Genomic DNA, 114,175 nt, shown 5'->3' with positions numbered 1-114,175 from the left:
GCGGCGTGCGCGATGAGCAAGATCCCGATCGACGCCGTGCCGACGGCCATCGGCGCGGTTGCGGTGTGCCGCTCGACCGGGATCGGCGACCCCGAGACCGCAGCGCAGGTGATCTCGCAGATGCTGTCCAACACGCCGGTCGTCCTGCTGACCCAGCGCGACGGGCAGATGACCGCTGCCCGGTGGGCCGACGGCAAGCAGGACGAGGAGCTCTCGCCGGCCCTGATGCTGGACGGTGCGCCGCCCGAGGTCGAGCAGCTGCTGCTCGGCCAGCTGTCCGCGAGCGAGCTGCCGGGTGTGGTCACCTCTGCCGGGATGTCCCGCTGGAAGGCGATGCGGATCCTGGCGGCGGCAGCCAAGGCCGGCCGCAAGCGCTGAGGTGGTGCGTCCCGCACGGCGGTGGACACGGCCGGGACCGGCAGTCGGCTCGCCGTAAACTCGCGCCGTGACCTCCCCTCGCGTCGTCGTCCTCGACTACGGCTTCGGCAACGTCCGTTCGGCCGTGCGCGCGCTCGAGCGGGTCGGTGCGCAGGTCGAGCTGACCGCGGACCCCACGGCGGCCGGTGCGGCCGACGGGCTCGTCGTGCCGGGTGTCGGTGCCTTCGCGTCGGTGATGGCGGGGCTGCGGGCCGTCCGTGGTGATCTGATCATCGACCGGCGCCTGGCCGGCGGCCGGCCCGTCCTCGGTATCTGCGTGGGCATGCAGATCATGTTCGAGGCCGGCGACGAGCACGGGGTCCGGACCGACGGGCTGGGCCAGTGGCCGGGTGTCGTCGACCGGCTCGAGGCCCCGGTCGTGCCGCACATGGGGTGGTCCCGGGTCACGCCACCGGCGGGCAGCGTCCTCTTCGACGGGATCGAGGACGAGCGGTTCTACTTCGTGCACTCCTACGCCGCCCGCACGTTCGCCGCCCTGGGCGACGCCCGGTTCGCGCCACCTGCGGTCACCTGGTCCGATCACGGTGGTCCGTTCGTGGCAGCCGTGGAGAACGGGCCGCTGTGCGCGACGCAGTTCCACCCCGAGAAGTCCGGCGACGCCGGTGCACATCTGCTGACCAGCTGGGTCACCAGCCTGAAGGGACTCTGAATGCGACGCCTTGAGCTGCTGCCGGCCGTCGACGTCGCCGCCGGGCAGGCCGTCCGCCTCGTCCAGGGCGAGGCCGGGTCCGAGACCTCCTACGGTAGCCCCCTGCAGGCTGCCCTCGACTGGCAGGCCGACGGTGCCGAGTGGATCCACCTCGTCGACCTCGATGCCGCGTTCGGACGCGGTTCGAACGCCGATCTCCTGGCCGAGGTCGTCGCGGCGCTGCACGTCAAGGTCGAGATGTCCGGCGGGATCCGCGACGACGCATCGCTCGCCCGCGCGGTCGCCACCGGGTGCACGAGGGTCAACCTCGGCACGGCCGCGCTCGAGGACCCCGAGTGGACCGCGCGGGTCATCGCGGAGCACGGTGACGCGATAGCGGTCGGGCTCGACGTGCGCGGCACCACGTTGGCCGCGCGCGGCTGGACCCGGGAGGGGGGCGACCTCTGGGAGGTGCTCGAGCGCCTCGACGGTGCCGGGTGCGCCCGGTACGTCGTCACCGACGTGACCAAGGACGGCACGCTGCGCGGTCCCAACGTCGAGCTGCTGCGCGAGGTGTGCACCCGCACGGACGCACCGGTCGTGGCGTCCGGCGGGATCTCGAGCCTCGAGGACCTCGCGGTGCTGCGTGGCCTGGTCGGTGAGGGCGTCGAGGGCGCGATCGTCGGCAAGGCGCTGTATGCCGGCGCGTTCACGCTGCCGCAGGCCCTGGACGTCGCCGGACGGCCGTAGTGGCCACCGGCAGGGCACTGCCCCCGCCGTCGCCCTTCGCCGGCGACGACGGCGCCGCGGACCAGGACCTGCAGGCCACCCTCACCGGCTTCGCCGTCGGCTCGGCGACCCTGCGAGACGTCGTCGTCGTGCTCGCCGCCGCGCGCGTGCTCGTCCCGGTGCTCGCGGAGCTCGAGGCCTGCGACACCACCGACACCGGGCTGGTCGTCGACAAGGAGGCGTCCGCGGGCGTCGTCGCGCTGCGCACGCCGGACGGGCGCACCGCGCTGCCGGTGTTCAGCAGCGTCGCCACGATGACGGCCTGGCGCACGGATGCCCGCCCGGTGCCGGCGCAGTCCGTCCGCGCCGCGGCGTCGGCCCTCCAGGAGGGCTGGGAGCTGTTGGTCCTCGACCCCGGTGGTCCGGTCACGGTCGTGGTGCCTCGGCCGGCGGTGCAGGCCCTCGCCGCAGGTGCGCAGTGGGTCCCGGCCACCGGTGCGGGGCAGGTGCGGTCCGACGTCAGGGCAGCCGTCGTGGCTGCCGTCGGTGCGCTCGACCACGTGGTCGCCGTCGACGCCGTCCCCGGGACCGGCGCCGAGGTGGCCGTCGTTCTCGGGCTCCGTCGTGGCCTCGACCGGGCAGGCCTCGATCGGCTGCTCGCGCAGGTCGGCGGGCGCCTCGCCGCCGACGAGGTCGTGACCGGCGCCGTGGACACCCTCGAGCTCCGGGTCACGTCCGTCTGAGCTGCCGCCCTCGGAGGCGCGCGGGATCAGGCGCGGCGACGCCTGCGCAGGGCGCAGGCCAGGGCGACCAGGGCTATCCCGCCGACGATCTGCCCGCCCAGGATCGTGCGGTTGAGGTCCATCGCCGGCTGCCACTGCACGTCGGTGCCGCGCACGACGTACACGCCGATCGGCGTGATCCGGATCCCGAAGCCGCCACCGCTGCCGGTGCCCCAGGCCGAGTCACCTGACCCACCGGGTTCCTGGCCCGACCCGTCGCCGGCGGTGGCGCCGGTCCCGTAGCCCGTGCCGGAGCCGCCCACCACCCTGGCGACCGGGACGATCGTGACGTCGTCGTGCCGGACAGGCTCGCCGAAGGCGCGCCGGACGTGCAGGAGGTCCGCCGCGACCCGCGGGATGGTGGCCGCGCCCCGCGGGCCGACCTTGCCGCGCCGCCGCCGACCGGGGTGGTCGCCCCGGTCGGGGCGGTGCTGCTCAGGGCCTGTGCTCGTGGAGCTGTTCTCCGGGGTGCTCATGCGTCCCATCGTGCACCGTGCGGACCGGCCGGCGGGAGGGGATCGGCGGCCCGAGGCGGGTCCGAGGGTCAGGGCGTGCCGCAGCCGGTCGTCGGCGTGAACGCCGCGTCGTCGGCGAGCAGGTTGCGCAGCGTGCTGACCGGCACGATGTAGCTCTGCCCCGACGCGTTCTTCGCGTAGACGACACCGACCACGCGCCCGTCCTCGTCCAGCACGGCCGATCCCGAGCTGCCCGGCTCGACCGGCGCATCGGTGACCAGGACCTCGCCGAGGTTCTCGTTCATCGGGTCGGTCGTCGTCCCGATGACCTGGCCGGTCGTCAGGGTCAGCGCGCCGCCCTGCGGGTAGCCGACGACGGTCACCGCATCGCCGCTCACCGGGTCGACGTCGGCCAGCTCGGCGAACGTCGGCAGCTCCTCCGCGGTGCGCACGACCGCGAGGTCGGCGATCGCCGCGGTGCTCGCGGCCGTCACATCGATGTCGCGACCGTCGTAGGTGGAGATCTGCAGCTCGGCCGAGTCCGACACGACGTGCCGGTTCGTGATCAAGGTGGTGGAGTCGTACGCGAAGCCCGACCCGGTGGACAGCGAGCTGCAGCCGACGTTCCGGATCCGCACCGCCATCCGCTCGACGGCGTCGAAGCCGTCCGGGGAGAGGTTGCCGATCTCGGTCGGAACGACGACCGGCGCCTCGGTGGGGACGAAGCCGGTCGCTGCCGGGCCCGGCATCTGCGGGAAGTCCTCGAGCGTGGCGCAGCCGGCGAGCGTCGCGAACGCCAGCACGGCGGCGGCGGCGCCCGCCGCGGGGGAGCGGACCCGCGATCGTCGGTCGCGGTCGCTCGGGTGGTGGTTCTGCACCGACCGCGCGGTCATCGGGCGAGCTCGCGCTGCAGGGCGGTGTTCGCCTCGGTCGCGGCCTGGCACAGGGCCTGCACGTCCAGCCCGAACTGCTCGAGCTCCGCTGGGTCGTACGCCGCCGCGTTCTCCATGTAGCCGATGAGCTGGTTCTGGCCCTGCACGCACTCGTCCAGGGCGAGCGCGACCCGGCCGGCGGCGTCGGTCACACGTTCCTGGTAGTCGACGACCTGGCGCTGGATCTCGCTGTCGTCGCGCAGCTGGGCCTTCTCGTCTGCGAGGCTTCGGATCCGATCCTGGGCGGTGGTGAGCTGGGCGCGGACGGCGTCGAGCTCGGCCTGTGTCCCGTCCAGCTCGGCGCGGGTCGCCGCCACCTCCTCGCCGAGGTGCCGCGCCTCGGCCAGGTAGGTCCCGGACCGGTCCTCCCAGGCCTGCGAGGTGCGATACAGGTGGAGGCCGACCCCTGCGGTGGCCACCAGCGCGAGGACCAGGAGCACCGTCAGGACGGTGTACAGGCGACGCCTGCGCCGATGGCGGTGGCCGCCGGGGGTCGTCGCGGCCGCGGTCGTCGTCACGTGGGTCGGTACGTGCGGCACTGGCGGCACTGTCGGCACGCTCGGCGCGGGCTGCTCGGACCCGGCGACCGATCCGTCGTCGTCCGTCGGGTCGGGCAGGGCGGGTGCGTCGTCGTCCGTCGGATCGGTGAGGGCCGGTGCGTCGTCGGGGGGATCGTCTGGGGTGGGTGCGTCGTTGGCGGGATCGTCTGGGGTGGGTGCGTCGTCGGGGGATCGTCTGGGGTGGGTGCGTCGTCGGCGGGTGCCTCCCGCGAGGCGCGGCGCGCTCCCGTTCGTCCCTGCTGCTGCGGCAGCGCATCGCCCACAGGTTCCGGGACGTCGCCCTGCACAGGGTCGTCGGCGGCGACCTCGACGGCGATCTCGGAGACCGGTGCGTGCCGGCCGGTGCCGAGGCGCGCGAGTTCACCGAGGTCCGCAGCCTCGGGGGGCGCGGATCCGGGGACCGTCGACGGGTCGGTCATCGCACCAGGATAGGAGAGTCGGCGCCGGGGCGGGCGGGGTGTCCGTGCCGTGCCCCGCAGGATTGCGGCAGGTCAGGCACGTTGCCGGTCAGCTGACCGGACCCGTCAGGTCCTCGCCGGGGCCCTCGCCCAGGGCGTCCGGGAACGGGGACGCCTCGCGGAAGGCCAGCTGGAGCGAGCGCAGACCGTCCCGCAGCGACCGCGCGTGCTGGTTGCCGAGGTCCGGCGCCGAGGCGGTGACGAGGCCCGCCAGGGCGGTGATCAGCTTGCGCGCCTCGTCCAGGTCGGTCAGGTCGGCGCCCCGCAGGCCCCCGGCGTCCTCGCTCAACCCGCACTTGACGGCGGCGGCGCTCATCAGGTGCACGGCCGCGGTCGTGATCACCTCGACGGCGGCGACCTCGGCGATGTCACGGACCGCCGAGGCGGTCGGGGCGAGCTGTACGGGTGTCAGGTCGGGCATGACGCCGATCCTCTCACTGCCGGGCCGGGGGCCCGCGCCCGTGCGGTGCGAACCCCCGGCCGTTCGGTCATGAACCCGGTCGCCCGATCAGGCGAACGCCGCCCGCAGCTGGGCGCCGAGCCCGGCGTCGACGCTGGTCCAGTACCAGAAGAAGCGTTCCCTGATCTCGGGCGAGGTGATGGCGTGGCCCTGACCGGTCAGGGTCGCCAGGAAGCGGGCCTTCGCGGCGTCGTCGAACACGTCGCGGTACAGCGTCCCGGCCTGGCCGAAGTCGTCGTCCTGCGCGTGCAGGGTCGCAGCCGTGCGCACGAGCTCGCCGTCGCTCTCCCAGCTGCCGGCGCCCGCCCGCGCTGCATCGGCGACCGGCCCGCCGAAGGAGTTCGGGGCATAGACCGGGGTCGACGGCGGGTTGAAGCCGTGCCGCGCGGCGCCGTCCTGCGTGTACGTGTGCACGGGAGCCGCGTGCGGTGCGTTGACCGGGATCTGGTTGTAGTTGGTGCCGACGCGGTACCGCTGGGCGTCGGGGTAGGAGAAGACGCGCGCCATGAGCATCTTGTCCGGGCTGATGTCGATGCCCGGGACGAGGTTCGCCGGCGAGAACGCGGCCTGCTCGATCTGGGCGAAGAAGTTCTCCGGGTTCCGGTTCAGCGTGTGCGTCCCGACCTTGATCAGTGGGTAGTCGGCATGCGGCCAGACCTTGGTCAGGTCGAACGGGTTGAAGCGGTACGTCTTCGCGTCGTCGTAGGGCATCACCTGGACGTGCAGGTCCCACGAGGGGAAGTCGCCGGCTGCGATCGCGGTGTACAGGTCACGTCGGTAGTGGTCGGCGTCGGCGCCGGCGATCTCCTGGGCCTCGTCGACGGTCAGCTCGGCGTTGCCCTGGTTGGACCTGAAGTGGTACTTCACCCAGAACCGTTCGCCGTCGGCGTTGATCCACTGGTAGGTGTGCGAGCCGAAGCCGGGCATCTGACGCCAGCTCCGCGGCAGTCCGCGGTCGCCCATGAGGTAGGTGACCTGGTGGGCCGACTCGGGGGAGAGCGTCCAGAAGTCCCACTGCATGTCGGGGTTCCGCAGGCCGGAGCCCGGCAGTCGCTTCTGGGAGTGGATGAAGTCGGGGAACTTGATCCCGTCCCGGATGAAGAACACCGGGGTGTTGTTCCCGACGATGTCGTAGTTCCCCTCGGTCGAGTAGAGCTTCACCGAGAACCCGCGCACGTCCCGCCAGGTGTCAGGGCTGCCCTGCTCGCCCGCGACGCTCGAGAAGCGTTGCAGGGTCTCGGTGACCGCGCCGAGCGCGAAGACCGCCGCGCGGGTGTAGCGCTCGACGTCGCCGGTCACGACGAACTCGCCGAACGCGCCGCCGCCCTTGGCGTGCACGATCCGCTCCGGGATGCGCTCGCGGTTGAACTGAGCCAGCTTCTCGACCAGGTAGCGGTCGTGCAGCGCGGTGGTGCCATCGGGTCCGGTGGTCAGGGAGTGTGCGTCGCTGGGCACCGGGGATCCGGTCTGGGACGTGGTGAACGGGTCGTTCTGCACGGTGGTTCCTTCCTGGTAGGCATCCCTGCGTGGTGGCGCGGGGTGAGATCTGGGCCGGTGTCGGCGGTCCGGCTGCTCGGTTCCGACGGAGCCGGAGCCCGACGAGGCGCGGGGCCGTCAGGCGGCCTCACGGCAGGCGGGGCACAGGCCCCAGTAGGTGACCTCTGCCAGCTCGACGGTGAACCCGCTGGTCGAGCTCGGCACCAGGCAGGGGGAGTCGCCGATGGCGCAGTCGACGTCGTCGAGCGCGCCGCACGAGCGGCACACGATGTGGTGGTGGTTGTCTCCGACCCGCCGCTCGTAGCGCGCCGCGTGACCGGCCGGCTCGATCTCGCGCAGCAGGCCCGCGTGCGTCAAGGCGTGGAGCACGTCGTAGACCGTCTGCACCGAGACCGTCGGCACGGTGGTCCGTACGGCGCGCAGCACGGTGTCGGCCGTCGCGTGCGGCAGGCGTCCGACGGCGTCCAGCACGGCGATGCGTGGGGCGGTGACCCGCAACCCGTGGTCCCGCAGCGCCTGGTGTGCGGTCATGAGGTCGACTCTCGCACGTGATCTGGAATAGTTCAAGTGTGACCGGGCGAGCCGGGCCGTCGGAGGCGTCGGCTGCGGGGGTGCTACCCTTGCGACGACCGATCGGTGAGATGCGCCTGCTCGCAGGTGGCGACTCGCCGATGCACAAGTGGAGCTGATCCCACCCAGGCGCCGACGGTCCGCGTGAGCGGACGACAGGTACCGGGTCCGGTCCGACGGTTGCCGGCCGCGTCATGCGCGCCGCGCAACCCGGTGTCGTGCGTGCCTGCGGGCCGGTGCGATGCCGCAGGACTCCAGGCCTCCGCTCATGCTCGGCAGCGGAGGCCTTCTCCGTGTGCTGGTGGTCACACCGACGACGCACGAGGAGTCCCACATCAGCGAGCCCCGCATCAACGATCGGATCCGTGTCGCCGAGGTCCGCCTGGTCGGCCCCAACGGCGAGCAGGTCGGCATCGTCCGCGTGGAAGACGCCCTGCGCCTTGCGCAGGAGGCAGACCTGGACCTGGTCGAGGTCGCACCCGACGCCCGACCGCCGGTCTGCAAGCTCATGGACTACGGCAAGTTCAAGTACGAGGCCGACATGAAGGCCCGTGAGGCCCGACGCAACCAGGCCAACACGGTGCTCAAGGAGATCCGCTTCCGGCTCAAGATCGACCCGCACGACTACGCCACCAAGAAGGGCCACGTCGAGCGGTTCCTCAAGGTCGGCGACAAGGTCAAGGTCATGATCATGTTCCGTGGCCGCGAGCAGTCGCGGCCCGAGGCGGGCGTGCGGCTGCTGCAGCGACTCGCCGACGACGTCGTCGAGCTCGGCTTCATCGAGAGCATGCCGAAGCAGGACGGCCGCAACATGATCATGGTGCTCGGCCCGACCAAGAAGAAGGCCGACGCCAAGATCGAGCAGCGCCGCCGCGTGCAGGAGGCCGAGTCCGCGACGGGCGAGGCAGCCGCAGCGGCGGTCGCACCCGCCGCCCCGCGCCAGGCGCCGAACGCCCAGGCCCCGGACGCCGCGGCCGTTCCCCCGGAGCAGGTTCCTGCCGCTGTTGTCGCGCCCGAGCCCGTCGTGGCGGCACCTGAGGTCGCTGAGGTCGCGGTCGCTGTGCCCGAGGTGGCCGAGCCCGTGGTGACCGAGCCCGAGACCGTCGACGAGCCTGTCGTTGCCGAGAAGGCCGCTCCGGCGACGGTCAAGCCTGCGACGGTCGAGCCTGCTGCGGCCAAGCCTGCTGCGGCCAAGCCTGCTGCGGCCAAGCCGGCTGTGGCCAAGCCAGCTGTGGCCAAGCCGGCTGTGGCCAAGGTCGCCAAGGAAGCGGCGGCGGACACCACCCCGGAGCCGGTCACGGTCAAGCCTGCTGCGGCCGATCCGGCCGTGGTGAAGCCCGCCGCGGTCACGCCGACCCCGGTCAAGCCGACCCCGGCCAAGCCTGCGGCGGTCAAGCCCGCTCCGGCAAAGCCTGGGGTCCGCGCGACCAAGCCTGTCGGGCCGGAGGGCGCGCAGTCCTGAAATCCGTGTGCGGGCCCACCGGCCCGCATGTCGAACCGTGTCGTCCCTGCCGGGGCGACCTGATGGAAGAGAGCACACCAGTGCCGAAGAACAAGACGCACAGTGGTGCGAAGAAGCGTTTCCGGATCACCGGGACCGGAAAGGTCATGCGCGAGCAGGCCGGCGCCCGGCACCTGCTCGAGCACAAGTCGAGCCGCCGAACGCGTCGTCTCGCCTCCGACCAGGTCGTCTCGGCCGTCGATACCCCGAAGATCAAGAAGCTGCTCGGCAAGTGAGCCTCGTGGCGCGTCCTGCGCGCCCCTGTCTCACCTGTGAGCCCCGAAACGCAAGGAGCATCACGTGGCACGCGTGAAGCGGGCGGTCAACGCCCAGAAGAAGCGCCGTTCAACCCTCGAGCGCGCAAGCGGCTACCGCGGTCAGCGTTCGCGTCTGTACCGCAAGGCGAAGGAGCAGGTCACCCACTCCCTCGTCTACGCGTACCGCGACCGCAAGGCCCGCAAGGGCGACTTCCGCAAGCTGTGGATCCAGCGGATCAACGCGGCGTCGCGGGCGCAGGGCATGACCTACAACCGCCTGATCCAGGGCCTCAAGCTGGCCGGCGTCGAGGTCGACCGCCGTGTGCTCGCCGACCTCGCGGTCAACGACGCACCGGCCTTCAACGTCCTCGTCAAGGTGGCGAAGGATGCCCTCCCGGCGGACGTGAACGCGCCGTCCGCGGCGTGACGTCCTGAGCTGCGACCGACAGACGCCAGACCGACGAGCGCCCGGCCGATGCCCGAGCTGACCAACCCCCGCGCAGAGCGGGTCGCGTCAGTTCGTGCGCTGGCCGGGCGCTCGGCGCGTCGGCGTCACGGCCAGTTCCTTGCCGAGGGGCCGCAGGCGGTCCGCGAGGCGGTCCGGGCTGAGCCGGCGGGCACCCGCCGGTCGGTCCGGGACCTCTACGTCACCGAGGAGTCCGCGGAGCGGTATCCGGAGATCGTCGCCGAGGCTCAGGATCGCGGGCTGCGCGTCCATGTCGGCACCCCTGAGGTGCTCGCGGCGATGAGCCCGGACGCGCAGCAGGTCCTGGCGGTGGTCGAGATCCGAGCGTGGTCCATGGCGGAGGTGCTCGCCGCGCGTCCACGGCTCGTCGCCGTCCTCGCGCACGTACGTGACCCCGGGAACGCCGGCACGGTGATCCGTGCCGCCGACGCCGCCGGCGCCGACGCCGTGGTGATCACGGCCGAGAGCGTCGACCTGCACAACCCGAAGGTGGTCCGCGCGACGGCCGGTTCGATCTTCCATCTCCCGGTGGTCACGGGTCTGCCGCTCGACGAGGTGCTCGCTGCGCTGCGTGCCGCCGGGCTCTCGGTGCTCGCGGCCGACGGCTCCGGCGAGCACGACCTGGACGATCTGCTCGACGCCGCGGACCGGGCGCGAGCCGTCGCGGCAGCCGACTCCGGTGCCCTCGCAGGCAGCATGGTGCCCGGCAGCCCGGCCCCCGGCATCCCCGCGCCCGACCTCTCCGCACCCACCGCGTGGGTCTTCGGCAACGAGGCATGGGGTCTGCGTCCCGATGACCGCACCCTGGCCGATGCGGTCGTACGGGTGCCGATCCGGGGGAGCGCCGAGTCGCTCAACCTGGCGGCCGCGGCCACCGTCTGCCTGTACGCGAGCGCGCGCGCCCAGCGCTGAGCGCCCGTCCGCGGACCCGACGCCGGCGGCAAGCCATCTGCGCGACGGACGCCATCTGCGCGATCCTGGGGCATGCGACTGTTCGCGGCGGTGCTCCCCCCTGCGGAGGTGCTCGGACACCTCGACGGTGCGCTCGAGGCCGTGCGATGCGGTACCGGGTCGTCGGGGGCCGGGGAGGCGTTGCGGTGGAGCCCGCCGGAGGCTCGTCACCTGACGGTGGCCTTCTACGGCGACGTTCCCGAGGGCTACCTCCGAGACGTCGCCGACGAGCTCGCCGGCATCGCCGCTCGTCGTGCTCCCTTCGACCTCGCCCTGCGCGGCGCCGGGACGTTCGACCGGCGCACGCTGTGGATCGGCTGCGCCGGTGACGCCGCGGCGCTCGCGCGCCTGACCCGCGAGGCGGTCGCCGTCGGCCGTGACCTGCTCGGCCGATCCGACGACCGGGTGCGCTCCCGTGCCCACCTGACCGTCGCACGGGTCGGCGGACGCGCCCGGACCCGACCCGACCGGTGGTCGACGACGCGGCGCGGGGCAGGTGGGAACGGCGGCACGGGTGGGCACGGCGGCACGGGTGGGCACGACGGGGCGGACGACCCGGCCGGTGTCGGGTCGCTCGCCCGCGCCCTGGCCGTCTACCGGGGGCCGACCTGGCGGGTCGACGAGCTCGTCCTCGTGTCCTCCGAGCTCGGGGCGGGACCGTCGGGGCACGCCAGGCACGAGATCGTGCGCCGGTTCGCCCTGGCAGCTGTGGCAGGATGACGGCATGTCGTCCATCCCCGTCACGGTGGCCTGTGGTCGCCGATTTACCGGGCCCGCAGGTGGGCCACGCGACTGAGTCGCGCACGGGACGAGCCGACACGGACGCTCCGCGACAGCCCACGGCGGGCCATGCTCCGTCCGCAGGCCGCGAGGCCACCCCGCACCCGCCCGGAAGGCTCGGATGTCTGACTCCAGCACGTTCTCACCGCTCGACGGCGCCGCGATCGACGCCGCCGTCTCCGCAGCACTCGACGCCTTCGCACGCGCGACGGACCTCGACCTCCTCAAGGACGCGCGCCTCGCGCACGTCGGCGACCGCAGCCCGCTCGCCCTGGCCAACCGGGCGATCGGTGGGCTCCCCGCGGCGGACAAGGCCGTCGCCGGCAAGACCCTCGGAGGTGCTCGCGGTCGGGTGGCGGCGGCTCTGGCCCGGCGGCAGTCCGAGCTCGAGGCGGACCGCGATGCCCGGGTCCTGGTCGAGGAGACCATCGACGTCACGCTGCCGGTCGACCGCGCCCCCCGGGGCGCGCGCCATCCGCTGGAGACGCTCCAGGAGCGGATCGCCGACTTCTTCGTCGCGATGGGCTGGGAGATCGCCGAGGGCCCGGAGCTCGAGACCGAGTGGTTCAACTTCGACGCCCTGAACTTCGGCGTGGACCACCCGGCCCGGCAGATGCAGGACACGTTCTTCGTCGAGGGCCCACGGGCGCCGGGGTCGGCCGAGGCCGAACCGTCCGGGCTGGTGCTGCGCACGCACACCTCGCCCGTACAGGCGCGGGCACTGCTCGAGCGCGATCTCCCGGTGTATGTCGCCTGCCCGGGCAAGACGTTCCGCGCCGACGAGCTCGACGCGACGCACACCCCCGTCTTCCACCAGGTCGAGGGCCTGGCGGTCGACAAGGGTCTGACGATGGCCCACCTCAAGGGCACTCTGGACCACTTCGCCAGGGCGGTCTTCGGTCCCGAGGCCCGCACCAGGCTGCGCCCCTCCTTCTTCCCGTTCACCGAGCCCAGCGCCGAGATGGACCTGTGGTTCCCGCAGAAGAAGGGCGGCCCGGGCTGGATCGAGTGGGGCGGCTGCGGCATGGTCAACCCGAACGTGCTGCTCGCCTGCGGGATCGACCCGGACGTCTACTCGGGCTTCGCTTTCGGGATGGGCATCGAGCGCACCCTGATGCTGCGCCATGGCATCGCCGACATGCACGACATGGTGGAGGGCGACGTGCGCTTCTCCCTGCAGTTCGAGGGGACGATCTGATGCCGCGGATCCCACTGACCTGGCTGGCCGACCATGTCGAGCTGCCCGCCGGCACCACGGCCGAGCACCTCGCGGCCGATCTGGTCCGCGTCGGGCTCGAGGAGGAGGCCATCCACCCGGCTGCCGTGACCGGGCCGCTCGTGATCGGCCAGGTGGTCGAGTGCACACCCGAGGAGCAGACGAACGGCAAGACGATCAACTGGTGCCGGGTCGATGTCGGCCCGCTCAACGAGGTCACGCCGGACGGCTCGTCGCGACCGCGCGGGATCGTCTGCGGCGCGCACAACTTCGGGGTGGGCGACCGCGTCGTCGTCGCCCTGCCGGGAGCGGTGCTGCCCGGCCCGTTCCCGATCGCGAGCCGCAAGACCTACGGCCACGTGTCCGACGGGATGATCTGCTCGGCGCGTGAGCTGGGCCTGGGCGAGGACCACGACGGGATCATCGTCATCTCGCGGCTCGGTCTCGACGCCGAGCCCGGCACGGATGCGCGCGCGCTGCTGGGTCTCGGTGACGAGGTCCTGGAGATCAACGTCACGCCGGACCGCGGCTACTGCTTCTCCATGCGCGGCGTGGCCCGGGAGTACGGGCACTCCACCGGAGCTGTCTTCACCGACCGCGGGCTTCCGGGGCTGGACCCGGACGGCGCGGACGTGCGCCCGGCCGGTGGCGGGTTCGGCGTCGAGCTGGCCGATGACGCCCCGATCGACGGTCGGGCGGGTTGTGATCGGTTCGTCGCGCAGGTCGTGCGCGGCGTGGCAGCGTCCGGGCCGTCACCGGTGTGGATGCAGCGTCGTCTGACGCAGGCCGGGATGCGGCCGATCTCGCTCGCGGTCGACGTCACCAACTACGTGATGCTCGATCTGGGTCAGCCACTGCACGCCTACGACCTCGGGCAGGTCGTGGAGCCGATCGTGGTGCGGCGAGCCCGCCCGCAGGACCGGCTGCGCACGCTCGACGGCGTGGACCGGCGGCTGCTCGAGCAGGACCTGCTGATCACAGACAGCCCTGCCAGCCCTGCCGGCCCTGACGGCCGCGACGGGGTCGTCGGATCCCGCGTCCTCGGGCTGGCGGGTGTCATGGGCGGTGCCGAGAGCGAGATCACGACGGTCACGACCGACCTGCTCATCGAGGCTGCGCACTTCGACCCGGTGTCGGTCGCGCGCACCGCGCGCCGGCACAAGCTGCCGAGCGAGGCGGCCCGGCGCTTCGAGCGTGGCGTCGACCCGCAGCTGCCCCGAGTGGCGGTGGCGCGCGTCGTCGCCCTGCTGCTCGAGCACGGTGGCGGTCAGGCGGACAGCGCTGTGACCGACGTCGACCGGACCGCGCAGCCCGCCGTCGTCAGCCTGCCGGTGGAGCTGCCGGCACGACTGGTCGGCGTCGACTACTCCGCGGCGCAGGTGCGCGAGACGCTCGAGGAGATCGGCTGCCAGGTGTCCGGCCCGCCCGATGCCGGTGTCGTCGACGTCTCGGTGCCGAGCTGGCGTCCTGACCTGACCAGGCCGGTCGACCTGGTCGAGGAGATCGCCCGCCTACGGGGCTACGACGCGATCCCGTCCGTCCTGCCCACTGCACCAGCCGGGCGCGGCCTCACCGACGGCCAGCGGGCCCGCCGCTCGGTGGCCTGGGCGCTGGCCGGCGCGGGCTTCGTCGAGGTCCTGACCTACCCGTTCGTCGGCGCGCACCAGCACGACGAGCTCGCCCTGCCGGCTGACGACGTCCGTCGCCGTGCGGTGCGCCTGCTCAACCCGCTGTCCGACGAGCAGCCCGAGATGCGCACGAACCTGCTGGTGACCCTGCTCGACGCCGCCCGCCGCAACGTCGCCCGCGGCACCACCGACCTGGCGGTCTTCGAGATCGGCCTGGTCACCCGACCGGTCGACGGTGCACCGGCCGCGCCCCGGCTGCCGGGAGCGGTCCGTCCCTCGGAGCAGGATCTTGCCCGGCTCGCTGCCGCCGTACCGCCCCAGCCTCGCCGGGTCGCCGGTGTGCTCACCGGTGTGCGAGAGCCTGCCGGCTGGTGGGGCCCGGGCCGTCGAGCCGACCACACCGACGCCATCGCCGCCGCGCTGCTCGTCGCCCGGACCGTGCGGGCCGACGTCGTCGTGGCCCGCGACGCGGACCACGCACCGTGGCACCCGGGCCGGACCGCGCGTCTGCAGACCGCCGACGGAACGCTCGTCGGGCACGCCGGCGAGCTGCACCCGAAGGTCGTTGCTGCGCTGGCCCTGCCGGCCCGCGCGGTCGCCTTCGAGGTCGACCTCGACGTCCTGCTCGCGGCCGCGCCGAGCGAACCCCTCCAGGCCCGCCCGGTCTCCGGTTTCCCGGTCGCCAAGGAGGACATCGCTCTCGTGGTGGACGCCGGCGTGTCGGCCGGCGAGCTCCTCGAGGCGGTCCGGGTCGGCGCATCGGCCTCAGCGGCCGGTGACATCGTCGAGGAGCTCAGGCTCTTCGACGTGTACACCGGATCACAGGTCGGTGCGGGCAAGAAGTCGCTCGCGTTCTCGCTGCGGCTCCGTGCGGGCGACCGCACGCTGACGGCCGCGGAGGCGGCTGACGTGCGGGAGTGCGCAGTCGCCGAGGCGAACCGGCGGTTCGGCGCGGTGCTCCGAGCCTGAGGGTCCGGGCCCCGGCCCAGACCCTCAGGCTCGGAGCTCGGGCCCAGGCCTCAGGTCTCGGACGCCCGGGCCATCAGTGCCACCCGCACCGTCCCGCCCTTGGTGACCTGCTCGGCGACCTGGACGAAGCCCAGGCGCCCGTGGAACGCGAGGGAGCCAGGGTTGGGCGGCTCGAGGTTGACCTCGCAGGTCACCTCGGCGAGCGCGAGCTCGGCCGCGCGGGCGAAGGCGGCGTCGTACAGCGCGCGGCCGATCCCACGCCCGTGGGCGTGCGGTGCGACGACGATGCGGTCGACGTACAGCGAACCGGGGCGGTGGGCCTCGAACCACAGGTAGTTCTCGCTCGCGTACGGTGCGCCGGGCGCGAGAGCGAGCAGGAAGCCGGTGGGCAGCCCGGCGGTGTCGTGGGCCACCACGGCGAGGTCGCACCCCGGGACGTGTGCGGTGAGCCCGTCGAGGCCGAGCCGGTTGACGGCGGGCACGGCTGCGTCGTTGAGCGCGGCGAGTGCCACGAGGTCGCCCGGCCCGACGGGGCGCAGCGGCGGCGGTGACGGCACGGACGGCACCGACGGCACGGGCGTCACGGCAGCAGCACGACCTTGCCGATGGTGGCGCGGCCCTCCAGGTCCCGGTGCGCCTGCGCGGCGTCGGCCAGGGCGTACGTCGCGCCGATCCGGACGTCGAGGCGCCCCGCGCCCACCGCGGCGAGGAGCTCGCCGGCGCGGCGGAGCAGCTCGGGCCGGGTGGCCGTGTAGTGCCCGAGGGTCGGTCGGGTCAGGTACACCGATCCAGCCGCGTTGAGACGCTGCGGGTCGACCGGGGGCACCTGCCCGGACGCGCCGCCGAAGAGGGCCAGCCCGCCACGCACGGCCAGCGAGGCCAACGACGCGTCGAAGGTCGCGCGGCCCACGCCGTCGAACACCGTGGCGACCCCGGCGCCGTCGGTCAGCGCCCGGACGGCGGCCGGCAGGTCCGTCGTGAGGTCGGCCAGCTCGTCGTACCGGATCACGTCGCTCGCTCCCGCGGCTCGGGACACGGCGGCCTTCTCGGCGGTGGAGACGGTCGTCAGCACGCGGGCACCACGGGCGACGGCGAGCTGGGTCAGCAGCAGACCGACGCCGCCGGCACCGGCGTGCACCAGGACGGTCTGGCCGGCGGTGACCGGGAAGGTGGAGTCGACGAGGTAGTGGGCCGTCATGCCCTGCAGCAGGAGAGCCGCAGCGGTCGTGAGGTCGACGTCGTCGGGTACCGGCACGGCGGCGGCCGCGGCCACCCGCACCCGCTCGGCATAGGAGCCGGACACGCTCGAGGCCCAGGCGACCCGGTCGCCGACGGCGAGGTCGTCGACCCCGGGTCCGACGCCGGTCACGGTTCCGGCACCCTCGCTGCCCACGACGTGCGGGAAGGCCATCGGGTAGATGCCGGCCCGCCGGTAGGTGTCGATGAAGTTGACCCCGGCCGCCGCGACCTGGACGACCACCTCGCCGCGGCCGGCTGACGGCTCGGGCAGGGTGTCGAGGGACAGGACGTCGGGGCCGCCCGGGGCGGTGGCCTGGATAGTGCGCATGACCAGGCAACGCGCCGGTGCGGTGTCGTGTTCCGCTGTCCCGTTGTGCGCCGACATACAGAGTCATGTATATTCATGCACATGTCGGTACGGGTCGCGGTGTCAGGGGCGAGCGGGTACGCGGGGGGCGAGGTCCTGCGCCTGCTGGCCGGCCATCCCGACGTCGAGATCGGCGCGGTGACCGCCTTCTCGTCAGCCGGGGACCGCCTCGGCGAGCACCAGCCGCACCTGCGCTCGCTCGCCGACCGGATCATCGAGCCGACGACCCCAGCGAGCCTCGCCGGCCACGACGTCGTCGTCCTCGCACTGCCGCACGGGGCTTCGGGCGCCGTGGCGGCCGAGCTCGGCGACGACGTGCTCGTGCTCGACTGCGGGGCGGACCACCGACTCGCCGACGCATCGGACTGGGTCGCCTTCTACGGCAGCCCGCACGCTGGGACGTGGCCCTACGGCCTTCCCGAGCTGATCCTCGACCGTGGCCTGCGGCGGCAGCGCGACCAGCTCGTCGGTGCCCGGCGGGTCGCGGTGCCCGGCTGCAACGTCACGGCCGTCACCCTCGGGATCCAGCCGGGCGTCGCAGCAGGCGTCGTCGAGGCGACCGACCTGGTCGCCGTGCTGGCGGTGGGCTACTCGGGTGCGGGCAAGGCCGCCAGGACCCATCTCCTGGCCGCCGAGGGTCTCGGCTCGGCCGCACCGTACGCGGTGGGCGGCACCCATAGGCACATCCCCGAGATCGAGCAGAACCTGCGCGCCGTCGGGGCGAGCGAGGTCTCGCTCTCCTTCACTCCCGTGCTCGTCCCGATGTCCCGGGGGATCCTCGCCACCACGACCGCGCGGCTCGCCGACGGTGCCGACGCGGCCTCCGTCCGGGCGGCCTGGGAGCTGGCCTACGCCGACGAGCCCTTCGTCCACCTGCTGCCCGCGGGGCAGTGGCCCACGACGGCGGCCACGGTCGGGGCGAACACCGCCCTGGTCCAGGTCGCGGTCGACGAGCGGGCCGGCCGCGTCGTGGCGGTCTGCGCTCTCGACAACCTGGTCAAGGGCACCGCGGGCGCCGCCGTGCAGTCGATGAACCTCGCACTCGGTCTGCCCGAGACCGCGGGCCTGTCTCTCGAGGGAGTCGCACCATGAGCGTCACCGCCCCCCGTGGCTTCCGGGCCGCCGGTGTCACGGCCGGCCTCAAGCCCTCGGGCCGGCCCGATGTCTCGCTCGTGGTCAACGACGGCCCGCGACACGACGCCGCGGCGGTCTTCACCACCAACCGCGTGGTCGGCGCGCCCGTGACCTGGTCGCGCCAGGTGGTGGCGGACGGCGTCGTGCACGCGGTGGTGCTCAACAGCGGCGGCGCGAACGTGTGCACCGGTCCGGGCGGCTTCGCCGACGTGCACGAGACCGCTGAGCACGTCGGCGAGCTCCTGGGGATCTCGTCGGGCGACGTCGTCGTGTGCTCGACGGGCCTGATCGGTGAGCGACTGCCACTGATGACTCTCCTCGCCGGGATCACGGCTGCCGTCGGGGTCCTCGCCGAGGACGGTGGCGACGACGCCGCTGTGGCGATCATGACCACCGACACGGTGCCGAAGACCGTGCACGTCGCGGGTGGCCGTGGGACGGCGTCCTGGTCGGTCGGCGGGATGGCCAAGGGCGCCGGGATGCTCGCGCCGGCGATGGCGACGATGCTCTGCGTCCTGACGACCGATGCGGTCGTCGACGCGGCGACTGCCGACGCCGCCCTGCGCGCCGCGACGCGCGTGACCTTCGATCGGGTGGACTCCGACGGCTGCATGTCGACGTCCGACACCGTGACCCTGCTCGCCTCGGGTGCCAGCGGAGTCGAGGTCGGCCACGACGAGCTGGTCGAGGTGCTCACCGAGGCCTGCGGCATCCTCGCCCGGGCCCTGGTGGCCGACGCCGAAGGTGCGACGCACGACATCGCCGTGCACGTCGTCGGTGCCCAGAGCCAGGACGCGGCCGTCGCCGTCGGCCGGGCCGTGACGAGGTCCAACCTGTTCAAGGCCGCGATGTACGGCAACGACCCCAACTGGGGACGCATCCTCGCGCAGGTCGGCACCGTCCCGGTCGAGGTCGCGGCGTTCGACCCGGACCGGCTCGACGTGAGCATCAACGGCGTGCAGATCTGCCGGGCCGGGGGAGTCGGCGAGCCGCGCTCGCTGGTCGACCTCGCAGCCCAGCGCGAGGTGCACGTCGAGATCGACCTGCACGCAGGTCCGGCCGCCGCGACGGTCTGGACGAACGACCTCACGCACGACTACGTCCACGAGAACAGCGCGTACTCCACATGAGCCACCTGACGCCCCAGCCCGCCGAGGGTCTCGACATCGACATCCGGACCGATCTGCGCCCGGACCAGAAGGCCGAGGTGCTGATCGAGGCGATGCCCTGGCTCGAGGAGTTCGCCGGCGCGCTGTTCGTCGTGAAGTACGGCGGCAACGCGATGATCGACGACGACCTGCGGCGGGCCTTCGCACAGGACATGGTCTTCCTGCGCATGGTCGGTCTGCACCCGGTCGTCGTGCACGGGGGCGGCCCGCAGATCTCGACGATGCTCAACCGGCTCGGCATCGAGAGCGAGTTCCGCGGCGGCCTGCGGGTCACGACGCCCGAGAGCATGGACGTGGTGCGCATGGTGCTCACCGGCAAGGTCTCCCGCGAGCTCGTCGGACTGCTCAACGCGCACGGCCCGTACGCGGTCGGCCTGTCCGGCGAGGACGGCGGGCTGCTGCGGGCCCGACGGCGCACCGCGACCGTCGACGGCAAGCAGGTCGACGTCGGACAGGTCGGGGACGTCGTGGAGGTCGACCCGCGGGCCGTGCGCGACCTGCTCGACGCCGGCCGGATCCCGGTGGTCTCGACGGTCGCACCCGACATCGACGACCCCACCCAGGTGCTCAACGTCAACGCGGACACTGCTGCTGCCGCGCTCGCCGTCGCCCTGGGCGCCCGGAAGCTGATCATCCTGACCGACGTCGAGGGGCTCTACACCGACTGGCCGGACCGCACCTCGCTCGCCCGGCGGATCCGGGTCTCGGCGCTCGCGGCGCTGCTGCCCCGTCTCGAGTCGGGCATGGTGCCGAAGATGGAGGCCTGTCTGCGGGCGGTCCGCGGCGGGGTCCCGCAGGCGCACGTCGTCGACGGGCGCGCTGCGCACTCGGTGCTCATGGAGGTCTTCACCGAACGCGGCATCGGGACGATGGTGCTGCCGGACGACCTGCGCACGGGTTCGCTGCCGATCGTGCACGCCAGGACGGAGGGCGACGCATGAGCGCCGTCCAGCCGTCCGGCGGTTCCGTCGAGCTGACCGGTTCGGGCGCGCAGTGGACGGATCGCTACTCCCATGCGCTGATGAACACGTTCGGTGCGCCGCGTCGGGTCCTGGTCCGTGGCGAGGGCGTCCACGTCTGGGATGCCGACGGCCGGCGCTACCTCGACCTGCTCGCCGGGATCGCGGTCAACGCGCTGGGGCACGCCCACCCGACCCTGACCGCGGCGATCAGCGCGCAGCTCGGCACGCTCGGCCACGTGTCGAACTTCTTCGCGACGCCGGTGCAGATCGCCCTCGCCGAGCGCCTGATCGCCCTGGCCGACGGCGACGCCGACTCCCGGGTCTTCTTCACGAACTCCGGCACGGAGGCCAACGAGGCCGTCTTCAAGATGGCCCGGCGCACCGGCCGCCCGCGCATCCTCGCGCTCGAGGGTTCCTTCCACGGTCGGACGATGGGCGCCTTGGCCCTGACCCACAAGCCGGCCTATCGCGAACCGTTCGAGCCGTTGCCCGGGGGAGTGGAGTTCCTGCCGTTCGGCGACACCGCCGCGCTCGAGTCCGCCATGGCGGACGACGTCGCGGCGATCGTGCTCGAGGTCGTGCAGGGTGAGGCGGGCGTCCGTCCGTTGCCGCCCGGGTACCTGGCGCACGCGCGCCGGCTCGCCGACGACCACGGTGTCCTGCTGGTCGTCGACGAGGTCCAGACCGGCGTCGGACGGACCGGTGCCTGGTTCGCCCATCAGCACCAGGGACTCGGCGGCGGCGTGCGGCCCGACGTCATCACGCTCGCCAAGGGTCTCGGCGGCGGGTTCCCGGTCGGTGCGGTCGTCGCGCACGGTCGTCGCGCCGCCACCCTGCTCGGCGCAGGGCAGCACGGCACCACGTTCGGCGGGAACCCGGTCGCGGCGGCTGCCGCCCTCGCGACCCTCGGCGTGATCGAGCGGGACGGCGTCCTCGCGCACGTCACGGCTCTCGGCACGCAGCTGGCCGCTGCCCTGCGGGAGATCCGCCCCCTGGTCCGCGAGGTCCGCGGTGCGGGTCTGCTGATCGCGATCGAGCTCAGCGCGCCGGTGGCGGCGACCGTCGCCGACCTCGCCCTCGAGGCCGGGTTCATCGTCAACCCGGTGACGACGACGGCCCTGCGGCTCGCCCCGCCGCTGATCGTGACCTGGGAGCAAGTCAGCACCTTCGTCGACTTCCTCGCAGGGCTCCCGTCCGACCTGACCGGCCCGAGAACCGTGACCGCACAGAAGGAGGCCAGCTGATGGTGCGCCACTTCCTGCGTGACGACGACCTCTCGCCGGCGGAGCAGACCGAGGTCCTCGAGCTCGCCGTGCGACTGAAGGCCGACCGGTTCGCCGAACGCCCGCTGGCGGGGCCGAGGACCGTCGCGATCCTCTTCGACAAGCCGACGCTGCGGACCCAGGTCTCCTTCACGGCCGGGGTCGTCGAGCTCGGCGGCTACCCGATGGTGGTCGACGGCAACCTGGCCCAGATCGGCGTTCGCGAGTCCGTCGCCGACACGGCGCGGGTGCTCGGCCGGCAGGTCTCGGCCATCGTCTGGCGGACCTTCGACCAGTCCCGGCTGGTGGAGATGGCCGCGCACGTCGAGGTACCGGTCGTCAATGCACTCACCGACCAGTTCCATCCCTGCCAGGTGCTCGCGGACCTGCTGACGATCGCCGAGAACGTCGACGGCGGCGTGCGTGGCCTGCCCGGCCGGACGCTGGCGTACCTCGGCGACGGGGCGAACAACATGGCGCACTCGTACCTGCTGGGTGGCGCGCTCGCCGGCCTGCACGTGCGGATCGCCACCCCGGCCGGACGTACCCCCGACGAGGCGGTGCTGGCCGACGCGGCCGCGACAGCCCGCGTCACGGGTGGCTCGGTCACTGTCACCCAGGACGTCGCGGCTGCCGTCGCGGGAGCCGATGCGGTGGCGACCGACACCTGGGTGTCCATGGGCGACGACCTGGGCACGGCGGACGCCGAGCGGCTGTTCGCGCCGTACCGCCTCGACCAGGCGGTGCTCGCCCAGGCGGCACCGCACGCCGTCGTCCTGCACTGCCTGCCCGCCTACCGCGGCAAGGAGGTCACCGCCGAGGTGCTCGACGGCCCGCGGTCGGTGGTCTTCGACGAGGCCGAGAACCGGTTGCACGCCCAGAAGGCGCTGCTGACCTGGTTGCTGAGGCAGTCGTGATCCCGCGCGGCACCGTCGACGTACCGGGCCTGGGGGCGCCTCCTGGTGCTGTCGGCACGGCCAGCGTGCCGACGACCAAGGCGGCTCGCCACGCGCTGATCACCCGGCTGCTCGCGCACAGCTCCGTGCGGTCGCAGGGCGAGCTGGCGGCGGCGCTGGCGGCCGAGGGCCTGACGGTGACCCAGGCGACGCTCTCGCGTGACCTGGTCGAGCTGCGTGCTGTCCGGATCCGCGCCACCGACGGCTCGCTGACCTATGCGGTGCCAGGGGAGGGCGGCGACCGGACCCCGCAGACGGCCGGCGGCAGCGAGCAGCTCGCGGTGCGGCTGGCCCGGCTCTGCGCCGAGCTCCTGGTCACGGCCGAGTCGTCGGGCAACCTCGTGGTGCTGCGCACGCCGCCGGGTGCGGCCCAGTTCCTCGCCTCGGCGATCGACCACTCCGTGCTGCCCACCGTGCTCGGCACGATCGCGGGCGACGACACCGTGCTCGTGATCTCCCGGGAGGTGGACGGCGGCGACGCCGTCGCCCGCCGGTTCCTCGAGCTCGCCTCCGACGGCACCTGACCGGTGCGCCACCGACCTCCTGACCACCGACCCCCGAGACGCTCCCGCTGAGCGCACCTGACGCCCAGCACAGCAGACGCCCAGCACCACCTGTCGAGAAAGAGAACCGTCATGACTGAACGTGTCGTCCTTGCCTACTCCGGAGGCCTTGACACCTCCGTCGGCATCGGCTGGATCGCCGACGCGACCGGCGCCGAGGTGATCGCCGTGGCGGTCGACGTCGGCCAGGGCGGCGAGGACCTCGAGGTCATCCGCCGACGCGCGCTGGACTGCGGCGCGGTCGAGGCCTACGTCGCCGACGCGCGCGACGAGTTCGCGTCCGAGTACTGCATGCCCGCGCTCAAGGCCAACGCGCTGTACCTGGACCGCTACCCCCTGGTCTCGGCGCTGTCCCGCCCGGTGATCGTCAAGCACCTGGTCCGGGCCGCCCGCCAGTTCGGCGCCACGACTGTCGCCCACGGGTGCACCGGCAAGGGCAACGACCAGGTGCGGTTCGAGGTCGGCATCACCTCCCTCGCCCCCGACCTGCGGTGCATCGCCCCGGTCCGTGACCTCGCGCTCACCCGCGACAAGGCGATCGAGTACGCGACCTCGCACCGCCTGCCGATCGAGACGACCAAGCACAACCCGTTCTCCATCGACCAGAACGTGTGGGGCCGCGCGGTCGAGACCGGCTTCCTCGAGGACATCTGGAACGCGCCGACCAAGGACGTCTACACGTACACCGACGACCCGACCTTCCCGCCGGTGGCGGACGAGGTCGTCATCACCTTCGACCAGGGCGTCCCGGTGGCGCTCGACGGCGTGCCGGTGACCCCGCTGCAGGCCATCCAGGAGATGAACCGCCGCGCCGGTGCCCAGGGCGTGGGACGCATCGACGTGGTCGAGGACCGTCTCGTCGGCATCAAGTCCCGCGAGGTCTACGAGGCCCCGGGGGCGATCGCACTGATCGCTGCGCACCAGGAGCTCGAGAACGTCACGGTCGAGCGCGAGCAGGCCCGGTTCAAGCGCGGTGTCCAGCAGCGCTGGACCGAGCTCGTCTACGACGGCATGTGGTTCTCACCGCTCAAGCGTTCGCTCGACACCTTCATCGAGGACACCCAGCGCTACGTCAGCGGCGAGGTCCGCCTCGTCCTGCACGGCGGCCGCGCCGTCGTCACAGGGCGCCGCAGCGAGTCGAGCCTGTACGACTTCAACCTCGCCACCTACGACACCGGCGACACCTTCGACCAGTCGCACGCCAAGGGCTTCATCGAGATCTACGGTCTGACCGCCAAGCTCTCCGCGGCGCGCGACGTCAAGTTCGGCAACGGCGTCGACCTCGGCATCGGCGACCTGCCCTCGATCGATGGCTGAGCAGCCGGGCCAGGGTCAGGCGGCCGATGCACAGGGTGCGCGGCTGAGCCTGTGGGGCGGGCGCTTCGCCGGCGGGCCGGCCGACGCGCTGGCAGCGTTGTCGGTCAGCACCCACTTCGACTGGCGGCTCGCCGGGCATGACATCGCCGGGTCGGTCGCCCATGCGCAGGTGCTGCACGGCGCCGGCCTGCTCGACGACAGTGAGCTCGCGGCCATGCTGGACGCGCTCGGGAGGCTGCGCGCAGACGTCGCGGACGGGGCGTTCGGTCCGGCGCCCGACGACGAGGACGTGCACACCGCCCTCGAGCGGGGCCTGATCGAGCGCGCCGGGCTCGATCTGGGCGGCAAGCTCCGGGCCGGCCGGTCGCGCAACGACCAGATCGCGACCCTGGTGCGGATGTACCTGCGCGAGCAGGCCCGGCTGGTCTCCGGCCTGGTGCTCGACGTGGTCGATGCCCTGGCCACGCGGGCGGCCGCGGTCGGCGACGCGCCCATGCCGGGGCGGACCCACCTGCAGCATGCCCAACCTGTGCTGCTCGCCCACCACCTGCTCGCGCACGCCTGGCCGCTGATGCGCGACGTCGAGCGCTGGATGGACTGGGACGCCCGTGCCGCGCGCTCGCCGTACGGGTCGGGTGCGCTCGCCGGCTCCTCGCTCGGGCTCGACCCGGCCGCCGTCGCCGCCGAGCTCGGCTTCGACGGTCCGGTGGAGAACTCGATCGACGGGACGGCCTCGCGGGACGTGGTCGCGGAGTTCGCGTTCGTCGCGGCGATGACCGGCATCGACCTGTCCCGTTTCGCCGAGGAGATCGTGCTCTGGGCGACGCGCGAGTTCGGTTTCGTGCGCCTGGACGATGCGTACTCGACCGGGTCGAGCATCATGCCGCAGAAGAAGAACCCGGATGTCGCAGAGCTGGCCCGGGGCAAGGCCGGACGGCTGGTCGGTGACCTGACGGGTCTGCTGACCACGCTCAAGGGTCTGCCGCTGGCCTACAACCGCGATCTGCAGGAGGACAAGGAGCCCGTCTTCGACCAGGTCGACACCCTGACGGTCCTGCTGCCGGCCTTCGCCGGGATGGTCGCGACGATGACCTTCGACACCGAGCGGATGGCGGCCCTGGCTCCTCAGGGCTTCTCGCTGGCGACCGACATCGCCGAGTGGCTGGTCCGCCAGGGGGTGCCGTTCCGGGTCGCGCACGAGGTCGCCGGCACATGTGTGCAGGTCTGCGAGGCCAAGCAGCCGCCGATCGAGCTCTGGGACCTGACCGACGAGGACCTGGCGGGCATCTCGCCGGCTCTGACCCCGGCCGTGCGCGAGGTGCTGACGGTCGCAGGTTCGCTCGCGTCACGGTCGGCCACCGGCGGGACGGCTCCGGTGCGGGTCGCCGAGCAGCTCGCGGCGGCACGTGTCCGGGCGCGCCGGCTGAGGGTGTGGGCGACCGCGTGACGTCGGTCGCCGCTCTCGCCGACGCCGTGCGGGCCGCCGAGCCGCGGCTCGGGTCGGTCCGACTGGTGTGCGTCGAGGGTCCGGCCGGGTCCGGAAAGACCACGCTCGCGAACCTGCTCGGCGCCGAGCTCGACGGCACCGTGCTGCACCTGGACGACCTCTACGACGGCTGGGCCGGGCTCGACGGGGTCTTCGAGCGCCTCGACGAGCAGGTGCTCACCCCGCTGGGCCTCGGCCGCCGCGGCAGCTACCAGCGGTACGACTGGGAGCTCGCGAGGTTCGCGGACTGGCGGGAGGTCCCGGTACCGGCGTTCCTCGTGGTCGAGGGTTGCGGCAGCGCGCCGCGGGCGCTCGACGGGCGCGCCGTCCTGGTGGTCTGGGTCGAGGCGCCGGTCGACGTCCGGCTCGGTCGGGGTCTGGCACGCGACGGCGAGACGATGCGCGAGAACTGGCTGCGCTGGCTGGACCTGGAGGCTGCGCACTTCGCGCGGGAGGGCACCCGCGAGCGGGCCGACGTCGTCGTCGACGGCCGTACGGCGCTGCAGCCGTGACCGGGTCGGCCGCCGGGGCCGGGCGGGACTGGCTGGCCGGCCCCGTGCTCGAGGTGGCGCCGCGCCTGCTCGGTGCGCACCTCACGACCGCCCTGCCCGACGGCGTCGTCACGGTCCGGTTGACCGAGGTCGAGGCCTATGCCGGGCAGCAGGACCCGGGCTCCCACGCGTTCCGCGGCCGCACCGCGCGCAACGCCGCGATGTTCGGGCCCGCCGGGCACCTGTACGTCTACCGGCACCTCGGGCTGCACATCTGCGCCAACATCGTCACGGGTGTGGCCGGGACCGCCGCCGCGGTCCTTCTGCGGGCCGGTGAGGTCGTGCAGGGCCGGGACCTCGCGCTCGAGCGCCGCCGCCGCCGTGGGGTCGTCCGCACGGACGCCGACCTGGCCCGGGGGCCGGCCCGTCTCGCCGACTCCCTCGGCATCGACCTCACCCTGTACGGCGTCGACGTCCTGGACGATGCCGGTCCGGTTCGCCTGGTGCGGACCGCGTCGGTGCCGGAGCACCGGACCGGCCCTCGGGTGGGTGTCTCGGGCGACGGTGGTGACGCCGTCACGCACCCGTGGCGGTTCTGGCTGGACGGCGAGGCGACGGTGTCCGCCTACCGGCCGGCCCAGCCACGACCGCGCCGGCCGGGGAGTCGCGGGCCCGAGCGGCGTGGGCTGCCATGATCACGCGCTCGGCCGACCGACGGCCGGGAGACGACGTGTCGCTCACGTCACCATGGATCGACACCACGGCAGAGGCCCGCGTGCCGCACGCTGCGTGCACCGTCGGGACCCGGACACGGCAGACTGTCCGGAGCATGGTGCCGGGACCGCCCGGCCGGGGAGCGGAGGAGCATCGGTGGCGCACATCCTGGACGAGCTGTCGTGGCGGGGCCTGATCGCCCAGTCCACCGACGAGCAGGCCCTGCGTGAGGCGTTGTCGGCCGGTCCGGTCACCCTCTACTGCGGGTTCGACCCGACCGCGCCGAGCCTGCACCACGGACACCTGGTCCAGCTGGTGCTGCTGCGCCACCTGCAGCTCGCCGGCCACCGCGTCCTTGCCCTCGTGGGCGGCGCGACCGGCCTGATCGGTGACCCCCGGATGTCCGGGGAGCGCGTGCTCAACACCAAGGAGACCGTCGCCGAGTGGGTCGAGCGGCTGCGCTCCCAGATCTCCCGGTTCCTCGACTTCGAGGGCGACAACCCGGCGCAGATGGTCAACAACCTGGACTGGACCGCCGACCTCAGGGCGATCGACTTCCTGCGTGAGATCGGCAAGCACTACCGGCTCGGCACGATGCTCGCCAAGGACACCGTCGCGCGGCGGCTGGCCAGCCCGGAGGGCATCAGCTTCACCGAGTTCAGCTACCAGATCCTGCAGGGGATGGACTACCTCGAGCTCAGCCGACGGCACGGCTGCACGCTGCAGACGGGTGGGAACGACCAGTGGGGCAACCTGCTGTCCGGGGTCGAGCTGATCCGCAAGAGCGACCAGGCGTCCGTGCACGCGCTGACGACGCCACTGATCACCAAGGCCGACGGCACCAAGTTCGGCAAGTCCGAGGGCGGGGCGATCTGGCTCGCGCCCGACATGATGACGCCGTACGCCTTCTACCAGTTCTGGCTCAACACCGACGACGACGACGTGATGGGCTACCTGAAGATCTTCACCTTCCGCAGTCGGGACGAGATCGCCGAGCTCGGGACGGCCGTGACCGAGCGACCCGCCGCACGGCAGGCACAGCGCACCCTGGCCTATGACGTCACCTGCCTGGTGCACGGCTCCGACGCGACCGACAAGGTCGTGGCTGCGAGCCAGGCGTTGTTCGGCCGAGGGGAGCTCGGCGACCTGGACGAGTCGACGCTGTCGGCGGCGGTGGCTGAGCTCCCACGCGCCGAGGTGCACGGGGACGCGCCGGAGGTCGTCGATCTCCTGGTGTCCGCCGGGCTCGTCGGTGGCCGCGGTGCCGGCCGTCGGGCGATCGGCGAGGGTGGGGTCTCGGTAAACAACGTCCGGGTGGAGGACCAGGACGCGGTCCTCACCGCGGACCAGCTCCTGCACGGCCGGTGGGCAGTGCTGCGCCGCGGCAAGCGGACGCTGGCCGTCGCCGAACGGTCCCGGTAGGCGCGCCGCGACGGCATCGGCAGGTCGTCGCGCCCCCCCGGTGCCGGCGAAGCGCACCAGACGAGCGTTCGCGCAGATCAGGGGCCGTTTCCCGGCCGCGTGACCGGGGTCACTGGCAGGCGATTTGACGGAGGTCCGCGCCGTGCGTAGTGTTCTCTAAGTCGCCCCGGTGGGGAGGAACGGACAGCAGAGCGAAGGTTGCTCGCAGGCCGGTCCCCGCAGGCGAAAACCCTGGAACCACAGACTACGACGCTTCGGCGTCAGGTCAGCCGTGCCAGGATGGGTTGATGATGTTGTTCGACCGGCAAGCAGCCGGTTTGACAGGGGAAATCGACTCGGCTAAGTTTGAACGGTTGCCTCCGGACAGGTCGTAAGGACCTCGAGGGATGCGCGTCCGCTCCTTGAGAACTCAACAGCGTGCCAAAAGTCGATGCCAATCGTCATCGCAGCAAAGCGAGAGCCAGCCACACGGCCAGCTCGAACCGGATGCGAATGACTTGGCTGAGACAAATGTTTAACGTCAGTTGTACATTTGATCGACGCCAGATGATAACGGTCCTTCGGGGCCACTTCGTAAGTCGGTAACCCCGTGCGAGAGTGCGGATACCAATAGACATCTACGGAGAGTTTGATCCTGGCTCAGGACGAACGCTGGCGGCGTGCTTAACACATGCAAGTCGAACGGTGACCTTGGTGCTTGCACCAGGCGATCAGTGGCGAACGGGTGAGTAACACGTGAGTAACCTGCCCCCGACTCTGGGATAACCCCGGGAAATCGGAGCTAATACCGGATACGAGACGCACAGGCATCTGTGAGTCTGGAAAGAAATTCGGTCGGGGATGGACTCGCGGCCTATCAGCTAGTTGGTGAGGTAACGGCCCACCAAGGCGACGACGGGTAGCCGGCCTGAGAGGGCGACCGGCCACACTGGGACTGAGACACGGCCCAGACTCCTACGGGAGGCAGCAGTGGGGAATATTGCACAATGGGCGAAAGCCTGATGCAGCGACGCCGCGTGGGGGATGAAGGCCTTCGGGTTGTAAACCCCTTTCAGCAGGGAAGAAGCGAAAGTGACGGTACCTGCAGAAGAAGCGCCGGCTAACTACGTGCCAGCAGCCGCGGTAATACGTAGGGCGCAAGCGTTGTCCGGAATTATTGGGCGTAAAGAGCTCGTAGGTGGTTTGTCGCGTCTGCTGTGAAAACCCGAGGCTCAACCTCGGGCCTGCAGTGGGTACGGGCAGACTAGAGTGCGGTAGGGGAGACTGGAATTCCTGGTGTAGCGGTGGAATGCGCAGATATCAGGAGGAACACCGATGGCGAAGGCAGGTCTCTGGGCCGCAACTGACACTGAGGAGCGAAAGCATGGGGAGCGAACAGGATTAGATACCCTGGTAGTCCATGCCGTAAACGTTGGGCACTAGGTGTGGGGCTCATTCCACGAGTTCCGTGCCGCAGCTAACGCATTAAGTGCCCCGCCTGGGGAGTACGGCCGCAAGGCTAAAACTCAAAGGAATTGACGGGGGCCCGCACAAGCGGCGGAGCATGCGGATTAATTCGATGCAACGCGAAGAACCTTACCAAGGCTTGACATATGCCGAAAACTCATAGAGATATGGGGTCCGCAAGGGCGGTATACAGGTGGTGCATGGTTGTCGTCAGCTCGTGTCGTGAGATGTTGGGTTAAGTCCCGCAACGAGCGCAACCCTCGTCCTATGTTGCCAGCACATCATGGTGGGGACTCATAGGAGACTGCCGGGGTCAACTCGGAGGAAGGTGGGGATGACGTCAAATCATCATGCCCCTTATGTCTTGGGCTTCACGCATGCTACAATGGCCGGTACAAAGGGCTGCGATACCGCAAGGTGGAGCGAATCCCAAAAAGCCGGTCTCAGTTCGGATTGGGGTCTGCAACTCGACCCCATGAAGTCGGAGTCGCTAGTAATCGCAGATCAGCAACGCTGCGGTGAATACGTTCCCGGGCCTTGTACACACCGCCCGTCAAGTCACGAAAGTCGGTAACACCCGAAGCCAGTGGCCCAACTCGTAAGAGAGGGAGCTGTCGAAGGTGGGACCAGCGATTGGGACTAAGTCGTAACAAGGTAGCCGTACCGGAAGGTGCGGCTGGATCACCTCCTTTCTAAGGAGCATCTTGGCGCCGGCAACGGCGTCCAGGGCCTACTACCCGGGCATTCGATCCGGGGTGGGTAGCTCAAGGGTGGAACATCGACTAGTTGCGTTGTGCAACGGCATCCCAGTACCTCCTCCGGGAGTGGAACACGATGTCCTGAGTGCAACGCTAGGCACGCTGTTGGGTCCTGAGGGAACGGGCGAAAGCCTGGACCTCGGGCCGATCGAAAGATCGGTGCGTCGGCCTGCTTCGACCGGATGAACCGCCTCGCTCTAGTGAGGTAGGCGCCGGAGTGGAGCAGGACCGCCCGTAGCTTGAGAACTGCACAGTGGACGCGAGCATCTTTTAGTAAGTCTTTGTGGCAAGTTTTTAAGGGCAAACGGTGAATGCCTTGGCACTAGGAGCCGAAGAAGGACGTAGTAGCCTGCGATAAGCCTCGGGGAGTTGGCAAACGAACCGTGATCCGAGGATTTCCGAATGGGGAAACCCAGCTGGAGTCATGTCCAGTTACCCGCGCCTGAATATATAGGGCGTGTGGAGGGAACGTGGGGAAGTGAAACATCTCAGTACCCACAGGAAGAGATATTCCGTGAGTAGTGGCGAGCGAAAGCGGAACAGGCCAAACCAGTTGCGTGTGATAGCCGGCAGGCGTTGCGTAGCTGGGGTTGCGGGACCTTTCATGAAGCTCTGCCGAGCTTCGAGGGAGTCAGAAAGTCGCGTCATAGTCGAAGGGCATTGAAAGGCCCGGCACAGAGGGTGCAACCCCCGTAGACGAAATGGCGCGGCCTCCCGAGAGGTATCCCAAGTAGCACGGGGCCCGAGAAATCCCGTGTGAATCCGGAGAGACCACTCTCTAAGCCTAAATACTCCCTAGTGACCGATAGCGGACAAGTACCGTGAGGGAAAGGTGAAAAGTACCCCGGGAGGGGAGTGAAATAGTACCTGAAACCGTTTGCCTACAATCCGTTGGAGCCTCCCTAGCAGGGGTGACAGCGTGCCTTTTGAAGAATGAGCCTGCGAGTTAGTGGTACGTGGCGAGGTTAACCCGCGTGGGGAAGCCGTAGCGAAAGCGAGTCCGAATAGGGCGATTCAGTCGCGTGCTCTAGACCCGAAGCGAAGTGATCTAGCCATGGGCAGGTTGAAGCGCGGGTAAGACCGCGTGGAGGACCGAACCCACCTGGGTTGAAAACCGGGGGGATGACCTGTGGTTAGGGGTGAAAGGCCAATCAAACTTCGTGATAGCTGGTTCTCCCCGAAATGCATTTAGGTGCAGCGTCACGTGTTTCTTGCCGGAGGTAGAGCTACTGGATGGCCAATGGGCCCTACAAGGTTACTGACGTCAGCCAAACTCCGAATGCCGGTAAGTGAGAGCGTGGCAGTGAGACTGCGGGGGATAAGCTCCGTAGTCGAGAGGGAAACAGCCCAGACCACCAGCTAAGGCCCCTAAGCGTATGCTAAGTGGGAAAGGATGTGGAGTTGCACAGACAACCAGGAGGTTGGCTTAGAAGCAGCCACCCTTGAAAGAGTGCGTAATAGCTCACTGGTCAAGTGATTCCGCGCCGACAATGTAGCGGGGCTCAAGTATACCGCCGAAGCTGTGGCATTCACACAATAGCTAGGTCTTCGTGATCCAGGCGTGTGGATGGGTAGGGGAGCGTCGTGTGGCGAGTGAAGTCGCGGGGTGACCCAGCGGTGGACGCTACACGAGTGAGAATGCAGGCATGAGTAGCGAAAGACGGGTGAGAAACCCGTCCGCCGAATGACCAAGGGTTCCAGGGCCAGGCTAATCCGCCCTGGGTAAGTCGGGACCTAAGGCGAGGCCGACAGGCGTAGTCGATGGACAACGGGTTGATATTCCCGTACCGGCGAAGAACCGCCCATACCGAACCCGGTGATGCTAAGTGCCCGAAGCTTCGTAGATCCCTTCGGGGACGTCGAAGTGGAACGCACGACCCGAACCGGCATTAGGTAAGCGTATTAACAGGGGTGACGCAGGAAGGTAGCCCAGCGTGGCGATGGTAGTCCACGTCCAAGGTTGTAGGGCGAGGTGTAGGCAAATCCGCACCTCATATAGCCTGAGAACTGATGGTGACCGCTTATGCGGGATGATTGGGTGATCCTATGCTGCCTAGAAAAGCCTCGACGCGAGGTTCTAGCCGCCCGTACCCTAAACCGACTCAGGTGGTCAGGTAGAGAATACCAAGGCGATCGAGAGAATCGTGGTTAAGGAACTCGGCAAAATGCCCCCGTAACTTCGGGAGAAGGGGGGCCTGATGCGTGAAGGGACTTGCTCCCGGAGCGTTTGAAGGCCGCAGAGACCAGGGAGAAGCGACTGTTTACTAAAAACACAGGTCCGTGCGAAGTCGCAAGACGATGTATACGGACTGACGCCTGCCCGGTGCTGGAAGGTTAAGAGGACGGGTCAGCTCTTCGGAGCGAAGCTCAGAATTTAAGCCCCAGTAAACGGCGGTGGTAACTATAACCATCCTAAGGTAGCGAAATTCCTTGTCGGGTAAGTTCCGACCTGCACGAATGGCGTAACGACTTCTCCGCTGTCTCAACCGCGAACTCGGCGAAATTGCACTACGAGTAAAGATGCTCGTTACGCGCAGCAGGACGGAAAGACCCCGGGACCTTTACTATAGCTTGGTATTGGTGTTCGGTACGGCTTGTGTAGGATAGGTGGGAGACTGTGAAGCCGGCACGCCAGTGTCGGTGGAGTCAACGTTGAAATACCACTCTGGTCGTTCTGGATATCTAACCTCGGTCCGTAATCCGGATCAGGGACAGTGCCTGGTGGGTAGTTTAACTGGGGCGGTTGCCTCCTAAAAAGTAACGGAGGCGCTCAAAGGTTCCCTCAGCCTGGTTGGCAATCAGGTGTCGAGTGCAAGTGCACAAGGGAGCTTGACTGTGAGACTGACAGGTCGAGCAGGGACGAAAGTCGGAACTAGTGATCCGGCGGTGGCTTGTGGAAGCGCCGTCGCTCAACGGATAAAAGGTACCCCGGGGATAACAGGCTGATCTTGCCCAAGAGTCCATATCGACGGCATGGTTTGGCACCTCGATGTCGGCTCGTCGCATCCTGGGGCTGGAGTAGGTCCCAAGGGTTGGGCTGTTCGCCCATTAAAGCGGTACGCGAGCTGGGTTTAGAACGTCGTGAGACAGTTCGGTCCCTATCCGCTGCGCGCGCAGGAAACTTGAGAAGGGCTGTCCCTAGTACGAGAGGACCGGGACGGACGAACCTCTGGTGTGCCAGTTGTTCCGCCAGGAGCACGGCTGGTTGGCTACGTTCGGAAGGGATAACCGCTGAAAGCATCTAAGCGGGAAGCCTGCTTCAAGATGAGGTTTCCATGGGGTTTACCCCGAGAGGCTCCCAGCTAGACCACTGGGTAGATAGGCCGGACGTGGAAGTGTGGACTAAAGACACACGCAGCTGACCGGTACTAATAAGCCGATAACTTGACACAACTTACTTGTGCTACGCGTCCACTGTGCGGTTCCCGAGATACGGTCGGGAATCCGATTGACATCTCCATAGAGTTTCGGCGGTCATAGCGAAGGGGAAACGCCCGGCTCCATTCCGAACCCGGAAGCTAAGCCCTTCTGCGCCGATGGTACTGCACGGGTGACTGTGTGGGAGAGTAGGTCGCCGCCGAACATTACTTCAGAAAGGGCCACCCCGTCAGGGGTGGCCCTTTCTGCGTTGTCCGTGAGCAGGTGCACCGAGCGGGTGCAGTCCTCGGGCGACGGCAGCCGGTGCAGGCCATGGCCGGCCAGACGCGACGCGATGACACGCGTGAGACGATGGCCGGCGTCACGAAGGGACGAACAGTGGAATCTGGCGACGCAGACCGAGCAGAGAGCGCGAACCAGGGATCTGGTGGCCGCGCGGGACGCGACCGAGGGCGCCCGGACGGTGCCGCGCGCAAGCCGCGCACCCCGGGGTCTGGTGGATCCAGCCGTGGGGACGCCGGTGGTCGTGGTGGTGCGGCCGGAGGTGCGTCGCAGTCGGCCGGCTCGAGCGGTCTGCCGAACCACGGACGCGCAGGCACGCCGTCGCGCGCCGCGGGCTCGGGCTGGACGCGGGACGGCGGGACGCCCGGTCGCGCAGGCGGCGCCGGCCGCGCTCAGGGTGGCTCTACTGGCCGTCCGTCGAGCAGCTCGTCCGGTCGTCCCGCGGGTAGCACTTCCGGTCGTCCGGCGGGCGCATCGGCCGGTCGCCCCGGGCGGTCGGGTGGTCGTCCGGACAGTGCTGCCGGGCGGTCGGGTGGGCGCGCTGTCGCTCCACGGAGCCAGGGGCCGGACCGCGTCATCCCGACAGGCGACCGGAAGCCGATTGCTCCGGAGATCCCCGAGGATGTGCTGGCGAGCGACCTCGATCGTGCGGCGCGGTCGCGGCTGCGGACGTTGAGCAAGGACAATGCGGACGGTGTCGCGCGTCACCTCGTGATGGCCGGTCGGTTGATCGAGGACGACCCCGAGCTCGCCTATGCCCACGCCCAGGCCGCGGTCCGGCGAGCCGGTCGGGTCGACGTGGTCCGCGAGGCCGCAGCGATCACCGCCTACCGGACCGGTCGGTACGCCGAGGCGCTGCGGGAGCTCCGTACGGTTCGGCGGCTCAACGGGTCCGACGAGCACCTCCCGTTGATGGCGGACTGTGAACGGGGTCTCGGCCGACCCGATCGGGCCATCGCCCTCGCGCAGGAAGACGGTGCGCATGCTCTGCCGGACGACGCACAGGTCGAGCTGGCGATCGTCGTGAGCGGGGCGCGCCTCGACCTCGGTGACCCTGAGGCCGCCCTGGCCGTGCTGACCGGCGCGACCGTGCGTAGCGCAGCGGGCGAGCTCGCGCACCGCGTGACCGAGGCCAAGGCTTCCGCGCTCGCGGCGCTGGGCCGGGATGCCGAGGCGGACGCACTGCTGGGCACGCTGCCGGTCGGCCATGAGGGTTCGCCGGGCGGTACGGAGGACGACGTCTTCGTCTTCGACCTCGAGGACGACGGTGCCGAGCACGCGGTGCGGGTCGTCGATCAGGAGGGTGCCGTGGTCACCAGCGCCACGGGCGACGACGGCGACGACCCGGCTGAGCCCACCGATCTCGTCGGTGGCGACCTGCCGCGGCAGGACGTGGGCTGATGCTGATCGCGAGCAGCCGGCCGCTCGCGGCCGCCTTCGACCTGGCGCTTGTCGACCTGGACGGTGTCGCCTACCGCGGTCCGGAGCCGATCGACCATGCCGCGTCGAGCCTGATGGCCGCGCGCGCCTCGGGGATGCAGCTCCTGTTCGTGACCAACAACGCGTCGCGTGAGCCGGAGTCGGTGGCGACCCAGCTCTCGACCCTCGGGATACCGGCCGAGCCGGACGAGGTGATGACCGCGGCCCAGGCGGCGGCGGCTGTGCTCACAAGGCGGTTGGCCCCGGGTGCGCGGGTCCTCGTCGTCGGCGGTGCCGGACTGCTGACCGCAGTCCGGGCTGCGGGGTTCGAGGTCGTCGGCTCCGCCGAGGACAAGCCTGAGGCCGTGGTGCAGGGATTCGCTCCGGAGCTCGGCTGGCGTGAGCTCGCTGAGGCCGCCTACGCCGTCCAGCGGGGCGCGTGGCACGTGGTCAGCAACCTCGACCTGACGCTTCCCAACGAGCGCGGACTCGCTCCGGGCAACGGCTCGCTCGTTGCCGTCGTGCGTGCCGCGACAGGTGTCACGCCGGTCAGTGCGGGCAAGCCGGAGCCGACGATGTTCACCCTGGGCGCGCAGCGTGCCGGGGCCCACCGACCCCTGGTGATCGGGGACCGTCTCGACACGGACCTGGCGGGTGCGCGTGCTGCCGGTTACCCGGGTCTGCACGTCTTCACCGGCGTGAGCTCGGCGCGTGACGCCGTCCTGGCCACGCCGGACGAGCGGCCGTCGTTCCTCGGTGCCGACCTCCGGGCCCTGCTGGTCGCACATCGGGCTCCCGAGCGCTCGGGTGACGGGTGGTGGGTCTGCGGGGCTGCTGCCGCTCGCGTGGTCGACGGCCGGCTCGACCTGAGGCCTGAGGGGGACCGGACGACAACGCTCGACCTCGTGCGGGCGGCGTGTGGTGCGGCGTGGGAAGCCGTCGACACCGGCTCGGCTCTCGATCCGGGAAGCATTCCTGACCTGGCTGTGCACGAGGCCTGAGGACCAGGTCGGACGGGTAGCGTGGTGCCTGCGGGCGAACCGCGTGGGACCTGGGACTGACACAGGTCCCACGGTGGCGCGCCCGTGACCGTGCACGCCTAGGAGGACTCGTGGAGCAGGACCAGACGCAGATCCCGTCAACGGGGGACCAGGCGGTCGATGCCGCCCTCACGGTGCTGGACGGCCTCGACGGGCGTCCCGTGCGTGAGCACGTCGCGGTCTTCGACGCGGTTCACGGCGCCCTTGCCGACCGGCTCGCCGAGACGCGCGACTGATGCCGGCCGTGGCCGCCGAGCGACTCGATGCCGAGCTCGTCCGGCGCGGGCTCGCCCGCTCGCGACGGCGGGCGACCGAGCTCGTCTCACAGGGCCGGGTCAGCGTGGGCGGCGCCGTGGCCCGTAAGCCGTCCCAGCCGGTGCTCGCGGATGACGTCGTCCAGGTCGAGCCCGAAGCCGGGCCCGAGTATGTCTCGCGGGCCGCGCACAAGCTCAGTGGCGCACTGGACGCGCTGGCCGCGCTCGCGCCGGGCGCCCTGACGGTCAGCGGTGCGCGCTGCCTCGATGCCGGGGCGTCGACGGGTGGTTTCACCCAGGTGCTCCTCGAGCGCGGCGCTGCGCACGTCCTGGCGGTCGACGTGGGGCACGGGCAGATCGCCGACGTCGTCGCGAAGGACGCCAGGGTGACCGTCCACGAGGGAACGAACGTGCGGACCTTGACGCCCGCCGACGTCGGGGAGCTGCCCGCCCTCGTCGTCGGCGACCTGTCGTTCATCTCCTTGACGCTCGTCGTGCCGGTCCTGCTCGGCCTCACTGCCGACGGCGGCAACCTCCTGCTCCTGGTCAAGCCGCAGTTCGAGCTCGGCCGCGACCGGCTCGGCGCCAGTGGAGTGGTCAGCTCGCCGGCGCTGCGCCAGGAGTGCGTCCTTGCGGTGGCCGCGGCGGCCGTCGATGCCGGGGCGCTCGTGCGCGCCGTCGTACCGAGCCCGCTGTCCGGACCGTCGGGAAACCACGAGTTCTTCCTCTGGCTGACCCGCGGCCAGCAGGGCGTGGCGGCACCGGATCGCCAGGCACCTGCTGCGGCGTCCCACTCGCACCCGGCGACATCTGCCCCGGCGCGGGCGGCCTCCGCCCGAGGGCCGGCGCTCGTGGCGGCCGTGCGCTGCGCGGTCGTCGACGGGAGAGCCTCGCTGGTCGGACCAGAGGGCCCGGCCGAGACCGGCGGACCGGAGTGGACGTCGGCGGGGTGGACCGTATGAGCGCGTCCGTGCTGATCGTGAGCCACACCGGTCGACCCGAGGCCGTCCACGCCGCCCAGGAGGCCGCGCACGCCCTCGAGGCCGTGGGCCTGACGCCGGTCACCGAGGCGATGCTCGGTGACGTCCGGGACCTGTCGATGGTCATCGTCCTGGGTGGTGACGGCACCATCCTGCGTGCGGCCGAGCTGACGCACGGGTCCGGGGTCCCGCTGCTGGGAGTGAACCTCGGTCACATCGGGTTCCTCGCCGAGAGCGAGCGTGAGGACATCGACGAGGCGGTCCGACGGATCGCCGACGGCAAGTTCGACGTGGAGGAGCGTCAGACGATCGACGTCCGCGTGATGCGACCGGACGGCGTCACCCAGGTCGGGTGGGCGCTCAACGAGGCCACCGTCGAGAAGTGCGACCGCGCGCGCATGGTCGAGGTCGTCATCGAGGTCGACGGGCGCCCGCTGTCCACCTTCGGGTGCGACGGCGTCGTGATGGCGACGTCCACCGGGTCGACCGCGCACGCGTTCTCCGCCGGCGGACCGGTCGTGTGGCCGGACGTCGACGCGATGCTGCTCGTGCCGGTCTCGGCGCATGCGCTGTTCGCCAGGCCGCTGGTGGTCGGGCCGTCGTCCGTGCTCGCCGTGGAGATCCTCGTCCGGTCGACGAGCAGTGGCGTCCTGACCTGTGACGGTCGCCGCAAGCTCGACCTGCCGGCAGGGACCCGGGTCGAGGTCCGACGAAGTCCGGTGCCGGTCCGGCTCGCCCGGCTCACTCACGCACCCTTCACCGACCGCCTCGTCTCGCGCTTCGCACTGCCGGTGACGGGCTGGCGCGGCCGTGCGCCGAACGGCACCCGGATCGAGGTGGCTCCCGACAAGGGCGCTCCGCGTCCGCCCGGACCGGGTGACGCATGATCGAGGAGATCCGGATCGAGAATCTCGGTGTGATCGGGGCGGCGCACGTCCCGCTCGGGTCGGGCCTGACCGCGATCACCGGCGAGACCGGTGCGGGCAAGACGATGGTCCTGTCCGGTCTGGCCCTGCTGCTCGGTGGCAGGGCCGATCCCGCCGTCGTACGTACCGGTAGCCGCCAGGCGACCGCCGAAGGTCGGTTCGTCGTGGACCACGACTCGCCCGTCGCCGACCGCGCGCGCGACGCGGGAGCGGAGCTCGACGAGGACGGGACGCTCGTCGCGCTCCGCACGGTCGCCGCCGCGGGACGCTCCCGTGCCTTCCTCGGTGGTCGGAGCGTTCCGCAGTCCGTCCTCGCCGAGATCGCCGAGGACCTCGTCACCGTGCACGGGCAGCAGGACCAGGCCCGGCTGCGGTCGCCGCGTCGCCAGCGGGAGGCCCTCGACGTCTTCGCCGGCCCCGAGCAGGGTGCGCAGCTGGCCGCCTACCGCTCGGCGTGGGCCGAGCGGGCGGTGGTCGCGGCCGACCTCGAGGAGCTGGTCGTCCACGCCAACGAGCGGCTCCGGCAGGCCGAGCTGCTGCGCCTGGGACTCCTGGAGGTCGAGCGGCTCGACCCGCAGCCGGGTGAGGACCTCGAGCTCGCCGCTGAGCAGGCGCGGCTGACCCACACCGAGGACCTCCGCACGGCGGCACTGACTGCGCACCTGGCCCTGGCCGGCGGCGACGACGCGGCGGGACCCCCGGGCGCCGCGGCGGGCATCGACCACGCCCGCCGCGCCCTCGAGCTCGTGGCCCAGCACGACGACGCCTTGGGCGCGCTCGCCGTGCGCCTTGCCGAGGTCGGGTACGCGGTCGCCGACGTCACCACCGACCTGTCCGGCTACGTCGACCAGGTGCAGGCCGACCCTTCCCGGCTCGCGGCCGTGCACCAGCGCCGCTCCGAGCTCGCCTCCCTCGCCCGGACGCACGGCGGCACGGTCGACGACGTGCTGACCTGGGCGCGGGACGCAGGCCTGCGCCTGCTCGAGCTCGATGGTGGGCAGGACCGCACGACGGCCCTGCGGAACCGGGTCGCCGAGCTCGACGCCGTGCTGGCCGACCATGCCCACGAGATGACGACGGCACGCGTCCGCGCTGCCGACAGTCTGGCGTCAGCCGTGACCGGTGAGCTCGGCGGGCTCGCCATGCCTGCTGCCCGGCTCGAGGTCCGCCTCACCCCGACGGACGAGCTCGGACCCTGGGGGGCCGAGGAGGTCGAGATGCTCCTCGTCGCGCACGCCGGTGCGCCCGCGCGCCCGCTCGGGGTCGGTGCGTCGGGCGGCGAGCTCTCCCGCGTGATGCTGGCGATCGAGGTGTCGCTGGCCACGGCGCCCGGGTCCCAGGCCACCCGCCCGCCCACGTTCGTGTTCGACGAGGTCGATGCCGGCGTCGGTGGCAAGGCGGCTGTGGAGGTGGGGCGGCGGCTCGCCGAGCTGGGCCGCCAGGCGCAGGTGGTCGTGGTGACCCACCTCGCCCAGGTCGCGGCCTTCGCCGACCAGCATCTGGTGGTCACGAAGTCGCACTCCGACGGCGTCGACGTGGTCACGGTCTCGGACGTGCGAGCGGTCGAGGGGACCGACCGCGTCGCCGAGCTCGCGCGCATGCTCTCGGGCCAGGAGGACTCCGCGACGGCGCTCGTGCACGCGGCCGAACTCCTCGAGCGCTCAGTCGTGGGACGATGACAGACGATGAGACTGAGCCTGCACCGGCGCCACGCCGCACCTGAGGGACCCGGACTCCATGGTCCGGTCCGCGTCGACCCACGGACCAAGAACCTGACGAAGCGGCTCCGACCGGGCGACATCGCCGTGATCGACCACCTCGACATCGACCGCGTGTCGGCCGAGGCGCTGGTCGGCTGCGGCCCGATCGCGGTGCTCAACGCCGCGAAGTCGACGTCCGGGCGGTACCCCAACCTGGGTCCCGACATCCTGCTGGCCGCCGGCATCGCCCTGGTCGACGACCTGGGGCCGGACGTCCTCGGGCTGCTCGAGGGCAGCTCGGTGCGGGTGGTCGACGGCGCGGTCTACGCCGGCGAGACCCTGGTCGCGGAAGGCACCGTGCAGGACGAGGCGTCCGTCGCCACGGCCATGGATGAGGCGCGTGCCGGTCTCTCCGTCCAGCTCGAGTCGTTCGCCGCGAACACCATGGACTACCTGCGCCGCGAGCGGGACCTGCTGCTCGACGGAGTGGGCGTTCCCGACATCTCCACGGTGATCGACGGGCGCCAGGTCCTGATCGTCGTGCGCGGGTACCACTACAAGGAGGACCTGACCGCGCTGCGGCACTACGTCAAGGAGGTCCGCCCGGTGCTGATCGGCGTCGACGGCGGCGCCGACGCGATCATCGAGATGGGCTGGACGCCGCACCTGATCGTCGGCGACATGGACTCCGTCTCGGACAAGGCGCTGAGCTGCGGGGCGGAGATCGTCGTGCACGCCTACCGGGACGGTCGCGCACCGGGGGTCGAGCGGGTCGAGAAGCTGGGTGTCGAGCACATCGTGTTCCCGGCCACCGGGACGAGCGAGGACGTGGCCATGCTCCTGGCCGACGACAAGGGTGCTGAGCTCATCGTCGCCGTCGGGACGCACGCGACCCTCGTGGAGTTCCTCGACAAGGGTCGCTCCGGCATGGCCAGCACGTTCCTGACCCGACTGCGCGTGGGTACGAAGCTGATCGACGCCAAGGGGGTCTCGCGGCTGTACCGGCAGCGGATCTCCAGCTGGCAGCTCGCCTGGCTCGTCGTCGCGGGCCTGCTCGCCCTCGGCGTCGCACTGGCCTCCACGGCGGCCGGTCAGACCATGTTCGGACTGTTCGCCGCATGGTTCGACGACGTCTGGTCGTCGCTGCGTGCACTGTTCGGCGGTGGGGCATGACGCGCCCGACCGTCACCGACCGAAAGACATCATCGTGATCGATTTCCGTTACCACCTCGTCTCGCTCATCTCCGTCTTCATGGCCCTTGCCGTCGGCATCGCGCTGGGCGCGGGTCCGCTCAAGGAAGCCATCGGTGACACGCTCACCGGCCAGGTGGACGTGCTGCGTGCCGAGAAGGACGCCCTGCGCGAGGAGCTGAACACCGCGACCGCCGATCTGAGGACGGCCGAGACGGCGTTCGCCGCGACCGCACCGGGCCTCCTGGACGGCATCCTCGCGGAGCGCAGGGTGGCCATCGTCGAGGTGTCCGACGTCGAGCCGGAGGTCCTTGCGCAGGTCGTCGAGCGTCTTGGTCAGGCCGGCGCGAGCGTGACGGCCACCGTGCAGGTCACCGAGGAGTGGACGGACCCTGACCGCAAGGCCTACCGGCAGTCCCTCGCCGGCACCCTGGTCGACTACCTCGACCCGACTCCGGAGGCGGATGCCGGGGTCGGCACCGAGCTCGCCGAGGCGCTGACCCAGGCGCTGACGACACCCGTCCCGACGGACCCGGATGCGCTGTCGGTGGACGCCGGTGTCGTCCTGGACCTGCTCAGCGAGTCCGGCCTGATCGTCCTCGGCGGTGACGTGACGGTGCCCGCCGACGCCGTCGTGATCCTCGCCGGTCCGACGGTGAGCGTCGAGGAGGTCGTCGCGGAGACCGAGGCCCAGCCGTCCGTCGCCCCGGAGGCCGCGGCTGCCGCGGCAGCGCTGGTCGATGCCCAGGTGACTGCCGGGATGCAGATCGCCACCGCTGCGCAGGCCCGGTCGAACGGCGCGATCGTGGCCGGCGGCGAGCTGATCGACCCGAGTCTCGTGCTCCGGCTCCGGCAGGACGAGTCGGCGGCGACCCGGATCAGCACGGTGGAGTCGGTGAACACGCTCACCGGTCAGGTCTCGGTCCCGATGGCACTCAGCGCGCGCCTGGGTGGCACGGTGGGCCATTTCGGCCCCAGCGACGGAGCGACCGCTCCGATGCCACCGCACATCGTCCTGCCGCCGGTCGAACGGATCCCGCAGGTCGTCGATCCGGGGGTGCCCGGGGACGGGACCGCGGTGCCCGGCACCGACCCGACGGCGAGCCCGGAGACGGAACAGGGATGAGCTGCTCCGACGGGACCGTCGGACGGGCTGCCCGGGCCGGCCTGGCCGCCGCGACCGCCACCCGGCTCACGCGGGTCGCGCTCGAGATGGCGACCCGGAGCGGCGACCTGCGCTGGACACGGACCAACCACCGCGGGGCACCGATCAGCCTGCTCGAGGGACCATCCGTTGCTGTCGGGCTCGTCGTCGGCGCGCTGGTGGGCGGCCCCGGTCGCGCCGGTGCCGCGGGCGCCGTCGCGGCTGCGGGTGCGGCAGCCTTCGGACTCGTCGACGACCTGTCGGAGGACGCCGGCCGGACCCGCAAGGGGTTGCGTGGCCACCTCGGTGCCCTCGTCCATGGTGAGCTGACGACCGGCGGCCTCAAGGTGCTCGGCATCGGAGCGACCGCACTCGTCGCCGCCGCGATCGCGACGCCCGTGCCGCCGGCGGCTGAGGGCTCCCGTACGCGCTGGCTCGGCGACGTCGTCGCCTCCGGCGTCCTGATCGCCGCGACGGCCAACCTCGTCAACCTGCTCGACCTACGGCCCGGGCGGGCCCTGAAGGCCGGCATGCTCGTGGCCGTACCGGCCCTGGCGACATCCGGATCGCCGGCTGCGGCGGCATGCCTCGGCGCCGCGGCCGCCGCCATCGGACCGGACCTCGGCGAGCGGGACATGCTCGGCGACGGCGGCGCGAACGCGCTCGGAGCGCTCGTCGGTACCGCGGCGGTGCTCGGTGCGCCGCGTCCCGTCCGGCTCGGCCTGCTGGCCGCGGTCGTCGGACTGACGTTCGCCAGCGAGCGGATCAGCTTCACGAAGGTCATCGCCCGCACCCCGGTGCTGCGCGAGATCGACGCCTGGGGCCGGCCCGGGTGACCTCGCGCGCGCGGTCGGTCGTCGCCGGGCTGGCCGGCGCTGCCGCCATGATCGCGGCGGTCACGGTCGCCAGCCGCGTGGTCGGCTTCGTCCGCTGGCTCGCGATGGCGAACCAGGTGGGGCCGAACAGTCTCGGTGACGCGTACTCGTCGGCGAACACCCTGCCGAACGTCCTCTTCGAGGTGGCGGCCGGTGGCGCGCTGGCCAGCGCGGTCGTCCCGCTGCTGGCCCTGCCGCTCGCTCGTGCCCTGCGTCGGGACGTGGACCGGACCGCCTCCGCGCTGCTCGGCTGGGCGCTGGTGGTGCTCGTCCCGCTCGCCGTGGCCGTCGCGGTGCTCGCCCGGCCTCTGGTCGGTCTGTTCATGCGGGGCGCGACCGAGGCGGAGCTGGACGTCGCCGCGACGTTCCTCGCCGTCTTCGCCCCGCAGATCCCGCTGTACGGGGTCGGGCTGGTCCTGACCGGTGTCCTCCAGGCGCACCGACGATTCCTCGCCCCGGCGCTGGCCCCGCTGCTCAACAGCCTCGTCGTCATCGGGGTCTTCATGGCCTTCGGTCAGATGGTTCCGGGGTCCAAGGACGACCCGTCGACCATCCCGACGACTGCGATCGCGCTGCTCGGCTGGGGCACCACCGCCGGGGTCGCGGTGATGAGCCTCCCGTTGCTGTGGCCGGTGCACCGGGTCGGCGTCAGCCTGCGACCCACCCTGCGGTTCCCGGACGGCGTCGCCGCGCGGGCGCGGAGCCTCGCGATGGCGGGCCTGGGAGCCCTGGTCGCCCAGCAGGTCAGCGTCCTGGTCACCCTTGCCCTGGCCAACCGGCACGGCCAGGACGGGACGTTCCCCGTCTTCCAGTACACCCAGGCCGTGTACCTCCTGCCGTACGCCGTCCTGGCCTACCCGCTGGCGACGGCGACCCTGCCGCGTCTGGCCGAGCATGCCGCGCGGAAGGACGTCCGCCGATTCGCGTCACTCGCCTCGGCGACGACCCGGACGGTCCTTGTCGTGTCAGCGCTCGGTGCCGCGGCTCTGGTCGCCGTCGCACCCGCGATCGAGCAGGTCTTCGTGCGGGTCGCCGACGGTGACGTCACGGGGATGGGCGATGCCCTCACGGCGATGGCACCGGGTCTCCTCGGCTTCGGCCTGATCCTGCACCTGTCGCGGGCGCTGTACGCCCTGGACCGCGGGCGCGCGGCGGTCTCGGCCACCGCCGCGGGCTGGTTCGTCGTCGCCGCGGTGTCCTGGGCCCTGGTGCCCCTGCTCACGGCCGGGCAGCGGGACCAGGTCGCGACCCTGCGCGGCCTCGCGGTCGCCAGCAGCATCGGGATGACTGTCGCGGGGGCCGGTCTGCTGCTGGGCCTTGTCCGGGCTGCCGGGCGCGGAGCGGTCGACGGGCTGGCCCGCACGGCGGCCACCCTGGTCCTCGGCGGTGCCGCGGGGGCCTTGGCCGGTCGGGCCTGCGTCCTGGCGCTCGTCGAGGACGGCATGGCGTCGGCCCTCCTCGGCGGCGTCGTCGGCGCGCTGGTGTGCGTCGTCATCGTGCTCGCCACCGCGTGGGTGCTGGACCGCAGCATCGTGCGCGCACTGGTCGAACCACCCGCCCCGGCCGTCACGTCGGAGGGTCGGGACCGGGACGACTCCACAGTCGGGTAGAGTCGAAGCCCGTGGCAGAGCGCGCAAATCGACTCCCCGGGCGGTCGGATACTACGACCCGGCACATCTTCGTCACCGGAGGCGTCGCCTCCTCACTCGGCAAGGGCCTGACGGCCTCCAGTCTCGGTCGACTTCTCCGGTCTCGTGGCCTTCGGGTCACGATGCAGAAGCTCGACCCCTACCTCAACGTCGATCCCGGCACGATGAACCCGTTCCAGCACGGTGAGGTCTTCGTCACCGACGACGGCGCCGAGACCGATCTGGACATCGGGCACTACGAGCGGTTCCTCGACGTCCCGCTGAGCGCTCAGGCGAACGTCACGACCGGTCAGATCTACTCGACAGTGATCGCCAAGGAGCGTCGCGGGGAGTACCTGGGCGACACCGTGCAGGTCATCCCGCACATCACCGACGAGATCAAGTCGAGGATGCGGGCCCAGGCCGGCGCCGAGGTCGACGTGATCATCACCGAGATCGGTGGCACCGTCGGCGACATCGAGTCCCAGCCCTTCCTGGAGGCGGCCCGCCAGGTCCGCCACGACCTCGGCCGTGACAACGTCTTCTTCCTGCACGTCTCGCTCGTGCCGTACATCGGGCCGAGCGGTGAGCTCAAGACCAAGCCCACCCAGCACTCCGTGGCCGCACTGCGGTCGATCGGCATCCAGCCCGACGCCCTCGTCCTGCGCGCCGACCGTCCGGTCCCGGACGGGACCAAGCGGAAGATCGCGCTGTTCTGCGACGTCGACCTCGAGGCTGTCGTGACGTGCGTCGACGCGCCGAGCATCTACGACATCCCGCGGGTCCTGCACTCCGAGGGCCTCGACGCCTACGTCGTGCGCCGGCTGCAGCTGCCGTTCCGGGACGTCGACTGGACCGCGTGGGAGAAGGTCACGCATGCGGTGCACCAGCCGACGCACCACGTCGAGGTCGCCATGGTCGGCAAGTACATCGACCTGCCGGACGCGTACCTGTCCGTCAGCGAGGCGCTGCGCGCGGGTGGTTTCGCCAACGACACCAAGGTCGACATCCGCTGGATCGCCTCCGACCACTGCTCGACACCGGACGGCGCCGAGCGGGCGCTCGCCGGGGTCGACGCCATCCTGGTGCCCGGTGGCTTCGGGGTCCGTGGGATCGAGGGCAAGGTGGGTGCCCTGACCTGGGCGCGCACGAGAGGCGTCCCGACGCTGGGGATCTGCCTGGGCCTGCAGGTCATGGTCATGGAGTACGCGCGCTCGGTCCTCGGTCTCGAGGGCGCGTCGTCCTCCGAGTTCGACCCGGGCACCGAGCACCCGGTGATCGCGACCATGGCCGAGCAGCTGGCGATCGTCGGCGGTGACGGTGACATGGGCGGGACCATGCGCCTCGGCTCCTACGACGCCGTCCTGACGCCCGGTTCGGTCGTGGCCAAGACGTACGGCACCGAGCGGGTCTCCGAGCGTCACCGACACCGCTACGAGGTCAACAACGCCTACCGGAGCCGGCTGGAGGAGGCCGGACTGGTCATCTCCGGTGTCTCACCCGACACCTCGCTCGTCGAGTTCGTCGAGCTGCCGTCCGACGTCCACCCGTACTACGTCGGTACCCAGGCGCACCCCGAGTTCCAGTCCCGGCCGACCCGGGCCCACCCGCTGTTCGCCGGCCTGATCGCCGCGGCGCTCGAGCATCGGCGCGGCGAGGGCTGATGGCGGTCGCCGATGCGCCGGCCACGCGTCAGGTGCTCGGCACGGAGCTCCTGCACGACGGGATGATCTGGGACGTCGTGCGCGACACCGTCGACCTGGGCGGGTCGGGCACCGTCCGCAGGGAGTACGTGCGTCACCCGGGGGCCGTCGCGGTGATCGCGCTGGACGACGAGGACCGCGTCCTGCTGCTCCGTCAGTACCGGCACCCCGTCCGGCAGGAGCTCTGGGAACCGCCGGCCGGGCTGCTCGACGTCCCGGGGGAGGACCTCCAGGTCGCCGCCGCACGCGAGCTGGCTGAGGAGGCCGATCTGGTCGCCCGCTCGTGGTGGGTGCTCGCGGACTACTTCACCAGCCCGGGTGGCAGCGACGAGGCCCTGCGGATCTTCCTCGCACGAGACCTCTCGCCCGTCGCGGACCACGCCCGGCACGTCCGCGAGGCCGAGGAGCGTGACATCGTGCCGCGCTGGGTGCCGCTCGACGAGGCCGTCGAGGCCGTGCTCAGGGGGTCGCTGCGCAACCCCTCGACAGTCGTGGGGGTCCTGGCGGCCCAGGTCAGCAGGTCCCGCGGCTGGGCGGGGCTGCAGGCGGCCGCCGGCCGCTAGGTCAGCAGGCTCAGCGGTCGCCGGCCGTACCGGGGACGGGTCGCGGCTCACGCGTGCGCAGGGTCATCTGCTGGACGACGAGCGTGGCGGTCAGCAGCGACGCCCCGAGCATGTGCAGCGCCACCAGAGCTTCAGGCAGCCCGGTGAGGTACTGGACGTAGCCGAGCACACCCTGGGCGAGCGTCACCGCGAGGAGCAGGTGGACACCACGCCGCACGCGTGCGGCGGACCCGCTGCGGTGCACGACGACGGCCAGCGCGGTCAGGACGCCGAGGAAGAGCCACACGGACGCCGAGTGCAGGCCGGAGATCTCGGCCGGGTCGAGCGCGAAGCGGTAGGCAGCGTCCTCGTCTCCCGAGTGCGGACCCGAACCGGTCACGACCACGCCGAGCGCCAGGACCAGTGCGCCGAGGGGGAGCAGTGCCCCGGCCAGGGCAGTGGTCCGGCGTCCGAGCGCCGGCACGGCGGGCGCGTCGCTCTCGCCGTGCCGCACCAGGAGTGCTGTCGAGGCCGCGACGAGCACCATCGAGATCAGGAAGTGGCTGCCGACCAGGGCAGGGTGCAGGTCGACGAGCACGGTCAGCCCGCCGATGACGGCCTGAACCACGACGCCGACCAGCGGGACGAGTCCCAGGAGCCGGTAGGGCAGGGCCCGGTCACGCCGGCGCCAGGCGACCCACGCGGCGGCGAGGGCGAGGACGGCGAGCACACCCGTCAGGGTCCGGTTGCCGAACTCGATGTACGGGTGCCAGGCCGACGCCTCGCGCAGAGCCGGTGCGAACTGTCCCGGCTCGCACTGGGGCCAGGTCGAGCAGCCGAGTCCCGAGCCGGTCAGCCGCACGACACCGCCGGTGACCACGATCACGATCTGCGCGACGAGGTTCGCCCACAGGATCCGGCGGGCCCAGGGGGCCGTCGGCGTCCGTCGGGGTCGGTGCTGAGGTCGCAGGCCGGCCGGTTCGACCGGGGCGTCGGGGGCTGCAGGTGCGGTGGTGCTGTTCACGTGTCACACGGTATCCGTCGGAGGGGGCACGGTGAGGTTCGGTGCCCGCAGGAGATCGGTGCCGGCGGGACATCGGCGCCGGCGAAGGTCAGTGCCAGCGGAAGAACCGCCCGGCGGCTGCCCCGAGCAGGACCGCCCAGCCGGCGAGCACCGCGACCGGGATCATCTCGAGTGCCCCGCCGGACAGCGCTGTGCGCAGCCCTTCACCGAGCGCACCGGACGGCAGCAGCACGGCGAGGTCGGCCAGCGGTCCGGGCAGGAGGTCCGCCGGCAGCAGGACCCCACCGCCGGCGAGGAGCAGCACCCAGACGAGGTTCGCGACCGCGAGCACGGCCTCGGCACGCAAGGTCCCGGCGATCAGCAGCGCGAAGGCCGTGAAGGCTGCGGTGCCCAGCAGCAGGACGAGCAGGGCGGCCGGCACCCCCGCCGGCGACGGGCGCCAACCGAGGCCGACGGCGATCGCGACGAGGACCGTCATCTGCAGCGCCTCGAGCGCGAGGATGGCCACGATCTTGCCGGCGAGCAGACCGCCACGGCCGAGCGGCGTGGTCGCCAGGAGGCGCAGGACGCCGTTGCGGCGGTCGAACCCGGTAGCGATCGCCTGGGACGTGAAGGCTGTCGACATGACGGCGAGGGCCAGGATGCCGGGGGCCACCAGGCCGACCCGGTCGTCCGTGCCCAGGTCGATGAACGTCGTCCGGGTGAGGACGACGAGCAGGAGCACGGGGAGCACGAGCGTGATGACGAGCTGCTCACCGTTGCGCAGCACGGTGCGCATCTCGAAGCCGGCCTGGGCCGCGACCCGTCGGTGCAACGGTGCCGCGCCACGTCCGGACCCGGCGACCCGCGACGGCGTCGGTGCGGTCGGCCCGGTCGGTCCGTTCAGCCCCGTCGGGCCGGTCGGTGCCGTCATCGCAGGCTCCGCCCGGTCAGGTCGAGGAAGACGTCCTCGAGCGTTCGCCGGCCGGTGGACAAAGACGTGATCAGGAAGCCGGCGTCCAGCGCCCATCCGGTCAGGAGGTGGACCAGAGCCGGATCTGCCGAGGCGTGCACCTCGAGCGTGCCGCCGACGGCCGTCGCCGTCACGCGTGCCGGGCCTGCGCCGTGCGCCGGGCGGGCCGCGACGAGGCGCGCCGCGAGGTCTGCGGCCAGGGCGTCGTCCGGCACGCGCGCGGCGGCGGACGAGGTGGGCTGCACCGTCAGCCGGACCGTGCCGGCGTCTCCGACGACCTCGGCCGTGGTGCCCGCCGCGATGGCCCGGCCGTGGTCGACCACCACGACGTGGTCGGCCAGCTCCTCGGCCTCGGCCATCTGGTGCGTCGTCAGGACGATCGTCGTGCCCTCGCTGCGCAGGTCCCCGACCAGGTCCCAGACGGCCAGCCGCGCCTGGGGGTCCATCCCGGTGCTGGGTTCGTCGAGGAATACCAGCTCCGGGCGTCCGACGACGGCGGTGGCCAGGGCGAGGCGCCTGCTCTGGCCGCCCGACAGCCGGCGCACCTGGGTCGTGGCGAAGCTGCCGAGGCCGAGCCGCTCGGTGAGCTCACCGATGTCGCGCGGGTTCGCGTACATCGCCGCGACATGACGCAGGGCCTCGGCGGCCGGGACGGTGCTCGGCAGGCCGCCGTCCTGCAGCATGACGCCGACGCGCGGGCGCAGGCTGCGGGCCTGGTGCGCGGGGTCGCTGCCCAGGACCCGCACCGTGCCGCCGTCGGGCCGCCGGAGCCCCTCGCAGCACTCGATCGTCGTCGTCTTGCCGGCTCCGTTGGGTCCGAGCACGGCGGTGACCGCACCGCTCGGGGCGATCAGGTCCAGGCCGGCGACGGCGTCCCGCCCCGCGTACCGCTTGACGAGTCCGCTGACCACCACGGCGTGCTGCGGATCGGGCGCAGAGGCATCGGTCGTCGCAAGGGGCACGATCGGGGAGTCTAGGCCAGCGCGCTGGGCCCCGCGGCGGGGGCCCGGACGACGGAAGTGAGGTTCACCTTTGTTGCGCGGAAGGATATAGGCAACGACTATGTTGCCTATATCGGTGGGCCCCGACGGGGCTCCGCCCGCTCGACCCGCAGCCGAGCTCGTCGGCGCGGACCTGGGCCTCGGTTCCGGACGGGAGGTGGACATGACCACGCAGGTGCACCAGTCCGCCCTCGACCCCTCGACCGACCACGAGTCGACCACGCGTGAGCGCATCCTGCGGCTCGTCGTGGAGGACGGTCCGGTCTCCGTCGTCGAGCTCGCCCAGCTGCTCGACCTGACCGCCGCCGGTGTGCGCCGGCACGTCGACGCGCTCGAGCAGGACGGTCAGATCACCGTGCACGCCGTGCGGGTCGCCGGCCAGGCGCGCCGCGGCCGCCCGGCGCGGCGGTTCGTCGCCACCGACCGTGGCCAGGCCGCGCTGAGCAACGCCTACTCGAACCTCGCGGCCCAGGTGCTCCGCTTCCTGGCCCAGACCGGTGGCGGGTCTGCCGTGCAGGACTTCGCAGCCGAGCGCGTGCAGGAGCTCGAGGACCGGCTGTCCGCCGTGGTCGCGGGTGCCGGCGACGACGTCGCCGACCGCACGGCAGCACTCGCGGGCGCCCTGGCGACAGACGGCTACGCGGCGACCGCCAGGCCCGTCCCGGGCGGTCGAGCGGTCCAGCTGTGCCAGGGGCACTGCCCCGTGCAGGATGTCGCCGCGCAGTTCCCGCAGCTGTGCGAGGCGGAGACCCAGCTCTTCTCCAGGCTCCTGGGCGTGCACGTCCAGCGCCTGTCGACCTTGGCCGGTGGCGGCCATGTCTGCACGACCCACGTACCGACGACCAGCACCCCTGCTCGAACCGCAGCCGACCGTCCCGCACCAGCAGAGACCGTGGAGGGAACACGATGAGCGCACCCACCGAACCGATGACCCAGGACGAGGCGATCATCGCCTCCATCGGGGGCTACGGCTACGGCTGGCACGACTCCGACGCGGCGGGCATGTCGGCGCAGCGCGGCCTGTCGGAGTCCGTCGTCCGCAACATCTCGGCGCTGAAGAACGAGCCCGAGTGGATGCTCGCGATGCGGCTCAAGTCGCTGCGGCTGTTCGAGAAGAAGCCGATGCCGAACTGGGGCGCCGACCTGTCGGGCATCGACTTCGACAACATCAAGTACTTCGTGCGGTCCACCGAGAAGCAGGCCACCAGCTGGGAGGACCTGCCCGAGGACATCAGGAACACGTACGACCGGCTGGGCATCCCCGAGGCGGAGAAGCAGCGCCTGGTCGCCGGCGTCGCCGCGCAGTACGAGTCCGAGGTCGTCTACCACCAGATCCAGGAGAGCCTCGAGGAGCAGGGCGTCATCTTCGTGGACACCGACACGGGTCTGCGTGAGCACCCGGAGATCTTCGAGCAGTACTTCGGCTCGATCATCCCGCCGGGGGACAACAAGTTCGCCGCGCTCAACACCTCGGTGTGGTCGGGCGGCTCGTTCGTCTACGTCCCGCCGGGCGTGCACGTGGACATCCCGCTGCAGGCCTACTTCCGGATCAACACGGAGAACATGGGCCAGTTCGAGCGGACGCTGATCATCGCCGACGAGGGCTCCTACGTGCACTACGTCGAGGGCTGTACCGCGCCGGTGTACTCGAGCGACTCGCTGCACTCGGCGGTCGTGGAGATCATCGTCAAGAAGAACGCCCGGGTCCGGTACACGACCATCCAGAACTGGTCGAACAACGTCTACAACCTGGTGACCAAGCGAGCGGTCGCCGCTGAGGGCGCGACCATGGAGTGGGTCGACGGCAACATCGGGTCCAAGGTCACCATGAAGTACCCGGCCATCTACCTCATGGGCGAGCACGCCAAGGGCGAGACCCTGTCGATCGCCTTCGCCGGGGCGGGCCAGCACCAGGACGCCGGCGCGAAGATGGTGCACGCCGCGCCCCACACGTCGTCGTCGATCATCTCCAAGTCGGTGGCCCGCGGCGGCGGACGCACGTCGTACCGTGGCCTGGTCCAGGTGCTCGAGGGTGCGGAGCACTCCGCGTCGAACGTGCTGTGCGACGCCCTGCTGGTCGACCAGATCTCCCGGTCGGACACCTACCCCTACGTCGACGTCCGCGAGGACGACGTGTCGATGGGGCACGAAGCCACGGTCTCGCGGGTCAGCGAGGACCAGCTCTTCTACCTCATGTCGCGGGGCATGAAGGAGACCGAGGCCATGGCGATGATCGTGCGCGGCTTCGTCGAGCCGATCGCCCGCGAGCTCCCGATGGAGTACGCCCTCGAGCTCAACCGCCTCATCGAGCTGCAGATGGAAGGGTCCGTCGGCTGATGGCGCTGACCGACCAGACCGTCACCACCGGCACAACCCCCACCGGCTCCACCCGAGAGGCGCCAGCAACTGACATGTCCACCGACCTGTCCACCGACCACAGCCGGGCCGTCGCCGACGGCGCGCACTACCACGGGCGGGGTGGGACGCCGCAGAGCTCGCGCGCGGCCCGCGCGACGTCCTTCGACCTCGCCGACTTCCCGGTGCCCACCGGCCGCGAGGAGGAGTGGCGATTCGCTCCGATCAACCGGATGGCACCGCTGTTCGACGCCGACGGGACCGGACTCGCCGGGACGTCGACGCAGGTCACCGTGGTCAACGCGCCCGAGGTCCGGGTCGAGATCGTCGGCCGGGGCGACGAGCGCCTCGGCACGGCCGGTCGCCCCGGTGACCGCACCGCGGCGACGGCCTGGAACTCGTTCCGCGAGGCGACGATCGTGACGATCCCGGCGCAGGCCGTCGCCTCCGCAGCGACGAGCATCCGGGTCGAGGGCACCGGCCCAGGGACCGAGCCGAGCGCCGTGCACCTGCTGGTCCATGCCGAGCCGCTCAGCGAGGCCGTCGTCGTGATCGACCACCTCGGTTCGGTCGCGCTGGCCGAGACCGTCGAGATCGTCGCGGACGACGGCGCGCACCTGACGGTCGTGAGCATCCACGACTGGGCCGCCGACTCCGTGCACGCCTCCGCGCACCGGATCCGGCTCGGGCGGGACGCGACCGTCAAGCACATCGTCGTCACGCTCGGCGGGGACGTCGTGCGGGTCACCCCCGACGCCGAGTTCACCGGTGAGGGCGGCGAGATCACGTCGCTCGGCCTGTACTTCGCCGATGCGGGCCAGCACCAGGAGCACCGGCTCTTCATCGACCACGCCGTGCCGTCCTGCCGCTCGCGCGTGACGTACAAGGGCGCGCTGCAGGGCGCCGGTGCACACACCGTCTGGGTCGGCGACGTGCTCATCCAGGCCAACGCCGAGGGCACCGACACCTACGAGCTCAACCGCAACCTCGTCCTGTCCGACGGCGCGCGCGCCGACTCGGTCCCCAACCTGGAGATCGAGACCGGGTTGATCGAGGGCGCCGGTCACGCGTCGGCGACCGGCCGGTTCGACGACGAGCAGCTGTTCTACCTCCGGTCGCGGGGGATCCCCGAGGGCGAGGCGCGCCGTCTCGTGGTGCGCGGCTTCTTCGCCGAGCTGATCGGTCAGATCGGCGTCGCTGAGATCGAGGAGCGCCTGATCGGTGCCATCGAGGTCGAGCTCGCGCGGAGCATGGCCGAGCTCGACGACGTCGACGCACTCGACCCGACGGTCACGGAGCTGCCCGGACCGGTCGACGCATGAGTGCACAGCTCGCGTGCCTGACGTCGGACGTGCCGACGAGCTCGGCCCTGCGGGTCGAGCTGGAGGGTCCCGCCGGCATCGTCGAGGTCGCCGTCGTGCGCGACGACGAGGGTGAGCTGCACGCCATCTCCGACGTCTGCTCGCACGGCCAGGTCTCGTTGTCCGACGGCGAGATCGACGGCGTGACCATCGAGTGCTGGCTGCACGGCTCGACCTTCGATCTGCGCACCGGTGCGCCGCTGTGCCTCCCGGCCACCCGGCCGGTCCCCGTCTACCCCCTGACTGTCGACGGCGAGCGCGTGCTCGTCGACGTCGACGTCGTCGCGAACGCCTGAGGAGCAAGCATGTCAACCCTGGAGATCCACGACCTGCACGTGAGTGTCGAGACCAAGGAGGGCGCCAAGCAGATCCTGCGCGGCGTCGACCTGACTGTCGCGAGCGGCGAGACGCACGCCATCATGGGCCCCAACGGCTCCGGCAAGTCGACGTTGGCGTACTCCCTCGCCGGCCACCCGAAGTACCAGATCACGTCCGGCACGGTGACCCTCGACGGCCAGGACGTCCTGGCGATGAGCGTGGACGAGCGCGCCCGCGCGGGCATGTTCCTGGCCATGCAGTACCCGGTCGAGGTCCCCGGCGTGAGCGTGACGAACTTCCTGCGCACCGCCAAGACGGCGATCGACGGCAAGGCTCCGGCCCTGCGGCACTGGGTCAAGGACGTCCGCACCGCCATGGAGCAGCTGCGGATGGATCCGGCGTTCGCCGAGCGCAACGTGAACGAGGGCTTCTCCGGCGGCGAGAAGAAGCGCCACGAGATCCTGCAGATGGAGCTCCTGAGCCCGAAGTTCGCGATCCTCGACGAGACCGACTCCGGCCTGGACGTCGACGCGCTGCGGGTCGTGTCGGAGGGCGTCAACCGGGTCAAGGCCAGTGGCGAGGTCGGCGTCCTGCTGATCACGCACTACACCCGCATCCTGCGGTACATCCAGCCCGACTTCGTGCACGTCTTCGTCGACGGCCGGATCGCCGAGGAGGGTGGCCCCGAGCTGGCCGACCAGCTCGAGGCAGAAGGCTACGACCGCTTCCTGACCACCTCGGTCTGAGTCCGGCGCGACGCCCACCCTGCTTCCCGGTCGAAGGACACCCATGACAGCCATCCTCGAGCCGAACGCCCCAGGCGTCGGCGCGGTGCTCACGGCAACGGAGCTCGCGGCCGTACGTGCGGACTTCCCGCTGCTTGCCCGCACGGTGCGCGACGGGCGGCCGCTGGTCTACCTCGACTCCGGGGCGACCGCGCAGAAGCCGGACGTCGTCCTGGACGCCGAGCAGGACTTCTACCTGCAACGCAACGCCGCCGTCCACCGGGGTGCGCACCAGCTCGCCGAGGAGGCGACCGAGGCGTACGAGCAGGCCCGCGGGGAGGTCGCGACCTTCGTCGGTGCCGACGCCGACGAGATCGTCTGGACGACCAACGCGACCGCCGGCATCAACCTGGTCGCGTACGCGATGTCGAACGCGTCCCTCGGACGGGGCGGGCAGGCCGCGCGCCGGTTCGCCGTCGGTCCCGGGGACGAGATCGTCGTGACCGAGGCGGAGCACCACGCGAACCTCGTGCCGTGGCAGGAGCTGTGCGCACGGACCGGAGCGACGTTGCGCTGGATCGGCGTGCACGACGACGGCCGCCTGCGCACCGACGAGCTCGCGACGGTCGTCACCGAGCGCACCAAGCTGCTCGCCTTCACACACGCCTCGAACGTGACCGGAGCCGTCTCCGACGTGGCAGCCTTCGTGCGGCGCGCCCGTGAGGTCGGCGCCCTGACCCTGCTCGACGCGTGCCAGAGCGTGCCCCACCTGCCGGTCGACCTGCACGCCCTCGGGGTCGACCTCGCGGCGTTCTCGGGGCACAAGATGCTCGGCCCCACGGGCGTCGGCGCCCTGTACGGGCGGCGCGAGGTGCTCGCCGGGCTCCCGCCGTTCATGACCGGGGGATCGATGGTCGAGGTCGTGACCATGGAGACGGCGACGTTCGCGCCGCCGCCGCAGCGGTTCGAGGCGGGTACGCAGATGATCGCGCAGGCGGTCGGCATGGGCGCAGCGGCGCGGTACCTGCGTGAGCTGGGCATGGACGCCGTCGCAGCTCATGAGGCGCAGATCGCGGGCCTGCTGCTCGAGGCCGTGGCCGCCGTGCCCGGTGTCCGGGTGGTCGGCCCGACCGATGTCGTCGACCGCCTCGCCGTGGTCAGCTTCGTGGTTGACGGCGTGCACGCGCACGACGTCGGCCAGGTGCTCGACGATGCCGGTGTCGCCGTGCGGGTGGGCCACCACTGCGCGCAGCCGCTGCACCGGCGGTTCGGCGTCGCCGCGACGGCGCGCGCATCCGCAGCCGTCTACACCACAGCCCAGGAGGTTGCCGTGTTCGGCGCCGCGCTCGCCACCGTGCGCCCCTTCTTCGGCATGACCGATGGAGGCACGCGATGAGCAGCCCGATGGAGCAGCTGTACCAGCAGCTCATCCTCGACCACGCCAAGTCACCGCACGGCCGCGGCCTGGCCGAGGGCTTCGACGCCGAGTCGTTCCAGGTCAACCCGACCTGCGGCGACGAGGTCCACCTGCGGGTCCACCTGAACCGCCCGGCCGACGGCGCCGTCGTCGTCGAGAAGGTCAGCTGGGAGGGTCAGGGCTGCTCGATCTCGCAGGCGTCGATCTCGGTGATGTCCGAGCTCGTGGCCGGAACGCCGGTCAGCGCGGCCGAAGAGCTCGGCGAGACCTTTCGCGCGCTGATGCACGCGCGCGGCCAGGGGCTCGACGAGGAGGCAGAGGACCGGCTCGGTGACGCCACCGCGTTCACCGGGGTGGCCAGGTACCCCGCACGGATCAAGTGCGCGCTGCTCGGCTGGGCGGCGCTGCGCGACGCGCTGATCCAGTCCGGTGCGGCCGGCACGACACAGGAGGAGAACCCATGACAGCGACCGCTCCGGGCACACTGCCCACACCGCCCACCGCGGCCGACGTCGAGGAGGCGCTGCGCGATGTCATCGACCCCGAGCTGGGCATCAACGTCGTCGACCTCGGTCTGATCTACGGCGTGATGGTCGACGCGAACAACCATGCCGTGATCGACATGACGCTCACCTCGGCGGCGTGCCCGCTGACCGACGTCATCGAGGACCAGGCCGGGGCCGCGCTGGACGGGCTGGTCGACGGGTTCCGGATCAACTGGGTCTGGATGCCGCCGTGGGGCCCGGACAAGATCACCGACGACGGGCGCGAGCAGCTGCGGGCGCTGGGCTTCAACATCTGACCGCTCGCTCGCCCGGTACGTCGGCGCGCGCCGTACGCCGACGTCAGAGACCGTCGGCGTCAGAGCTCGGTCGTCGAGAACGTGTCGCACGCGGCGAGGGAGCCCTCGTTGTAGCCGGTGACGAACCAGCTCTGCCGCTGCTCGCTCGAGCCGTGGGTCCACACGTCCGGGTTGACGCCGCCGCTGGTCTGCTCCTGGATGTGGTCGTCGCCGACGGCTTCGGCTGCCGAGAGCGCGTCGGCGAGCTGTTCGTCCGTGATGGGCTCGAGGAACGTGACGCCGCGGTCCGGGTCGATCCGGGTGGCCGCGTCCCGCGCCCACATGCCGGCGTAGCAGTCGGCCTGCAGCTCGAGACGCACGCCGTCGGACTCCGGTCCGGTGGCCTGGCGGTCGATGCCGTCCATCAGGCCGGTGATGTTCTGGATGTGGTGGCCGTACTCGTGCGCGGTGACGTACATCTCGGCGAGCGGGCCGCCGGAGGCGCCGAACCTGCTCTGCAGGAGGTCGAAGAACCCGACGTCCATGAAGATGAACTGGTCGGCCGGGCAGTAGAACGGACCGGTCGAGGACGACGCCTGTCCGCAGCCGGTCGTGGTGGCCCCCTCGAACGACTCCGCACCCGGCTGGACGAAGTCCGTCCCGGCGGCGGCGACGGTCTCGCCCCAGAAGACGTCGAGGGACTGGAGCGTGGCCGACAGCCGGCACTCCCGGTTGGCGTTGGCCTCCTCGACGGTGCACTCGGCGACCTCGCCGACCTCGCCGCCGCCCCCGCCGGCACCCTGCAGGCCCTCCAGCGCCGGCCCGACGTCCACACCGGTGAACTGGTAGATCAGGAAGGCCACGACGCCCAGCCCGAGGCCACCGGCCGCGGCCTTGCCGCCACGGCGCGTGCGGACCCGACCACCCTCGAAGCTGCCGCCCTCGCTGAATGTCATGCGCACACGCTAGTGCGGCCGGTGCGCCGCTGCGCGGCGCGCTCTGCCGGGTCGGCCGGTCAGTCGCCGAGGCCGCGCGCGGTCAGTGCCTCACCGGTGGAGCGGGCCCGTCCGACGGCCCGGATCGCGGTCGGGACGAGCAGGGCGCGAACGTTGCGTTCGAGACCGCGTGCCCGAGCCGCGTCGCGGACCTCGCCGGCGGTGTGGACGAGGGCCGGCACTGCACGCAGCATCAGTCCGACCGCCAGCGCGACGGTCTGGGGAGCGACGCCCAGGTGGCGCAACGGACGCAACGCCCGGGTCAGGGCGTCGAGCATGCGGTCCGCCCGTGTGGTGGCCGTCAGGGTGGTGGCCGCGAGGACCAGCGTCACGAGGTCGGCGGCGACCTCGATGCCGACGACCGGGCCGCGCTGCCACACCTGGTAGGCCCCGACCACCAGGGCCGTGACCAGGACCGGGAGCAGCGCACGTGCCGTCGAGCGCACCGGGAGGCGCGCGCTCGCGGCCACGCCCGCCGCGATGCCCAGCAGCCCGAGGGTTGCCGGTAGCCCGGTCAGCACGGCTACGGCGATCCCCAGGGCAGCGAGGCCGGCCGTCTTGGGACCGGGGCCCAACCGGTGCAGCCACGTGTCGCCCGCCCGGTAGAGGCCCAGCGGACCGGCCCATGCCGGGCGCTCCGCCCCGGCCCGCGGGCGACCTTCGCGAACGGCCCCGACGGTGCGGCCCGTCATCGCCGGTGCCCGTCGACCGCGCTCGCCATCAGCCCGACGTAGTGCTCCACGGCTGCGGTCGGCTCGCCGTCGAACACCACCCGGGCGCGGTCGACGACGAGCACGCGGTCAGCGCGCGCCGCGGCGTCGAGGTCGTGCGTGACGAGCAGCACCTGCTGCTCGAGGCTCTCGATCAGGTCGTCGACGACCCGCCGCCACCGCAGGTCGAGCAACGTGGTCGGTTCGTCGCAGACGAGCACGGTGGGCTCGGTGGCGAGGACGCCGGCCAGGGCCAGGAGCTGCTTCTGGCCGCCGGACAGGGCGTGCACCGGCTGCTCGGCACGGTCGGCGAGCCCGAAGCGCGCGAGGACCGCCCGCACGCGCTCGTCGCGTTCGTCGCCGGACAGGCCGAGCCGGCGCAGGGAGAGGGCGACGTCCTCGACCGGCGTCGGCATGACCAGCTGCGCGTCGGGGTCGGTGAAGACGAAGCCGACCTGACGGCGCACGGCTGCTCCGTCGCGGCCGGTGTCGAGCCCGTTGACGCGCACGGTGCCGGCCGACGGCAGGGCGAGCCCGTTCGTGAGCCTCGCCAGGGTCGACTTGCCCGATCCGTTGGCGCCGATGACGGCGATCCGCCGCTCGGTCAGCGTGCAGGTCGTCGGCTCGAGCAGTGTGACGACCCGCTCCCCGCCCGGAGGTCTCCCGGACGGGTCGTCGGGGCCGCCGCCCACACCGCCGGCGCCGGCCGGAGCGTAGGCGGTGACGGTGGCACCGACGAGCTCGATCACGTCCGGACCCCTCGGCTCAGCGGCGCCTGGTCAGCAGGTCGGGGAAGGCGCGGAAGACGGCGGCGGCCACGATCGCGGCGAACACGTTCTTGATCACATCACCGGGGAGGAAGACGCTGCCCGCGGTGATCGCCTCCTGGGCCGACAGGCCCAGCCGGGCGCCCATCGCCGCGATGCCGATCGGGTGGATGACGAGCAGGCTGCCGGCCGTGGCGGCGAGGAAGGCCATCACGGGCAGCGTCGAGGGGCGAGCGCGTCGCAGCCGCGTCATGAGGTACCCCGCCAGGGCGGCGGCGAGCGGGAAGGCGAGCAGGTACCCCACCGACGGCTTCCCGAGGACGGCGAGCCCGCCGGTCCCGCCCGAGAAGACCGGCAGGCCGGCCAGCCCGACGGCCAGGTACAGCAGGACCGCGAGAGCCCCCCGGCGCGGCCCGAGGACGAGGCCGGCGAGCATGACGCCGAAGGTCTGGAGGGTGATCGGCACGACCATGCCGGGCAGCGTGACGCCCGGCAGGAGCGCGCACACGGCGATGAATGCGGCGAAGGTGGCGACCAGGGCGACGTCGGTTGCGGTCGAGGAGCGCAGGGTCGGTACGGGAACGGCCAGGGACAGCGCTGCGGCGTCGCGGGCCGTCCCGTCGTCCTGTGGTGCGATGGTCATGGGTCCCCCAGGAGGTGGTTGTCGGCGAACGTGTGTCGGCACACATCCGCGCGGGTGCCCGGCATCGGCCGATTTCCGGTCGGGGGTTCACGCTAGCCGGTCGTAGGATGAGCGTCGTTTGTGCCCGCCCACAAGAGGGCAGGGTGCCGGTCGGAGGAAACCTCAGTGATCACCGCTCATGACGTCGAGCTTCGTGTCGGCGTCCGCGTCCTGCTCGAGAAGGCGTCCTTCCGGATCGCCGCGGGCGACCGGATCGGCCTCGTCGGCCGCAACGGAGCCGGCAAGACGACCCTGACCCGCGTCCTGGCGGGGGAGGGACAGGCCGCCGGCGGGCAGGTCGTCCGCTCCGGCGACGTCGGGTACCTGCCGCAGGACCCACGCACCGGCGACGTCGACGTCCTGGCGATGGACCGCATCCTGTCCGCACGCGGTCTCGACGAGATCGTCGCGTCGTTGCGCTCCACCGAGGGTGCGATGGCCAGCGCCGACGACGAGACGCGCGACGCGGCGATGGAGCGGTACACCCGGCTCGACTCCCGCTTCACGGCCGCCGGCGGCTACGCGGCCGAGAGCGAGGCGGAGCAGATCTCCGCCAACCTCGGCCTCGACGAGCGCGTGCTGAGCCAGCCGCTCGGAACCCTGTCCGGCGGCCAGCGCCGACGGGTCGAGCTGGCCCGCATCCTGTTCTCCGGAGCCGAGACGCTGCTGCTCGACGAGCCGACCAACCACCTGGACGCCGACTCGATCGTCTGGCTGCGCGACTACCTGTCGTCCTACGCCGGCGGCTTCCTGGTGATCAGCCACGACACCGGCCTGATGCGCAGGACCGTGAACAAGGTCTTCCACATGGACGCCAACCGCGGCGAGCTGGACCAGTACAACCTGGGCTGGGACGCGTACCTCACCCAGCGTGAGACGGACGAGCGCCGTCGCAAGCGCGAGCGGGCGAACGCCGAGAAGAAGGCGTCCGTGCTGTTCGCCCAGGCGGACAAGATGCGGGCCAAGGCGACCAAGGCCGTCGCTGCGCAGAACATGGCCCGCCGCGCGGAGCGGTTGATCGCCGGGCTCGAGGCCGAGCGTGCGTCGGACAAGGTCGCCCACCTGAGGTTCCCGGACCCGGCTCCGTGCGGCAAGACGCCGCTGACGGCGACCGGCCTGAGCAAGTCGTACGGCTCGCTCGAGGTGTTCACCGATGTCGACCTCGCCATCGACCGGGGGAGCCGGGTCGTCATCCTCGGCCTCAACGGTGCCGGCAAGACGACCTTGCTGCGCATCCTGGCGGGCGTGGAGCCGCCGGACACCGGGGAGGTCCTGCCGGGCCACGGGTTGAAGATCGGCTACTACGCCCAGGAGCACGAGACGCTCGACACGACGCTGACCGTCGTCGAGAACCTGCGTCATGCGGCGCCCGACCTGACCGACACGCAGGTGCGGTCCGTGCTCGGCTCCTTCCTGTTCTCCGGCGACGACGTCGAGAAGCCGGTGCGGGTGCTCTCCGGTGGCGAGAAGACGAGACTCGCGCTCGCGGCGCTCGTGGTGTCGTCCGCCAACGTGCTGCTGCTCGACGAACCGACCAACAACCTCGACCCGGCGAGCCGCGCCGAGGTCCTGCGTGCGTTGCACGGGTATGCCGGCGCCGTCGTCATGGTCACCCACGACGAGGGAGCGGTGTCTGCTTTGTCCCCCGAAAGGGTGGTGCTCCTGCCCGATGGCGACGAAGATCTATGGAACGACAGCTATGCGGATCTGATCTCGCTCGCGTAGCTCGTCCGGACCGTGTCAGACGGAAGTCAGACGGTCGGGGCGGCGTCGGTCGGGCACCCGCTCGACCCGCGTGCCGAAGGACCTTGGCCAGGAGGACGACCATGAATGCACAGCTGCCTAAGGGTTCGCGGATCACCGGTGAGGGGCGCAACGACCTCTCGGCGTCGTTGGCTGCGCGCTACAACCGAGGCGAGAGCATCCGGTCGATGGCCGACGACATCGGCAGGTCGTACGGGTTCGTGCACGGGGTGCTCGTCGAGGCCGGGGTCACGATGCGCAGCAGGGGCGGGGCGACACGCGGCGCGGCCGCCGAGGCTCGCCGGGCCGCGGCCAAGAAGGTGAACGCCTGACCTCGCTGCCATGCCCCGGCGCGTAAGGGGCCCGAGCGGCGTCAGCCGGTCTGGGCGTCGAGCAGTGCGTCCTCTTCCTCCTCCGCCGTGACACGGTGCCGACGGCGGCTCCGGGGCATGGTCTCCGCAGGGCCGCCGTCGGCAGCCGGCGCGCGGTCGTCGCGCACGTCGCGGACGATCAGGACGCCGCAGCCGACGAGCGCCCCGAGCGCGAAGACCCACCACTGGAACGCGTAGGACAGGTGCGAGCCGAGCCCGGTGTCGGGACGTGCGAGCGGACCGAGATCGACCGGTGCGGCACCGTTCTCGGTCACCGCCATGGCATAGGCCCGGATCGTCGTGGTGTCGGCCACCCACTGCGGGGTGTCGGCCGCGGCACGCACCTGATCGACGGAGATGGCCTGCACCTGACCGTCCGGCGCGCTGCGGGTCGACGGACGCTCATCGGCCCGCAGCCGGGCCAGCAGCTCGACAGTCCCGGCAGGGGCCGTCGGGACCGATGCCGCACCGGAGCCATCCAACCCGGTCGGGACCCAGCCGCGGTCGACCACCAGGATCGAGCCGTCAAGGGCACCACCCTGGACGAGGAGCGGCTCGAGCACGTGGAAGCCCGCCTGGCCGTCGACCGGACGGTTGCGCAGCAGCACTGTCGCGTCGGTCAGGTAGTGCCCCTCGACGTCCACCACGCGCCAGACCTGGTCGGCCGCGATCCCTGAGCCGCCGGTGACGTCGGTGACGCCGGTGACGTCGGCCAGCGGTACGGGTGCTGCGTCGTAGTTGGCCTGCACGACGGCGACTGCTGCCGATCGGTCGACATGCCTGTTCCACTGCCAGACGCCGAGCGCGGCGCAGCCGGCGGCCAGCAGCAGAGCGAGGGCGACCGTTGCCGCCCAGCGGCGCAACGCGGGCATCAGGCGCATCGTCAGTCCGTCGGTCGTCGGTGAGCGGTCGTCAGCCGTCGGTCGGCTCGAGGTCGCCGACCGCGACGGTGTCCCGGTGGAACCCGCGCGCGCCGAGGTACTGCTCGAGGTGCGCCCGGTGCTCGGAGCACGCCAGCCACACCTTGCGGCGATCGGGTGCGTGCAGCGTCGGGTTGTTCCAGCGCAGTCCCCATGCGGCCGAGGTGCGGCATCCGCGCGCACTGCACATCAGATCGTCCGGGGCGTCGTCGTGCAGGTCGTCGCTGATCACGTGCGTCCTCCTGTCGTGGTGCCGTGGTCGATCTCGTCCGTCGGTGCGGGACCCGGCAGCGCCGGTGGTTCGAGGAACGTCCCGGGGTCGGTGCCGCGCTCCCGGCCCGCGTTCGCGAGCACCACCGCGACGTAGGGCAGGACGACGGCGCCCGCCAGCAGCAGCCACCTGGTCCAGTGGTCGATGGCGACCGCTCCGATGAAGCACGCGACGCGGATCGTCATCTGCACCAGGTAGCGACGGGTCCGCTGCGCGACGTCATCGGCCAGCGGGGTCGCAGCCGTCGTGATCCGGGTGACCGGTCCATCGGCCCCGGAGCTCGTCTGCGCGCGCCGAGCGCCACGGTCTGCCACCGCACGAGTTTACCCGCCGGTCCTGGGCAGCGGCGGGCCGAGCGCAGGTGGGGCGGGCCGGCGGGCACGCCGAGCGCAGCCCGTACCGGCCGTGCTGGACCGCGACGGACCGCCACGGACCGCCACGGACCGCCACGGACCGGTCGCGGCAGGCGGCGGACCGGGTCGGTCGGCTACCGTCGGCTCCGGACCGGCAGTGGCAGGTCCTCGGACGACGACAGGAGAGCCCCGTGAGCCAGACCGTCCCCCCGGTCCCGCGCAGCGTGCTCGTCACCGGCGCCAACCGTGGGATCGGGCGTGCGATCGCCGAGCGGTTCGTCGCGGCCGGGGACCTGGTCTCGACGATCTACCGCAGCGGCGACCTGCCCGAGGGCGTGCTCGGTGTGGTCGGCGACATGACCGACACGGCGTCCGTCGACGCGGCCTTCAGCGAGGTCGAGGCCGTCAACGGTCCGGTCGAGGTGCTCGTCGCCAACGCCGGGATCACGCGCGACCAGCTGCTCATGCGGATGACGGACGAGGACTTCGAGGAGGTCGTCGACGTCAACCTGACGGGGACCTTCCGCTGCGTGCGCCGTGCGTCCAAGGGCATGATCCGCCTGCGTCGGGGCCGGATCATCCTGATCTCGTCCGTCGTGGGGATGTACGGCGGGCCCGGCCAGGTCAACTACGCAGCGTCGAAGGCCGGGCTGGTCGGCATGGCCCGCTCGATCACCCGGGAGCTCGGGGGCCGCGGCATCACGGCCAACGTCGTCGCGCCCGGCTTCATCGACACCGCGATGACCGCCGCGTTGCCGCCGGAACGCCAGGAGGCCTACCGTGCTGCGATCCCGGCCGGGCGCTTCGCCCGTCCGGACGAGGTCGCCGGGGTCGTGCACTTCCTCGCATCGCCGGAGGCGGCGTACGTCAACGGCGCGCTCATCCCGGTCGACGGCGGACTCGGCATGGGGCACTGACGCCGCGCCTGCGTTCCACCTGCACCTGACAAGCACCACGCTCACCGGCACCAGCCAGAAGCATCCGCGAAGGGAAGCGACGTCCATGGGTCTGCTCGACGGCAAGAAGCTCTTGATCACGGGTGTCCTGATGGACAGCTCGATCGCCTTCCACGTGGCACGGCTGGCTCAGCAGGAGGGCGCCGAGGTCGTGCTGACCTCCTTCGGTCGTCAGCTGCGCCTGACCGAGACGATCGCCAAGCGGCTGCCGGCAGCCGCGCCGGTCGTCCAGCTCGACGCGACCTCGACCGAGGACCTCGACGCGCTGGCCGACCGGGTCCGCGAGCACGTCGACCACCTGGACGGCGTCGTGCACTCGATCGGGTTCGCGCCCCAGTCCGTCATGGGCGGGAACTTCCTGACCGGCCAGTGGGACGACGTCGCGACCGCCCTGCACGTCTCGGCGTACTCGCTCAAGGCGCTCGCCGTCGCCGCGCACCCCCTGCTCGGTCGCGGGTCCTCGATCGTCGGGCTGACCTTCGACGCCCGGTACGCCTGGCCCGTCTACGACTGGATGGGTGTGGCCAAGGCTGCGTTCGAGGCCACCTCGCGCTACCTCGCCCGTGACCTCGGCCCGGAGGGCATCCGGGTGAACCTGGTCGCGGCCGGGCCGGTCAAGACCACGGCAGCCAAGTCGATCCCTGGCTTCCAGGCGCTGGACGAGGGCTGGCCGAAGCGGTCGCCGCTCGGCTGGGACGCATCCGACCCGGAGCCTACGGCCCGGGCCGTCGCGGCGCTGCTGTCCGACTGGTTCCCCGCCACGACCGGCGAGATCGTGCACGTGGACGGCGGATTCCACGCGATGGGACTGTGACATGACGCCGGGTGCCGCCCGGCCCGGTGGCCGTCGACTGATCCTGCTGCGCCACGCGAAGGCAGAGCCGAGCGGGGGCGTGCCGGACGCCCTGCGTCCACTGGCGCTGCTCGGCCGGCGGCAGTGCTCGGCCGTGGCTGCCAGCCTGGTCGCTTCCGGGTTGCTGCCCGAGCACGTGCTGGTCTCCTCAGCGGTGCGCACGCGGCAGACCTGGGAGCTCGTCCGCGCCGCGCTCGGAGACGTCCCGGCCGCCGAGGTCGAGGTGACCGACCGGGTCTACGACGCGGGCCCGCACGACCTGATCGAGCTCGCACGCGGGCTCGACGAGCGGATCGCGACACTGCTGGTCGTCGGTCACGAGCCGACGATGTCGAGCACGGCGGCGCTCCTGGCGCGCGCCGACGGCGACAGCGTCCACCTCGCGCAGGTCCGGACCGGGATACCGACCGGCGCCTTCGCCGTGCTCGACGTCGAGACGTGGACGGGGCTGGCCCGGGGCACGGCGACCTTGCTGGACGTCGTCCGACCGCCACGATGATCGAGCCGGCGCCCGGCGCCACGCCCCCGCGGGCCGGCGGCACGGACCAGGTGACAGCGGTCCTCACGACGCTGCTGGCACTCCAGCGGCTGTCCTGGGAGCAGGGTGTCGCCGGGCACGCAGCCCTCGATCTCGGCCGCGACGACCTGGTCCGGGTGATCGCCGACGACGCCGTGGTGCGGCAGGACGTCGACGGTCGCCTCGGTGAGGTCGACGGCGGCGGGCTGGTCAACTGCGGTGCCCTCGTCGAGGTGGTCGAGACGGCGTGGCGGACGACCGGCGACGAGCGGCTGCGCGACGGCCTGAGCCGGCAGCTCCGCTGGTTCGAGCGCGGTTGCCCCCGGGCCGCGGACGGCACGCTCTTCCACCTGACCGGGAACGAGCAGATGTGGACCGACTCGGTCTACATGCTCGTGCCCGCGCTGTTCCGACTCGGCCGCCCGGCAGCGGCCATGGCCCAGCTCGACGGGCACCGGCGACGTCTGCAGGACGGTTCCGGTCTGTATGCCGCGCGGTGGGACGAGCCGAGCGGCGTGCTCGTCGCGCCGCAGCACTGGGGGACGGGCAACGGATGGGTGGCCGCCGGTCTGGCGCGGGCCTGGCGGGAGACCGCGGCGCAGCCGCACCGCACGGCCCTGGCCACGCAGGCCCGGGTCGTCATCGACGCGTGCCTGGCCCACCGACGGGCCGACGGCCTGTTCCACGACGTCGTCGACGACCCGACGACCTTCGTCGAGGCGAACCTGGCGCAGATGCTCGCCTATGCCGTCCTGACCGGGGTGGCCGACAGGTGGCTGCCGCAGGACCTGGCCGTCGTCGGCCAGGACCTTCGTGCGGCCGCGGCGCGCGGCGTCGACCCGGACGGCTTCGTCCGTCCGGTGGCCGGCTCGCCGCACTTCGACCGTGCGGGCCGCTCGGCCGAGGCGCAGGCGTTCTTCCTGCTCGCAGCGGCCGCCGACGACCGCTGAGGCGCTCAGCCGTCGACCGGGCCCCCGCCGGGTGCGTCGAGGCTGTCGAGGCCGAGGACCGCGAGCACCGCGTCGAGGGGCGCGTCGAGGATCGCCACGTCCGCCTGGTCACAGACGAGCGGTTTGGCGTTGTAGGCGATGCCGAGGCCCGCCACGGCGAGCATCTCGAGGTCGTTGGCGCCGTCGCCGATCGCGACCGTGTCCTGGAGCGGCACGCCCTGCAGCGCGGCGAACTCGCGCAGGGCCGCGGCCTTGGCCGCGCGGTCGATGACGGGACCCGTCACCCGGCCGGTCAGCGCGCCGTCGATCACCTCGAGGCTGTTCGCGCGGACGAAGGCGATGCCGAGTTCCTCGGCCAGGGGCCCGACGACCTCGATGAACCCGCCGGACACGAGCCCGACCGGCCAGCCCCGCCGGTGCAGCTCGCTGATCAGCCGCTCGGCGCCCGGGGTCAGGACGAGCTCCGCGCGGACCGCCTCGAGCACGCCGACCGGCAACCCGGCGAGCGCCGCGACCCGCTCGTGCAGGGACTGCGCGAAGTCGATCTCGCCGCGCATCGCCCGGTCGGTGATCGCGGCGACCTCCGCGCGCGCACCCGCATGTGCCGCGAGCATCTCGATGACCTCGCCGGTGATCACGGTGGAGTCGACATCCATGACCACGAGGCGGCGTCTCGGAGGCTCGGTCGGCGTCACGGGGTCGCTCACGGCTGCAGGGTAGCGCCGGGCTGCGTCCCAGCGGCCGGGCATCCCACGGCCGGCTCAGGCCGTGACGACGGTGCCCTTGGGCACGACGGTGATGCCGGACTCGGTGACGGTGAACCCTCGCGCCCGGTCCTGCTCCGGGTCGAGGCCGACCCGCGCGCGCTCCTCGATGACGACGTTCTTGTCGATGATCGCCCGATGGACCTGGGCGTGGCGCCCGACCTCGGTGTCGTCGAGGATCACGGAGTCACTGACCGACGACCAGGAGCGCAGGTACACGCCCGGCGAGAGCACCGATCCGGAGACCGTCGCACCCGAGACGATGACCCCGGGGGAGACGAGCGAGTCGGACGCGTGGCCGAGCCGACCCGGGCCGGCGTGCACGAACTTCGCCGGCGGGAGCCCTGCGTAGCCGCTGAACACCGGCCAGTCGGTGTTGTAGAGGTTGAAGATCGGGTTGACCGAGATCAGGTCCTGGTTGGCGTCGTAGTACGAGTCGAGCGTCCCGACGTCGCGCCAGTAGTCGCGGTCGCGGTCGGTGGAGCCGGCGACGTCGTTGCGGATGAAGTCGTAGACCCCCGCCGCCCCCTTGTCGACGAAGTACGGGACGATGTCGCCGCCCATGTCGTGGCGGGACGTGGGGTTCTCGGCGTCCCGGGTCACCGCGTCGACGAGGGCGTCGGCATGGGCGACGTAGTTGCCCATCGACGCGAGGATCTCCATCGGCGAGTCGGACAGGCCGATCGGGTCGGACGGCTTCTCGCGGAAGGCGGCGATGCGCGTCGGGTCCGCCGCGGAGGTCTCGATGACACCGAACTCGCCGGCCATCGCGATCGGCTGGCGGATGCCGGCGACGGTGAGCTCGGCCCCGGACTCGAGGTGGGCCTCGACCATCTGCTCGAAGTCCATCCGGTACACGTGGTCGGCACCGACCACCACGACCACGTCCGGCCGCTCGTCACCGATGATGTTCAGGCACTGGAAGATGGCGTCCGCGCTGCCCAGGTACCAGTGCTTGCCGACCCGCTGCTGCGCAGGCACGGGGGCGACGTAGTTGCCCAGCAGGGCCGACATGCGCCACGTCTTGGCGACGTGCCGGTCGAGGCTGTGCGACTTGTACTGGGTCAGGACGATGACCTTGAGGTAGCTCGAGTTCACGAGGTTCGACAGCGCGAAGTCGACCAGGCGGTACATCCCGCCGAACGGGACGGCGGGTTTGGCCCGGTCCGTGGTCAAGGGCATCAGTCGCTTGCCCTCGCCACCAGCGAGGACGATTGCCAGGACGCGCGGCGTAGCCATGCCTCTGACCCTAGGGCCGTCGAGCCCTGCACGGCCACCCGTTCCCGTCCCGCTAGCGCTAGCGTGTCGCTGTGCGCGTCGATCTGTTGACCAGGGAGTACCCGCCGCACGTGTACGGCGGGGCCGGGGTACACGTAGCCGAGCTGAGCGCTGTGCTGCGCCGACACGTCGATGTCCGCGTGCGGTGCTTCGACGGCGCGCGGTCGGAGCCCGGCGTCACCGGGTACGACGTGCCCGCCTCGCTGGCGGAGCGCAACCCCGCGCTGCGCACGTTCGGCGTGGACCTGCTGATGGCTGCCGATGTCGAGGGCGCCGACCTGGTGCACTCGCACACCTGGTACGCGAACCTGGCCGGCCACGTCGCGAGCCTGCTGTACGGCATCCCGCACGTGGTCAGTGCGCACAGTCTCGAACCGTTGCGGCCGTGGAAGGCCGAACAGCTGGGTGGTGGCTACGCGCTCTCGGGGTGGTCGGAGCGGACGTCGTACGAGCACGCTGCGGCCATCATCGCGGTCAGCGCAGGCATGCGGGCGGACATCCTGCGGAGCTATCCGACGATCGACCCGGCGCGCGTGCACGTGGTCCACAACGGGATCGACCTGCAGGGCTGGCGCCGGCCCGAGGGCGACGAGGCCGTCGCACGTGCCCACGAGGTGGCACGCGGTCTCGGCATCGACCCCGACCGCCCGGCCGTGGTCTTCGTCGGGCGGATCACCCGCCAGAAGGGGTTGCCCTACCTGCTGCGGGCGGCCGAGGCGTTGCCGCCGGACGTCCAGCTCGTCCTGTGCGCCGGTGCACCGGACACCCCCGAGATCGCCGCCGAGGTCACCGGCCTGGTCGCCGACCTGCGCCACCAGCGCGACGGCGTCGTGTGGATCGAGCAGATGCTGCCGCGCCCGGACCTCGTCGCTGTGCTCTCGTCGTGCACCGTGTTCGCCTGCCCGTCGGTCTACGAGCCGCTCGGCATCGTCAACCTCGAGGCCATGGCGTGCGGCCTGCCCGTCGTCGGTACCGCGACCGGCGGCATCCCCGAGGTGGTCGACGACGGCGTGACCGGCCTGCTCGTCCCGATCGATCAGCTGCAGGACGGCACCGGCACACCGGTGGACCCGGACCGCTTCGTCGCCGACCTGGCCGCCGCGCTCGCGAGCCTCGCCACCGACCCGGTCCGCGCCGCGACCATGGGCCTGGCCTCCCGCCGTCGCGTCGAGGACCACTTCGCCTGGGACGCGATCGCGGAGCGCACCCTCGAGCTCTACCGCTCGGTGCTGGCCTGACTCACGAGCCGGTCTGTACCGACGGGCCGGTCTGACCCGACGGACCGGCGGCCAGGGTCGCGGCCGCGACCGCGCGCCGGGCCGCATGGTCGATGTGCCGCAGCGCGGCGGTGCGCTGGTCGGCCTGCCAGAGGTTGACCGCGCCGCCGTCGTCCGCCGTGGCCAGCGCGACGATCGTCCGCAGACGCACGGCATCGGCGAGCACCCGGACCGCCCGCGGTGCCAGGCCTGCCGGCAACGGCCAGCGCGGGTCGGCGCCCGAGCGCAGCGCCACGATGGCGGCCGCCGCGTCAGGGCGCCATCGGGCGATGTCGAGGTTCGCCAGTGCCTCGGTCGCACCCAGCAGCGCATGCCGCAGAGACTGCTCGGCCTCGCTGAGGCTGCCGACCAGCCCGGGCAACCGGTGGCGCCAGTCCGGGACCGGGTGGACCCGCCACGTCACCAGGTGGCCGACGTCGTTGACGCTGCCGAACTCCACGACGTCCGGCACGGCAGCCCAGGCGCCGTCCGCCGTGTGCACCAGGACGCACTCGCCGGCATCGACCGCCGGCTCGGCCACCTCGGGCGGCAGACCGCTCGCGTCGCCCGGGACGGGCAGCAGCGCCGCAGCCTGCCGGGGGCCGCCGGCCCACGCCGCGATCAGCTGGTCGAGCGAGCCGCCGTCCGGTGCGACGTCGGGCACACCGACCACGGCGTGGGGCTCGTCCTCGCCCTGGACCGCGTCCACCGCTCGCTGGACCGGCCCGGCGCCGACGCCCTGCAGCCACAGGGCGAGCAGCACCGACCGCGGCAGCGCGAGCAAGCCGTCCTGGTCGTCCACCCGACCAACCTACGACGCCCCGGGCGTCGTGGGGACGAGCGCGGCACGCTGCCGGTGGTGCGCCGGGGGCGGTGCTCCGCAGGTTAGGGTCTGGACACATGGACGTGGTGCTGGACTTTCAGGACGTGAGCATCCGGCGGGGGCCCAAGACGATCCTCGACCGGGTGTCCTGGACCGTCGCCGAGGGTGAGCGATGGGTCCTCCTGGGACGCAACGGCGCCGGCAAGACGACCCTGCTGCAGATCGCCTCGGCGCGGATGCACCCGAGCTCCGGCACCGCCTACGTCCTGGGGCACAGGCTCGGCGCCGTCGACCTGTTCGAGCTCCGCCCGCGGGTCGGTGTCACGTCCGCGGCGCTCGCCGACCGCATCGCCGGCTCCGAGAGCGTGATCGACGTCGTGCTGACTGCCGCCTACGGGATGACCGGACGGTGGCGGGAGCAGTACGAGGCGCTGGACCACGAGCGCGCACGGGCGCTGCTGGAGGTCTTCGGGGTCGGTGACCTGGCGGAACGCCACTTCGGCACGCTGAGCGAGGGCGAGCGCAAGCGGACCCAGATCGCTCGGGCGCTGATGACCGACCCGGAGCTGCTGCTGCTCGACGAGCCGGCGGCCGGTCTGGACCTCGGCGGGCGTGAGGAGCTCCTCGCGGCGCTCACCGAGCTCGCACGCGACCCGCGGTCACCGGTCCTGGTCCTGGTGACCCATCACGTCGAGGAGATCCCGGTCGGCTTCACGCACGTCCTGCTGCTGCGCGACGGACAGGTCCATGCCGCCGGGCCGCTCGACACCGTCCTGACCGCGCAGAACCTGTCCGAGTGCTTCGGCATGGACCTCGTGGTCGAGCGTCACGGCGACCGGTGGAGCGCCCGCTCCGGTCGGTGAGGGCCCTGGCCATCTCATGCTCGAACGAGCATGTGGTCCGCTGCATCCGCCGACTAGGATTGCGCTGACGCCCGACGGAGGGAGACAGCATGGCCTGGATCTGGTGGGTCGGCGCGGCCCTCCTGCTCGCGGTGGTCGAGATGCTCTCCGTCGACCTCGTCCTGATCATGTTTGCGGGGGGTGCGCTCCTCGGGGCCCTGCTCGCCGCGCTCGGCCTGCCGGTGTGGGTCCAGATCATCGGGTTCGCGGTCGCGTCCGGGCTGCTCCTGTTCACGCTGCGTCCCTGGCTGCTGCGCCACCTGCGCACCCGGGTGCCGCTCGTCGAGACCAACGCCGCAGCGCACGTCGGGCGGACCGCCGTCGTCGTCGCCCAGGTCACCGAGCGCGCCGGGCGGGTCAAGCTCGCCGGTGAGGTCTGGACGGCCCGCACCAGGGACGACGAGGTGATCGACGTGGGCGCGGAGGTGCAGGTCGTCCGGATCGACGGTGCCACCGCCGTCGTCACGGCTGCGCACGCTCAGGAACACCCCGACGCGGCCCACCGCAACAGCCCGGACCCGCACGGCCGAACCTCTGAGGAGACAGCACTGTGAACGATCTGGCACCTGGCGAGATCGCGGGCTACGCGATTCTCGCCCTCGTCATCCTGTTCGTCGTCATCGCGCTCATCCGGTCGGTACGGATCGTGCCGCAGGCCGAGGCGCAGCTCGTGGAGCGGCTCGGTCGCTTTGCGCGCACCCTCGACGCCGGGCTGCACCTGCTGGTGCCCTTCGTCGACCGGGTCCGCAGCAAGGTCGACCTGCGCGAGCAGGTCATCTCGTTCGCGCCGCAGCCGGTGATCACCTCCGACAACCTCGTGGTCAGCATCGACACCGTCATCTACTTCCAGGTCACCAACCCCAAGTCCGCGGTCTACGAGATCGCCAACTTCGTCATCGGAATCGAGCAGCTCACCGTGACCACGCTGCGCAACGTCGTGGGGTCGATGGACCTCGAGCAGACGCTGACCAGCCGGGACCAGATCAACGGGCAGCTGCGCGGCGTGCTCGACGACGCGACCGGTCGCTGGGGCGTGCGGGTCAACCGGGTCGAGCTCAAGTCGATCGACCCGCCGCAGTCCATCCAGGGCTCGATGGAGCAGCAGATGCGTGCCGAGCGTGACCGGCGTGCCGCGATCCTGACCGCCGAGGGCGTCAAGCAGTCCGCGATCCTGACCGCCGAGGGCGAGAAGCAGTCCGCGATCCTCCGGGCGGAGGGCAACGCGCAGGCTGCCATCCTCAACGCCGAGGGCGAGGCGCGTGCGATCCTGCAGGTCTTCGACGCGATCCACCGGGGCGACGCCGACCCGAAGCTGCTCGCCTACCAGTACCTGCAGATGCTCCCGCAGGTCGCCCGGACGCAGTCGAACAAGGTCTGGTTCATCCCGACCGAGTTCACGGCGGCACTCAGCGCGATCAGCAAGGGCTTCGGCGGGCAGCCCGGGGTGGGCGACGGTGTGACGTGGCGCGCGCCCGGTGACTCGCCGCTCGGTGACGACCTCCCGCCGACGACGCTGACCGACCCGTCGGAGGCGCTCGCCGAGGCTCGTCGTCAGTCGGAGGCGGCCACGGCGGATGCGACCAGCGCCGGGACCCTGAGCGGTCACCGGTTCGACCCACGCGTCGAGGCCGGCCAGCACGCGGACGAGCCGTCGCCCCAGGGCCCGCCGCCTCCGGCGCCGCCGCAGCCCGGGCCGGCCGACCAGGGACCTCCGGCACCTCCGCCCTACCAGGGCTGACCGCTCCCGCCCGGTCGGCACGAGACCCCGATCGGGCCGGAGCGGCCGGCCCGGCGTTCCAGGCCGTCCCGTCGGGTCGTGTCGGGATCTGCGCCGGCCCGGGACCCGTGAGTGAGTGAGTGCTCACTCCGCGCTATGATGCTGCGGTGAACCTGAGCACCCGCCGGGCGACGCCCATGGCGCCGGACGACCGACGCAGCGCGATCCTTGCCGCAACGGTGCCGCTGCTGCTCGAGCGCGGCGTCAGTGTGACGACCCGCGAGCTCGCCCAGGCGGCCGGCGTCGCCGAGGGCACGCTCTTCCGGGTCTTCCCCGACAAGGCCGCGCTGGTGCGTGCCGCCGTCGGCCAGGCGCTCGACCCGACGACGCTCCTCGCAGAGCTCGCCGCCATCGACCCGGACGCCGATCTCCGCCACGTGGTGACGGCCGCGGTCGGTGCGATGCTCGCCCGGTCGCGGGACGTCGCTGCGGTGGTCAGCCTCGCCCACGAGCTCTCGGCCGGGACGGCGGTTCCGGACGCGGGCGGGCACGGGCACCACCCTCGACCGCACGGACCCCATGGCGACCACACCGGTGCCCACCCGATCGAGGTCGTGATCCAGGCCGTGACCGGGCTGCTCGAGCCGCACCGGGCCGTCCTGCGCGACGCTCCCGGAGTGTGTGCGCGACTGCTCGTCGCCTTCGTGCTCGCGGCCTCCGGGCCGATGTGCCGGGGTCCGGAGCCTCAGCTGACGACCGCCCAGATCGTCCGGCTCTTCCTCGACGGTGCCACGACCGACGGTGCCACGACCGACGGTGCCACGACCGACGGTGCCACGACCGACGGTGCCACGACCGACGGTGCCACGAATGACCGTGCCACGAATGACCGTGCCACGGATGCCCCGCCCGTGATCGACTGCCCCGTGAACGACCGTCCCGTGAACGATCTGGAGACCTCGTGCTGATCCGACTCCTGCGCGATCACCTGCGCCCCTACGTGCGACTGATCACCGTCGTCGTGGTGCTGCAGCTGGTCCAGGCCATGGCGAACCTCTACCTGCCGAGCCTCAACGCGCACATCATCGACGACGGCGTGGCCAAGGGGGACACCCCCGTGATCATGCGACTCGGCGGCATCATGCTCGCGGTCACGCTCGTGCAGGTGATCTGTGCCGTGGGGGCGGTCTACGCCGGCGCCAAGGTGGCGATGTCGGTCGGACGCGACCTGCGGGCCGGCGTGTTCGACCACGTGCAGACGTTCTCCGCGCGGGAGCTCGGTCAGTTCGGCGCACCCACGCTCATCACGCGCACGACCAACGACGTCACCCAGGTGCAGCTCGTCGTCTTCATGACCTTCACGATCCTGGTCGCCGCCCCGGTGATGATGGTCGGCGGGGTGATCATGGCGTTGCAGGAGGACGTGCAGCTGTCCGGCCTCCTGCTCGTCATCGTCCCGGTCCTGGCGGCGCTCCTGGGCTTCGCCGTCGTGCGGCTGCGCCCGCTGTTCGGCAGCATGCAGAAGCGCATCGACGCGATCAACCGGATCCTGCGCGAGCAGATCACCGGCATCCGGGTGATCCGCGCCTTCGTCCGGGACACCCACGAGCGCGAGCGGTTCGGTGACGCGAACGCCGACCTGATGACCGTGGCGGTGGGTGTGGGACGCATGATGTCGCTGATGTTCCCCTCGGTGTTCCTGGTGATGAACCTCTCGAGCATCGCGGTCCTGTGGTTCGGCGGTCAGCGGATCGACACCGGCTCGATGCAGGTCGGCTCGCTGGTGGCCTTCCTCAGCTACCTCATGCAGATCCTGATGTCCGTGATGATGGCCGTGATGATGTTCATGCTGGTCCCGCGCGCGGAGGTGTCGGCGGGCCGGATCAACGAGGTCCTCGGTACCTCCTCGTCCGTCGTCCCGCCGACCGAGCCGGTCACCGCCCTGCGCGGCCGCGGGAACCTCGAGCTGCGCGACGTGGGCTTCCGCTACCCAGGGGCCGCGGACCCGGTGCTGCGGGGCGTGAGCTTCGTCGCCGCGCCGGGGGAGACCACGGCGATCATCGGTTCGACCGGTTCGGGCAAGACCACGCTGCTGCAGGCCATCCCGCGGCTGTACGACGTCACCGACGGCGCGGTCCTGGTCGACGGCGTCAACGTCCGCGACCTGGCCCTGGAGACGCTGTGGGGGGCGATCGGGCTGGTGCCGCAGAAGCCGTACCTGTTCAGCGGCACGGTTGCCGACAACCTGCGCTACGGGAAGGGTGACGCGTCCGACGACGAGCTCTGGCACTTCCTGAGGGTGGCTCAGGCGGCCGACTTCGTCCGCGAGATGGGTGGGCTCGACGCCGAGATCACCCAGGGCGGGAACAACGTGTCCGGTGGCCAGCGCCAGCGGCTGGCGATCGCCCGCGCGCTGGTTCGCAGCCCGGAGATCTACCTGTTCGACGACTCGTTCTCCGCCCTGGACTTCGCCACCGACGCCGCGTTGCGCGCCGCCCTGGTGTCGGAGACCAGGGACGCGACGGTCATCGTGGTCGCGCAACGGGTGAGCACCATCCGCCACGCCGATCGGATCGTCGTGCTCGACGACGGGGTCGTGGTCGGTACCGGGACGCATGCCGAGCTGATGGCCGGCAACGAGACGTACCGCGAGATCGTGCTGTCCCAGGTCACCGAGGAGGAGGCGGCATGAGCGCCGACGACCGCAAGCCGGCCGCACCCGCCGAACGGCCCGCGGGCCCCCGCGGACCGATGGGGCACGGCGGACCGATGGGCATGGCCATGCCCGTCGCCAAGGCCCAGGACTTCCGGACGTCGTTGCGGCGCATGCTCGCCGAGCTCCGTCCCGAACGCCTGCGGCTCGTCGCCGTCGTCGGGCTCACCGTCGTCAGTGTGGCGACGATGGTCCTCGGTCCGAAGGTGCTCGGGCGCGCGACGGACGTCATCTTCGGCGGCGTCGTCGGGCGGATGCTCCCGGCGGGGGTCTCCCAGGAGCAGGCGGTCACCGCTCTGCGGGCGGACGGTCAGGACACGATGGCCGACATGCTCGGCGCCATGGACGGCGTCGTTCCCGGTCAGGGCATCGACTTCACGGCGCTCGGCCGGGTGCTGGTGCTCGTGCTCGGGCTGTACGTCGTCGCGTGGCTCTTCGGCTATCTCCAGGGCCTGATCACCACCGGGCTGGTGCAGCGCACCGTCTACCGCCTGCGCCAGGACGTCGAGACCAAGCTCGGCCGTCTCCCGCTGAGCTACATCGACCGGCACGCTCGGGGCGACCTGCTGTCCCGGGTGACCAACGACATCGACAACGTGGCCCAGACGCTGCAGCAGACGCTCAGCCAGCTGATCAGCGCCGCCCTGACGATCATCGGGGTCCTGGTGATGATGTTCTGGATCTCGCCGCTGCTCGCGGTGATCTCGCTGGTGACGATCCCGGCGGCCGGTGTGGTGACGATGGTGATCGCCAAGCGGGCCCAGCCCCAGTTCGTCGCCCAGTGGAAGCGCACGGGAACGCTGAACGCCCACGTCGAGGAGATGTACACCGGGCACGCGCTGGTCAAGGTGTTCGGACGTCAGCAGGCGGCCTCCGACGCGTTCCACGAGGAGAACGAGGCGCTGTACGAGGCGACGTTCAAGGCCCACCTGATCTCCGGGCTGATCCAGCCGGCGATGATGTTCCTCGGCAACCTCAACTACGTGATCGTCGCCGTGGTCGGCGGTCTCCGGGTGGCCTCGGGGGCGATCAGCCTCGGCGACGTCCAGGCGTTCATCCAGTACTCGCGGCAGTTCACGCAGCCGATCATGCAGGTCGCCTCGATGATGAACCTCCTGCAGTCCGGGGTCGCGTCGGCCGAGCGCGTCTTCGAGCTGCTCGACGCCGAGGAGCAGTCGCCGGAGCCGATCGACGGGCCGAGGCCCGAGCCCGTCCGTGGCCGGGTCGCGTTCGAGGACGTCGCGTTCCGCTACGAGCGGGAGACCCCGCTCATCGACGACCTGTCGCTGGTGGCCGAACCCGGTCAGACCGTGGCGATCGTCGGTCCGACCGGCGCCGGGAAGACGACCCTGGTGAACCTGCTCATGCGCTTCTACGAGCTGGACGGCGGCCGGATCACCCTGGACGGTGTGGACGTCGCGGCGATGGACCGCGAGGTGCTCCGTGCGGACATCGGGATGGTGCTGCAGGACACCTGGCTGTTCGGCGGGACCATCGCGGACAACATCGCCTACGGCCGGCAGGGAGCCACCCGCGAGCAGGTGCTCGAGGCGGCCCGGGTCACGCACGTCGACCGTTTCGTGCGCACCCTGCCGGACGGCTACGAGACGGTCATCGACGAGGAGGCGGGCAACGTCAGCACGGGCGAGAAGCAGCTGCTGACCATCGCCCGCGCGTTCCTGGCCGACCCGGCGATCCTCGTGCTCGACGAGGCGACGAGCTCGGTCGACACCCGCACCGAGGTGCTCGTCCAGCACGCCATGGCGGCCCTGCGACACGGCCGGACCTCGTTCGTCATCGCCCACCGCCTCTCGACGATCCGCGACGCCGACGTGATTCTCGTGATGGAGAGCGGCGCGATCGTCGAGCAGGGCAGCCACGCCGACCTGATCGCCGCCGGGGGAGCGTACGCGGCGCTCTACGCGAGCCAGTTCGCCGCTGCTGCCGCACCGGTGGACTGACGGGCGTGGGTCGTGGCCTGCCAGGGAGCCGCACGGGCCGGCCGGTACGCCAGGATGTCGAGAACGGGCGCCCAGCTCCGACCTACCGGTGACGCTGCCCTGCGGGGCCCGACACAAGGAGACCGCGATGAAGTACATGCTCTTGATGAGCTACGGGCCGATCGAGGGCGTCGAGCCCATCGACACCTGGTCACCGCAGGACATCGCCGCCCACATCGCCTTCATGGGGCAGCTCGGTCAGGACCTGACCGAGCGCGGTGAGCTCGTCGACGCCCAGGGGCTCTCGGGACCGGAGGCGGCGAAGATCGTGACGAGCACCGGGGTCGGCGCGCCGGTCGTCACCGACGGGCCGTTCCCCGAGTCCAAGGAGTTCCTCGCCGGGTACTGGGTGGTCGACGTCGACGACGAGGCACGGGCGCTGGAGATCGCCGCGACGACCTCGGCGGCGCCCGGGCCTGGCGGCGTCCCGCTCGGCCAGCAGATCGAGGTGCGGCCGATCATGGACGCACCCGCCCCGGAGATGTGACCGACCGGCCCGACATCGAGGCCCTGCTGCGCGAGCTCGCACCGCGGGTCCTCGGTACGGTCGCGCGACGGTACGGTGACTTCCACGACGCCGAGGACGCCGTCCAGGAGGCGCTGCTCGCGGCGGCGACGCAGTGGCCGTCCGACGGTCGGCCGGACAACCCGTACGGCTGGCTGGTCCAGGTCGCCGGCCGCCGGCTGACCGATCGCTGGCGCAGCGAGGGTGCCCGCCGCCGCCGGGAGGGTCTGGCAGCCCTGCGCGAACCGCCCGGCACACCGGTGGTGCCCGAGCAGGACGACTCCCTGCTCCTGCTCTACCTGTGCTGCCATCCGGTCCTGTCGCCGGCGTCGGCGATCGGCCTCAGCCTGCGGGCCGTCGGCGGCCTGACGACGGCGGAGATCGCCCGGGCCTTCCTCGTGCCCGAGGCGACCATGGCGCAACGCCTGAGCCGGGCGAAGGCGCGCATCAAGGCATCAGGGGTCCCCTTCGCCATGCCGACGCAGCAGGAGCGCCCCGAGCGGCTCAGGTCGGTGCTCCACGTCCTGTACCTGATGTTCAACGAGGGCTACGCGAGCAGCAGCGGGGCCGGGGTGGCGCGCAGCGAGCTGAGCAGCGAGGCGATCCGGCTCACCCGGATCGTGCACGACGGCCTCCCGGACGACCCCGAGGTCGCCGGCCTGCTGGCCCTGATGCTGCTCACCGACGCCCGGCGGCCGGCTCGCACCGGCACGCGCGGCGAGCTGGTCCCGCTGGACGACCAGGACCGCACGCGGTGGGACCGGCGACTCATCGCCGAAGGGGTCGCGCTCATCTCGGCGACGCTGGCGAAGGGCGCGGTGGGGGAGTACCAGCTGCAGGCGGCGATCGCGGCGGTGCACGACGAGGCACCCCGGGCGCAGGACACCGACTGGCCACAGATCCTCGCGCTCTACGGCCTGCTCGTGCGGATCTCGGCGAACCCTGTCGTCGAGCTCAATCGTGCTGTCGCCGCCGCGATGGTCCACGGGCCCGCGGTGGGTCTCGAGCTGCTCACGACGCTCGAGGACCGGCTGGCCGGCCACCACCGCCTCGATGCGGTCCGCGGTCACCTGCTGGAGATGGCCGGGGAGCGCGAGGCCGCGATCGGCCACTACCGGGCGGCGGCGAGCGGCACGACGAGCACCGCGGAGCGCGACTACCTGACCACCCGCGCCGCCCGTCTGGCCGAGGCCGGGCGGCTGGGAGGATGACCGGGTGCCGATCATCCGTCTCACCTCCGCCGACGACGAGCTCCTGGCCGACTACACGCGGCTGACCGACGTCGCGCTGCGGGTCAAGCACGAGCCGGCCAAGGGTCTGTACATCGCCGAGAGCTCGACGGTGATCCGGCGGGCGATCGCCGCCGGCCACCGACCCCGGTCCTTCCTGATGGCACCGAGGTGGCTCGCCGACCTCGGCGACCTGCTCGACGCCGTGGGCGCCGGACCGGACGGCGACATCCCGGTGTTCGTCGGCGAACCCGAGGTGCTCGAGGCCGTCACCGGCTTCCACCTGCACCGCGGGGCGCTCGCTGCGATGCACCGCCCGGCGCTGCTGCCGGTCGCCGAGGTGCTCGCAGCAGCCCGGGGTGGGACCGGTGCGCGGCGGGTCGCGGTGCTCGAGGACATCGTCGACCACACCAACGTCGGGGCGATCTTCCGCAGCGCGGCGGCGCTCGGGGTCGATGCCGTGCTCGTCTCGCCGCGCTGCGCCGACCCGCTGTACCGCCGTTCGGTCCGGGTCTCGATGGGCACGGTCTTCCAGGTCCCCTGGACCCGGCTGGAGTCCTGGCCGGGTGGGCTCGCGGACCTGCGGGCCGAGGGCTTCACCGTGGCGGCTCTGGCGCTCGCCGACGAGGCCGTCACCCTCGACGACCTGGTCGCAGCGTCCCCGCAGCGGCTCGCGCTCGTGCTCGGCACCGAGGGGGACGGTCTGTCGCGTGGTGCGGTCGCCGCAGCGGACGTGGTCGTCCGCATCCCGATGGCGGGTGGGGTGGACTCGTTGAACGTCGCCGCTGCCTCCGCGGTCGCCTTCTGGGCGCTGCGCGTCTGACGGCTCCCTCGGGCGTCCGGCGCCCTCGGGGTCACCGCGCGAAGACCGGGGTGAGCGTCGCCCTGGCCAGGGTGTGGAACAGGGCGGTGAAGGCGACTGCCGTCGGCGGCGTCGAGGCGTCGGGGCCGAGGGTCGGGACGTCGAGCGCGTGCACGGCGAAGACGTAGCGGTGTGCACGGTCGCCGCGTGGTGGGGCTGCGCCGCCGTAGCCGAGGTCGCCGCCGTCGTTGCGGGTCTGCAGCGCCCCGGCCGGCAGGGCTGCGCCGTCCGGGCTCCCGGCCCCCCGCGGCAGCGACGTCGTGGTGGCCGGCAGGTCGAGGACCGTCCAGTGCCAGAAGCCCGCGGGCGTCGGGGCGTCCGGGTCGAAGCACGACACGACGAAGCTGCGGGTGCCCGCCGGGAAGCCGGACCAGCTGAGCTGGGGCGAGGTGTTGCCGCCGGAGGCCGTGAAGGGGCCGGCCATGGTGGCGCCGTCGGCCACGTCCTGACTGGTCAGGGTGAACGACGGGACGGTGGGGAGCTGGGTGTAGGGGTCGGGTGGGATCGGGCGGGTGAGGTCCACGGGTCCTCCAGGTGGTCGGGCGGCGGTTCTGCCCATCATGCGCGTCCTGCGTGGGCGCCGCGTGCGGTGCGCCGGCCGGGTCCGGCGGTGCGTGAGCCGGACGTCGTCAGGTGCCTCGTCCGGCGTCTCGACGGGGCAGGGAGCAGGCAGGGAGCAGGCAGGGAGCAGGGCGTTTGACACCTGCTACGTGTCGGCGTGTACTGGCATACTCGAACATGTGTTCGAAGATGTCGGGAGGCGTGATGGGTGTGGTGAGCGTGACGACCTCGGACGAGGAGCTCGCCGGGCAGGTCACGACAGGCCCGGCGACACCGGCCACCAGGGCCGCGCTGGCCAGGGCTGCGCTGGCCAGGGTGGAGGAGCGCACCGGGACGGGGCCGTGGGTCAGGCCGGCACGCAGGCTTCCCGCAGAGATGCTGCCCGGGCCGCAGACGATGCCCGCGCCGTACCTGCCGGAGGTGGAGCCGTCCACCCCGGTCGAGGTGGACCCCGAGGCCGCCGAGCGGTTGCTGCCGGTCCCTGCACCGCTCGCCCGGCTGCTGCCCGCCGGGGCGCTGGCCAGGGGGAGCACGGTCGTGGTCGCCGGCTCGACCTCCCTTGCGCTCGCCCTGCTGTCGCAGGCATCAGCGGCCGGCAGCTGGGTCGCGCTGGTGGGTCTGCCGGGGGTCGGCGTGCTCGCTGCGCACCAGTTGGGCCTCGATCTCGACCGGGTCGTGCTGGTCCCGGCGCCCGGCCCGGACGGGCCGACGGTCGTCGCGGCCCTGCTGGACGGCGTCGACGTCGTCGTCGTCGGGCCCCAGGTCGCGCTGGGTGACGCCGACCGGCGCCGGCTGAGCGCGCGGGCGAGGGAGCGGTCAGCGGTGCTGCTCTCGATGACGGCGTGGCCCGGTGCGCACGTGGTGCTGACGGCCGAGGTCTCGCACTGGGAAGGGCTGGGACGTGGGTACGGACGGTTGCGCAGCAGGCGGCTGACCGTGCAGCGCAGCGGCCGGGGGATGGCGTCCCGGGGGCACCGGGTCGATGTCACAGTGCCGGACGGACCGCGGCCGTGGGGCGACGACGTCCCGGTGACTCTGGTGCCAGGACCCACCCGGTCGGCCGACGGTGCGGGGCCCGAGCGCAGCCGGACGGTCGTCCTGGACGAGGTGTGGCCGGTCCCGCAGGGCCGGCGAGCGGGATGACGACGGCGAGCGGGACCGCACCGCAGCGGCTCGCGGCGCTCTGGGTCCCTGACTGGCCGGTGCTGGCCGCGATGAGAGCGCAGGAGGTCCCGGACCACCAGCCGACGGCGGTGCACGACGGGCGACGGGTCACCGCTCTCTCTGCCGTGGCCAGGAGCCAGGGAGTGCGTCGGGGCATGCGCCGACGGCATGCCCAGGAGTGCTGTCCGGGACTCGTCCTGCTGACCGACGACCCCGGGCGTGACGTCCGGCTCTTCGAACCGGTCGCAGCCGCTGCTGAGACGGTCGTCGCGGGGATCGAGGTGGCCCGCCCAGGACTCCTCCTGCTGCCCGCCGAGGGGGCCGGGCGCTACCACGGGTCCGAGCAGGTCCTGGCTGAGCTCCTGGTCGCGCAGGTGGCCGAACGGACCGGCTACGAGGCCCAGGTAGGGGTGGCCGACGGGGCGGGAGCGGCTGTCCTGGCCGCCCGCGCAGCGCGGATCGTGCCGCCCGGGCAGGCAGCGCAGTTCCTCGCCCCGCTGGCCGCCGGTGAGCTCGTGCACGTCGCCACCGGCGAGATCCTGGCGCAGGTCCCCGACCTCGTCGACCTCCTCGGGCGGCTGGGGCTGCGCACCCTCGGGCAGGTCGCCCAGCTGCCCCGCTCGGACGTGCAGGCCCGGTTCGGCAGGCTCGGGACGTGGGCGCACCAGGTCGCCTCCGGTCAGGACGACCGCCCGACGGCCCTGCGACGGCTCGAGCCTGACGTCGCGGTGGAGCAGGACCTCGACCCGCCGGTCGAGCGGATCGAGGCGGCGGCCTTCGCCGCACGGCGCCTGGCCGAGGACCTGCACACCCAGCTGGTCGTCCGCGGGGCCGGCTGCGGGCGGTTGCAGATCACCGCACGGACCGAGGACGGTCATGAGCTCGTGCGCACCTGGCGCACCGACGCCGTGCTCGGCGGGCTGTCGGCCGCCCGGATGACCGATCGGGTGCGCTGGCAGCTCGAGGGGTGGCTCACCGGCGCCTCCCGGCGCCCGGGCCGTGGCTCGGGCGATGACGACCCGGCGCCTGCGCCGCTCGTCCGGCTGGGGCTGCGGGCCGAGGAGGTCGTGTCGGTCGGTGCGGAGCAGGGCCGGCTCTGGGGCAGCGCCAGCGGCGCGGACCTGCGGGCCCAGCGGGCGCTGCACCGGGTCCAGGGCCTGATCGGTGCCGATGCCGTCCTCGCCGTCGCGGTGCAGGGTGGCCGTGACGTCCGTGACCAGGTCCACCTGGTGCCGTGGGGGGAGGATGCCCCCGCAGCCCGACCGACCGCACCACCCTGGCCCGGCCGGCTGCCGCCACCGGCGCCCGCCACCGTGCTGGTCGTGCCGGAGGTCGTCCAGGTCCGGGGCCCGGAGGGCAGGCCGGTTCAGATCGGATCTCGGCTCGAGCTCAGCGCAGAGCCCGCGTCCGTGCACTGGTCGGGGCGTGACGCCACCGAGGCGGTGGTCGAGGGCTGGGCCGGTCCGTGGCCCCTGGTGCAGCGCTGGTGGAGCCAGGGGGCGCGCTCGCAGGTCTACCTGCAGGTGACCCTCGAGGACGGCCGGGCGCTGCTGCTGTCGCTGGAGGGTGGGGTCTGGACGGTCGAGGCGCGGTATGACTGACCACGCGCGCCGGGACGCCGCATCGCGCGATGCCGCACCGCAGGGTGCCGTACCTCGCTATGCCGAGCTGCACGCCCACTCCGCGTTCAGCTTCCTCGACGGGGCGAGCCAGCCGGAGGAGCTCGTCCACGAGGCTGTCCGGCTCGGGCTGTCCGGACTGGCGCTGACCGACCACGACGGCCTCTACGGCGTGGTGCGCTTCGCCCAGGCTGCCCGTGCCGCCGGGCTGCCGACGATCTTCGGTGCCGAGCTGCACCTGCCCGCCCCCGGCGGTGTGCTCGACCAGCCGACCGGGACACCCGACCCGCGGGCGACGCACCTGCTCGTGCTCGCCAGGGGGTCGCAGGGCTACCGGGCGCTGTCCAGGGCGATCGCCGAGGCGCACCTGGCTACCGGCACCAAGGGACGCGCCGACCACCGCCTGCCGGAGCTCGCTGCCGCCGCGGACGGTCAGTGGCTCGTGCTGACCGGCTGCCGCAAGGGTGCCGTGCGTCGTGCCCTCGGCCCGGGTCCGTCCGGCGTCGTCGACCTGGCGGCGGCGCGGACCGAGCTCGACCGGCTGACCGCGCTGTTCGGCGCCCAGAACGTTGCCGTCGAGATCACCGACACGGGTGATCCATGGGACTCCGAGCGGTGCGATGCGCTCGCCGAGCTCGCCCGACGTGCCGGTCTGCCGCTCGTCGCGACCGGCAACGTGCACTACGCGGGCCCGGCGGACGCGGACCTCGCCGGGGCGCTCGCCGCTGTCCGGGCGCGGTCCAGCCTTGAGGACATCGACGGTTGGCTGCCCGGCGGCCCGGGCGCGCACCTGCGCTCGCCTGCCGAGATGACCGCCCGCCATCGCCGCCACCCCCAGGCGGTGCGCACCGCAGCGGAGCTCGCAGCCGAGTGCGCCTTCGACCTCGCGCTCGTCGCGCCCCGGCTCCCGCCGTACCCGGTGCCGCCCGGGCACGATGAGGCGAGCTGGCTGCGTGAGCTGGTCCGCCGTGGCGCGATCGACCGTTACGGGCTGCCCGGTGCCGAGCGCGTCCCGGGTGCCTACGCGCAGATCGCCCACGAGCTCGCGGTCATCGAGCAGCTCGGGTTCCCTGGGTACTTCCTGATCGTCCACGACCTGGTCACCTTCTGCCGCGAGCGGGGGATCCTGTGCCAGGGCCGCGGCTCGGCAGCCAACTCCGCTGTCTGCTACGCGTTGGGCGTCACGGCCGTGGACGCCGTCCGGCACGGTCTGCTCTTCGAGCGCTTCCTCGCGCCCGAACGCGACGGGCCACCGGACATCGACGTGGACATCGAGTCGGTGCGACGTGAGGAGGTGATCCAGTACGTCTACGAACGGTTCGGTCGTCGGCATGCCGCCCAGGTCGCCAACGTCATCTCCTACCGGCCGCGTTCGGCGGTGCGCGACGCGGCCAAGGCGCTCGGCTACGACGTCGGGCAGCAGGACGCCTGGAGCAAGGGCATCGAACGGTGGGGCTCGTTGCGCGGACCTGAGCACAGCAGTCCGTGGTGGACGGTGGAGCGCGCCGGCCCGGTGGGCCCGCTCGCCGGGCCCGGGCCCGCTGTACCACCGGGGTCCACCGGGCGACCGGACCGCCCGCACGTCGACCACGCCGGCCCGGGAACGGTGAGCGACGACCGGCACGACGTCGTCCCGACGCACCGCCCGCCGTCGGCTGCCGCGCTGGCCGAGATCCCCGAGCCCGTGATCGACCTGGCCGAGCGGTTCCTCCGGCTGCCGCGCCACCTGGGCATCCACTCCGGCGGGATGGTGATGTGCGACCGACCGGTGATCGAGGTCTGCCCGGTCGAGTGGGCCCGGATGCCCGGTCGCACGGTGCTGCAGTGGGACAAGGACGACTGCGCCGACGCCGGGCTGGTCAAGTTCGACCTGCTCGGGCTGGGCATGCTCACCGCGCTGCGGATCGCCTTCGGGCTGATCGCCGAGCACGAGGGCCTCGAGGTCGGGCTGCACTCGCTGCCTCAGGAGGACCCGGCGGTCTACGACCTGCTGTGCGCGGCGGACACCGTCGGGGTCTTCCAGGTCGAGTCGAGGGCCCAGATGGCCACCCTGCCTCGGCTGCAGCCGCGCTGCTTCTACGACATCGTGATCGAGGTCGCCCTGATCCGCCCCGGCCCCATCCAGGGGGGTTCGGTCCACCCCTACATCAACCGGGTGCGCGGGCGTGAGGAGGTGACCTACCTGCACCCGCTGCTGGAGAAGTCCCTCGCCAAGACCAAGGGTGTCCCGCTGTTCCAGGAGCAGCTCATGCAGATGGCGATCGACGTCGCCGGGTTCACCGGGGCCGAGGCGGACCAGCTGCGACGTGCCATGGGGTCCAAACGCTCGGTCGAGCGGATGGAGGCCCTGCGCGAGCGACTCGTGTCAGGGATGGCTGACCGCGGGGTGACCCGGGAGGTGGGCGTGCAGATCTTCGACAAGCTCAAGGCCTTCGCCGACTTCGGGTTCCCGGAGTCGCACGCCTACTCCTTCGCCTACCTCGTCTACGCCAGCTCCTGGCTCAAGGTGCACCATCCGGCGGCCTTCTACGCCGGGCTGCTCGCGGCCCAGCCGATGGGTTTCTACTCACCGCAGTCCCTGGTCGCCGACGCGCGTCGCCACGGTGTGGTCGTCCTGCGGCCCGACGTGCAGGCCTCGGGTGTGCAGGCAGGTCTCGAACGCCTCGACGGCGCGCTCGCGGTCCGGCTCGGTCTTGCGGCCGTCCGGGGCGTGGGGGAGCCGGTCGCCGAGCTGCTGGTCGCCGAGCGCACCGAGCACGGACCCTTCCGCGGTCTGTCCGGCCTCGTCCGACGGGTCCGCCTGCGCACCACCCAGCTCGAGGCCCTGGCCACGGCAGGCGCTCTCGAGCCGTTGGGGGTGGACCGACGCGAAGGGTTGTGGGCCGCCGGCGCGCTGGCGCAGGAGGGTCCGGACACCTTGCCCGGCGTCAGCGTCGGGGTCGAGGCGCCGCAGCTGCCCGGGATGAGCGAGGTCGAGCTCGCGATGGCCGACGTCTGGGCGACGGGCGTCTCGGTGGAGTCCTACCCGACCCAGTACGTGCGCGACGGCCTGGTCGCGGCCGGGGTGATCACCGTCGGCGCCGCCATGGAGCACGAGGCGGGACGCCGCGTCGCCGTCGCCGGTGTCGTGACCCACCGCCAGCGTCCCGGTACTGCCGGCGGGGTGACCTTCCTGTCCATCGAGGACGAGACCGGTCTGCTCAACGTCATCTGCACCGCGGGGCTGTGGCAACGGTTCCGCAGGGTGGCGCGGACCTCGGCGGCCCTCGTCGTGCGCGGGCGGCTCGAACGGGCCGACGGAGCGACGAACCTGCTGGCCGAGCATCTGGCACCGTTGTCGCTGCGGATCCCCAGCACCTCACGCGACTTCCAGTGACGCCGCCGCGTACCGACCGCCGGTCGACCCGGTCTCAGGACTTCTCGTCGCCCTCGTCGCCCTCGTCGCCCTCGTCGCCCTCGTCCTGGTCGAGCAGCTCGTCGGAGAAGTCGGTCGGTGGGTCGATGCGACGCAACCTGGCGAACACCGCCCACGCCACCGCGACGATCGGCACCGAGATCACCGCACCGAGGATGCCGGCCACGAGCGTGCCCGCGGTCACCGAGATGGCGACCGCCACGGGGTGCAGCGACACCTGCTTGCCCATCACCAGCGGCGTCAGGATGTGTCCCTCGAACTGACCGACGAGGGCGATGCCGACGCCCACGAGGACGGCCGTGATCGGCCCGTTCGCCGCGAGTGCGACCACCATCGCGACGACCATCGCCAGCGGTGCACCGATGAGCGGGATGAAGGCGCCGATGAAGACCAGCACGGAGAGGGGTGCCGCCAGAGGCACCTGAAGGATGAGCAGGATGATCGCGGCCAGCACGCCATCGGCCGCCGCCACGATGAACGTGCCCCGCGTGTAGCCGGAGAAGGTGTACCAGGCGATGCCGCCCCCGGTGTGCCAGGACGTACGCATGCGCATCGGCAGCTGGTTGAGGAACCAGGTCCACATCTCCGTCCCGCGGGTCAGGAAGAAGACCGTGTGGAAGGTGGCCAGGGCCAGCGCCGTGAAGACCTGGGCCACCGATCCGGCGCTGATCAGGGCTTGGCTGGCGATCGTGCTGCTGTTGGCGGAGATCCATTCCTGGGCCTGCTGCAGCCAGCCCTGGACGTCCGCGTTGGTGACGGTCAGGTGCAGCGGGCTGTCCTCGAGGAGCTGCAGGAGCGCGGTGATGCCGTCGTTGAACTGGTGGCCCAGCGACTCCCACTGGCCGGCGACCGACAGGCCGATGTACGTGAACAGACCGGCGATCACCGCGATGGACAGCACGATCGACAGGGCGGTCGCCAGCGCGCGCGGCATGACCCGGTTGAGCGCGTTGACGACCGGCCGCAGCACGGCGGTGAAGACCAGGGCGAGGAACACCGCGATGAACAGCAGCAGCACCCGGGTCGTCGCCCAGAACACCAGCGCGACGGCCGCGACGATGACGAGCATCCGCCAGGACCAGCCGGCGACGACCCGCAGCCACTGCGGTGTGGCCTCCTCGTAGCCGACGGCCGAGGGGTTGCGCCGGGCACCGGCCACCTTCTTGGCGGCGGGACCGGCCCCGGCCAGGTGGCGGACCGACGCCTTGGGCCGCTCGGTCTCGATCGCCCCCGTCTCGTCGCGGTCGGACATCGGTGCTCCTCGTCGCAGGGCGCCTGTCGCGCCGTCGGTGGTCAGTGTGCCGCAGTCGGCGAGTCCTGGCGCGGCGCCGCTCCGTGCTATCTTGGCTCCCGCGCTCGAGGGGCTCCAGGGCCCGCTCGACGCACCCTGTCCGGGTGGCGAAATGGCAGACGCGCTAGCTTGAGGTGCTAGTGCCCTAACGGGCGTGGGGGTTCAAGTCCCCCTCCGGACACTCGTTGAGACAGCGACGATACTGCCCCTGATCTGCGGAAACGCGGTTGGGGGCTTTGTCGTGGCGGGACACACGGTGCACCCATGGGTGCACCGTGTGTCCGGATGGGGGTTGGGAGGCCTGTTGCTTCCCCCTCCGGACACGCCTACGAGGGGCGTCACGCAGCGAACAGCCGACACGTCCCCGACTCCCAGGGCCTCTGCAAGACACGCGGAGCAGGTCGTGCGTGGGTGTCTTCACGGGCGAGTCGACCCCCGCCGTGGAGTCAGAGGAGTTGGGCAACCGCCCACTGGCGCTGGCCCAGGCAATGGCGAACTCCTTGAACGCCGTGAAGGCAGCCATCCTGCCCGCCCTCTCACGAGAGGAGGTCGAGGCGCGATCGCTGAGGCCCGGCAAGCGGGGCGAGATGCGGAAGCGGTCCGGACCAGAGGCTGCCGTCAGCTGAGTCCATCCCCGCCCCGGGCTGCGCCAGCGCTTCGAGCCGCGAGAGATTCCGCCCCCAGAGCGCCGACTACCCGTGCTGCTGGGCGGCGTCTACAGCGGTCGCCGCGGGCTCGGGCGATCCAACGACGGGGCCAACTCGACAGCCCAACGTCAGTGGTCGTATGCCCGCCGCGGCGGGCACGCGCGCGCTGGAAGAGAACTCTCCAGCCGGACGACTCTTGGAGCGGCGAAGAGCTGGACGCGCGGGAAGCACGGCGTGTCGCCGCAGGCGACCTGCCAGCGGGGCCGGATGGTGGGGACGTGGACATCACGAACGTGCTCAGCTCAGTGCTCGTCGGTGCGACAGGACTTGGCGGCGTCTGGCTCGGCCACGCGCTCTCAGCGCGTGACGCCGAGCGCGCACGCCGGGACTCCGCACGGGACCGCGCTCGCTCGCTTCTGAGCGACTTGATTCGCAACGCGAGGAGATGGGCGGACATGCAGTTGGTCCTGGCTCCCGGATGGGCAACGTTCGATACGGACAATCTCACTGTCGACGACGGCTGAAGACTGACCCCCTGGTCCCGACGATCCGGGGTTCACTTTCAGGCGTCGTTGACACTCACCGCCTTCCTCGACACCGACTCGGGTCGGGAACTGCGCAGGTCGTGGATGCCCTGCACTCATCCTTCGGACAGGCACGCCTCGAGATCGGCAACGGACCCTTGCAGGAACCTCTCAAGAGGGCTCAAGCCCTCTTCGTCGCCGCTCCCGACCAGATGATGGAACCGCTGCGAGATCAAGGCGTCGACAAGGCCACACGCGTGAGGGAAGCGTGGTCCTACCTGCGCAACTTCGAAACCGAGGTCGACGCCCTGGAGTCGGCTGCGGCCGACCTCCTCAGCGTCTCACTCTCCACCTAGCGTGCCCCCGATCGCGCCAGCCCCCGCGTATCCGAGCGACGGGGAGGGCGGACGGCGGGTCTTGCATCGGCTCTGGGAGGCGTGAACCGACCGTTGACACGCGGAGCAGACACGATCCTTGCCAACCGGCCGTGTCCGCATTCTGGAGGGGGCGGAGCGTGGCGAAGGCGCTGGACCGTCCGGCGTAGCCGATGTGCGGATGGCGCGCCGCGTCGGCCTTGGTCTTGTGGGCGAGTTTCGAGGAGCCCGGCTCTCCTGCCACGCGGTGGCTCTCGACAGCAGGAGACGGTGGCGATGTCGCGGGTCGGCACCCAGACGCTAGGCGTCCGGCTCCCGCTCGATGCTGTCGGAGTTCCGGACCTGCCGTCCGGCTGTCTCATGCGGGTCAGGTGTGCTGGCACGTACGACAGCACCGATGAGCACGACGAGCGCCGCCACGACGAACGCCTCGAGGTGGTGCGTTGGGGTCGCCGTGAGCCCGTACGCCCCCTCCAGCCGCGCCAGTACCGACGCGCTCGCCCACCACGGCAGGAGCGGAGCGAGGTAGCCCCCGGCGATCACGCAGCCGGCCACGACGCGCAGCCGATGCTCGTGCCCCGGCCGGAATGGGCCCCCCTCGGCGATGGAGACAAGCACAGGGCGCAGCGCGATCGCGGCGACGAGCAGGGCGACTCCACGGAGCATGAGGTCCGCTCGCGAGAGGAGCTGTTCGGTCAGTGAAGCCTCGGGCGCGTGGAGCACGACGATCCCGAGCGGTTCCGACCGGTGGTCGCGGTCAGGTAACCCGCCGGTCGGTACGCCGCTGACCCAGACCTCGGAGTACGGCGCGAGGTCGACCTCAAGCCTGAGGTCGGCGCCACGGCCGTCCGAGGAGCTCACCTGCATCGGCACGGCGACCTCGCTCGTCGAGGCCCACGTCGGTTCGAGCCAGTGCACCAGACCGACCGCGAAGGCGACCACGCCGAGGACGACCAGGGCAGGACCGAGCACTGCAGCCAGACGCCGTGCGCCCGGACCGACAGCCCCCATGTGCATCCCCCTGTTCACCGGTGCGCCCGGGCGCTACATCGAGCGTGACGTGTGAGAGAGCGCGTCAGTCACCCGTCGTGGCCCGGCACCGGGTCGAGCAGGGGATCGCCCTGCCGGGCGCGTAGGCACTGCTGGAACGCGACGTCTTCGGAGCTCAGCTTCTCCCATTCCACCAGCTGTCCGGCAGCGTCGGCCTCGGTATGACCCATCTCGAGCATCTCCTCCGGAGAGACCAGGATGCTGTTGTGCGGGCCTTCAGAATCTGATGCCAGCGCTTCGTCGACCCGCGTCGCCACGGCCGGATCCGCGCACGGGTCCGACTGAGGTGTCTCATCGGTCGCCGTTACCGAGTCGGCGACCGGTGGACTCGGCGGCGCCGTTTCCGGGGCAGCCTCTGCGGCTGTTTGCCCGCAACCCGTGAGGAGCACCAAGCCGAAGCCGGGGAGAACGACCTTGGACTTCCGTCGCATCAGCTGCGCCACCTTCCTGGGATCGACCACCCGAGCGTACGGCTGGCAACGGCTCCATGATCGCGGATCCGGGCCATCGTGAGGTCCCAACTTCGGCCAGGTCGCACCCCTGCGACGGCGCAGACGCTCACCCGATCGAATGCCTCAGACACAAGCGCGAGCGGTTGGTCGCCACTCCCTTGCACGCTCATGCCGCACCGAGGGCGGCGCGCTCGCCCGGATCTGGCCGCGGGTGGCATGGCGGCATACCGCTCCGAGGGTCGTGCCGCGTACCTAGGACCCGCTCGCCTCCGACTCATCGGCCCTATCGAATGCGGGTAGGTGGGCCCGGTCGTATGCCTCAAGGACCTGCGTCATTGCCTTGCGGGCGCCGGCGTGGCTCCGTCTCAGTTCTTCGCTGCCTCGAAGCATCCGCGCTACGAGGATGTCCATCATGTTCACGGTCTTGGCGACGGCTCCTACGGCGTTGTCGGCGCGGAAGACCATGAAGTGCCAGTCGACGCCCGAATCGACGTCAGCCCGCAGGATCGGGTCTCGGAACTGCGACCCGGGGTGCACAGCCCAGTCTCGGAGCCGGAAGAGCTCCCTGATGCGCTCGCGGACTTTGCGAGCGCCTGGGTTCCTGAGCTTGAGACTGTAGCGAATCGTCTCGTAGACCTGCGCGTGTCGCGGTGTTCGGTGGGCGCGCCACGCCTCTGCGTGAGGATGGGCTGGCGAACGCGCCTTGACGGACGAGTAGAACGAGTCGACCGCGAACGCAGGGGCGGTGATGGCGCGCATCGTTGCCCGCAACTCGGCACCTAGCGCGAGATCGAGAGCAGCCTCGTCTCGTTCTGGAACCGCAGCGAGCCTCGAGACCTCGTCGGCGGCGCTACGGGCGGCAGGCACTGCGTCAACCGCTTCGATGAGCCAGTGCGGCCACATGTCCGTGCGCAACTGGGGGACGATGGGATCCATCGTCGGCTTGCCGTCCTCGCCGATGGAGACGCGAAGCGCTCCCGCCGGTATCCGGATGTCGGACCCTGCGGTGAACCGCACGCCTGGGATGCCAGCCAGTATCAACGCGGCGCTCGTGGTGGGCATCCACCTCCTACCCGTGTTGCTGCCCTGTCCCCTCCGGGAGGCTTACAGCCGCCAGGTCACCCGCTCGAGGCTCCTGCCTGGAGCATCGCGAAGACGGCCGTCGACCGTCGCCGACCCGTGCACCCATGGGTGCACCAACCGTCCGCTAGGTGCACTCCGGTGCACCCACATGCACCCAAACTGTGAGACAAACTAGAACAAGCTAGCGTTTCCGCAGGTCAGGATCACCCGTCCAGCCGCTTCAAGTCCCCCTCCGGACACTCGTTGAGACAGTGAGCATGAAGGCCGTGACCAGCAGAGATGCGGGTCGCGGCCTTTTGTGCCGGTAGCGGGCTGCGGGCGGGTCGTCCCGATGTCCGGTTGCTCAGCCGGATCGCCTCAGCCAACCGTGCGCCCTGCCGATCTGATCCTCATGTACCCGATCCCGCCGCTCCCCAGGTCGACAGCCGACCTGGGGGAGCTCGACGCGTGGATCGCGGACACGGCCGACCAGGACCACACCGGCCTGTTGAGCCTGATGGCTGTCGCTCGCAGCGCCGAGTACGAGCTGATCCGGTCCGGGGCCCTCCTGTCGATCCGTCGGGTGCTCGTGCGGATCGAGACGTACGCCCGGCTCACCAACCCCGAGGGGCGACCGTTCGTCGACGGTCAGTGGGAACGCTGGCCCGGCACGCTCGCGGAGCTCTTCGAGACTGCCAACGCGTTCGAGGCCTGACGGCCGGCTGCACGGTCGGCGCGTGCGCGTCCACCCCTTCGCCGTGCCCGCGGTGCTGGTCAGTCCGTGCGTCGTGCCCGCTGCGCGGCGCGCGCGAGGACCTCCTGGCGACGGCTCACGGTCCGTCGGCGCGCATCCTCGCGGGCCCGCGTCGCGTCCTTGCGGGCGCGACCGGCGGCTCCCGGCCGCAGGGCGAGCACCAGCATCACGGCGATGCCCACCACTGCCACGAGCACGGGCCAACCCTCGGCGAGGGTCACCAGCGGGTGACCGGAGCCGTAGTGGTCGTTCGCCCAGGCGTTCCCGACGAGGCTCGGCAGGACGACGAGGGTGAGCGCGGCCGCCCCGAGGGACAGCAGCGGCAGCGTCCGACAGGCCCCGGCGGTCGGGCGGGCGTCCAGGCGCGCCTGGACCAGGCCGAGCCCGCACAGCGCGGCCAGGATCGCCGAGACGACTGTCACCAGCGGGAGGAAGGTCGCACGCCGAAGGTGGACCGTGGCCCGCACGACGTCGTTCGTGCGCTCGTCCTGGCCGACCACTGACCAGGCGAAGGACTCCGCCTCGGACGCGCCGACCAGGGCGGCCGCGGCGATGATCGCGGCGATGCCGAGGGCGAGGGTGCCGACCAGCGCCCACCAGGCTGTACCGGTGCGGCCGCCGGTTGCCGGTGACCTGCTCCCTGCGGTGCGGGGCCGGCCTTCGACACGGGGTCGGCACTCGACAGGGGCCCAGCGCTTGACAGCACAAGGGTCAAACCGGTTTAGTTTGTGTTCTGAACCGGTTTGAAGGCGCGTCACAGACGCCGCGACACACTGCCGGTCCGCACAGCCCGAGAAAGGCCACCGTGCCCCAGAGCCCGCCGGTCGTCGCCTCGAGCAAGGGCTCTGGACCCGGTCGCCGCCCGACCATCTCCGACGTCGCCGCACTGGCCGGGACCTCGAAGGGAACCGTGTCGTTCGTGCTCAACGACCGACCGGGTGTGGCTGCCAAGACCCGGGTGCGGGTCCTCGCCGCCATGGCAGAGCTCGGCTGGCAGCCGAGCATGCTCGCGCGGTCGCTGTCGATCTCACGGGCGAACGCCATCGGCCTGGTGCTGGCCCGGACACCGGACACCCTGCGCTCCGACCCGTTCTTCGCACCGTTCATCGCCGGGGTGGAGCTCGGGATCGCCGGCACCGACGCCGCCGTGCTCCTGCGCTTCGTCGAGAGCGTGGAGGCAGAGGAAGCCGTCTACCGGAACCTGGCCACCGCGCGCCGGGTGGACGGCGTGATCGTCGCCGACCTGCGCTGCAACGACTCCCGGATCCCGCTGCTCGCCGAGCTCGGGCTGCCCGCGGTCACCCTGAACAAGCCCGACGTCCCCTCGCCGTTCATCGCCGTGTGCAACGACGACCTGGCGGGCGTGGTCGCCGGCGTCGAGCACCTGATCGGTCTCGGGCACCGCCGCATCGCGCACGTCGGCGGTCCGTCGATCTACCTGCACGCCGACCAGCGCAAGCAGTCGTGGGAGACGGCCCTGCGTGACCACGGGCTCGAGCCGAACCTGTTCGCCGAGGCGGACTTCACCGCTGCCGGTGGCGCCGAGGCGACCCGGTCGATGCTCGAGCGTCCGGCGGACGAGCGGCCGACCGCCATCGTCTACGCGAACGACTCGATGGCTGTCGCCGGGATGGTCGTCGCGCAGGCGCTGGGGTTGAGCCTGCCCCGCGACCTGTCCGTGATCGGCTTCGACGACTCGGAGCTCGCGGCCTACGTCCATCCCGCGCTCACGACGATCCGCACCGACCCTGTCGCGTGGGGTCGGCTGACCGCGCGCACCCTGCTCGACCTCGTCCACGACGGCCAGCGGGTCGAGACGGCCACCGTCGGGCCGGCCGAGCTCGTCGTCCGCGGGTCGACGACCGTGGCGCCGACCACGGCGGCCCCGACGACGGTGGCGCCCTAGAACCTGCGGGATCCGTTCCCGTGGAGCACAAGCCCTCACACAAGAGTCCCGAGCACCACAAGGCAAAGGCAGGAACGCAATGAAGCGCCCACTCGGATACCTGGTCGTCGGCCTGGCCGCGACCCTGACGCTCACCGCGTGCAGCGGTGGCGCCGACGAGCCGGCAGGTGAGGACGGAGCACTGTCCGCCACCGGCCCGATCACCATCTGGTACTCCAACAACGAGCAGGAGGTGGCGTGGGGGGAGCAGGTCGTCGCCGCGTGGAACACCGAGAACCCTGATGAGAAGGTCACGGCCGAGGAGATCCCGGCCGGCAAGTCCTCCGAAGAGGTCATCGGTGCGGCCATTGCGGCCGGCAACGCCCCCTGCCTCATCTACAACACCGCCCCGGCAGCAGTCGCCGACTTCCAGGCGCAGGGTGGCCTGGTCGACCTCGCGCAGTTCGAGGACGGTGCGAGCTACATCGAGACTCGTTCCGGTGACAGCGCCACGCAGTTCACGTCGTCCGACGGTGGCTACTACCAGCTCCCCTGGAAGGCCAACCCGGTGGTCGTCTTCTACAACAAGGCGGTCTTCGCCGAGGCCGGGCTCGACCCGGAGAACCCGGAGCTCGCGACCTTCGACGACTTCATCAGCACCTCGAAGGCGATCGTCGACTCGGGGGCGGCGGACTACGGGATCTACCCGGCACCGTCGAGCGAGTTCTACCAGTCCTGGTTCGACTTCTACCCGATCTTCGCTGCGGAGAGCCAGGGCAACCAGCTCATCGAGGACGGCGAGGCCACGTTCATGAACGAGGCCGGCCTGGCGACGATGGAGTTCTGGCAGACGATGTACACCGAGAAGCTCGCCGGCCAGGAGCCCTACACCGGTGACTCGTTCACCGACGGCGTCGCGGCCATGGCCATCGCCGGTCCGTGGGCTGTCGCCTCGTACGAGGGCAAGGTCGACTGGGGGACCGTTCCGGTCCCGACGTCCGAGGGCACGTCCCCGGAGGACACGTACACGTTCGACGACGCCAAGAACATCGGCATGTACACCGCGTGCGAGAACCAGGGCACCGCGTGGGAGTTCCTCAAGTACTCCACCAGTGAGGAGCAGGACGGTCTGTTCCTCGAGATGACCGGCCAGATCCCGCTGCGCGCCGACGTCGCGACCGCGTACGCCGAGTTCTTCGACGCCAACCCGGCGTTCGCCTCCTGGGCGGCCCAGGCCCAGCACACCGTGGCTGTGCCCAACACGCTGAACTCGACGGAGATCTGGCAGACCTTCCGTGATGCGTGGAGCAGCGCGATCATCTTCGGCACGGGCGACCCGACGGAGACGATGCAGGCCGCGGCCGACGAGATCAACTCCCTCGCGACCGACTGAGGGATACGACGATGAGCGCGTCGCCCACGGCGTCCGCGCCGCCCGTGGGGTCGGTTCCGCCGACCTCACGGGCGCGATCGGCGTCCCGCACGTCCCGCACGTCCCGCACGTCCCTCCTCAGTCGCTTCGCCGGTCGGGACCCGATCGGCATGCTGCTGTCCGCCCCGTACGCGCTGTTCCTCGTCGCGGTGTTCGTCTATCCGCTCGGCCTCGGCGCCTGGATCGCGTTCCACAAGTACTCGTTCGCTGCGCCGAACGCGCAGGTGGACCGACCGTTCGTGGGCTTCGACAACTTCGCCCGCGTCCTGCAGGACCCCGACGTGATCGCATCGTTCAAGCACGTCGGCATCTTCCTGGTCATCAACGTCCCGCTCACGATCGCGCTGGCCCTGCTGCTCGCGACCGCGCTCAACTCGGCGATCAAGGGCGTGACCTTCTTCCGGGTCGCCTACTACGTCCCGTACGTGACCGCCTCGGTCGCGACAGTGACCGTGTGGCTCTTCATGTTCAGCGAGAACGGCGTCGTCAACAGCCTGCTGGGTGACCTGGCTCCCGACCCGTCATGGCTCACCAACTCGACGTGGGCGATGCCGATGATCGCGCTGTACGTCACCTGGAAGCAGCTCGGCTTCTTCATCCTGCTCTACCTCGCCGCACTGCAGAACGTCTCGAAGGAGCTCTACGAGGCAGCCAAGACCGACGGCGCCAACTGGTGGCAGTCGTTCCGGGCCGTGACCTGGCCGGGGGTGCTGCCCGCGACGTCCCTCGTGGCGATGCTGGCGATCATCACCGGTGCGAACCTCTTCACCGAGCCCTACCTGCTGACCAACGGCGGCGGCCCGAACGGGGCGTCGACCACCCCGGTCCTGCTGATCTACCAGCAGGCCATCCAGCAGAACCACCCCGACCGCGCCTCGGCGATCGGCATCTTCCTCGTCATCGGCGTCCTGCTGCTGGCGTGGATCTCACGCCGCATGACGGAGGAGGACTGACATGACCACCACCGCGAGCACCGGCGTCACCACCGCGGCACGGACGACGGCGACGGCGATCAAGATCCCGCTGTGGGTGCGGATCGCGAAGATCACGTGCCTCGTCATCGGAGCCTTCGGGTTCCTCTTCCCCTTCTACTACATGCTCGTCGCGTCCTTCCAGACGACGAAGGATGCGACCCTGGGCGGCTTGATCCCGTGGCCGTCGAACCTCTCGTTCGCCAACTACGACGCGATCAACGGTGCGATCAACCTCGGGCGGTCGCTGATCAACTCGGCGATCTTCACCGGTGGCGTGCTCGTGTGCACGATGCTGTTCGGCGTCATCGCCGGCTACGCCCTGGCGACACTCAGGTACCGGGGCAGGGGCACGCTCTTCGCCCTGATGCTGCTCGTGCAGACCGTGCCCTTCCAGCTCCTCATGGTTCCGCTCTACGTCATGACGGTGCGCAACTTCGGTCTGTCCGACTCCTACCTCGGGATGATCCTTCCGTTCGCGATCAACTCGACGGCCGTCCTGATCTTCCGGGCGTACTTCCTCCAGGTCCCGAAGGACCTGTTCAACGCCGCCCGCATCGACGGCGCGGGCGAGTTCCGCGTCCTGTGGTCGGTTGCTCTCCCGCTCGTCCGGCCCGCACTGCTGACCGCGACCCTGCTGACGTTCATCGGTCCGTGGAACGAGTTCCTGTGGCCGTTCCTCGTCACCAAGCAGCAGACCATGCAGCCGCTCGCCGTCTCACTGGCGAACTACACCGACAACGCGGCCGCGGCCCAGGACAACCCCTTCGGGGTGGCGCTCGCAGGCGCCGTCGTCCTGGCCCTGCCGGCGGTGGTCCTGTTCGTCTTCTTCCAGCGTCACTTCACATCGACAGATCTCGGATCAGGAGTCAAGGGTTGATGAACTCGACAGTCCCGTACACACTCACGCGCCTTCACACGATCATGGTGCCCGAACCGGGCAACCCGCTCGAGGTCGAGGGCGTCCTCAACCCTGCCTCCGGGCGGACACCGGACGGTCAGCTGTACCTGCTGCCCCGGCTGGTCGCCGAGGGCAACGTCTCGCGGGTCGGGATGGCCAAGGTCGTCCTGGCGGACGGGGTCCCGATCGGCGTCGAGCGGGAGGGCGTCGTCCTGGCGCCCGACGCAGGCTGGGAACGCGCCCTGGACCACTCCGGCACGGAGGACCCCCGCGTCACCTGGGTCCCGACCCTCGGGCTGCACGTCATGACGTACGTGGCCTTCGGCCCGCTCGGCCCGCGATCGGCACTCGCGGTCTCAGCGGACCTGCGGACCTGGCGACGCCTCGGCCCGATCCACTTCGAGTACCAGGAAGAGCTCGACGCCGATCTGAACCTCTGCTCGAACAAGGACATCGTCGTCTTCCCCGAGGTCGTGCCCGGGCCGGGCGGCGTGCCCTGCTACGCGATGATCCACCGCCCGACGTGGGACATCGGCTGGATCCGGCCGGGGGAGGGGTTCCACGTCCCGGCCGGGATCACCGACGACCGGCCGGGGATGTGGATCTCCTACGCGCCGGCCGAGCAGGTGCAGCAGGACGTGGCCGCCCTGGTCCACCAGCACGACAGCCGGTTGCTCGCACTGCCCGAGTTCCCGTTCGAGCTGCTGAAGGTCGGCGCCGGCCCCGCACCGATCCGCGTACCCGAGGGGTGGCTGCTCATCCACCACGGCGTCTCCGGCGAGATCACCGACCCGTGGTCGACCGGCAACAAGGTCCGCTACGCGGCCGGCGCGATGATCCTCGACGCCGACGACCCGTCGCGCGTCATCGCCCGGACGGCCGAGCCGCTGCTGGCCCCCGAGACGGACGACGAGCTCGTCGGCACGGTGGGCAACGTGGTCTTCCCGACGGCGATCGAGGAGGTCGACGGCACGGTCTTCGTCTTCTACGGCATGGCGGACGCGAAGATCGGCGTCGCGCGCCTCGACCGGGTGCCCGCGCAGTGACGGCGGGCCCGCGGTCATGACGGGGTCGCGGTCATGACGGGGTCGCGGCGATGCTCCTGACGGAGGATCGGCCGTGGTGGACGGACGCGGTGGTCTATCAGATCTACCCGCGTTCGTTCGCCGACTCCGACGGCGACGGCATCGGTGACCTGCGCGGCGTCATCGGCCGTCTCGACCACCTGGTCGCGCTCGGGGTCGACGTCGTGTGGCTCTCGCCGGTGTACCCGTCGCCGCAGGCCGACAACGGCTACGACGTGTCGGACTACCAGGACGTCGACCCGGTGTTCGGCACGCTCGCGGACCTCGACGAGCTGATCGCCGAGGTCCATGCGCGCGGGATACGGCTGATCATGGACCTCGTCGTCAACCACACGTCCGACGAGCACGCATGGTTCGTCGACTCACGCTCCGCGGCGGACTCCCGCCGGCGGGACTGGTACATCTGGCGACCAGCACGCCCGGGGACCGTCGGTGGCGCACCGGGCGCCGAGCCGAACAACTGGGGCTCGGCGTTCGGCGGTCCGGCCTGGACCTTCGACCCGTCGACGGGTGAGAACTACCTGCACCTGTTCACGCCCGGACAGCCCGACCTCAACTGGGCGAACCCCGCCGTGCGCTCCGCCGTGCACACGATGATGACCTGGTGGCTCGACCGGGGCGTCGACGGGTTCCGGATGGACGTCATCAACGTCATCGACAAGGCCCCGGACCTCCCGGACGGCCAGGTGCCGCCCGGCGGCCGGCTCGGCGACGGCAGCCCGTTCTACGTCAACGGCCCTCGCCTGCACGGCTACCTGCGCGAGATGCACGAGCACGTCTTCGCCGGCAGACCGCAGGTCTGCCTCGCGGTCGGCGAGACGCCCGGGGTGAGCGTCGCCGACGCCGTGCTGCTCACCGATCCGGCCCGCCGGGAGCTCGACATGATCTTCCAGTTCGAGCACGCCGAGCTGGACCGTGGCCGCGAGCGGTGGGTCCACCGCCCGCTGGACCTGAGGGACCTCAAGGCGTCGTTCGGGCGGTGGCAGAGCGGTCTGGCCGAGACCGGCTGGAACAGCCTCTCTCTGAACAACCACGACCAGGCCCGGCTGGTCTCGCGGTACGGCGACGACGCGCGGTTCCGCTACGAGTCCGCGACAGCGCTCGCCACGGTCCTGCACCTGCACCGGGGCACGCCGTACGTCTACCAGGGCGAGGAGCTCGGGATGACGAACTTCCCGTTCGGCGGGATCGGGGACTTCCGGGACGTCGAGGCGATCGGGCTCTTCCGGGAGGCGACTGTCGAGCAGGGGGTCGATCCGCAGGAGGTCCTCGCCGGCCTGCGCCTGCTGGGTCGTGACAACGCCCGCACGCCGGTCCAGTGGGACGGCACGCCCAACGCCGGGTTCACCGCCGGGACTCCGTGGCTCGCGGTCAACCCGAACCACACCCGGATCAACGCCGCGGCGCAGGTGGGCGTGCCGGGATCGGTCTTCGAGTACTACCGCCGGCTCATCGCGCTGCGGCACACCGAGCCGGCCGTGGCCATCGGTGCCTTCACGATGCTCCTGCCGCAGGACACCCGTCTCTACGTGGTGCTGCGCACGCTCGAGGACACCGAGGTGCTGGCGATCGCGAACCTCTCCGGGGACGCCGTCGTGGTGCCCGACCTCCCGGACCGGACCCGGTGGGACGACGCCGAGGTCGCGCTGGCGAACTACGGACCGCCGCCGGCGGCCGGACCTCGGGCGGCGCCGGACGCTGCCGGAGCCCTCCGACCGCTGGGCCCGTGGGAGGCCCGGGTGCTCCGCCGGCGCGTCGGACGTTGACGCCGACCGACGGCACGTGGTTGACGTCACAGGGTGTTCCCAGGAGGCGGCGCGTATGATACGGATCTGCGCCTCGTAGTGCGCGGTGTCGCGCAAGCGAGCTGATCAACCTCTCAGCCACGAATCCGCGCACGCGTGCGATCGCCCGGAAGGCTTCGCCCATCATTCCCGTCATCTTCGTGCACGGAACCAGGACCTCCTCCGCGATCTGGGACCACCAGGTCGCGGTCATGACCCGATCGGGTCACCAGACGCTCGCGCTGGACCTGCCCGGCCACGGCACCCGACTGGGGGAGCGGTTCACCCTCGCCGGCGCCCTCGAGGCCATCGACGAAGCCGTCGAGCGCTTCGCGACACCGCCGCTGCTGGTCGGCCTGTCCCTCGGCGGCTACTCGTCGCTGGCCTACGCCGCACGGAACCAGCACAAGCTTGCCGGCGTCGTCCTGTCCGGCTGCTCGACCGAGCTGCGCGGCAAGCCGCTGGGCGCCTACCGAGCGCTGACCATGCGGGCGTCGCAGATGTTCGGCCCCACGGGCAGCACGTGGCACGTCGTGACGGACATGCTCGCGGCGATGAAGGGCTACTCGGTGCTGGCCGACCTGCGCCGCGTGCTGATCCCGGTGTGGCTGGTCAACGGCGAGCGGGACATCCTGCGGTTCGACGAACGCCGATGCCTCGCCACCGGACCGGGCGTCCAGCTCACCGTCGTCCCGGGTGCCGGGCACGACGTGAACAGCCACGCTCCGGAGAGCTTCAACAGGATCCTGCTCACCGTGACCCGTGAGCTGCGCGCCGCGGCGAAGGCCGTCGCAGGCCCGCTCACGGCGACCGCCGGCCTCGCCCGCTGACCTGAGGTCCGAACCCGCACCCCTGGTCACGCGCGACCGGGAGCGGGACGCTGATCACATGAGCCACGACGGTCCGACCACGCTCACCTTCCTCGGTGCCACCGGTACGGTCACCGGGAGCAAGTACCTCGTGGAGCACGGCGGACGCCGGGTCCTGGTCGACTGCGGGCTGTACCAGGGTGAGCGCGAGTGGCGCCGGCTCAACTGGGAGCCGTTCCCCGTCCCGCCGGCGGGGATCGACGACGTGGTGCTGACGCACTGCCACCTCGACCACTGCGGCTACCTGCCGGCACTCGTCCGGGACGGCTTCGCCGGGCCGGTGTGGATGACCGAGGGCACCAGGGGGCTCACCGAGATCGTCCTGCGGGACAGCGCCCACCTCAACGAGCGGGACGCGGAGCTCGCCCGTGCCGGGGGCTGGTCGCGGCACGACCCGCCGCTGCCGCTCTACACGGCTGCCGATGCCGAGCGTGCTATCGCGCAGTTCCGCACGGCTGCGTTCGACCAGGCGACCGACCTCGGCGGCGCGGTGCGGGTCACCATGCGGCGTGCGGGCCACGTGCTCGGCTCCGCCAGCGTCCTGGTCGACGCCGGCGGCGATCGGGTGCTCTTCTCCGGCGACCTCGGCCGCGTGACCCATCCGATCCTGCGTCCCCGCTCGTCGCCACCCGTGGCGCGCACCGTGGTGATCGAGTCGACCTACGGCGACCGGGCACACCCGGTTCCGCAGGGCCCGCCCCATGCGGCGCTCGCCGACGCCATCCGTCGCACCATCCGCCGTGGTGGCTCGGTGCTGATCCCTGCGTTCGCGGTGGACCGTACCGAGCTCGTGCTCAACACGCTGTCGCACCTCATCCGGGACGGGCAGGTCCCGCTGGTACCGGTGTACGTCGACAGCCCGATGGCGCTCGCCGCCCTCGAGGTCTACCGACGCCCGGGCCTGCGCGAGGAGCTGCGACCGGACGTCTCGCCGGACCTCGTCGACATCCCGACCCTGCGTGCGGCGCGGACACCGGAGGAGTCGATGGAGCTCAACAGCCCCCGCAGGCCGTGCATCATCATCTCGGCGTCGGGGATGGCCTCGGGTGGGCGGGTCGTCCATCACCTGCGGCACATGCTCCCGGACCGGGACAACACCGTCGTGCTGACCGGATACCAGGCGGTGGGGACGCGCGGTCGTGCCCTGCTCGACAGCGCGACCGAGCTCAAGATCCACGGTCGGTACGTCCCGGTGCGCGCCGAGATCGTCTCGGACGAGGAGTTCTCCGTGCACGCCGACGCCGACGGTCTCCTGGCCTGGCTGGCCGAGATGCCCGAGCCACCCGAGACCGTCTACGTCACGCACGGCGAGGAGCGCGCATCGCGTGCTCTGGCGGAGCGGATCCGCCGTGAGCTCGACCTCGCGACAGTCGTGCCGCGCCTCGCCGAGCGCGTCCGGATCGGCTGAGCGGCAGCGCCCTGCCGGAGGATCCGACTACTACGATGTCCGCACATTTGCGGCCTAGATCCCTAGGAATCCGCAGATCCTCGTGCATCTGGCAATCGAAAGGGTCTGTCGCGCCACGCTCCGACGTGCGATTCTCACTGGGTCGGCGATGCGGTCGGCGATGCGGAGGCGGAGATGAAGGTCGGTGTACCCACCGAGGTCAAGAACCACGAGTACCGGGTCGCGCTGACGCCGGCCGGTGTCCATGCGCTGGTCGCAGCGGGTCACGAGGTGCTGGTCCAGGCCGGGGCAGGCGAGGGCTCGGGGATCGCCGACGACGCCTACGTCGCCGCCGGCGCGCACACGGTCGACGTCGCACACGCGTGGTCCGCCGACCTGGTCTGCAAGGTCAAGGAGCCGATGCCGCAGGAGTACCCGCTGCTGCGCCGGGACCAGGTCCTGTTCACCTACCTGCACCTGGCAGCCAGCAGGCCGTGCACCGACGCGCTGCTCGCAGCCGGGACGACGGCGATCGCCTACGAGATGGTGCAGCTGGCGGACGGCTCGCTGCCGCTGCTCGCACCGATGAGCGAGGTCGCCGGACGTCTGGCCACGCAGGTCGGCGCGTACCACCTGATGCGCAGTCAGGGCGGCCGCGGCCTGCTGCCCGGAGGTGTGCCGGGGGTCGAGCCGGCCTCGGTCGTCGTCATCGGCGGCGGCGTGGCCGGTCGGCACGCGGCCGACATCGCCGTGGGGTTGCGCGCCGAGGTCACGATCCTCGACGTCAGCCTGTCCCGGCTGCGCGAGCTCGACGCGGCCTACGGCGGCCGGGTCCGCACGATCGCCTCGAGCGCCTACGCGGTCGAGCAGGCGGTCCTGGGTGCCGACCTCGTGATCGGTGCCGTGCTCGTGCCCGGCAATCGCGCGCCCAAGGTCGTCACCGACGACATGGTGCGACGGATGCGCCAGGGCTCGGTCCTCGTCGACATCGCGGTGGACCAGGGCGGCTGCTTCGAGGGCACCCGGGCGACGACGCATGCCGAGCCGACGTACCTGGTGCACGGTTCGGTGTTCTACTGCGTGGCGAACATGCCCGGCGCGGTGCCGGTCACCGCGACGCACGCCCTGACGGCCGTGACCCTGCCGTACCTGCTCGCCGTGGCGAGCCGGGGCTGGCGCGGTGCCGCAGCCGCTGATCGCGCCCTGGCGGCGGGCCTGGCGACCCACGACGGTGCTCTGCTGCACCAGGGCGTCGCCGACGCCCACGGCATGGCCGCGACCCCGTCGGCGTCGGTCCTGCGATGAGCCCCCCGTGGGGGCCGGCCGCCGCGGGCGTCAGTGCGTACGGCCGCGTCCTGGACGGCATCGGTGTCGGTGTCGTCGACCAGGCGCCGGACGGCCGCGTCGAGTATGCGAACCCGACGGCCCAGCGCCTCCTGGCGCGCGGCCCGCTGGTCGGTCAGGACCTCTCACCTGCCGCGTGGGAGCTGCTGGACCCCGAAGGACAGGTGCTGCCCGACGACGAGCGACCGGACGTGCTGGCCCTCCGCGACGGCCAGGAGGTCACCGGCCAGGTCGTGGGCCACCGCGTCGGGGACGAGCTCGTGTGGTTGCGCGTCGGGGTCCTGCCGGTGCACGACGACGACGGCGGCGTCGTGCGGCTCGTGACGAGCTTCGTCGACGTCTCGTCGAGCCACACCCCGGGCGGGCTGAGCCTCTCCTCGGTGGGCCAGGCTCAGGCGATCGTCGACGCCACACCTGTGGGCATCTGCATGACGACCCAGGACGGTATCGTCGAGCTCGTCAACCCCGCCTACGAGCGCCTCTACGGCTTTCCCGCGGAGGAGCTGCTCGGTCGGTCGTTCACCCTCGTGGTCCCGCCCGAGGGACGGGAACAGCCGGCCGCCCTGCACGACCAGTTCACCGGTCGCGGCTCCGAGATCCGCGGCGAGTGGACGGTCGTCGGCAAGGACGGGGTCGCCCGGACGATCCTCGCCGACGCGTGCCGTGTGCTCGGTTCCGACGGTCGGATCCGGAACGTCACCTTCGCGGTGGACATCACCGATCGGAAGACCCTGGAGTCCGACCTCGCCAGGGCGAACGAGGCGCTCGCCGAGATGGCCTTCCACGACTCGCTGACCGGGGTGCTGAACCACCGAGGGATCATGGAGGCGATGGACCGCGCGACCCGCACGGCTGCGCGGTACGGGCGACCGCTCTCGGTCGCGGTCATCGACCTCGATCACTTCAAGGCCGTCAACGACGCGCACGGGCACCCGGTCGGCGATGCCACCCTGGCCGGGTTCGCCCAGCTGCTCGCGCGATTCGTCCGGGCCCCCGACCAGGTGGGCCGCAGCGGCGGTGAGGAGTTCGTCGTCCTGATGCCGGAGACGACGGCCACCGAGGCCGCCGCCGCGCTCGATCGGCTCCACGTCGTGTGCCGTGAGACGCAGTTCGCCGAGCCGGCTGTCTCGCTGACCTTCAGCGCCGGTGTCACCGAGCATCACGACGGCGACCGCCCCGGGACGATCCTCGCGCGGGCGGACGAGGCGATGTACCGGGCAAAAGGGAGCGGGCGCGCGCGCACCGTCACCGCCTAGGGTGGCGCGGATGGAGCCCACCGAGCTGCGCACCGACGGACTGCTGCTGAGCGTGCCGACCGTGGCCGACGTCGGGGCCATCACGCGCGCCTGCCAGGACCCGGACATCCAGGCGTGGACGACGGTGCCGAGCCCCTACACCGCCGCCGACGCGGACGGCTTCCTGCTGCACGTCGTCGGGCCCGGCTGGGCCTCGGGCAGCGGGCTGACCTGGGCCGTGCGCGACCCGGACGGGTCGCGCAGCGAGGCGGGGCTGCTCGGCATGATCGGGCTGGACTCCCTGACCTGCGGATCGGCAGAGCTCGGCTACTGGGTGGCGCCGTGGGCCCGCGGCCGGGGCGTGGCCGTGCGGGCGGTGCGGCGCGTGCTCGACCACGCCTTCGACCCGGCGGGACCGGACCTCGTGCGGGTCTCCTGGATGGCCTTCGTCGGCAACTGGCCGTCGCGTCGGGTCGTCTGGCGGACCGGCTTCCGGTTCGAGGGCACCCGGCGTCTGGACGGGGTGCAGCGCGGCACCCGCCGCGACGCGTGGGTGGGCTCGATCCTGCGCGGCGACTCCCGGCAGCCCACCGAGGAGTGGCCCCACGACGCCCCTGAGAGGATGGCCCGATGACGAGCGAAGCCCGTGCCACGTCCGCCACCGAGCGGCTCGACCCCGGCAACCCGTTCGCGGTCGCCTCGGCGCTGCCCTACGGGCTGCCCGACTTCGCCGCGATCCGTGACGAGCACTACCTGCCGGCGTTCGAGGCGGGGATGGCGATCGAGCGGGCGGAGATCGAGCTGATCCTGGCGAGCAGCCGGCCGCCGGACGAGGACGACACCCTGCTCGCGATCGAGCGGGCCGGCCGCACGCTGCACCGTGTCGCGGCGGTCTTCTTCAACCGCACGAGTGCCGACAGCACCCCGGCCCTCGACGAGCTCGAGGAACAGCTCGCGCCGCGCCTGTCCGAGCACCACGACGCGATCTACCTCGACCGCCGGCTGTTCGACCGTCTCGAGGCCCTGCAGGCCCGCGTCGGGGCGGGCGAGGTCACGCCGGCGCCCGACGCGGCCTGGCTGCTGCACACGCTGCGCCGTGACGTCCTGCGGGCCGGCGTGGTCGCCCCCGACGAGGTCCAGGCGGAGCTGCGCGAGATCAACGCCCGCATCACGACCCTCGAGACCACGTTCGGTCGCGAGCTGCTCGCCGACACCAACGCCTCGGCGCTGCTGATCGAGGACGTCGCCGAGCTGGACGGCCTGCCGGCCGACGCGATCGCGGCGGCCCGGCAGGCCGCGGCCGACCGTGGCCACGACGCCGGTCACCTGATCGAGCTCACCCTGTCCAGCCAGCAGCCGGTCCTCGCGTCGCTGACCCGCCGGGACGTCCGACGGCGCGTCCATGAGGCCTCCGTGGCGCGGGGCGGTCGGGGTGGGCCGCACGACACCCGCCGGCTCGTCCTGGACCTCGCCCGGCTCCGCGCCCGCCGGGCCGAGCTCCTGGGCTACGAGCACCACGCCGCCTACGTCGCCGAGGACGCCACCGCGAAGACCACGGCAGCGGTCGCCGGCATGCTCGCGCGTCTCGCCCCAGCCGCTGCGGCCAACGCTCGTCGGGAGGCGGCGGACCTCGAACGCGCCCTGCAGGCCGACGTGCCGGGTGCCCGGCTCGAGGCCTGGGACTGGCCGTTCTACGCGGAGCGGGTCCGCCAGGAGCGCTACGCCCTCGACGACGCCGTGCTGCGTCCCTACCTCGAGCTCGAGCGCGTCGTGCACGAGGGCGTGTTCGCCGCGGCGAACCAGCTGTACGGGATCACGTTCACCGAGCGCCCCGACCTGATCGGCTACCACCCGGAGGTACGGGTCTTCGAGGTCCGCGACGCCGACGGCAGCGAGCTCGGGCTGTTCCTGGCCGACTGGTACACGCGCGAGTCCAAGCGCGGTGGTGCGTGGATGAACAACCTCGTGGACCAGAGCCACCTGCTGGGCGAGCGGCCCGTCGTCACGAACAACCTGAACATCCCCAAGCCCCCGGCCGGCGAGCCGACCCTGCTCAGCTGGGACGAGGTCGTGACCCTGTTCCACGAGTTCGGCCACGCGCTGCACGGGCTGCTCTCCGACGTGCGGCTGCCGTCGCAGTCCGGTACCGAGGTGCCACGGGACTTCGTCGAGTACCCGTCGCAGGTCAACGAGATGTGGGCCTGGGCCCCGGCGATCCTCCAGCGGTACGCGGTGCACCACCTCACCGGTGAGCCGATGCCGGCCGCCTGGGTCGAGACCATGATCGCCTCGCGCCAGTACAACGAGGGCTTCGCGACGACCGAGTACCTCGCCGCTGCCCTGCTCGACCAGGCCTGGCACCGGCTCGCACCGGGACAGGTGCCCGACGACGTCGACCAGGTCGAGGCGTTCGAGGCCGCAGCGCTGGAGGCGGCCGGGGTGCGGCTGGACGCTGTCCCGCCGCGCTACCGGACCACCTACTTCAACCATGCCTTCGGCGGCGGCTACTCGGCGGCGTACTACTCCTACATCTGGTCGGAGGTGCTCGACGCGGACACCGTGGGCTGGTTCGCCGAGAACGGCGGCCTGACCAGGGAGAACGGCGAGACGTTCCGGAGCAGGCTGCTCGCCCGTGGGGGCTCGATGGACGTCATGGACGCGTTCCGGGACCTGCGGGGCCGCGACCCGGAGATCGGCCCGCTGCTGGCCCGCAGGGGGCTCGCCGGATGAGCGGTCGGGGCCGACGCGGGTACCCACCGTCCGGCCCGACGCGACAGGTACGGTGACACGCATGTCCGCCACCACCGGTGAGCCCGGTTCGTCGACCCCCTCGCCCCGCCTCGGCGGCGCGCTCCCCAGCGCGCAGGACGAGGTCGGCCCGATCTGCCAGGACCTCCTGCGGATCGACAGCTCGAACTACGGCGACGGCTCCGGTCCCGGTGAGCGCGCGGCAGCCGAGTACGTGATGGCCTCGCTGACCGAGGTCGGCCTCGCCCCGGAGCTCTTCGAGTCGGCGCCGGGGCGTGCGAACGTCGTCGTGCGGCTGCCCGGCACCGACCCCACGCGTGGTGCGCTCGTCCTGCACGGACACACCGACGTGGTCCCCGCCGCCGCGGCCGACTGGAGCGTCGACCCGTTCGGGGGTGAGGAGCGCGACGGCCTGCTGTGGGGCCGCGGGGCCGTGGACATGAAGGACATGGACGCGATGATCCTGGCGGTCGTGCGTCAGATGGCTCGTGAGGGCCGGCGGCCCGCGCGGGACGTCGTCGTCGCGCTGTTCGCCGACGAGGAGGCGGGCGGCGTCTACGGCGCGCGGTACGCGGTCGACCGGCGGCCGGACCTGTTCGAGGGCGCCACCGAGGCGATCAGCGAGGTCGGCGGGTTCTCGGTGGAGATCGGGGTGCCGGGCGGCGCCCCGCACCGGGCCTACCTGCTGCAGACCGCCGAGAAGGGCATCGGCTGGCTGCGCCTGGTGGCCGACGGGCGCGCCGGGCACGGCTCCCAGGTCAACCCGGACAACGCGGTGACGATGCTCGCGGCCGCCGTGGCCCGGATCGGCAACCACCCCTGGCCGCTCCAGCTGACCCCGACAGTCCACGCGCTGCTGCAGGGCGTCGCGGACCTCACCGGCCTGCCCTTCGACCCGCAGGACCCGGACGGTGTGGATCGACTTGTCGACGCCCTCGGCCCGGCCGCCCGGTTCGTCGGCGCGACGACGCGCAACACCGCCAACCCGACCCAGCTCGACGCCGGCTACAAGGCCAACGTGATCCCCGGCAGCGCGCAGGCAGTGATCGACACGCGCTTCCTGCCGGGTCACGAGGCCGCCGCCCGGGCCACGATCGCCGCGCTGGCCGGCGAGCACGTGCGGGTCGAGGAGATCCATCGCGACGTCGCGCTCGAGGTGCCCTTCGCGGGCCGGCTGGTCGACGCCATGGTCGCCTCCCTGCAGGCGGAGGACCCAGGGGCGACCGTCCTGCCGTACACGCTGTCCGGCGGCACCGACAACAAGTCGCTCTCGCGGCTCGGGATCACCGGCTACGGGTTCGCCCCGCTGCAGCTGCCCACCTCGCTCGACTTCTCCGCGATGTTCCACGGCGTCGACGAACGCGTGCCGGTGGAGTCCCTGAAGTTCGGTGTCCGCGTCCTCGACCGCCTTCTCGCGACCTGCTGACCCACCCGGTCGGGCGTGTCGGACGGGTGACCCCACCCGGCAGCTCGCAGGGCTGAGGGCCGCGGGGGAACGGTGGTCCAGGTGTGGTCTAGAGGGTGCTGCGGACGCGGATGATCTTGCGGCGAAGCCAGACCTTGCGCTCGCCGCCGGCGTAGAGCCGGCTCCTGGCCAGCTCCCACCGGCCGTACTCGGCCTCCTCGGTCAGCAGGCGCCGGGCGTCGCTGCGGCTCGTGGTGTGCCCGATCGTCAGGACGCGGTACTCGTACTGCCCGCCCTGCGTTCGCCAGCCGTCGCGGACCTGCCGCATCGTCGCGCTCTCGCCCAATGTCCCTACCTCCGTGCCCGGGTCAGATCGATCGAGTGCCATTGTGCACGCCGTGGCGCTACCGTCGGGGCATGACCGATGATCCGCGTGCCGCGCTCGACCGACTTCTTGCCGCTCTCGAGGCGCACTTCCACGCCGTCAGCTCACGGCGCGGCGACGAGGACCCGGCCGTCGACGACGCGTACGACGTGCTCGCTGACGCCTTCGAGGCGTACGACGACGCCCTGGTCCGCGTGTACGGCGAGACGCTCCCGTTCTACCTCGCCGACGACGAGACGGATGACGACGACGACTCCGATGAGGACGACGTCGATGAGGACGATCTCGACGACATGGAGGACGACCTGCTCGACGGCACCGAGCTCGACATCGGCGGGAACTGAGCGCCCGGCGGGAACTGAGCCCCGCGCGAACTGAGCCCCCGACGCGAACCGACCCCCCGCAGGAACCAGGCCCGCCCGCTCAGCGTCGCTCGGGGTACCCGAAGGCCGGGGCGCTGACCTCGTCGAGCGCCTCCTCGATAGCGGCGGGCAGCAGGATGTCGACCTCGAGGGCCGCGCGCAGCTGGTGAGCCGTCCGGGCGCCGACGATCGCAGAGCTGACCTGCGGTCGTCCCAGAACCCAGGCCAGGGCCAGCTCGAGCGGACTGCAGCCCAGGCCCTCCGCGGCCGTCGCGAGCGCCTCGACGATCCCGGCGGCCTCCTTGCCCAGGTACGGCTCGACGAACCCTGCCAGGTGCGCGGACGCCGCCCTGGAGTCCGCCGGGACCGTGCGCCGGTACTTGCCGGTCAGCACGCCACGTCCGAGCGGCGACCAAGCCAGCAGGCCGATCCCGAGGTCGGCCGCCGCCGGGACGACCTCGCGCTCGATCCCGCGCTGGAGCAGCGAGTACTCGACCTCGACGGCCGCGAGGCGGTGGTCCGGTCCGAGCAGCGACGCCGCGCGGGCGGTCTGCCACCCCGGGTGGTTCGACAGGCCGACGTAGCGCGTCCGGCCGGAGTCGAGCGCGTGCCGCAGCGCTCCGACGGTCTCCTCGAGGGGCGTGCGCGGGTCGGGGGACTGGACCAGCCAGATGTCGACGTGATCGGTTCGCAGCCGGCGCAGCGACTCGTCGAGCGAGCTCAGCAGTGCGCCGCGTGAGGCGTCGACGACTCCGCCGTCCCGCGTCCGGCGCACCCCACCCTTGGTGCACAGCACGACGTCGTCGCGCGCGACCACCGGGCCGAGCAGCGAGCCGACCAGCTCCTCCGCGGCACCGTCCGCGTACGAGGCGGCGGTGTCCAGGAGCGTCCCGCCGGCGTCGACGAAGTCGTGCAGCTGCTCGGCCGCCTCGTGCTCATCGGTGTCCCGGCTCCACGTGAGCGTGCCGAGCCCCAGTGCCGAGACGCGCAGTCCTGTCCCGCCGAGCTGTCGTTCCTCCATGGCTGTGCAGGCTACGGCACAGGACCGGCCCGCGACCGGCACGCGATCGGCACGTGATCCGCCGGCAAGCGGCAGGCAAGCGGCAGGCAACCGGCAATGTGACCGGTAGCGTTGCGCGTCATGACATGGTGGGAAGCGGCCGTCCTCGGTCTTGTCCAGGGGCTCACCGAGTTCCTCCCGATCTCGTCGAGCGCGCACCTGCGGATCGTCGGCGAGCTGTTGTCCTCCGGGGTGGACCCCGGCGCGGCGTTCACGGCCATCACGCAGATCGGGACCGAGAGCGCCGTCCTGCTCTACTTCCGGCGCGACATCGCCCGGATCTGCGTCGCGTGGTGGCGTGCCGTCCGGGGCCTGGACGGACCCGACTGGCGTGCGCGGATGGGTTCGGCCGACCCGGATGCCCGGATGGGCTGGTGGATCGCCCTCGGCTCGGTGCCGATCGTCGTCCTCGGGCTGCTGTTCGAGGACTCGATCAAGGGGCCGTTCCGCAACCTGTACCTGATCGTCCTGACCCTGGCGTCCTTCGCGCTGGTCCTCGGCTGGGCCGACCGCGTCGGCGCCAAGCGCAGGACGCTCGCCGAGCTCGACCTGCGGCACGCCGTCCTGTTCGGCTTCGCGCAGGCGCTCGCCCTGATCCCCGGCGTGTCCAGGTCGGGCGGGACGATCACCGCGGGCCTGCTCATGGGCTACACCCGCGAGGCGGCGGCACGGTACTCGTTCCTGCTCGCGATCCCGGCGGTGCTGGGCTCCGG

At 71.6% G+C, this 114,175-nt stretch carries 108 protein-coding genes, 1 tRNA gene and 3 rRNA genes (2 of these 112 only partly in view); 83 read left to right on the top strand and 29 right to left on the bottom strand.

Features of this window, described 5'->3' with window-relative positions:
* The 4 genes from K415_RS0119420 to K415_RS0119405 all read left to right on the top strand — a co-directional run.
* On the top strand, positions 1–378 hold the 3' portion of the coding sequence (locus tag K415_RS0119420; protein WP_024288688.1) for a hypothetical protein. The gene continues 69 nt to the left of window position 1, outside the view; the window shows 378 of its 447 coding nt (coding positions 70–447); its start codon lies beyond the left edge, outside the window; it ends in the stop codon at positions 376–378.
* Between the two features lie 67 nt (positions 379–445).
* Positions 446–1,087 carry an imidazole glycerol phosphate synthase subunit HisH gene (gene hisH / locus K415_RS0119415; protein ID WP_024288687.1) on the top strand — a complete coding sequence of 214 codons (642 nt, stop codon included), beginning with the start codon at positions 446–448 and terminating at the stop codon, positions 1,085–1,087.
* On the top strand, positions 1,088–1,816 hold the full coding sequence (gene priA / locus K415_RS0119410; RefSeq protein ID WP_024288686.1) for a bifunctional 1-(5-phosphoribosyl)-5-((5-phosphoribosylamino)methylideneamino)imidazole-4-carboxamide isomerase/phosphoribosylanthranilate isomerase PriA: 729 nt from the start codon (positions 1,088–1,090) through the stop codon (positions 1,814–1,816).
* Positions 1,816–2,538 (top strand): SseB family protein, encoded by a 723-nt coding sequence (locus tag K415_RS0119405; RefSeq protein ID WP_024288685.1) that lies wholly within the window; start codon positions 1,816–1,818, stop codon positions 2,536–2,538. Before priA ends, K415_RS0119405 begins: the two co-directional genes overlap by 1 nt.
* Positions 2,539–2,564: 26 nt before the next feature.
* Here the strand turns inward: K415_RS0119405 and K415_RS0119400 are convergent, their stop codons facing one another.
* From K415_RS0119400 to K415_RS0119370, 6 genes are all read right to left on the bottom strand, one after another.
* Positions 2,565–3,053: a spore germination protein GerW family protein gene (locus K415_RS0119400; RefSeq protein WP_024288684.1), complete on the bottom strand. Its 489-nt coding sequence runs from the start codon at positions 3,051–3,053 to the stop codon at positions 2,565–2,567.
* Positions 3,054–3,121: 68 nt separating this feature from the next.
* Positions 3,122–3,925 (bottom strand): S1C family serine protease, encoded by an 804-nt coding sequence (locus tag K415_RS0119395; protein ID WP_029664189.1) that lies wholly within the window; start codon positions 3,923–3,925, stop codon positions 3,122–3,124.
* The gene (locus tag K415_RS0119390) at positions 3,922–4,503 is read right to left on the bottom strand and encodes a hypothetical protein (protein ID WP_231494939.1); all 582 of its coding nucleotides are present in this window, start codon (positions 4,501–4,503) and stop codon (positions 3,922–3,924) included. Before K415_RS0119390 ends, K415_RS0119395 begins: the two co-directional genes overlap by 4 nt.
* A gap of 528 nt (positions 4,504–5,031) precedes the next feature.
* Positions 5,032–5,403, bottom strand: a complete 372-nt coding sequence (locus tag K415_RS0119380) for a DUF1844 domain-containing protein (protein ID WP_024288683.1) — start codon at positions 5,401–5,403, stop codon at positions 5,032–5,034.
* Between the two features lie 87 nt (positions 5,404–5,490).
* The gene (locus tag K415_RS0119375) at positions 5,491–6,939 is read right to left on the bottom strand and encodes a catalase (protein ID WP_024288682.1); all 1,449 of its coding nucleotides are present in this window, start codon (positions 6,937–6,939) and stop codon (positions 5,491–5,493) included.
* A gap of 117 nt (positions 6,940–7,056) precedes the next feature.
* Positions 7,057–7,470, bottom strand: a complete 414-nt coding sequence (locus K415_RS0119370; protein ID WP_024288681.1) for a Fur family transcriptional regulator — start codon at positions 7,468–7,470, stop codon at positions 7,057–7,059.
* Between the two features lie 340 nt (positions 7,471–7,810).
* Here K415_RS0119370 and infC point away from each other — a divergent pair, with 340 nt between their 5' ends.
* The 7 genes from infC (at position 7,811) to pheT (ending at position 15,277) form a co-directional block, all read left to right on the top strand.
* Complete coding sequence (gene infC, locus K415_RS0119365) at positions 7,811–8,971, top strand: translation initiation factor IF-3 (protein ID WP_034663608.1); 1,161 nt, start codon at positions 7,811–7,813, stop codon at positions 8,969–8,971.
* Positions 8,972–9,051: 80 nt separating this feature from the next.
* Positions 9,052–9,246 (top strand): 50S ribosomal protein L35, encoded by a 195-nt coding sequence (gene rpmI, locus K415_RS0119360; RefSeq protein WP_024288679.1) that lies wholly within the window; start codon positions 9,052–9,054, stop codon positions 9,244–9,246.
* Between the two features lie 64 nt (positions 9,247–9,310).
* Positions 9,311–9,694, top strand: coding sequence for a 50S ribosomal protein L20 (gene rplT / locus K415_RS0119355; RefSeq protein WP_024288678.1), 384 nt, complete (start codon positions 9,311–9,313; stop codon positions 9,692–9,694).
* Between the two features lie 48 nt (positions 9,695–9,742).
* The gene (locus K415_RS0119350; protein ID WP_024288677.1) at positions 9,743–10,645 is read left to right on the top strand and encodes an RNA methyltransferase; all 903 of its coding nucleotides are present in this window, start codon (positions 9,743–9,745) and stop codon (positions 10,643–10,645) included.
* 72 nt (positions 10,646–10,717) lie between these two features.
* Entirely contained in the window at positions 10,718–11,404 is a 687-nt protein-coding gene (gene thpR, locus K415_RS0119345) for an RNA 2',3'-cyclic phosphodiesterase (protein ID WP_024288676.1), read from the top strand.
* A gap of 181 nt (positions 11,405–11,585) precedes the next feature.
* Positions 11,586–12,662, top strand: coding sequence for a phenylalanine--tRNA ligase subunit alpha (pheS, locus tag K415_RS0119340; protein ID WP_024288675.1), 1,077 nt, complete (start codon positions 11,586–11,588; stop codon positions 12,660–12,662).
* Complete coding sequence (gene pheT / locus K415_RS0119335; RefSeq protein ID WP_024288674.1) at positions 12,662–15,277, top strand: phenylalanine--tRNA ligase subunit beta; 2,616 nt, start codon at positions 12,662–12,664, stop codon at positions 15,275–15,277. Before pheS ends, pheT begins: the two co-directional genes overlap by 1 nt.
* Before the next feature lie 50 nt (positions 15,278–15,327).
* Here the strand turns inward: pheT and K415_RS0119330 are convergent, their stop codons facing one another.
* Positions 15,328–15,861, bottom strand: a complete 534-nt coding sequence (locus K415_RS0119330; RefSeq protein ID WP_081785110.1) for a GNAT family N-acetyltransferase — start codon at positions 15,859–15,861, stop codon at positions 15,328–15,330.
* Complete coding sequence (locus K415_RS0119325) at positions 15,858–16,844, bottom strand: quinone oxidoreductase (protein WP_024288672.1); 987 nt, start codon at positions 16,842–16,844, stop codon at positions 15,858–15,860. The genes K415_RS0119330 and K415_RS0119325 overlap by 4 nt, the downstream gene beginning before the upstream one ends.
* A gap of 75 nt (positions 16,845–16,919) precedes the next feature.
* On the opposite strand from K415_RS0119325, the gene argC reads away from it, so the two are divergent.
* The 26 genes from argC (at position 16,920) to K415_RS0119190 (ending at position 47,646) form a co-directional block, all read left to right on the top strand.
* A complete protein-coding gene (argC, locus tag K415_RS0119320; RefSeq protein ID WP_029664183.1) occupies positions 16,920–17,975 on the top strand; it encodes an N-acetyl-gamma-glutamyl-phosphate reductase in 1,056 nt (351 codons plus the stop codon).
* Complete coding sequence (gene argJ / locus K415_RS0119315) at positions 17,972–19,147, top strand: bifunctional glutamate N-acetyltransferase/amino-acid acetyltransferase ArgJ (RefSeq protein ID WP_024288670.1); 1,176 nt, start codon at positions 17,972–17,974, stop codon at positions 19,145–19,147. Before argC ends, argJ begins: the two co-directional genes overlap by 4 nt.
* Complete coding sequence (gene argB / locus K415_RS0119310; RefSeq protein ID WP_024288669.1) at positions 19,144–20,127, top strand: acetylglutamate kinase; 984 nt, start codon at positions 19,144–19,146, stop codon at positions 20,125–20,127. Before argJ ends, argB begins: the two co-directional genes overlap by 4 nt.
* Positions 20,124–21,392, top strand: a complete 1,269-nt coding sequence (locus tag K415_RS0119305; protein WP_024288668.1) for an acetylornithine transaminase — start codon at positions 20,124–20,126, stop codon at positions 21,390–21,392. The genes argB and K415_RS0119305 overlap by 4 nt, the downstream gene beginning before the upstream one ends.
* Complete coding sequence (gene argF / locus K415_RS0119300) at positions 21,392–22,327, top strand: ornithine carbamoyltransferase (RefSeq protein ID WP_024288667.1); 936 nt, start codon at positions 21,392–21,394, stop codon at positions 22,325–22,327. Before K415_RS0119305 ends, argF begins: the two co-directional genes overlap by 1 nt.
* A 29-nt stretch (positions 22,328–22,356) precedes the next feature.
* Complete coding sequence (locus tag K415_RS0119295) at positions 22,357–22,890, top strand: arginine repressor (RefSeq protein ID WP_024288666.1); 534 nt, start codon at positions 22,357–22,359, stop codon at positions 22,888–22,890.
* 111 nt (positions 22,891–23,001) lie between these two features.
* A complete protein-coding gene (locus tag K415_RS0119290; RefSeq protein WP_024288665.1) occupies positions 23,002–24,246 on the top strand; it encodes an argininosuccinate synthase in 1,245 nt (414 codons plus the stop codon).
* On the top strand, positions 24,239–25,693 hold the full coding sequence (gene argH, locus K415_RS0119285) for an argininosuccinate lyase (RefSeq protein WP_024288664.1): 1,455 nt from the start codon (positions 24,239–24,241) through the stop codon (positions 25,691–25,693). The genes K415_RS0119290 and argH overlap by 8 nt, the downstream gene beginning before the upstream one ends.
* Positions 25,690–26,244, top strand: a complete 555-nt coding sequence (locus K415_RS0119280; protein WP_231494937.1) for a uridine kinase — start codon at positions 25,690–25,692, stop codon at positions 26,242–26,244. Before argH ends, K415_RS0119280 begins: the two co-directional genes overlap by 4 nt.
* Complete coding sequence (locus K415_RS0119275) at positions 26,241–26,918, top strand: DNA-3-methyladenine glycosylase (RefSeq protein ID WP_024288662.1); 678 nt, start codon at positions 26,241–26,243, stop codon at positions 26,916–26,918. The genes K415_RS0119280 and K415_RS0119275 overlap by 4 nt, the downstream gene beginning before the upstream one ends.
* A 175-nt stretch (positions 26,919–27,093) precedes the next feature.
* Positions 27,094–28,359, top strand: a complete 1,266-nt coding sequence (tyrS, locus tag K415_RS0119270; RefSeq protein ID WP_024288661.1) for a tyrosine--tRNA ligase — start codon at positions 27,094–27,096, stop codon at positions 28,357–28,359.
* A gap of 616 nt (positions 28,360–28,975) precedes the next feature.
* Positions 28,976–30,497, top strand: a 16S ribosomal RNA gene (locus K415_RS0119265).
* A gap of 350 nt (positions 30,498–30,847) precedes the next feature.
* Positions 30,848–33,955: ribosomal RNA gene (locus tag K415_RS0119260) — 23S ribosomal RNA — on the top strand.
* Between the two features lie 74 nt (positions 33,956–34,029).
* Positions 34,030–34,146 (top strand): 5S ribosomal RNA (gene rrf, locus K415_RS0119255).
* Together the 16S, 23S and 5S rRNA genes form the textbook arrangement of a ribosomal RNA operon.
* Before the next feature lie 749 nt (positions 34,147–34,895).
* On the top strand, positions 34,896–35,624 hold the full coding sequence (locus K415_RS22230) for a hypothetical protein (protein ID WP_155859534.1): 729 nt from the start codon (positions 34,896–34,898) through the stop codon (positions 35,622–35,624).
* A complete protein-coding gene (locus tag K415_RS0119240) occupies positions 35,624–36,643 on the top strand; it encodes an HAD-IIA family hydrolase (protein WP_024288659.1) in 1,020 nt (339 codons plus the stop codon). The genes K415_RS22230 and K415_RS0119240 overlap by 1 nt, the downstream gene beginning before the upstream one ends.
* A gap of 110 nt (positions 36,644–36,753) precedes the next feature.
* A complete protein-coding gene (locus K415_RS24385; RefSeq protein WP_197024760.1) occupies positions 36,754–36,918 on the top strand; it encodes a hypothetical protein in 165 nt (54 codons plus the stop codon).
* An 8-nt stretch (positions 36,919–36,926) separates the two neighbouring features.
* Positions 36,927–37,898 (top strand): TlyA family RNA methyltransferase, encoded by a 972-nt coding sequence (locus K415_RS0119230; RefSeq protein WP_024288658.1) that lies wholly within the window; start codon positions 36,927–36,929, stop codon positions 37,896–37,898.
* Positions 37,895–38,803 (top strand): NAD kinase, encoded by a 909-nt coding sequence (locus K415_RS0119225; protein ID WP_024288657.1) that lies wholly within the window; start codon positions 37,895–37,897, stop codon positions 38,801–38,803. Before K415_RS0119230 ends, K415_RS0119225 begins: the two co-directional genes overlap by 4 nt.
* Positions 38,800–40,521 (top strand): DNA repair protein RecN, encoded by a 1,722-nt coding sequence (gene recN, locus K415_RS0119220; RefSeq protein ID WP_024288656.1) that lies wholly within the window; start codon positions 38,800–38,802, stop codon positions 40,519–40,521. The genes K415_RS0119225 and recN overlap by 4 nt, the downstream gene beginning before the upstream one ends.
* Before the next feature lie 6 nt (positions 40,522–40,527).
* Complete coding sequence (gene steA / locus K415_RS0119215) at positions 40,528–41,715, top strand: putative cytokinetic ring protein SteA (RefSeq protein WP_024288655.1); 1,188 nt, start codon at positions 40,528–40,530, stop codon at positions 41,713–41,715.
* A 34-nt stretch (positions 41,716–41,749) separates the two neighbouring features.
* Entirely contained in the window at positions 41,750–42,859 is a 1,110-nt protein-coding gene (locus K415_RS0119210; RefSeq protein WP_024288654.1) for a copper transporter, read from the top strand.
* Positions 42,856–43,713: a hypothetical protein gene (locus K415_RS0119205; protein ID WP_024288653.1), complete on the top strand. Its 858-nt coding sequence runs from the start codon at positions 42,856–42,858 to the stop codon at positions 43,711–43,713. The genes K415_RS0119210 and K415_RS0119205 overlap by 4 nt, the downstream gene beginning before the upstream one ends.
* Positions 43,710–45,362 carry a murein biosynthesis integral membrane protein MurJ gene (gene murJ, locus K415_RS0119200; protein ID WP_024288652.1) on the top strand — a complete coding sequence of 551 codons (1,653 nt, stop codon included), beginning with the start codon at positions 43,710–43,712 and terminating at the stop codon, positions 45,360–45,362. Before K415_RS0119205 ends, murJ begins: the two co-directional genes overlap by 4 nt.
* A gap of 11 nt (positions 45,363–45,373) precedes the next feature.
* The gene (locus K415_RS0119195) at positions 45,374–47,044 is read left to right on the top strand and encodes a CTP synthase (protein WP_024288651.1); all 1,671 of its coding nucleotides are present in this window, start codon (positions 45,374–45,376) and stop codon (positions 47,042–47,044) included.
* Entirely contained in the window at positions 47,044–47,646 is a 603-nt protein-coding gene (locus tag K415_RS0119190) for an NUDIX hydrolase (RefSeq protein WP_024288650.1), read from the top strand. Before K415_RS0119195 ends, K415_RS0119190 begins: the two co-directional genes overlap by 1 nt.
* A gap of 10 nt (positions 47,647–47,656) precedes the next feature.
* Here K415_RS0119190 and K415_RS0119185 read toward each other — a convergent pair whose 3' ends face one another.
* The 3 genes from K415_RS0119185 to K415_RS0119175 all read right to left on the bottom strand — a co-directional run bounded on the left by K415_RS0119185 (position 47,657) and on the right by K415_RS0119175 (position 50,563).
* The gene (locus tag K415_RS0119185; protein ID WP_024288649.1) at positions 47,657–48,649 is read right to left on the bottom strand and encodes a heme A synthase; all 993 of its coding nucleotides are present in this window, start codon (positions 48,647–48,649) and stop codon (positions 47,657–47,659) included.
* 88 nt (positions 48,650–48,737) lie between these two features.
* Positions 48,738–49,562, bottom strand: a complete 825-nt coding sequence (locus tag K415_RS0119180; RefSeq protein ID WP_024288648.1) for an ABC transporter permease — start codon at positions 49,560–49,562, stop codon at positions 48,738–48,740.
* A complete protein-coding gene (locus K415_RS0119175) occupies positions 49,559–50,563 on the bottom strand; it encodes an ABC transporter ATP-binding protein (protein ID WP_051480672.1) in 1,005 nt (334 codons plus the stop codon). Before K415_RS0119175 ends, K415_RS0119180 begins: the two co-directional genes overlap by 4 nt.
* Positions 50,564–50,765: 202 nt before the next feature.
* On the opposite strand from K415_RS0119175, the gene K415_RS0119170 reads away from it, so the two are divergent.
* The 8 genes from K415_RS0119170 to K415_RS0119135 all read left to right on the top strand — a co-directional run bounded on the left by K415_RS0119170 (position 50,766) and on the right by K415_RS0119135 (position 57,580).
* Positions 50,766–51,512, top strand: coding sequence for a winged helix-turn-helix transcriptional regulator (locus K415_RS0119170; protein ID WP_024288646.1), 747 nt, complete (start codon positions 50,766–50,768; stop codon positions 51,510–51,512).
* On the top strand, positions 51,509–52,939 hold the full coding sequence (gene sufB / locus K415_RS0119165; protein ID WP_024288645.1) for a Fe-S cluster assembly protein SufB: 1,431 nt from the start codon (positions 51,509–51,511) through the stop codon (positions 52,937–52,939). Before K415_RS0119170 ends, sufB begins: the two co-directional genes overlap by 4 nt.
* A 74-nt stretch (positions 52,940–53,013) precedes the next feature.
* Complete coding sequence (gene sufD / locus K415_RS0119160; protein ID WP_024288644.1) at positions 53,014–54,279, top strand: Fe-S cluster assembly protein SufD; 1,266 nt, start codon at positions 53,014–53,016, stop codon at positions 54,277–54,279.
* Entirely contained in the window at positions 54,276–54,614 is a 339-nt protein-coding gene (locus tag K415_RS0119155) for a non-heme iron oxygenase ferredoxin subunit (protein ID WP_024288643.1), read from the top strand. Before sufD ends, K415_RS0119155 begins: the two co-directional genes overlap by 4 nt.
* A gap of 9 nt (positions 54,615–54,623) precedes the next feature.
* On the top strand, positions 54,624–55,382 hold the full coding sequence (sufC, locus tag K415_RS0119150) for a Fe-S cluster assembly ATPase SufC (protein ID WP_024288642.1): 759 nt from the start codon (positions 54,624–54,626) through the stop codon (positions 55,380–55,382).
* A 43-nt stretch (positions 55,383–55,425) separates the two neighbouring features.
* Positions 55,426–56,757, top strand: a complete 1,332-nt coding sequence (locus K415_RS0119145; protein WP_024288641.1) for a SufS family cysteine desulfurase — start codon at positions 55,426–55,428, stop codon at positions 56,755–56,757.
* Positions 56,754–57,242: a Fe-S cluster assembly sulfur transfer protein SufU gene (sufU, locus tag K415_RS0119140; RefSeq protein ID WP_024288640.1), complete on the top strand. Its 489-nt coding sequence runs from the start codon at positions 56,754–56,756 to the stop codon at positions 57,240–57,242. The genes K415_RS0119145 and sufU overlap by 4 nt, the downstream gene beginning before the upstream one ends.
* Positions 57,239–57,580 carry a metal-sulfur cluster assembly factor gene (locus tag K415_RS0119135; RefSeq protein WP_024288639.1) on the top strand — a complete coding sequence of 114 codons (342 nt, stop codon included), beginning with the start codon at positions 57,239–57,241 and terminating at the stop codon, positions 57,578–57,580. The genes sufU and K415_RS0119135 overlap by 4 nt, the downstream gene beginning before the upstream one ends.
* 59 nt (positions 57,581–57,639) lie before the next feature.
* On the opposite strand, the gene K415_RS0119130 is transcribed toward K415_RS0119135, so the two are convergent.
* Genes K415_RS0119130 through K415_RS0119115 form a run of 4 tightly spaced genes read right to left on the bottom strand, consistent with a single transcriptional unit; the run spans position 57,640 to position 60,674 of the window.
* Entirely contained in the window at positions 57,640–58,515 is an 876-nt protein-coding gene (locus K415_RS0119130; protein WP_024288638.1) for a neutral zinc metallopeptidase, read from the bottom strand.
* Between the two features lie 59 nt (positions 58,516–58,574).
* Positions 58,575–59,246 carry an energy-coupling factor transporter transmembrane protein EcfT gene (locus tag K415_RS0119125; protein WP_024288637.1) on the bottom strand — a complete coding sequence of 224 codons (672 nt, stop codon included), beginning with the start codon at positions 59,244–59,246 and terminating at the stop codon, positions 58,575–58,577.
* Positions 59,243–60,013: an energy-coupling factor ABC transporter ATP-binding protein gene (locus K415_RS0119120; RefSeq protein WP_024288636.1), complete on the bottom strand. Its 771-nt coding sequence runs from the start codon at positions 60,011–60,013 to the stop codon at positions 59,243–59,245. Before K415_RS0119120 ends, K415_RS0119125 begins: the two co-directional genes overlap by 4 nt.
* A 16-nt stretch (positions 60,014–60,029) precedes the next feature.
* Positions 60,030–60,674, bottom strand: coding sequence for a biotin transporter BioY (locus K415_RS0119115; RefSeq protein ID WP_024288635.1), 645 nt, complete (start codon positions 60,672–60,674; stop codon positions 60,030–60,032).
* Between the two features lie 165 nt (positions 60,675–60,839).
* On the opposite strand from K415_RS0119115, the gene K415_RS0119110 reads away from it, so the two are divergent.
* Both K415_RS0119110 and K415_RS0119105 read left to right on the top strand, forming a co-directional pair.
* Positions 60,840–62,438: an ABC-F family ATP-binding cassette domain-containing protein gene (locus K415_RS0119110; protein WP_024288634.1), complete on the top strand. Its 1,599-nt coding sequence runs from the start codon at positions 60,840–60,842 to the stop codon at positions 62,436–62,438.
* 101 nt (positions 62,439–62,539) lie between these two features.
* Positions 62,540–62,788, top strand: coding sequence for a helix-turn-helix domain-containing protein (locus tag K415_RS0119105; RefSeq protein ID WP_024288633.1), 249 nt, complete (start codon positions 62,540–62,542; stop codon positions 62,786–62,788).
* Positions 62,789–62,829: 41 nt separating this feature from the next.
* Here the strand turns inward: K415_RS0119105 and K415_RS0119100 are convergent, their stop codons facing one another.
* From K415_RS0119100 to K415_RS0119090, 3 genes are read right to left on the bottom strand one after another with little or no spacing between them, the layout of a single operon-like run.
* On the bottom strand, positions 62,830–63,708 hold the full coding sequence (locus K415_RS0119100) for an SURF1 family protein (protein ID WP_024288632.1): 879 nt from the start codon (positions 63,706–63,708) through the stop codon (positions 62,830–62,832).
* Positions 63,709–63,739: 31 nt separating this feature from the next.
* Positions 63,740–63,979 (bottom strand): hypothetical protein, encoded by a 240-nt coding sequence (locus tag K415_RS0119095; protein WP_369795259.1) that lies wholly within the window; start codon positions 63,977–63,979, stop codon positions 63,740–63,742.
* Positions 63,976–64,332, bottom strand: a complete 357-nt coding sequence (locus K415_RS0119090) for a DUF3099 domain-containing protein (RefSeq protein ID WP_024288630.1) — start codon at positions 64,330–64,332, stop codon at positions 63,976–63,978. Before K415_RS0119090 ends, K415_RS0119095 begins: the two co-directional genes overlap by 4 nt.
* Before the next feature lie 230 nt (positions 64,333–64,562).
* Between K415_RS0119090 and fabG the strand changes: the two genes are divergently transcribed.
* The 4 genes from fabG (at position 64,563) to K415_RS0119070 (ending at position 67,647) form a co-directional block, all read left to right on the top strand.
* Entirely contained in the window at positions 64,563–65,288 is a 726-nt protein-coding gene (gene fabG / locus K415_RS0119085; protein WP_024288629.1) for a 3-oxoacyl-ACP reductase FabG, read from the top strand.
* 85 nt (positions 65,289–65,373) lie between these two features.
* Positions 65,374–66,141, top strand: a complete 768-nt coding sequence (gene fabI / locus K415_RS0119080; RefSeq protein WP_024288628.1) for an enoyl-ACP reductase FabI — start codon at positions 65,374–65,376, stop codon at positions 66,139–66,141.
* 1 nt (position 66,142) lies between these two features.
* The gene (locus K415_RS0119075; RefSeq protein WP_024288627.1) at positions 66,143–66,679 is read left to right on the top strand and encodes a histidine phosphatase family protein; all 537 of its coding nucleotides are present in this window, start codon (positions 66,143–66,145) and stop codon (positions 66,677–66,679) included.
* Positions 66,676–67,647 carry a glycoside hydrolase family 88 protein gene (locus tag K415_RS0119070; protein ID WP_024288626.1) on the top strand — a complete coding sequence of 324 codons (972 nt, stop codon included), beginning with the start codon at positions 66,676–66,678 and terminating at the stop codon, positions 67,645–67,647. The genes K415_RS0119075 and K415_RS0119070 overlap by 4 nt, the downstream gene beginning before the upstream one ends.
* A gap of 5 nt (positions 67,648–67,652) precedes the next feature.
* Here the strand turns inward: K415_RS0119070 and serB are convergent, their stop codons facing one another.
* Together serB and K415_RS0119060 are read right to left on the bottom strand one after the other, a co-directional pair.
* Positions 67,653–68,354, bottom strand: a complete 702-nt coding sequence (gene serB / locus K415_RS0119065; RefSeq protein WP_034663555.1) for a phosphoserine phosphatase SerB — start codon at positions 68,352–68,354, stop codon at positions 67,653–67,655.
* Positions 68,355–68,408: 54 nt separating this feature from the next.
* Positions 68,409–69,650, bottom strand: coding sequence for a glucose-1-phosphate adenylyltransferase (locus K415_RS0119060; protein WP_024288624.1), 1,242 nt, complete (start codon positions 69,648–69,650; stop codon positions 68,409–68,411).
* Between the two features lie 71 nt (positions 69,651–69,721).
* Between K415_RS0119060 and glgA the strand changes: the two genes are divergently transcribed.
* The gene (gene glgA, locus K415_RS0119055; protein ID WP_024288623.1) at positions 69,722–70,927 is read left to right on the top strand and encodes a glycogen synthase; all 1,206 of its coding nucleotides are present in this window, start codon (positions 69,722–69,724) and stop codon (positions 70,925–70,927) included.
* Between the two features lies 1 nt (position 70,928).
* Here glgA and K415_RS0119050 read toward each other — a convergent pair whose 3' ends face one another.
* A complete protein-coding gene (locus K415_RS0119050) occupies positions 70,929–71,747 on the bottom strand; it encodes a hypothetical protein (protein ID WP_155859532.1) in 819 nt (272 codons plus the stop codon).
* A 98-nt stretch (positions 71,748–71,845) separates the two neighbouring features.
* Here K415_RS0119050 and K415_RS0119045 point away from each other — a divergent pair, with 98 nt between their 5' ends.
* The 9 genes from K415_RS0119045 (at position 71,846) to K415_RS0119005 (ending at position 81,657) form a co-directional block, all read left to right on the top strand.
* Positions 71,846–72,631 (top strand): ABC transporter ATP-binding protein, encoded by a 786-nt coding sequence (locus K415_RS0119045; protein ID WP_024288621.1) that lies wholly within the window; start codon positions 71,846–71,848, stop codon positions 72,629–72,631.
* 89 nt (positions 72,632–72,720) lie between these two features.
* Positions 72,721–73,224, top strand: coding sequence for an NfeD family protein (locus K415_RS0119040; protein ID WP_024288620.1), 504 nt, complete (start codon positions 72,721–72,723; stop codon positions 73,222–73,224).
* The gene (locus K415_RS0119035; protein WP_024288619.1) at positions 73,221–74,408 is read left to right on the top strand and encodes an SPFH domain-containing protein; all 1,188 of its coding nucleotides are present in this window, start codon (positions 73,221–73,223) and stop codon (positions 74,406–74,408) included. Before K415_RS0119040 ends, K415_RS0119035 begins: the two co-directional genes overlap by 4 nt.
* Positions 74,409–74,554: 146 nt before the next feature.
* Entirely contained in the window at positions 74,555–75,355 is an 801-nt protein-coding gene (locus K415_RS24380; protein ID WP_024288618.1) for a TetR/AcrR family transcriptional regulator, read from the top strand.
* The gene (locus K415_RS0119025) at positions 75,349–77,079 is read left to right on the top strand and encodes an ABC transporter ATP-binding protein (RefSeq protein WP_024288617.1); all 1,731 of its coding nucleotides are present in this window, start codon (positions 75,349–75,351) and stop codon (positions 77,077–77,079) included. Before K415_RS24380 ends, K415_RS0119025 begins: the two co-directional genes overlap by 7 nt.
* Positions 77,076–79,061, top strand: coding sequence for an ABC transporter ATP-binding protein (locus K415_RS0119020; protein WP_024288616.1), 1,986 nt, complete (start codon positions 77,076–77,078; stop codon positions 79,059–79,061). The genes K415_RS0119025 and K415_RS0119020 overlap by 4 nt, the downstream gene beginning before the upstream one ends.
* A gap of 127 nt (positions 79,062–79,188) precedes the next feature.
* Positions 79,189–79,587 (top strand): YciI family protein, encoded by a 399-nt coding sequence (locus tag K415_RS0119015; protein ID WP_024288615.1) that lies wholly within the window; start codon positions 79,189–79,191, stop codon positions 79,585–79,587.
* Positions 79,584–80,816: an RNA polymerase sigma factor gene (locus K415_RS0119010; RefSeq protein ID WP_024288614.1), complete on the top strand. Its 1,233-nt coding sequence runs from the start codon at positions 79,584–79,586 to the stop codon at positions 80,814–80,816. The genes K415_RS0119015 and K415_RS0119010 overlap by 4 nt, the downstream gene beginning before the upstream one ends.
* A gap of 4 nt (positions 80,817–80,820) precedes the next feature.
* Positions 80,821–81,657 carry an RNA methyltransferase gene (locus K415_RS0119005; RefSeq protein WP_024288613.1) on the top strand — a complete coding sequence of 279 codons (837 nt, stop codon included), beginning with the start codon at positions 80,821–80,823 and terminating at the stop codon, positions 81,655–81,657.
* A gap of 31 nt (positions 81,658–81,688) precedes the next feature.
* Here the strand turns inward: K415_RS0119005 and K415_RS0119000 are convergent, their stop codons facing one another.
* On the bottom strand, positions 81,689–82,219 hold the full coding sequence (locus K415_RS0119000) for a YbhB/YbcL family Raf kinase inhibitor-like protein (protein WP_024288612.1): 531 nt from the start codon (positions 82,217–82,219) through the stop codon (positions 81,689–81,691).
* Between the two features lie 242 nt (positions 82,220–82,461).
* Between K415_RS0119000 and K415_RS23090 the strand changes: the two genes are divergently transcribed.
* The 3 genes from K415_RS23090 to K415_RS0118985 are packed head-to-tail and all read left to right on the top strand — an operon-like array spanning position 82,462 to position 88,416.
* Complete coding sequence (locus tag K415_RS23090) at positions 82,462–83,400, top strand: hypothetical protein (RefSeq protein ID WP_024288611.1); 939 nt, start codon at positions 82,462–82,464, stop codon at positions 83,398–83,400.
* The gene (locus K415_RS0118990; RefSeq protein ID WP_034663530.1) at positions 83,397–85,022 is read left to right on the top strand and encodes a DNA polymerase Y family protein; all 1,626 of its coding nucleotides are present in this window, start codon (positions 83,397–83,399) and stop codon (positions 85,020–85,022) included. Before K415_RS23090 ends, K415_RS0118990 begins: the two co-directional genes overlap by 4 nt.
* Positions 85,015–88,416, top strand: a complete 3,402-nt coding sequence (locus tag K415_RS0118985) for an error-prone DNA polymerase (RefSeq protein ID WP_024288609.1) — start codon at positions 85,015–85,017, stop codon at positions 88,414–88,416. The genes K415_RS0118990 and K415_RS0118985 overlap by 8 nt, the downstream gene beginning before the upstream one ends.
* Positions 88,417–88,450: 34 nt before the next feature.
* Here the strand turns inward: K415_RS0118985 and K415_RS0118980 are convergent, their stop codons facing one another.
* Entirely contained in the window at positions 88,451–89,707 is a 1,257-nt protein-coding gene (locus K415_RS0118980; RefSeq protein WP_024288608.1) for an AI-2E family transporter, read from the bottom strand.
* Between the two features lie 137 nt (positions 89,708–89,844).
* On the opposite strand from K415_RS0118980, the gene K415_RS0118975 reads away from it, so the two are divergent.
* The 3 genes from K415_RS0118975 (at position 89,845) to K415_RS0118965 (ending at position 91,273) form a co-directional block, all read left to right on the top strand.
* A tRNA-Leu gene (locus K415_RS0118975) sits at positions 89,845–89,927 on the top strand.
* Positions 89,928–90,671: 744 nt separating this feature from the next.
* A complete protein-coding gene (locus tag K415_RS22215; RefSeq protein WP_034661421.1) occupies positions 90,672–90,917 on the top strand; it encodes a hypothetical protein in 246 nt (81 codons plus the stop codon).
* Positions 90,918–91,018: 101 nt separating this feature from the next.
* Positions 91,019–91,273 carry a hypothetical protein gene (locus tag K415_RS0118965; protein WP_024288606.1) on the top strand — a complete coding sequence of 85 codons (255 nt, stop codon included), beginning with the start codon at positions 91,019–91,021 and terminating at the stop codon, positions 91,271–91,273.
* Positions 91,274–91,591: 318 nt separating this feature from the next.
* Here K415_RS0118965 and K415_RS0118960 read toward each other — a convergent pair whose 3' ends face one another.
* From K415_RS0118960 to K415_RS0118950, 3 genes are all read right to left on the bottom strand, one after another.
* On the bottom strand, positions 91,592–92,302 hold the full coding sequence (locus tag K415_RS0118960; RefSeq protein WP_155859530.1) for a hypothetical protein: 711 nt from the start codon (positions 92,300–92,302) through the stop codon (positions 91,592–91,594).
* Positions 92,303–92,370: 68 nt separating this feature from the next.
* Positions 92,371–92,598, bottom strand: a complete 228-nt coding sequence (locus K415_RS0118955; RefSeq protein WP_024288604.1) for a hypothetical protein — start codon at positions 92,596–92,598, stop codon at positions 92,371–92,373.
* A 447-nt stretch (positions 92,599–93,045) separates the two neighbouring features.
* Positions 93,046–93,855 (bottom strand): hypothetical protein, encoded by an 810-nt coding sequence (locus K415_RS0118950; protein ID WP_051480671.1) that lies wholly within the window; start codon positions 93,853–93,855, stop codon positions 93,046–93,048.
* A 388-nt stretch (positions 93,856–94,243) separates the two neighbouring features.
* Here K415_RS0118950 and K415_RS0118945 point away from each other — a divergent pair, with 388 nt between their 5' ends.
* A complete protein-coding gene (locus K415_RS0118945; protein ID WP_024288602.1) occupies positions 94,244–94,570 on the top strand; it encodes a hypothetical protein in 327 nt (108 codons plus the stop codon).
* A 59-nt stretch (positions 94,571–94,629) separates the two neighbouring features.
* Here the strand turns inward: K415_RS0118945 and K415_RS0118940 are convergent, their stop codons facing one another.
* Positions 94,630–95,367, bottom strand: coding sequence for a hypothetical protein (locus K415_RS0118940; protein WP_155859529.1), 738 nt, complete (start codon positions 95,365–95,367; stop codon positions 94,630–94,632).
* Between the two features lie 47 nt (positions 95,368–95,414).
* Between K415_RS0118940 and K415_RS0118935 the strand changes: the two genes are divergently transcribed.
* The 13 genes from K415_RS0118935 to K415_RS0118875 all read left to right on the top strand — a co-directional run bounded on the left by K415_RS0118935 (position 95,415) and on the right by K415_RS0118875 (position 111,676).
* On the top strand, positions 95,415–96,515 hold the full coding sequence (locus tag K415_RS0118935; RefSeq protein ID WP_024288600.1) for a LacI family DNA-binding transcriptional regulator: 1,101 nt from the start codon (positions 95,415–95,417) through the stop codon (positions 96,513–96,515).
* 79 nt (positions 96,516–96,594) lie between these two features.
* Positions 96,595–97,887: an extracellular solute-binding protein gene (locus K415_RS0118930; protein WP_024288599.1), complete on the top strand. Its 1,293-nt coding sequence runs from the start codon at positions 96,595–96,597 to the stop codon at positions 97,885–97,887.
* A gap of 149 nt (positions 97,888–98,036) precedes the next feature.
* The gene (locus tag K415_RS0118925; RefSeq protein ID WP_231494936.1) at positions 98,037–98,879 is read left to right on the top strand and encodes a carbohydrate ABC transporter permease; all 843 of its coding nucleotides are present in this window, start codon (positions 98,037–98,039) and stop codon (positions 98,877–98,879) included.
* Position 98,880: 1 nt separating this feature from the next.
* A complete protein-coding gene (locus K415_RS0118920) occupies positions 98,881–99,777 on the top strand; it encodes a carbohydrate ABC transporter permease (RefSeq protein WP_081785106.1) in 897 nt (298 codons plus the stop codon).
* Positions 99,777–100,844 (top strand): glycosidase, encoded by a 1,068-nt coding sequence (locus tag K415_RS0118915; RefSeq protein ID WP_029664156.1) that lies wholly within the window; start codon positions 99,777–99,779, stop codon positions 100,842–100,844. Before K415_RS0118920 ends, K415_RS0118915 begins: the two co-directional genes overlap by 1 nt.
* Before the next feature lie 50 nt (positions 100,845–100,894).
* Positions 100,895–102,649: an alpha-glucosidase gene (locus K415_RS0118910; protein WP_024288595.1), complete on the top strand. Its 1,755-nt coding sequence runs from the start codon at positions 100,895–100,897 to the stop codon at positions 102,647–102,649.
* A 179-nt stretch (positions 102,650–102,828) separates the two neighbouring features.
* Positions 102,829–103,497: an alpha/beta fold hydrolase gene (locus tag K415_RS0118905; RefSeq protein WP_024288594.1), complete on the top strand. Its 669-nt coding sequence runs from the start codon at positions 102,829–102,831 to the stop codon at positions 103,495–103,497.
* Between the two features lie 58 nt (positions 103,498–103,555).
* A complete protein-coding gene (locus K415_RS0118900; RefSeq protein ID WP_024288593.1) occupies positions 103,556–104,944 on the top strand; it encodes an MBL fold metallo-hydrolase in 1,389 nt (462 codons plus the stop codon).
* Between the two features lie 174 nt (positions 104,945–105,118).
* On the top strand, positions 105,119–106,228 hold the full coding sequence (ald, locus tag K415_RS0118895) for an alanine dehydrogenase (RefSeq protein WP_024288592.1): 1,110 nt from the start codon (positions 105,119–105,121) through the stop codon (positions 106,226–106,228).
* Positions 106,225–107,523 carry a diguanylate cyclase gene (locus K415_RS0118890; RefSeq protein ID WP_024288591.1) on the top strand — a complete coding sequence of 433 codons (1,299 nt, stop codon included), beginning with the start codon at positions 106,225–106,227 and terminating at the stop codon, positions 107,521–107,523. Before ald ends, K415_RS0118890 begins: the two co-directional genes overlap by 4 nt.
* 10 nt (positions 107,524–107,533) lie before the next feature.
* Positions 107,534–108,136 carry a GNAT family N-acetyltransferase gene (locus K415_RS0118885; protein ID WP_024288590.1) on the top strand — a complete coding sequence of 201 codons (603 nt, stop codon included), beginning with the start codon at positions 107,534–107,536 and terminating at the stop codon, positions 108,134–108,136.
* Positions 108,133–110,232 carry a M3 family metallopeptidase gene (locus K415_RS0118880; protein WP_024288589.1) on the top strand — a complete coding sequence of 700 codons (2,100 nt, stop codon included), beginning with the start codon at positions 108,133–108,135 and terminating at the stop codon, positions 110,230–110,232. Before K415_RS0118885 ends, K415_RS0118880 begins: the two co-directional genes overlap by 4 nt.
* 61 nt (positions 110,233–110,293) lie before the next feature.
* Positions 110,294–111,676 carry a M20/M25/M40 family metallo-hydrolase gene (locus tag K415_RS0118875; protein ID WP_024288588.1) on the top strand — a complete coding sequence of 461 codons (1,383 nt, stop codon included), beginning with the start codon at positions 110,294–110,296 and terminating at the stop codon, positions 111,674–111,676.
* An 88-nt stretch (positions 111,677–111,764) separates the two neighbouring features.
* Here the strand turns inward: K415_RS0118875 and K415_RS0118870 are convergent, their stop codons facing one another.
* The gene (locus K415_RS0118870; protein WP_029664152.1) at positions 111,765–111,983 is read right to left on the bottom strand and encodes a DUF5703 family protein; all 219 of its coding nucleotides are present in this window, start codon (positions 111,981–111,983) and stop codon (positions 111,765–111,767) included.
* Positions 111,984–112,072: 89 nt separating this feature from the next.
* On the opposite strand from K415_RS0118870, the gene K415_RS0118865 reads away from it, so the two are divergent.
* Positions 112,073–112,384 (top strand): hypothetical protein, encoded by a 312-nt coding sequence (locus tag K415_RS0118865; RefSeq protein WP_024288586.1) that lies wholly within the window; start codon positions 112,073–112,075, stop codon positions 112,382–112,384.
* 79 nt (positions 112,385–112,463) lie between these two features.
* On the opposite strand, the gene K415_RS0118860 is transcribed toward K415_RS0118865, so the two are convergent.
* On the bottom strand, positions 112,464–113,423 hold the full coding sequence (locus K415_RS0118860) for an aldo/keto reductase (protein ID WP_024288585.1): 960 nt from the start codon (positions 113,421–113,423) through the stop codon (positions 112,464–112,466).
* 120 nt (positions 113,424–113,543) lie between these two features.
* On the opposite strand from K415_RS0118860, the gene K415_RS0118855 reads away from it, so the two are divergent.
* Positions 113,544–114,175, top strand: partial view of an undecaprenyl-diphosphate phosphatase gene (locus K415_RS0118855; RefSeq protein ID WP_024288584.1) — the 5' portion only. The gene runs 265 nt beyond the window's last position; the window shows 632 of its 897 coding nt (coding positions 1–632); the start codon lies at positions 113,544–113,546; its stop codon lies beyond the right edge, outside the window.

Source organism: Cellulomonas sp. KRMCY2 (genome assembly GCF_000526515.1).
Classification (GTDB): Bacteria; Actinomycetota; Actinomycetes; order Actinomycetales; family Cellulomonadaceae; genus Actinotalea.
The sequence above is the reverse complement of the archived record's forward strand: the minus strand, read 5'-3'. Positions and strand labels throughout refer to the sequence as shown.

What these genes read in the sequence shown, in the direction of transcription:
- K415_RS0119040 (WP_024288620.1), top strand. Translation starts at nt 72,721, where the DNA reads ATGGCCTGGATCTGGTGGGTCGGCGCGGCCCTCCTGCTCGCGGTGGTC.
- K415_RS0119115 (WP_024288635.1), bottom strand. Translation starts at nt 60,674, where the DNA reads ATGACCATCGCACCACAGGACGACGGGACGGCCCGCGACGCCGCAGCG.
- fabI (WP_024288628.1), top strand. Translation starts at nt 65,374, where the DNA reads ATGGGTCTGCTCGACGGCAAGAAGCTCTTGATCACGGGTGTCCTGATG.
- K415_RS0118985 (WP_024288609.1), top strand. Translation starts at nt 85,015, where the DNA reads ATGACTGACCACGCGCGCCGGGACGCCGCATCGCGCGATGCCGCACCG.
- K415_RS0118960 (WP_155859530.1), bottom strand. Translation starts at nt 92,302, where the DNA reads ATGGGGGCTGTCGGTCCGGGCGCACGGCGTCTGGCTGCAGTGCTCGGT.
- thpR (WP_024288676.1), top strand. Translation starts at nt 10,718, where the DNA reads ATGCGACTGTTCGCGGCGGTGCTCCCCCCTGCGGAGGTGCTCGGACAC.
- K415_RS0118915 (WP_029664156.1), top strand. Translation starts at nt 99,777, where the DNA reads ATGAACTCGACAGTCCCGTACACACTCACGCGCCTTCACACGATCATG.
- K415_RS0119045 (WP_024288621.1), top strand. Translation starts at nt 71,846, where the DNA reads ATGGACGTGGTGCTGGACTTTCAGGACGTGAGCATCCGGCGGGGGCCC.
- K415_RS0119305 (WP_024288668.1), top strand. Translation starts at nt 20,124, where the DNA reads ATGAGCGCCGTCCAGCCGTCCGGCGGTTCCGTCGAGCTGACCGGTTCG.
- argB (WP_024288669.1), top strand. Translation starts at nt 19,144, where the DNA reads ATGAGCCACCTGACGCCCCAGCCCGCCGAGGGTCTCGACATCGACATC.
- K415_RS0118865 (WP_024288586.1), top strand. Translation starts at nt 112,073, where the DNA reads ATGACCGATGATCCGCGTGCCGCGCTCGACCGACTTCTTGCCGCTCTC.
- recN (WP_024288656.1), top strand. Translation starts at nt 38,800, where the DNA reads ATGATCGAGGAGATCCGGATCGAGAATCTCGGTGTGATCGGGGCGGCG.
- K415_RS0119325 (WP_024288672.1), bottom strand. Translation starts at nt 16,844, where the DNA reads ATGCGCACTATCCAGGCCACCGCCCCGGGCGGCCCCGACGTCCTGTCC.
- K415_RS0118930 (WP_024288599.1), top strand. Translation starts at nt 96,595, where the DNA reads ATGAAGCGCCCACTCGGATACCTGGTCGTCGGCCTGGCCGCGACCCTG.
- K415_RS0119060 (WP_024288624.1), bottom strand. Translation starts at nt 69,650, where the DNA reads ATGGCTACGCCGCGCGTCCTGGCAATCGTCCTCGCTGGTGGCGAGGGC.
- argH (WP_024288664.1), top strand. Translation starts at nt 24,239, where the DNA reads ATGGCTGAGCAGCCGGGCCAGGGTCAGGCGGCCGATGCACAGGGTGCG.
- K415_RS0118890 (WP_024288591.1), top strand. Translation starts at nt 106,225, where the DNA reads ATGAGCCCCCCGTGGGGGCCGGCCGCCGCGGGCGTCAGTGCGTACGGC.
- K415_RS0119130 (WP_024288638.1), bottom strand. Translation starts at nt 58,515, where the DNA reads ATGACATTCAGCGAGGGCGGCAGCTTCGAGGGTGGTCGGGTCCGCACG.
- sufB (WP_024288645.1), top strand. Translation starts at nt 51,509, where the DNA reads ATGAGCGCACCCACCGAACCGATGACCCAGGACGAGGCGATCATCGCC.
- K415_RS0119180 (WP_024288648.1), bottom strand. Translation starts at nt 49,562, where the DNA reads ATGACGGCACCGACCGGCCCGACGGGGCTGAACGGACCGACCGGGCCG.
- K415_RS0119155 (WP_024288643.1), top strand. Translation starts at nt 54,276, where the DNA reads ATGAGTGCACAGCTCGCGTGCCTGACGTCGGACGTGCCGACGAGCTCG.
- K415_RS0119190 (WP_024288650.1), top strand. Translation starts at nt 47,044, where the DNA reads ATGGCGGTCGCCGATGCGCCGGCCACGCGTCAGGTGCTCGGCACGGAG.
- K415_RS0119400 (WP_024288684.1), bottom strand. Translation starts at nt 3,053, where the DNA reads ATGAGCACCCCGGAGAACAGCTCCACGAGCACAGGCCCTGAGCAGCAC.
- sufC (WP_024288642.1), top strand. Translation starts at nt 54,624, where the DNA reads ATGTCAACCCTGGAGATCCACGACCTGCACGTGAGTGTCGAGACCAAG.
- pheT (WP_024288674.1), top strand. Translation starts at nt 12,662, where the DNA reads ATGCCGCGGATCCCACTGACCTGGCTGGCCGACCATGTCGAGCTGCCC.
- K415_RS0119105 (WP_024288633.1), top strand. Translation starts at nt 62,540, where the DNA reads ATGAATGCACAGCTGCCTAAGGGTTCGCGGATCACCGGTGAGGGGCGC.
- K415_RS0119395 (WP_029664189.1), bottom strand. Translation starts at nt 3,925, where the DNA reads ATGACCGCGCGGTCGGTGCAGAACCACCACCCGAGCGACCGCGACCGA.
- K415_RS0118990 (WP_034663530.1), top strand. Translation starts at nt 83,397, where the DNA reads ATGACGACGGCGAGCGGGACCGCACCGCAGCGGCTCGCGGCGCTCTGG.
- ald (WP_024288592.1), top strand. Translation starts at nt 105,119, where the DNA reads ATGAAGGTCGGTGTACCCACCGAGGTCAAGAACCACGAGTACCGGGTC.
- K415_RS0118980 (WP_024288608.1), bottom strand. Translation starts at nt 89,707, where the DNA reads ATGTCCGACCGCGACGAGACGGGGGCGATCGAGACCGAGCGGCCCAAG.
- sufU (WP_024288640.1), top strand. Translation starts at nt 56,754, where the DNA reads ATGAGCAGCCCGATGGAGCAGCTGTACCAGCAGCTCATCCTCGACCAC.
- K415_RS0118885 (WP_024288590.1), top strand. Translation starts at nt 107,534, where the DNA reads ATGGAGCCCACCGAGCTGCGCACCGACGGACTGCTGCTGAGCGTGCCG.
- pheS (WP_024288675.1), top strand. Translation starts at nt 11,586, where the DNA reads ATGTCTGACTCCAGCACGTTCTCACCGCTCGACGGCGCCGCGATCGAC.
- steA (WP_024288655.1), top strand. Translation starts at nt 40,528, where the DNA reads ATGAGACTGAGCCTGCACCGGCGCCACGCCGCACCTGAGGGACCCGGA.
- argF (WP_024288667.1), top strand. Translation starts at nt 21,392, where the DNA reads ATGGTGCGCCACTTCCTGCGTGACGACGACCTCTCGCCGGCGGAGCAG.
- K415_RS0118870 (WP_029664152.1), bottom strand. Translation starts at nt 111,983, where the DNA reads ATGCGGCAGGTCCGCGACGGCTGGCGAACGCAGGGCGGGCAGTACGAG.
- K415_RS0119135 (WP_024288639.1), top strand. Translation starts at nt 57,239, where the DNA reads ATGACAGCGACCGCTCCGGGCACACTGCCCACACCGCCCACCGCGGCC.
- argC (WP_029664183.1), top strand. Translation starts at nt 16,920, where the DNA reads ATGCACATGTCGGTACGGGTCGCGGTGTCAGGGGCGAGCGGGTACGCG.
- K415_RS0118900 (WP_024288593.1), top strand. Translation starts at nt 103,556, where the DNA reads ATGAGCCACGACGGTCCGACCACGCTCACCTTCCTCGGTGCCACCGGT.
- K415_RS23090 (WP_024288611.1), top strand. Translation starts at nt 82,462, where the DNA reads ATGGGTGTGGTGAGCGTGACGACCTCGGACGAGGAGCTCGCCGGGCAG.
- K415_RS0118925 (WP_231494936.1), top strand. Translation starts at nt 98,037, where the DNA reads ATGCTGCTGTCCGCCCCGTACGCGCTGTTCCTCGTCGCGGTGTTCGTC.
- K415_RS0118875 (WP_024288588.1), top strand. Translation starts at nt 110,294, where the DNA reads ATGTCCGCCACCACCGGTGAGCCCGGTTCGTCGACCCCCTCGCCCCGC.
- K415_RS0118880 (WP_024288589.1), top strand. Translation starts at nt 108,133, where the DNA reads ATGACGAGCGAAGCCCGTGCCACGTCCGCCACCGAGCGGCTCGACCCC.
- K415_RS0119070 (WP_024288626.1), top strand. Translation starts at nt 66,676, where the DNA reads ATGATCGAGCCGGCGCCCGGCGCCACGCCCCCGCGGGCCGGCGGCACG.
- K415_RS0119100 (WP_024288632.1), bottom strand. Translation starts at nt 63,708, where the DNA reads ATGCGCCTGATGCCCGCGTTGCGCCGCTGGGCGGCAACGGTCGCCCTC.
- K415_RS0119380 (WP_024288683.1), bottom strand. Translation starts at nt 5,403, where the DNA reads ATGCCCGACCTGACACCCGTACAGCTCGCCCCGACCGCCTCGGCGGTC.
- K415_RS0119075 (WP_024288627.1), top strand. Translation starts at nt 66,143, where the DNA reads ATGACGCCGGGTGCCGCCCGGCCCGGTGGCCGTCGACTGATCCTGCTG.
- K415_RS0119205 (WP_024288653.1), top strand. Translation starts at nt 42,856, where the DNA reads ATGAGCTGCTCCGACGGGACCGTCGGACGGGCTGCCCGGGCCGGCCTG.
- K415_RS0119125 (WP_024288637.1), bottom strand. Translation starts at nt 59,246, where the DNA reads ATGACGGGCCGCACCGTCGGGGCCGTTCGCGAAGGTCGCCCGCGGGCC.
- K415_RS0118860 (WP_024288585.1), bottom strand. Translation starts at nt 113,423, where the DNA reads ATGGAGGAACGACAGCTCGGCGGGACAGGACTGCGCGTCTCGGCACTG.
- K415_RS0119145 (WP_024288641.1), top strand. Translation starts at nt 55,426, where the DNA reads ATGACAGCCATCCTCGAGCCGAACGCCCCAGGCGTCGGCGCGGTGCTC.
- K415_RS0119240 (WP_024288659.1), top strand. Translation starts at nt 35,624, where the DNA reads ATGCTGATCGCGAGCAGCCGGCCGCTCGCGGCCGCCTTCGACCTGGCG.
- K415_RS0119370 (WP_024288681.1), bottom strand. Translation starts at nt 7,470, where the DNA reads ATGACCGCACACCAGGCGCTGCGGGACCACGGGTTGCGGGTCACCGCC.
- K415_RS0119225 (WP_024288657.1), top strand. Translation starts at nt 37,895, where the DNA reads ATGAGCGCGTCCGTGCTGATCGTGAGCCACACCGGTCGACCCGAGGCC.
- K415_RS0119170 (WP_024288646.1), top strand. Translation starts at nt 50,766, where the DNA reads ATGACCACGCAGGTGCACCAGTCCGCCCTCGACCCCTCGACCGACCAC.
- sufD (WP_024288644.1), top strand. Translation starts at nt 53,014, where the DNA reads ATGTCCACCGACCTGTCCACCGACCACAGCCGGGCCGTCGCCGACGGC.
- K415_RS0119290 (WP_024288665.1), top strand. Translation starts at nt 23,002, where the DNA reads ATGACTGAACGTGTCGTCCTTGCCTACTCCGGAGGCCTTGACACCTCC.
- priA (WP_024288686.1), top strand. Translation starts at nt 1,088, where the DNA reads ATGCGACGCCTTGAGCTGCTGCCGGCCGTCGACGTCGCCGCCGGGCAG.
- argJ (WP_024288670.1), top strand. Translation starts at nt 17,972, where the DNA reads ATGAGCGTCACCGCCCCCCGTGGCTTCCGGGCCGCCGGTGTCACGGCC.
- K415_RS0119015 (WP_024288615.1), top strand. Translation starts at nt 79,189, where the DNA reads ATGAAGTACATGCTCTTGATGAGCTACGGGCCGATCGAGGGCGTCGAG.
- K415_RS0119350 (WP_024288677.1), top strand. Translation starts at nt 9,743, where the DNA reads ATGCCCGAGCTGACCAACCCCCGCGCAGAGCGGGTCGCGTCAGTTCGT.
- K415_RS0118910 (WP_024288595.1), top strand. Translation starts at nt 100,895, where the DNA reads ATGCTCCTGACGGAGGATCGGCCGTGGTGGACGGACGCGGTGGTCTAT.
- K415_RS0118920 (WP_081785106.1), top strand. Translation starts at nt 98,881, where the DNA reads ATGACCACCACCGCGAGCACCGGCGTCACCACCGCGGCACGGACGACG.
- K415_RS0118950 (WP_051480671.1), bottom strand. Translation starts at nt 93,855, where the DNA reads ATGCCCACCACGAGCGCCGCGTTGATACTGGCTGGCATCCCAGGCGTG.
- K415_RS0119020 (WP_024288616.1), top strand. Translation starts at nt 77,076, where the DNA reads ATGAGCGCCGACGACCGCAAGCCGGCCGCACCCGCCGAACGGCCCGCG.